We start from the raw sequence: 115,343 nt of genomic DNA, 5'->3' as shown, positions 1-115,343 counted from the left end.
CGCCGCGCCCGGGACATCATCGCCGGGGCGATCCAGCGGTTGGCTTCGGAGCAGACCGCGGAGACCGCCGTCACCGTCTTCCGGCTGCCGGGCGAGGACATGAAGGGCCGGATCATCGGCCGGGAGGGCCGCAACATCCGCGCCTTCGAGACGGTCACCGGGGTCAACCTGATCATCGACGACACCCCGGCCTCGGTGCAGCTCTCCTGCTTCGACCCGGTCCGCCGGGAGACCGCCCGGCTCACCCTGGAGCAGCTGGTCGAGGACGGCCGGATCCACCCGACCCGGATCGAGCACGTCCACGAGCGCAGCCGGACGGAGGTCGAGCAGCGCTGCGTCCGGGCCGGCGAGGACGCCCTGCTGGACGCCCGGGTCGGCGGGATGCACCCCGAACTCGTCCGCACCCTGGGCTCCCTGCGCTACCGGGTCTCGTACGGGCAGAACGTTCTCGGTCACCTGCTGGAGTCCGCGCACCTGGCCGGGATGATGGCCGCCGAACTGGGGGTGGACCCGGAGCCGGTGCGCCGGGCGGCGCTGCTGCACGACATCGGCAAGGCGCTCACCCATGAGGTCGAGGGCAGCCACGCGGCGATCGGCGCGGACTTCGCCCGGCGGCACGGCGAGTCCCCGGAGGTGGTGCACGCGATCGCCGCGCACCACGGCGAGGTGGAGCCCCGTACCGTGACGGCGGTGCTGACCCAGGCGGCGGACGCCTGCTCGGGCGGGCGGCCCGGGGCGCGCAAGGAGTCGCTGGAGGTGTACGTGCGGCGGCTGGCCCGGTTGGAGGAGATCGCGCGCTCGCACGCGGGGGTCGCCGAGGTGTACGCGATGCAGGCCGGGCGCGAGGTGCGGGTGATGGTGCGGCCGGACGCGGTGGACGACCTCGGAGCGGAGCTGATCGCCCGTGAGGTGGCCCGGCAGGTCTCCGCGGAGCTGACCTACCCGGGCCAGATCCGGGTGACCGTGGTCCGGGAGAGCCGGGCGACGGCGGTGGCGGGCTGAGCCGAGGCCGGCCGAGCCAGGGCTGGGCCGAGTTAGGGCTAGGCCGATCTCAGGCCGAGCCGGGGCCGGGCCTCAGGCGCTGGGCTCCACCTGCTGCCGGGCGGGCTGCGGCTCCGGTTCGGCCGTGCCGGTGATCGGGGCCGGGCCGCCGCGGGCCCGGTCGGCGAGCAGCAGCAGGTCCTCGGCGGCGGCGCCCTGGGTGACGCCGACCAGGTGCCCGTCCGGCCGGATCAGCAGCACGGTGTGCGGCCCGGCGCCCGGGTACTCCTCGGTGACCAGCACCTCGGCCGGCACCGGCAGCGCGGCGGCGACCTCGGCGAGCCGGGGCATCAGCCCGGCGCCCAGCCAGTGCTCGGAGGACCAGACGGCGGTGCCGGGGGCGACCAGCAGCAGCAGGAAGGTGGCGCCGAGCCGGGAGTGCAGGTGGTCCGGGGCGCCGTCGGTGGTGAGCACCGGCAGGTCCGGGACGAGGACGCCGGGGGCGGTGGCGGGCAGCAGTTCGCTGAGCGAGGTGGTGCCGCGCGTGCCGCGCTGCACCGGCACCCTGCCCGGGACGCCGGAGGGCGCGGCCGGGTAGGCGGGGGCGCCGCCGAAGCGGCCGGTGCCCAGCTGGCCGTCGGAGAGCAGCGGGGCGTGCTTGCGGAAGCCTCCGACCAGCAGCGAGCGCCGGGTCTGCTGCCAGCCGCGCAGCGGGCGCAGCAGCGGCATGGACTGGTCGACGGCGCGCAGCCGGGCGCCGACCGCGCCGCGCCGCTCGGCCTCGTAGCCGTCCAGCAGCGAGCCGCCGGGCTGCGGTCCGCCGGAGTGGAGGTGCCAGGCGAGGGCGAGTCGCCAGGCGAGGTTGTCGGCGTCGCGCAGCCCGTCGGCGAGGTTCTGCATCCCGAGGGCGCCGTGCAGGTGGGCGGCGTCGCCGGCCAGGAAGCAGCGGCCGCTGCGGAAGCGGGCGGCGAGGCGCTGCTGGGCGGTGTGGTCGGCGGCGGCCAGCAGTTCGTAGCGGGGGAGCTCGCCGCACCAGCCGGTGAGGGTGGAGGTGACCCGGGTGAGCAGGGTGTCGCCGGTGACGATGCCGGGCCAGGTGGCGTGCGGGTCGACGTTCTCGGTGGCGGAGCCCCGTCCGGGGGGCAGCCGCCAGTCGAGCCGCCAGACGCCGTCCGGGAGCGGGCGGGCGGAGGCCTCGCGGTCGCCCCGCCACGGGGGCTCGCGGTGCAGCCGGGCGCCGTCGAAGGGCAGGTCGACCCGGACGGTGGCGATGGCGTTGCGGTCGACCGCGGGGCGGCCGGGGAAACGGATCCGGAGCACCTTGCGGACGGTGGACCGGGCGCCGTCGCAGCCGACCAGGTGGCTGCCGCGCCACCAGGTGGTGGAGCCGTCCTGGGTGCCGACGGTGCGGACGCTGACGCCGTCGCGGTCCTGTTCGAGTTCGACGACCCGGTTCAGCGGGACCAGCCTGACCAGCGGGGTGCCGGTCAGGGCGTCGCGCAGGCCGCGCTGGAGGCGGTGCTGGGGCAGGTGGAAGGTGGGGGAGTCGGTGAGGTCGATCCGCAGCACCTCCTGGCGGCGCCGCCAGATGGCGAAGGAGTCCCACAGTGCCGAGTCGGAGACGGCCCGGGGGTAGCCGATCCGGGTCAGGAAGGCGGTGGTGTCGGCCCCGAGCACGACGCTGCGCGGGCCCTCGGGGCAGAGTCCGGAGCCCTCGTCGAGGACGACGGTCGGCACCTCGTGCCGGGCGAGTGCGAGGGCCAGGGCCAGACCGACCGGTCCGGCCCCGACCACGATCACCGGGTCCATCGCGGAACCTCCGGGCACGAACCGGCCGTCCGGCCGGCGTCGGTTACCGCTGCCGCATATGCCGCGTGGATGCTCCCGGGACGTGTCACGAAGAGCAATGCAACAGTTCGCCTGCGTGTCCGTCAAGCAGCAGGTGAAGTGCGCCGGTTCGCGCCGCGACGGCCGCGTGCTTCGATCCACCGCGCGAGCGCGGTCAGCAGCAGGCACATGGCGATGTAGATCGGGCCGATGACGAGGACCACCGGGATGTAGGGGAAACCGGCGGCGTTCATCGGCTGGCTGGCGATCTTCTTGCCGACGAACAGCAGCTCCTGGTAGGTGATGATCAGGCCGAGCGAGGTGTCCTTGAGGGTGACGACCAGCTGGCCGATCATCGAGGGCAGCATCGAACGGACGGCCTGCGGCACCAGGATGGAGGCCATCACCTGGGTCTTGCGCATTCCGATGGCGTACGCCGCCTCGCCCTGGCCGCGGGGGACGGCGTTGACGCCGCTGCGGATGATCTCGGCCTGGACGGCGCCGTTGTAGAGGGTGAGGCCGATGACCAGCGCCCACATCGACTGCTTGGCGAAGAAGGCGTAGTAGAGCGCGACGATCAGGATCAGCAGGGGCATCGCCCGGAAGAACTGGACGATGCCGGTGCAGGCCCAGCGGACCGGCTTGTGGTCGGAGAGCTGGCCGGCCGCGAGCAGCGCGCCCAGGGTGAGGGAGAAGGCCGCGGCCAGCCCGAAGGCCTTCAGGGTGGCCAGCAGGCCGTCCAGGATCATCTGCTGGACGAAGTTGTACTGGAACGGGTCCCAGAGGTCCGGGTCGAACTGGCCGTTGGCGTCGAGCGCGGCGAAGACGTACCAGAGGAGTCCGAGGATGCCGAGCACCGAGAGGACGCCGAACAGGCGGTAGCGGGCGCGGGCCTTCGGGCCGGGGGCGTCGTAGAGGACGCCGGCCGAGGCCGGGCGGTTCAGAATACTCATCGGACCACCGCCAGTCGGGATTCCAGGAAGCGGAAGAAGGTGGCGACCGTCGCGCTGATCAGCAGGTAGGCGCAGGCCACCCAGAAGAAGATCGCGAAGATCGAGTAGCCGCGTTCGGAGAAGGTCTGCTGGGCGCTGTACAGCTCGCCGACGCTGAACGCGCCGGCGATCGCCGAGTTCCTCGGCAGGGCGATGAAGACGCTGCTCATCGGGGCCAGGACGGTCCGGGCGGCCTGCGGCAGGACGACCAGGGTGAGGGTCTGGCCGAAAGTCATGCCCAGGCTGCGGGCGGCCTCCGCCTGGCCGAGCGGCACGGTGTTGATGCCGGAGCGGATCACCTCGCAGACGAACGAGGCGGTGTACCCGCCGAGCGCCAGCACCGCGAAGACCAGGTGGCTGAAGTGCACGCCGAGCGGCGGCAGGCCGAAGGTGACGGCGAAGAACAGCAGGGTCAGCGGGGTGTTGCGGAACAGCGTCACCCAGGCGGTGCCGAAGGCGCGCAGGACCGGCACCGGGGAGACCCGGAAGGCCGCCAGCAGGGTGCCCAGCAGCAGGGCGAGCAGGGCGCTGAGCGCGCTCAGCTCGATCGTCTGCAGGAAGCCGTCGCGGAACAACGCGAAGTTGTCCTGCTCGAACAGGAACCCCATCCGGCGGCCCTCCTCTCACAGATGGTCGGAACGGGAGGTCGGTGGTGGGTCAGTAGCGGTCGAGGGCCGGAACCTCCGGCGCGGGGGAGCCGGACAGGCCCAGGGTCGCGTCGTAGGCCTTCTTCCAGTCGCCGTTGTCCTCGTGGGCCTTGAGGGCGTCGCTGATCGCGTCCCGCAGCGCCTTGTCGTCCTTGTTCAGGCCGACGCCGTAGTTCTCCTTGGTGAACGGCTTGCCGACCACCCTGAGCTTGGGGGCGTACTTGGAGGCGTAGCCCTTGAGGATCGCGTCGTCGGTGGTGACCGCGTCGACCTCGTTCGACATCAGCTTCTCGACGCAGGCCGAGTAGGTGTCGAACTGGGTGATCTTCGGGTTGTACTGCTGGATGTTCTTGATCGAGGTCGAGCCGGTGGCGGTGCAGACGTTCTTGCCGCCGACGCTCTCCGGGCCGGTGATCGAGGTGTTGTCGGCCCTCACCAGCAGGTCCTGGCCGGCGATGTAGTACGGGCCGGCGAAGGAGACGCTCTTCTTGCGCTCGTCGTTGATGCTGTAGGTGCCGACGTAGAAGTCGATCTGGCCCTTGGCGATGGCAGGCTCGCGCTGCGAGGAGACCAGGGTCTGCCACTTGATCTGCTGCGGGGTGAAGCCGAGGTCGGCGGCGATCATCTTGGCGATCTCGATGTCGAAACCGCTGCGGTCGCCGCTGGCGACGTCCTCCCAGCCGAGGTTGGGCTGGTCGGCCTTGGCGCCGATGATCAGCTGGCCGCGCTTCCTGGCCTCGGCTATGACGGGGGAGTCGACCTTGACGTCGGTCTTGACCGTGTAGCTCGGCAGCGCCGGGGCGGCGCTGCCGCCGCTGCTCGCGGCGGTGGCACCGGGGGTGCCGTCCTTGCCGCAGGCGGCGGTGGCGGTGAGCGCGACGGCACAGAGCGCCACGGCGAGGGTGCGAGAAGTCCTCATGAGGGGTGTTCTCCTGGGGCTGGGCCACGGCGTCAACCGGGCTCTGACGTCTGGAAGTCGTGCACGGGCGGCGGGCCGGCGCCGTCGCCGGGCCGGTCCCGCGTGTTCTCGAAGCGTCAGTGGTGCAGGATCTTCGAGAGGAAGTCCTTGGCGCGGTCGGAGCGCGGCGCGGTGAAGAAGGCGTCCGGGGTGTTCTGCTCGACGATCCGGCCGTCGGCCATGAACAGCACGCGGTTGGCGGCGGAGCGGGCGAAGCCCATCTCGTGGGTGACCACGACCATCGTCATGCCGTCGGCGGCCAGCTGGCGCATGACCTCCAGCACCTCGTTGACCATCTCCGGGTCCAGCGCCGAGGTCGGCTCGTCGAAGAGCATCACCTTGGGCTTCATGGCCAGCGCCCGGGCGATCGCCACGCGCTGCTGCTGCCCGCCGGAGAGCTGGGCCGGGTACTTGTCCGCCTGCGCGCCGACGCCGACCCGCTCCAGCAGCTCCCGGGCGGTCCGCTCGGCCTGCGGCCGGGGCACCTTGCGCACCTTGACCTGGCCGATGACCACGTTCTCCAGCACGGTCTTGTGCGCGAACAGGTTGAAGCTCTGGAACACCATGCCGACCTCGGCGCGCAGCCGGGCCAGCTCCTTGCCCTCGGCGGGCAGCGGGCGGCCGTCGACGGTGATCGTGCCGGAGTCGATGGTCTCCAGCCGGTTGATCGTCCGGCACAGCGTGGACTTGCCCGAACCGGACGGGCCGATCAGTACGACCACCTCGCCCTGGGTGATCCGGAGGTCGATGTCCTGCAGCACGTGCAGCGCGCCGTAGTGCTTGTTGACGTTGTCCAGCACGACCAGCGGGGCGGCGGCCGCGGGGGTGGAGTCCTCGACCGGGCTCTCGGTCATCGCGCCTGCTCCCTCTGTGTCGAATCGTGCCTACCCGAGAAGTCTCAACTCCCTTGGGCGGCAATGGTGGTACGAATCCGGGAGCCGCGACCGGCGGAGCCGCAGCCCCCGGTGGGGCGACCATAGGAGTGCTGACGGTGCCCCGTCAGCCGATCTGAGCGGAACTTGAGGATCACGAAACGGCCACACGGCGCGTACGCACTGTTCGCGCGGGCGTCGACGGGGCATGTCACAGCGGGAATCCGCACCGGTGCTCCCCGTCCCCCACGAGACCGGTGCGCGGTCGAACCTGGCGCCCGGCCGCCCGCTGGCCCATACTGCGCAGAACCGGGCCTGGTTCGATCGGCCCGTGATCCAAGGGGGAGAGGAGGAGAACAGGATGCGACTACTGCTCGTCGAGGACGACGAACGCGTGGCCGCGGCGCTGGTCGCGGTGCTGGGCAGGCACGGCTTCCAGGTCCGGCACGCCCGCAGCGGGCACGAGGCGCTGGACGCCCTGGTGCCGGACGGCAGCGAGCCGTACCGCGTGGTGCTGCTCGACCTCGGGCTGCCCGACCGCGACGGCTTCGAGGTGTGCAGCCGGATCCGGGCCGGCAGCGGCGTGCCGGTGATCATGGTGACCGCCCGCGCCGACATCCGCTCCCGGATCCACGGCCTCAACCTGGGCGCCGACGACTACGTCACCAAGCCGTACGACATGGGTGAGCTGCTCGCCCGCATCCACGCGGTCGCCCGCCGCGGCGCCGCCCCGTCCTCGGTGTCGGTGCCCGCGCCCGACACCGTGCCGCAGCAGCGCGGCCCGCTGGAGTCCCGGGGCATCCGGATCGACCGGGAGCGCCGCCGGGTCAGCGTGGACGGCCGCGACGTGCCGCTCACCCGCAAGGAGTTCGACCTGCTCGCGCTGCTCGCCCAGAGCCCGGGCGTGGTCTACCGGCGCGAGCAGATCTTCAGCGAGGTCTGGCGCAGCGGCTGGGAGGGCAACGGCCGCACCCTGGAGGTGCACATCGGCTCGCTGCGCAACAAGCTCGCGCTGCCCGGCCTGGTCGAGGCCGTCCGCGGCGTCGGCTACCGCCTGATCCCCGACTGCCCGACGTCCACCGCGGCCGGCCCGGCCCCGTCCGCCCCCGCGGAGCGCTGACCGCACGTGCGCACCCGCCTGCTCGGCATCCTGATCGCCCTCATGCTGTGCGTCCTGGCCGCCCTGGGGCTGCCGCTCGCGGCGGCGTTCGCGGCGGCCGAGCAGAGCAGGGTGGTCGTCGACCGGCTCGACGACGCCGCCCGCTTCGCCCAGGACCTGCCCACCTCCGGCGCCGCCGACTCCGCCCGCAAGGGCGAACCGGACCCCGCCCCCGGCGACCTCAGCCGGCAGCACGCGATCGACGCCGAGGTGCGGCGCTACCACGAGCTGTACGGCGTGCGGCTGGGCATCTTCCAGCGCGACGGGGTGCCGATCTCCGTCGCGCCCGCCGACTGGCGGGTGCCCGCCGCCGGCTGGGGCTCCCAGGCCTTCCAGGAGGCGCTGGACGGGCGGCGCAGCCACAACCCGCCGCAGGTCTGGCCGTGGACCGGGGACCGCACGATCACCGTCGCCGCCCCGGTGGTGCGCGACGGCGACGTGGTCGCGGTGGTGCTGAGCGAGTCCCCGGCCGGGGCGCTGCGGGCCCGGGTGCTGCACAGCTGGCTGGTGATCGCCGGCGGCGAGGCGGCCGCGATGATCGTCGCCGTCCTGCTGGCGGTCCGGCTCACCGAGTGGGTGCTGCGCGCGGTGCGCACCCTGGACCGGGCCACCCACGACATCGCCACCGGCCGGATGGCCGCCCGGGTCGCGCCCGGCGGAGGACCGCCCGAACTCCAGCGGCTGGCAAGGTCGTTCAACGAGATGGCGGACCACGTGGTGCACGCCATGGACCAGCAGAAGGCCTTCGTCGCGGACGCCTCGCACCAGCTGCGCAACCCCCTGTCGGCACTGCTGCTACGGGTCGAGGTGCTCGGCCTGGAGCTGCCCGAGGGCCACGAGGAGGAGCTCAGCGGCGTACGGGAGGAGGGCGCCCGGCTGGCCCGGGTGCTGGACGACCTGCTCGGGCTGGCCACCGCCGAGCACGCCCGCCCCGAACCGGAGCAGACCGACCTCGCCCAGCTGACCCTGGCCCGGGTGGACGCCTGGCGGCCGGTCGCCGAGCAGCGCGGGATCGAGCTGCGCTGGGACGGCCCCGCGATGGCGATCGGCATGGCGGACCCGATCGGCTTCGGCTCCGCGCTGGACGCCGTGCTGGACAACGCGCTCAAGTTCAGCCCGTCCGGCAGCCAGGTGCGGCTGCGGGTCGCGGTGCGCCGGGACGAGGTCGCGGTCACTGTCACCGACGCCGGACCGGGGCTGACCGAGGACGAGCTGTCCCGGGCCGGCGACCGGTTCTGGCGCAGCCCGCGGCACCAGAACGTGGACGGCTCCGGGCTGGGCCTGTCCATCGCCCGCACCCTGCTGGCGGCCGGCGGCGGCTCGCTCGGCTTCGCCCCGGTCAAGCCGACCGGGCTCGCGGTGACCCTGGCCGTGCCCCGGCCGGTGAAGCCCTAGGGCCGCTAGGGCTTCACGGAGCGGTAGTACCGCGCCGCGCCCTCGTGCAGCGGCAGCGGGTCGGTGTAGACGGCGGTGCGCAGGTCGACCAGCTGGGCCGCGTGCACCTGGGCGCCGATCTGGTCGCGGCTGTCGATCACCGCCCGGGTCATGCCCTCCACCAGGCCCGGGTCCACGTCGTCCCGGGTGATCAGCAGGTTGGGCACGGCCATGGTGGCGACGGCGTCCTTGGGTTCCGCGTTCGGGTAGGTGCCCTTGGGCATGGTGGCCGCCCGGTAGGCGTCGGTGCCGCCGCCCTCGGCCTTGTGCAGGGCCTCGGACAGGTCGGCCAGCGGCACGATCCGGATCCGGACGTGGTCGGAGAGGTCGGTGAGCGCGCTGGTGGGCAGGCCGCCGGACCAGAAGAAGGCGTCCAGTTTCCCCTCGCGCAGCTGGTCGGCGGCGTCGCCGACGCCCGCCGAGACCGGGACGATGTCGCGGTCCGGGTCCAGCCCGGCCGCCGTCAGCAGCCGCCTGGTCACCAGGTTCACCCCGGACTGCGGCAGGCCGACGCCGACCCGCTCGCCCTTGAGGTCGGCGGTGCGGCGCACCGGGGAGGAGGCCGGGACGATCAGCTGCAGGTAGTCGTCGTACAGCCGGGCGATCGCCCGCAGCCGGTCCCTGCCGGGGCCCTGGTAGTCGGCGACCGCGTCGGCGGTGGCGATCGCGAAGGTGTCCTGGCCGGTGGCCACCCGGGTGAGGTTGTCCACCGAGCCCTCGGTGTTGTCCAGGGCCAGCCGCACCCCGGGCATGGTCCGGGACACATGGGCCTGGAGCAGCTGCCCGTACCGGTCGTAGACGCCGCGCTGCACGCCGGTGGCGAAGCGGGTCTCCCCGCGCGGGTAGCCGGGCGAGCGGCCCGCCGACAGCCACCAGCCGCCCAGTCCGGCGACCAGCAGTACCAGCGCCAGCACGGTCCGCCACAGCGGGCTGCGGGCCGCGCTGCGCACGGCGGCGCCGAGACGGGACGGGTTGGTGGGGGCCATGCAGGGATACTGCCAGGCGCTCCGGCGGAACGGGAGTGGAACGACGGGTGGAAAGCTCCGGAACCGGTCCGGCGGAGCCCCGGGACCGCCTTGGCGAAGCTCCGGGAAAAGGCGGCTCGCGGCTGCCCGTACCCTGGTCTGGTGAGCGGTGAGAGCGGATTGAAGAGCTACAAGGTCGTCACGCACGGCTGCCAGATGAACGTCCATGACTCCGAGCGGCTGTCCGGGCTGCTGGAGGACGCGGGCTACGTCAAGGCCGGGCCGGACGGCGACCCGGACCTGGTCGTGTTCAACACCTGCGCGGTGCGCGAGAACGCCGACAACAAGCTGTACGGCAACCTCGGGCAGCTCGCGCCGGTCAAGGGCCGCCACCAGGGCATGCAGATCGCCGTCGGCGGCTGCCTGGCCCAGAAGGACCGCGAGACCATCGTCAAGCGCGCCCCCTGGGTCGACGTGGTGTTCGGCACCCACAACATCGGCCACCTCCCGGCTCTGCTGGAGCGGGCCGCGGTCGAGAAGAAGGCCCAGGTCGAGATCCTGGAGTCGCTGGAGACCTTCCCCTCCACGCTGCCCACCCGCCGCGAGTCCGCGTACGCCGCCTGGGTCGCCATCTCGGTCGGCTGCAACAACACCTGCACCTTCTGCATCGTCCCCGCGCTGCGCGGCAAGGAGGAGGACCGCCGCCCCGGCGACGTCCTCGCCGAGATCGAGGCGCTGGTGGACGAGGGCGTCATCGAGGTGACCCTGCTCGGCCAGAACGTCAACGCCTACGGCTCCGACCTGGGCGACCGCGAGGCCTTCTCCAAGCTGCTGCGCGCCGCCGGCCAGATCGAGGGCCTGGAGCGGATCCGCTTCACCTCGCCGCACCCGCGCGACTTCACCGACGACGTGATCGCCGCGATGGCCGAGACCCCGAACGTGATGCACCAGCTGCACATGCCGCTCCAGTCCGGCTCGGACCGGGTGCTCAAGGCGATGCGCCGCTCCTACCGGCAGGACCGGTTCCTCGGGATCATCCGCAAGGTCCGCGAGGCGATGCCGGACGCGGCCATCTCCACCGACATCATCGTGGGCTTCCCCGGCGAGACCGAGGAGGACTTCGAGGAGACGATGCACGTCGTCCGCGAGGCCCGCTTCACCAACGCCTTCACCTTCCAGTACTCCAAGCGCCCCGGCACCCCGGCCGCGGAGATGGCGGACCAGGTGCCGAAGGAGGTCGTCCAGGCCCGCTACGACCGGCTGATCGCCCTCCAGGAGGAGATCTCCTGGGAGGAGAACAAGAAGCAGGTCGGCCGCACCCTGGAGATCCTGGTCGCCGAGGGCGAGGGCAAGAAGGACGACCAGACCCAGCGGCTCTCCGGCCGCGCCCCCGACAACCGGCTGGTGCACTTCACGAAGCCGGACGAGCCGGTGCGCCCGGGCGACACGGTGACCGTCGAGATCACCTACGCCGCCCCGCACCACCTGCTCGCCGAGGGCCCGACGCTGTCGGTGCGCCGCACCCGGGCCGGCGACGCCTGGGAGAAGCGCCAGGCCAAGCCCGCCGACAAGTCGGCCGCCCCTTCCTCGACGGGCGTCATGCTCGGCCTGCCGAAGATCGGTGCCCCGGCCGAACTGCCGCTGGCCGCCCCCGCGGGCGGCGCCTGCTGCGGCGACTGACACGCGTGCCGTACGGCGGCCCGGCGGGAGCTTCGATTCCCGCCGGGCCGTCGTTGTCGTTGGTTAGAGTGATCCACATGTTGGTATCCGCCGCCGTGTGCCCCTGCCCGCCGCTGCTCGTTCCCGAGGTCGCCGCCGGGGCCGCGCCCGAGCTGGACGGGCTGCGGGCCGCCTGCGACGAGGCGCTGGCGGCACTGGTCGCGGCCGAGCCGCAGCTGGTCGTGGTGGTTGGCACCGGGCCGGAGGCCGAGGTGTGGACCGAGGGCGGGGCCGGCTCCTTCCACCGTTACGGGGTGCCGCTGGTCGCCAAGCTGCCCGGCGACCGGGTCGAGGGGCCGGAGCTGGCGTCCTCGCTGACCATCGGCGCCTGGCTGCTGGAGCGCGCCGGGGTCACCCTGCCGACGCACGCCTGCGCGGTGCCCGCCGACGCCCCCGCCGACCGGATGCTCGGGCTCGGCCAGGGCCTGGCCGGCCTCGCCGACCGGGTCGCCCTGCTGGTGCTGGGCGACGGCAGCGCCTGCCGCTCGCTGAAGGCGCCCGGCTACCTGGACGAGCGGGCCGAGGGCTACGACGCGGCGCTGGCCGCCGCCCTGGGCTCGGCGGACCTCCCGGCCCTCGCCGCCCTGGACGCCGCCCTGGCCGCCGAGCTCAAGGCCGAGGGCCGGGCTCCCTGGCAGGTGCTGGCCGGCGCCGCCGAGGGCGCCGGCCTCAGCGCACGGCTGGGCTACCAGGACGCGCCCTACGGCGTCGGGTACTTCGTGGCGTCCTGGAGCTGAGCCCGGGGCCCGTCGGGGCTACTGCTGCGGGGGCTGCGGGGTCTGGCCCTCGTCGTCCGGCTTCGGCTTGTGGGCGAAGTCGCCCACCGCGTCCTTGGCCTTGCTGGCGCCGTGCTCGATCTTGTCGCTGTACTTGCCCTTGGTCGCCTTGTCGATGGCGCCGCCGGCCTTGTCCACGATCTGCTCGATCTGGTCGCTGTGCTTGCCCGCGAGCTCGCTGGCCTTTTCCTTGAGCTCGTCGGCCTTGCCCTTGAGGTTGTCCATCAGGCCCATGTCGATCTCCTTCTTTCCCTGTCTCCTGTCAACGTCCGTGGTCGGCAAAGCGTTCGCAAAACCGGACCGAGCTGCGGGAACGGCCGGAAACAGATCGGGAACAGTCATATCCTCGCGCAGTCGGCGGCAAGAGGCAGCCCGGTACCCGGCACACCGGCGGTTTGCGAGACTGGAGCGGTGAGCAGCTCCCGTACCCCGCGTGTCATCTGCATCGTCGGCGCGACCGCCGCCGGCAAGTCCGACCTGGCCGTCGCCATCGCCCGCAGCCTCGACGGCGAGGTGATCAACACCGACTCGATGCAGCTGTACCGGGGCATGGACATCGGCACCGCCAAGCTCACCATGGACGAGCGCGGGGGAGTGCCGCACCACCTGCTCGACGTCTGGGACGTCACCGAGGCCGCCAGCGTCGCCGAGTACCAGCGGTTGGCCCGGGCCGAGATCGACCGGCTGCTCGCGGCCGGGCGCACGCCCGTCCTGGTCGGCGGTTCCGGGCTGTACGTGCGGGCGGCGATCGACGAGATGGAGTTCCCCGGCACCGACCCGGCGGTGCGCGCCCGGCTGGAGGCCGAGCTGGAGGAGGTCGGCCCGTACGCGCTGCACCGGCGGCTGGCCGAGCTGGACCCGCCGGCTGCCGAGGCGATCCTGACCAGCAACGGGCGGCGGATCGTCCGCGCGCTGGAGGTCATCGAGATCACCGGGCTGCCGTTCACCGCCAACCTGCCGAGCAACACCGCCGTGTACGAGGCGGTGCAGCTCGGCGTCGCCGTGCCGCGCCCCGAGCTGGACGAGCGGATCACCCTGCGGGTCGACCGGATGTGGGAGGCCGGGCTGCTGGACGAGGTGCGGGCGCTGGAGCGGGTGGGCCTGCGGGAGGGGCGGACGGCGTCCCGGGCGCTCGGCTACCAGCAGGTGCTCGACCACTTCGCCGGAGAGTGCACCGAGGACGAGGCGCGGGCCGAGACCGTCCGGGCCACCAAGCGCTTCGCCCGCCGCCAGGAGTCCTGGTTCCGCCGCGACGACCGGATCCACTGGCTCTCCCGTCCGGCCGGAACCGACCCGGTCGAGTTGCTGGAACGATCCCTCGAACTGATCGACCATCAGGGAGTTCCGGCCGCGTAGGTGCAGTTCCGGCCAATTCGGCGGTGCACCTGCGCGCGCAGGTGACCGTGCAGAACGCACCGGGGGTCACGACCCGATCACGTGATGGCCACGGATCACCCGCCGACCCCGGACAGGCCCGGAACGCCCCTCTGGACATGCCATCATCGATGCCGTAGGGGTCGGCCCGGGGGGCCGACCGTGCCCGGCCGCGAGTCCGCTCGTGTCGAACTGTCAGGGGAGGCCGAGTGTCGACGGGTACCGGCCCCGAACCCGGTCAGGGCGGGAGTGTCACCGCACCGGCCGAGGAGTTCGACGAGTCGACGAGGGGCGACCTCCCCGTGCTGACCGGCCTGGAGGCGCCGACCTCGTACGCGGCCGCGGTGCCCGCGCTGGACACCCGGACCCCGCCGGAGGGCGCGGTGCACGAACGGGAGATCCGACCGCTGCGCCGGCTGCGCTGGTGGCAGATCCTGCCGATCGCCCTGCTGGGCATCCTCGGCTCGCTGATGTTCGCCTTCCCGCTCGCCTTCGGCTCGGCCGGGGCGCGGGCCACCATGGTCGGGATGCTCGGGCTGCTGTTCACCGCCGCCTCGTTCGGCTGGGGCGCGATGGCCGCCCGGCACGCCGGCTACAAGTGGCCGGGGCTGCCGCGCCGCGGCTCCGGCCGGCGGGCCGGCTGGAAGGCGATCGTCGCCTACACCCTGATCGCACTGGCCGCCTGCGCGCTCGCGGTCTGGCGGGTCGCCTACCTGCGCTGAGCCGGGTCCGCGCCGGGGTCCGTACCCACGGACCTGCGCCAGGGCCCGTGCACACGGATCCGCGCCGGGGTCCGTACCCACGGACCCGCGCCGAGGCGTCCGCCCGCCCTCAGTACCATCGGAGGGGTGAGCGCTTCCTCTCCTCAGCGGGCCGGTCTCCCCTTCTTCAAGGGGCACGGCACCCAGAACGACTTCGTGATCGTGCCGGACCCGGACGGCGAGCTGGAGATCGGCCCGGAGGCCGTCGCCGCGCTGTGCGACCGGCGGGCCGGCATCGGCGGGGACGGCCTGCTGCGCGTGGTGCGCGCCGCCGCCGACCCGGCCTCCGCGGACCTGGCCGACCGGGCCGAGTGGTTCATGGACTACCGCAACTCCGACGGCAGCATCGCGGAGATGTGCGGCAACGGGCTGAGGGTCTTCGCCCGCTTCCTGGTCGAGGCCGGCCTGGCCGAGCCCGGTGAACTGGCCGTCGCCACCCGCTCCGGGGTGCTCACCGCGAAGGTCGCCGAGGCCGCCGCGGACGGCACGCCCGGCGACGTCACGATCGACATGGGCCGTGCCCGGCTGCCCGGACCGGACGGCATCGAGGTCGCGGTCGGCGAGCGCCGCTGGCCGGCCCTGAACGTCAACATGGGCAACCCGCACGCGGTGGCCTTCGTGGAGAGCCTGGACCACGCCGGCGACCTGTTCACCGCGCCGCTCACCAGCCCCGAGGGCGCCTACCCGGAGGGCGTCAACGTCGAGTTCGTGGTGGACCGCGGCCCGCGGCACGTCGCGATGCGGGTGCACGAGCGCGGCTCGGGCGAGACCCGCTCCTGCGGCACCGGCGCCTGCGCGGTGGCGGTGGCCGCGATCCGCCGGGACGGCGCCGATCCGGCGGTCACCGGCGAGGCGGTCGCGTACACCGTGGACGTGCTGGGCGGCCGACTGGTCATCACCGAGCACCCGGACGGCCGAGTGGAGATGACCGGGCCGGCGGTGATCGTGGCCGAGGGGCGGCTGGACGCGCGCTGGTGGGAGTCGCTGCGCCGCGGCTGACGGCCCGGTTTGCCCAATTCGTGCGGCAACGAATCCCCCTGATCGGGTGATCCTGTTTGCGAGGGGGGCGCAATTCGCCACGGAACGTGGTCTGCTCTATGGCATGGACCAGCGGGTTGATAGTCCCTTGGAGGGGTTGCAACAAGCCGGGCAGCCCCTCGCGGGCCAGCCGACGAGCGCACGGCAGACCGGGGCCAGGCGCCCCCTCGGAGAGTTCGGCCTGGCCGCCCTCGGCCGGGCCGGGCGGGCCGCACTGCTGGCCACCGGCCGCCAGCCCGTGCCGGACGCCCTGGAACCGCTGGTCCGGGTCCACCGGGGGCGCCATCCGCAGGCCGACCTCGCACTGCTCGCCCGGGCGTACCGGCTGGCCGAGGCCAGCCACCGCGGGCAGCTGCGCAAGAGCGGCGAGCCGTACATCACCCACCCGCTGGCCGTCACCATGATCCTGGCCCAACTCGGCGCCGGGACGACCACCTTGGTCGCCTCACTGCTCCACGACACCGTTGAGGACACCGAGTTGACGCTGGATCAGGTGAGTGCCGGATTCGGGCCCGAAGTCGCCTACCTGGTCGACGGGGTGACGAAACTGGAGAAGGTCGACTTCGGCGCCGCCGCCGAGGCCGAGACCTTCCGCAAGATGCTGGTCGCCACCGGGGACGACGTCCGGGTGATGGTGATCAAGCTCGCCGACCGGCTGCACAACATGCGCACCATCCGGCACATGAAGCCGGCCAGCCGGCTGCGGATCGCCAAGGTCACCAGGGACGTGCTGATCCCGCTGGCCGAGCGGCTCGGCATCCAGGTGCTCAAGACGGAGCTGGAGGACATCGTCTTCGCCACCCTCCACCCCGAGGAGCACGCCGACACCCGCGCCCTGATGGCCGGTCACGAGGCCGCCCCGGACACCCTGCTGGAGCCCTTCGCCCGGCAGCTGGCCCGCCAGCTGGCCGAGGCCCGGGTCGCCGCCGAGGTGACCGTACGGCCCCGGCACTGCGTCTCGCTGCACCGGGTGCTGCTCAAGCGGGCCGCCGCGCCCGGGCGGGACGGCCGGCCGCAGGGCCCGCAGCCGGCCGACTTCGGGCGGCTGCTGGTGGTGGTGGAGGAGAACGCCGACTGCTACGCCGTGCTCGGCGAGCTGCACACCTGCTGGACGCCGCTGCCCGGGGAGTTCAAGGACTTCGTGGCCGCCCCCAAGTTCAACCTGTACCAGTCGCTGCACACCGCGGTGGCGCTGGAGGGCGGCGCGGTGGTCGAGGTGCTGGTGCGGACGCGGCGGATGCACGAGGTGGCCGAGACCGGAGTGGTCGCGCTCGGCGACCCGTCCCCGGCCGGCCCCGCCCAGGACGCCGACGAGCTGGACCGCACCGACCCGGCCCGGCCCGGCTGGCTCAGCCGACTGCTGGAGTGGCAGCAGGAGACGCCCGACCCGGACGCCTTCTGGTCCGCGCTCACCGCCGACCTGGCGGGCGACCGCGAGATCACCGTGGTGACGGAGTGCGGGGAAACGCTTCAGCTGCGGGCCGGGGCCAGCTGCGTGGACGCGGCCTACCTGCTCGGCGAGGAGACCGGCCACCGGTGCATCGGCGCCCGGGTCAACGGCCGGCTCACCGCGCTGTCCACCACGCTGCAGGACGGGGACGTGCTCGCGGTGCTCACCGAGGGCGTCCAGCCGGGCGGCGGACAGCCCTCCGGGCCCTCGCCCGAGTGGCTGGCGCACGCCCGCACCCCCGCCGCCCGGCTGGCCATCGAACGCTGGCTGGCCGACCACCCGGCCCGGCTGCCGGTGGTGCGCACCGGCCCGGCCGGCGGCCAGCCCGCCCCGCCCGCGCACCGGGCCGACGAGCGCCGGGCGGCCCCGGTCGAGGTGGCCGGACGGCCGGAGGCGCCGGTCCGGCTGGCCCGCTGCTGCACCCCGGTGCCGCCGGACGAGGTGACCGGCTACCCGATCCGCGGCGGCGCGGTGGCGGTGCACCGGGCAGGGTGTCCGGCCGGGCGGCGGCTGCGCGCGGACGGGCGCGCGGAGCTGGAGGTGCGCTGGCGGCCGGAGGGCGCCCCGGCGGCCGGCCACCGGGTGACCCTGCGGGCCGAGGCGCTGAACCGGCCCCGGCTGCTCGCCGACCTCACCGCGGCGATCTCCGCCGTGGGCGTCGGCATCGTCTCCGCCGAGGTCGAGCCGCCGCAGGAGCTGCGGGTGCGGCACACCTACACCGTCGAGCTGCCCGAGCCGGGCGCGCTGCCGGCCCTGATGCGGGCGATGCTCAAGGTCTCCGGGGTGTACGACGTGAGCCGCCCGCACGCACCGGAGACGGGCGGGGCGCGCCACCCCGGGCGTGCCGGGGGAAATGGGGGTGACCGGCCGCCGCCGGGCGTGCGACCATCGTGGGGAATTCACGGCCGGTCCACGGCGTTCTCAGGGCACAGGAGCCCCGGTGAGATCCAGGGGCCCTCGCCGCAGCACTCCAGCGACCAAAGGACAGAATGACCTCCACGTTCGACACCCGCGACCACGCCGACGCCCCGCGCCGCCTCGACGGTCTGCGGGCGGAAGCCCTCATGGACGAGGACCTCGCGGCCATCGACGAGGACCTCGGCCACACCTACGACGGCGACCAGTACGACCGCAGCGAGCGCGCCGCCCTGCGCCGGGTCGCCGGCCTCTCCACCGAGCTCGAAGACGTCACCGAGGTCGAGTACCGCCAGCTGCGCCTGGAGCGCGTGGTGCTCGTCGGTGTCTGGACGGACGGCACGCTGGAGGAGGCGGAGAACTCGATGGCCGAGCTCGCCGCGCTCGCCGAGACGGCCGGCTCCGAGGTGCTGGACGGCGTCATCCAGCGCCGCGACAAGCCCGACGCCGCCACCTACATCGGCTCCGGCAAGGCGCAGGAGCTGCGCGACATCGTCGCCTCCACCGGCGCCGACACCGTGGTCTGCGACGGTGAGCTCACCCCCGGCCAGCTGATCCACCTGGAGGACGTGGTCAAGGTCAAGGTCGTCGACCGGACGGCCCTGATCCTGGACATCTTCGCCCAGCACGCCAAGTCCCGGGAGGGCAAGGCGCAGGTCTCGCTCGCGCAGATGCAGTACATGCTGCCGCGACTGCGCGGCTGGGGTCAGTCGCTGTCCCGGCAGATGGGTGGTGGTGGCTCCGGTTCCTCCGGCGGCGGCATGGCCACCCGTGGCCCCGGTGAGACCAAGATCGAGACCGACCGGCGCCGGATCCGCGAGAAGATGGCGAAGCTCCGCAAGGAGATCGCCGACATGAAGAAGGGCCGCGACACCAAGCGCCAGGAGCGCCGGCGCCACCAGGTGCCGTCCGTGGCCATCGCCGGCTACACCAACGCCGGCAAGTCCTCCCTGCTCAACCGGCTCACCGGCGCGGGCGTCCTGGTGGAGAACGCGCTGTTCGCCACCCTGGACCCGACCGTGCGCCGGGCCCAGACCCCGAGCGGCCGGGTCTACACCCTGGCCGACACCGTCGGCTTCGTCCGGCACCTGCCGCACCACCTGGTCGAGGCCTTCCGCTCGACCATGGAGGAGGTCGCCGACGCGGACCTCATCCTGCACGTGGTCGACGGCTCGCACCCCGAGCCGGAGACGCAGCTGGCCTCCGTCCGCGAGGTCATCGTCTCGGTCGACGCGCAGAACGTGCCGGAGATCGTGGTGATCAACAAGGCGGACGCCGCCGACCCGCACGTGCTGCAGCGGCTGCTGCGCCGCGAGCCGCACGCCATCGTGGTGTCGGCCCGCACCGGTGAGGGCATGGAGGAGCTGCTGAAGCTCATCGACGACGAGCTGCCGCGCCCGGCCGTCGAGGTGCGGGCCCTGGTGCCGTACACCCAGGGGGCCCTGGTCTCCCGGGTGCACAAGGAGGGCGAGCTGCTCGGCGCCGAGCACACCGGCGAGGGCACCCTGCTGCACGCCAAGGTGCCGGCCGAGCTGGCCGCGGAGCTGGAGCACTTCGCGGTGGCCCTGCAGGGCTGACCGCCGCGTGTGAAGGGCCCCGGACGATCGCGTCCGGGGCCCTTCGCGCTCTGCGGCGGGGGCGCGCTACCTGACGTTCTTGGCGAAGTAGTCGAACGCCTGCTTCGCCTGGTCCTGCAGCGAGGGCCCGGCCAGGTACCCGGCCGGGTTGCGGTCGCCGAGCGCGCTGACGCTGACCAGGTTGGGCTTGCCGTCCCTGGTGATGAACCAGCCCCCGCCCGCGGCCCCGCCGGTCATGGTGCAGCCGATCACGTACATCGGCGGCCGGGTCCGGTCGAAGGACAGCCGGCCCGGCGGGGCGGGGGAGACGCAGCGCTCCAGCTCCAGGCCGTCGAACGGCCGCTCCACCGGGTAGCCGTGGGCGGCGGCCGAGGTGATCTGCTCGCGCGGGGCGTTGAACCACACCGGGACGGAGCCGCCGACCGCCTCCTCCAGGGACGGGCCGGAGCCGGACTCGCCGCGCACCCGGACGATCCCGTAGTCGTACTGGCTGCGCGGGCCGGCGCCGCTCTCCTGGAGCCAGGTCGGCGACACCAGCGCGCGCACCGCCGTCCACCGGCCGTACGGGGCGGCCTGCTGGTCGGGGGACGGCTTGCCGCGGGCCGCCCGGCCGTCCCGGTTGTAGCCGGGCACGAAGACCAGGTTCTTCACCCAGCCGCCGCCCTTGCCGTCGTGCAGGCAGTGCGCGGCGGTGTAGACCAGGTTGCTGCGGCCCGGGTTGGCCGGGTCGGAGACCACCGTGCCGGAGCAGGCGGCGTCGCCCTGCGCCGTGCTCAGGAACAGCCGGCCGACCACGGCCGTGCCGGGGCCGTACGGGTGCGGCTGGGCCTCGGCCGGGACCGGGGCCGGCGGGGCGTCCCGCTGGACGGTCTCCGGCGCGGCGGAGGTCAGCGAGTACTCCGGGGTGGCCCGGGCCCGGGCGGCGTCCATCCGGGCGGTCGACCAGTAGCCGGCGGCCGGCTGGCCGCTGAAGCCGCTGTCGGCGACGTACCGGGACCAGTCCTCCAGCTTCCAGCCGCTCAGGTCGCCCAGGCTGGTCGGCGCGGCCTTGGGGAGCGCGGCGGGCGGCGCGGCCGGGGCGGCCGGGCCGTCCGGTCCGCAGGCGGCCGCGCTGAGCGTGAGCGCGGCGAGCAGCGCGGCGCCGGCCGTGGTGAGCCTGTGGGCCCTGCTGCTGGTGATCGGCATGGTGCGTCGTCCCCCGTGGTGGTACCGGCCGCGGGTGCGGCTACTGCTTCCTGGAGATCCAGTCCAGGGCCTGCTTGGCGACCGTCTCCAGGTACGGGCCGCTCAGCGAGGTGTGGTCCTGGGTGCCGATCGAGGTGTTGCTGACCAGCGCGGTCCGACCGTCCGGCATGGTGGCGAACCAGCCGCCGCCGCTGGCGCCCTGGGTCATGTCGCAGCCGATGGTCAGCATGGCCGGGCGCTTGGCGTCGAAGGACAGCCGGGTCGGCTTGCCGCCGTCGCACCGGTACAGCTCCTGGCCGTCGAAGGGCTTGACCAGCGGGTAGCCGGAGGCCGAGACCTTGAGCTGGTCGCGGGGCGCGTCGAACCACACCGGGGCGGCCGAACCGACCGTCTCCTCCAGGGACTTGCCGGTGTCGTTCTGGTTGTGCACCCGCATCACGGCGAAGTCGTACTGGTTGGCGGCGTCGCCGGTGGGACCGCCCTCGACCATCCACTGCGGGGAGGTGACGACCTGGTCGGCCCACCAGGTGCCGAGCGGGGCCAGCTCGGACAGCGGGGCCTTCTTCCCGCCGCTGGAGGCGCCCGAGTTGTTGTAGGCGGGGACGAACACCAGGTCCTTGTAGAAGTTGCCGCCCTTGCCCTCGTGCACGCAGTGGGCGGCCGTCCAGACCAGGTTGCTCTTGCCCGGGTGCTGCGGATCGGCGATCACCGTGGCCGAGCAGTTGCCGCGGCCGCCCTGGGCGGAGAAGAACACCTTGCCGGAGGGCTGCTTGAGGTACGGGCGGGGCGCCGGCACGGCCTTGACCACCGCGGGCTCCGGGTCGGTCCCGCCGTCGTCGGCGGCCGGCTTGGCGGTGGGCGGTGCCGGGTCCGCCGGCTTGGCGTCGCCCATCTTGTCCGGGTTCCAGAAGTCCTTCACCACCGGGTTGTTGAAGACGTGCTTGGACGCCCACTTGTCCCAGTCCTCGAACTTCCACTTCCGCAGGTCGTCCCAGGTCTTCGGCAGGCCCTCCAGCAGGCTGGTCGGCAGGCCGGACGGCAGGGTGATCCCGCCGATGACGCCGCCACCGCCCGGGGCGGCGGAGCCGGTCGTCCCGGTGGCGACGGGCGGCGCGGCGTGCTCGCCGCCGGCCGGACCGTCGGGCCCGCAGGCGCTCGCGGCGAGCAGTGTTCCCGTGACGAGCGCGGCAGCCAGGGCTGACCGGTGGATCGATGGCATCTGTGCGCTTCCCCCTGTGCTCGGTCGGACTGTCGTGCGGCGGCTCGCCGCCCTGGAGTCTTCCATTGCAGACCAGGACGGTCGGCGCCGCCCCCGAGGTTGCGGTGCCGGGCGGAGGTCACCGATCCGTGATGAGGGGGAGCGGCCGCCCCACCGTTACAGCAAGGTGATGCCGTCCGGGGGCGGACAACCCTCGATCTTCACCTGGACGAGTGAGCCTTCCTTGTGATCACCCATCAGGGATAGGTAACCCTTACCTGACGCGACGGTGCGAGCGCCCGCCGATCCCCTCCACCAGCAGCCCGCGTCCGCACCCCCACGCGCCCCAAGGAGCAGCCTTGAGCACCGCCCTCACCGGAGCCCCGCCCGTACCGTCGCAGCCCGTGGACCCCGCCCGGCAGTCGAAGGGCGGGCCGGGACCCGACCCGCTGCTGCACCCCGACCCCGCCGTCGCCGCCGAACAGGCCGCCCTGGAGGCCCTGTTGCGCTGCTGGACGCGGGAGACCGGAGCCCGGCCCGGCCCGGACGGCCGACTGCGGATCGACGTCCTCGGCGGCGCCGCCCGGCTCACCGCGCCCGTCCGCTACTGGTCGCCCGGCGGCTGGCACCGCTTCGACCCGGCCACCCTCTCGGCCGGCGAGGGCACCGCCGACGCCCCGGTCGACGCCGTCACCACCGCCGCGCTGCTCGCCGCCGCGGCCGCCGAACGGCCCGACCCCGGACAGGTCGCCGACCTCGCCGCCCGGGTCGCCGACTCGGTCATGCGCACCACCGAGATCCTCGCCCACCGCCGCACCGCCGCCGAACCCGGCGGGCCCGAGCGCTCGCACTTCCTCGCCGCCGAACAGGCCCTGCTGCTCGGCCACCCGCTGCACCCCACCCCGAAGAGCCGCGACGGCCTCGGCCCGGCCCAGAGCGCCGCCTACTCGCCCGAACTGCACGGCTCCTTCCAACTGCACTGGTACGCGGTCGACCGCGAACTGCTCGCGGCCGGCTCCGCCGTCGCCGAGAGCGCCGACCGGCTCACCGCGGACCTGCTCGGCGACCGCGCCGCCCTGCCGCCCGGCACCGCCGCCCTGCCGCTGCACCCCTGGCAGGCCCGCGAGCTCGCCCACCGCCCGGTCGTCGCCGAACTGCTCGCCGACGGGCTGCTGCACGACCTCGGCCCGTCCGGCGAGCCCTGGTACCCCACCTCCTCGGTGCGCACCGTCTACCGGCCCGGCACGCCGTGGATGCTCAAGCTCTCGCTCGGCCTGCGGATCACCAACTCCCGCCGGGAGAACCTGCGCAAGGAACTCCACCGCGGCCTGGAGGTGCACCGGCTGCTGGAGAGCGGGCTGGCCGCCGAATGGCAGGCCGCCCACCCCGGCTTCGACATCGTCCGCGACCCGGCCTGGATCGGCGTCGACCACCCCGGCCTCGGCGACCCGGGCGGCCTGGACACCGTGCTGCGCGCCCAGCCGTTCGCCCCGACCGACCGCGCGCTGTGCGTGGCCGGGCTGGTCGCCGAACAGCCGCTCGGCACCGGCACCACCGTGCCGTCCCGGCTCCGCGACATCCTGCGCTCGCTCTCCGCGCGCTGCGGTCGACCGGTGCGCACCGTGGCCGCCGAATGGTTCCTGCGCTACCTGGACGCGGTCGTGCTGCCCGCCCTGTGGCTCGACGGGCAGGGCGGCATCGCCCTGGAGGCGCACCAGCAGAACAGCCTCGTCCTGCTGGACGCCGAGGGCTGGCCCAGCGGCGGCCGCTACCGCGACAACCAGGGCTACTACTTCCGGGAGAGCGCCGCCGAGCGGCTCACCGCCCGGCTGCCCGGGCTCGGCGCCGAGAGCGACACCTTCCTGCCCGACACGGTGATCGACCACCACTTCGCCTACTACCTCGGCATCAACCACGTGCTCGGCCTGATCGGCGCCTTCGGCTCCCAGCAACTGGCCGACGAGACGGTGCTGCTGGCCGGACTGCGCCGGTTCCTGGCCGGCCCGCAGGCGACCGCCACCGGCTCGGCGCTGCCCGCCCTGCTGCTGGACGCGCCCACCCTGCCCTGCAAGGCCAACCTGCTCACCCGGATCAACGGCCTGGACGAGCTGGTCGGCCCGGTCGCCACCCAGTCCGTGTACGTGGACATCCCCAACCCGGTGGCGGACCTCTGATGCTGGACGACCTGCCCGGGTGGGGCGCCGTCCCCACCCCGGCCGGCGAGTTCAGGCTCAGCCCGGTCCGGCTGCCCGCCGACCTGGAGCTGCTCGCCGGATGGATGAACGACCCCGAGGTCGACGAGTTCTGGGAGCTCGCCGGGCCGCCCGCCGTCACCGAACGGCACGTCCGGGCCCAACTCGACGGCGACGGCCGCAGCGTGCCCTGCCTCGGCCTGCTCGACGGCGTGCCGATGAGCTACTGGGAGGTCTACCGCGCCGACCTCGACCCGCTCGCCCGGCACTACCGGGCCCGGCCGCACGACACCGGCGTGCACCTGCTGCTCGGCCCCGCCACCCGCCGCGGCCGCGGCCTGGGCGCCGTACTGCTGGCCGCACTGACCGAACTGATCCTCCGTCAGTGCGAGGCCTGCGAACGGGTGCTGGCCGAACCGGACGTGCGCAACCGGCGCTCCGTCCGGGCCTTCGAACGGGCCGGATTCCGGGCCGCCGCCGAACTCGACCTGCCCGGCAAGCGCGCCGCCCTGATGGTCCGCGACCGGGCCCTACCCCCCGCACTTCCCGCCTAGGACACCCCTGTGGACACCTCGACACCCCCTCCGTACGACCTGCTCGGCGTCGGCATCGGCCCGTTCAACCTCTCGCTCGCCGCACTCGCCGAGCCCGTACCCGGCCTGCGCACGCTCTTCTGCGACCAGCGCCCGGAGTTCCGCTGGCACCACGGCATGCTGGTGGACGGAGCCCGGATGCAGGTGCCCTTCCTCGCCGACCTGGTCTCCCTGGTCGACCCGACCAGCCCGTGGTCCTTCCTCAACTACCTGCGCGCACAGGACCGGCTGTTCCCGTTCTACTTCGCCGAACGCTTCCAGCTGCCCCGGCGCGAGTACGACCACTACTGCCGCTGGGCCGCCGAGCGGCTCGCCAACTGCCGCTTCGGCACCGAGGTCACCGCGCTGCACTGGGAGGACGGCCTGTTCCGGGCCGAACTGACCGACACCGAGACCGGCCGGCGCTCCACCGCACGGGCCCGCAACCTCGCCCTCGGCGTCGGCACCCGGCCCGTGCTGCCCGAGGCCTTCGCCGCCCTGGCCGGCCACCCGGGCGCCTTCCACTCCGCCGACTACCTGGACCGCCGCGACGGCCTCGCCGACGTCCGGGACATCACCGTGGTCGGCAGCGGACAGTCCGGCGCCGAGGTCTTCCTCGACCTGCTGCGCCGCCACGACGACGGCGTCCGGCTGCGCTGGCTCACCCGGACCAGGGCGCTCGCGCCGATGGAGTACTCCAAGCTCGGCCTGGAGCACTTCACCCCCGACTACACCCGCTACTTCCACAGCCTGCCCGCCCCCGTCCGGGACGCCCTGGTCGCCGCCCAGTGGCAGCTGCACAAGGCCGCCAGCGCCGAGACCCTCGCCGAGATCCACGACCACCTCTACGAGCGCACCATCGGCCGCGCGATCGACACCGCCCCGGTCGAGATCACCCCCGGCACCGCCGTCGACGACGCCCGCCCCGGCCCCTGCGGCGGCCTCGAACTGCGCTGCCGGCACACCGACTCCGGCACCGAACACGTGCTGCGCACCGACGCCGTGGTGCTCGCCACCGGCTACCGCGCCGCCCGCCCGGCCGCGCTGGAACCGCTCGCCCACCTGATCGACTGGGACGAGGCCGGGCGCTACCGGGTCGACCTCGACCACCGGGTCGCCACCCGGCCCGAACTCACCGGCGGCCTCTACGTCCAGAACGCCGAACTGCACACCCACGGCGTCGGCACCCCCGACCTCGGCCTCGGCGCCCATCGGGCCGCGGTCATCCTCAACGCCGTCACCGGCCGGACCGTCCACCGGCTGCCCGACCGCACCGCCTGGACCGGCTTCGCGCCGCCCGCCCCCGCCGGTCGCGCACAACCCACCCCCGCCGTCCCCCGCCCCCAGGAGCTGACCCGTGCCGCAACCGTCGGCCGCTGAACCGCCGCTGTACCTGCCCCCGCACCTCACCGCCGGGCACTGGCGGCGGGCCGGCCGCGCCCTGCTGGCCAAGATGCTCGGCGAGTTCGCCTACGAGGACCTGCTCACGCCCGTCCCCGGGGCCACCGCCGGCGAGTACCGGCTCAAGCTGCCCGAGGCCGAGTACCGCTTCACCGCCCGGCGCGGCGCGTACGACGGCTGGCAGGTCGACCCGGAGTCCGTCCACTGCTCCCACCCGGACGGCCTGGACCCGTTGCGCTTCCTCCCGTACGCCCGGCAGACCCTCGGGATGCGCGGGGAGACCACCGCCCACCTGATCCGCGAGCTCTCCGCCACCCTGACCGCGGACGCCCGCCAGCTCGCCACCGAGCTCACCGCCGCCGAACTCGCCGAGCTCGACCACACCGCGCTGGAGGGGCGCCAGGGCGGCCACCCGTGGATCGTCCCCAGCAAGGGCCGGATCGGCTTCTCCGCCACCGACGTCGCCCGCTGGACCCCGGAGGCCCGCAGCCCGCGCCCGCTGCCCTGGATCGCCGTCCACCGCCGGCTCGCCCAGTACCGGGGCGTGCCCGGCCTGGAACGCCCCGAGCAGCTGTACGCCCGCGAGCTGGACGACGTGGACGCGCTGCGCGCCCCGCTCGGCCCGGACGCCGACGACTACCTGCTGCTGCCCGTGCACCCCTGGCAGTGGGACGAGACGATCCTGCCGCTGTTCGCGCCCTGGATCGCCTCCGGCGAGATCGTCCCGCTGCCCTCGGACGGCGACCCACGGCTGCCCCAGCAGTCCATCCGCTCCTTCTTCAACACCGCCCACCCCGAGCGCTGCACCGTCAAGCTGCCGCTGTCGATCCTCAACACCCTGGTCTGGCGCGGCCTGCCCACCGAGCGCACCCTCGCCGCACCCGCCGTCACCGCCTGGCTGCACGGGCTGCGCGACGCCGACCCGTACCTGCGGGAGGAGTGCCGGGTGATCCTGCTCGGCGAGATCGCCTCCGTCACCGTCGACCACCCGGTCTACCGGGTGATGCCCGAGTCGCCGTACCAGTACAAGGAACTGCTCGGCGCGATCTGGCGCGAACCGCTCGGCCCCTTCCTCGACCGCGGCGAGCGCGCCCGCACCCTCGCCGCCCTGCTGCAGTCCGGCTCCGACGGGCGGGCGCTCACCGCCGAGCTGATCGCCCGCTCCGGCCTCACCCCCGCCGACTGGACCGGCCGGCTGTTCGCCGCGATGCTGCCGCCGCTGCTGCACTTCCTCTACCGCTACGGGCTGGTCTTCTCCCCGCACGGCGAGAACGCCATCGTGGTCTTCGACGAGCGGGACGTCCCGACCAGGCTCGCGGTCAAGGACTTCGTCGACGACGTCAACCTCAGCGACCGGGACCTGCCCGAACTGCGCGGCGTGCCCGCCGAGGTCGCCGACGTGCTGCTGCGGGACAATCCGCAGGGCCTGTGCCAGTTCATCCACTCCGGGCTGTTCATCGGCGTCTTCCGCTACCTCGCCCCGCTGGTGGAGGCGCAGACCGGCCTGCCCGAGGCCGAGTTCTGGGCCCTGCTGCGCGCCGAGATCCTCCGCTACCAGGAGCGCTTCCCCGAGCTGGGCGAGCGCTTCGAGCTGTTCGACCTGTTCCGGCCCCGGATCACCCGGCTCTGCCTCAACCGCAACCGGCTGCTGCTGGACGGTTACCAGGACCGCCCGCACCGCCCGCACGCCGCCCGGCACGGCACCGTGCCCAACGCGCTGGTGGACGTGGACGTGCGCCTTCCCGCTGGGCGGGACCGGATTGTCGCCCCCGCCCCGTAGGGTGGAAGGGTCATGACGAACGACTCCGAACCCCAGCCCGCGACGGACCTCGGCGACGAGGCCGAGGAAGCCGTCGCCGTCCCGCGCTCGCGGATCCCCGAGCTGCTGCACGCCGCGGTGGAGGCCGTCGGCGGTGTGGAGCGCCCCGGCCAGCTGCGGATGGCCGAGGCCGTCGCCGACGCGGTCGACCACAGCGAGCACCTCCTCGTCCAGGCCGGCACCGGCACCGGGAAGTCTCTCGCCTACCTGGTGCCCGCGCTCGCCCACGGGGACCGCGTGGTGGTCGCCACCGCCACCCTGGCACTGCAACGCCAGCTGGTGGAGCGGGACTTGCCGCGTACGGTCGATGCGCTGCACCCGGTGCTGCGCCGCCGCCCGCTGTTCGCGATGCTCAAGGGACGCTCCAACTACCTCTGCCTGCACCGGGCCAACGAGGGCACCCCGAGCGACGAGGGCGAGGGCCTGTTCGACCCGGTGGACGCGCTCGGCGGGCCGACCGGCAAGCTCGGACAGGACGTGCTGCGGCTGCGCGACTGGGCGGACGAGACCGAGACCGGCGACCGGGACGACCTGAGCCCCGGCGTCTCGGACAAGGCCTGGGCCCAGCTGTCGGTCACCTCCAAGGAGTGCCTGGGCGCCACCCGCTGCGCGTACGGGCAGGAGTGCTTCGCGGAGAAGGCCCGGGAGCGGGCCAAGCTGGCGGACGTCGTGGTCACCAACCACGCGATGCTCGCGATCGACGCGATCGAGGGCGCGCCGGTGCTGCCCGAGCACGGGCTGCTGATCGTGGACGAGGCGCACGAGCTGGTCAACCGGGTCACCGGCGCGGCCACCGCCGAGCTGACCGTCGGCGCGGTCAACCGGGCGGTCAAGCGGGCCGCCCGGCTGGCCAACGAGAAGGCCGTGGACGCCCTGCAGGCCGCCGCCGAGAACTACCACGGCCTGATGGAGACCGCCCAGCCCGGCCGGGTCGAAGAGCTGCCCGAGTACCTGGCGTACGCGGTCACCGCGATCCGGGACGCCTCCCGCCAGGTGATCACCTCGCTCGGGGAGACCCGCGACAAGGGCCTCAGTGACGAGGACGCGGTGCGCAAGCAGGCGATGGCCTCGGCCGAGACGCTGCACGAGACCGCCGAGCGGCTGCTGGAGGGCTCCGAGTACGACGTGGTCTGGATCGAGCGCAGCGACCGCTACGGGCTGGGCACCGCCTCGCTGCGGGTCGCGCCGCTGAGCGTGTCCGGGCTGCTGCGCGAGGGGCTGTACAAGGAGCGCTCGGTCGTCCTCACCTCGGCCACCCTCAAGCTCGGCGGGGACTTCAACGGCGTGGCCGGCTCGCTCGGCCTGCCCAAGGAGACCAGGCTGCCGGACGAGCGCACGCCGGGGGATAACCCCGAACCCGGCTTCGGGGAGGACGCCGTCCCGTCCTGGCGCGGGATCGACGTCGGCTCGCCGTTCAAGTACCCCAAGCAGGGCATCCTGTACGTCGCCAAGCACCTCGCCGACCCCGGGCGCGATCCCGAACGGCCGGACATGCTGGACGAGTTGGCCGAGCTGATCGGCGCGGCCGGCGGGCGGACGCTGGGCCTGTTCTCCTCGATGCGCGGCGCCCAGGCGGCCGCGGAGGCGATGCGGGAGCGGCTGGACAACCGGATCCTGCTCCAGGGGGAGGACACCCTGGGCGAGTTGATCCGCGAGTTCGCCTCGGACGCCACCACCTGTCTGTTCGGCACGCTCTCGCTCTGGCAGGGCGTGGACGTGCCCGGCTCGGCCTGCCAGTTGGTCGTGATGGACCGCATCCCCTTCCCGCGGCCGGACGACCCGCTGATGAGCGCCCGCCAGAAGGACGTGGAACAGCACGGCGGCAACGGCTTCATGGCGGTCGCGGCGACGCACGCGGCGCTGCTGATGGCGCAGGGCGCGGGCCGGCTGGTGCGTGCGGCGGACGACCGGGGCATCGTGGCGGTGCTCGACCCGCGGGTGGAGACCAAGCGGTACGGGGGCTTCTTCCGGTCCTCGATGCCGGAGTTCTGGTACACCACGGACCGCAACCAGGTGCGCCGCTCGCTGGCGGCGATCGACGCCTCGGCGCCGCCGGTGCGGCCGGTGGTGAAGCGGGGCTGAGCGGACCGGCAGCGGTCCTGGAACGACGGAGGGGCTCCCCGCGGGATCGCGGTGGAGCCCCTTCCGGTCGTGTGCCGTCCACGCCGTTCGTGCCGCCCGTGCGGCCCGTGCCGTCAGAGGCGGCGCAGGACCGCGACGACCTTGCCCAGGATGGTCGCGTTGTCGCCGTTGATCGGCTCGTACGCCGGGTTGTGCGGCATCAGCCAGATCCGGCCGTCCTCGCGCTTGAGCCGCTTGACGGTGGCCTCGCCGTCGATCATCGCGGCCACGATGTCGCCGTTCTCGGCGACCGGCTGGCGGCGCACGGTGACCCAGTCGCCGTCGCAGATGGCCGCCTCGATCATCGAGTCGCCGCGCACGGTGAGCGCGAACAGCTCGCCCTCGCCGACCAGTTGGCGGGGCAGCGGGAAGACGTCCTCGACCGTCTGCTCGGCCAGGATGGGCCCGCCGGCGGCGATCCGGCCGACCAGCGGCACGTACGAGGTGGACGGGCGGCCGGCCGTCTCGGCGGTGTTGGGGCGGGCCACCTCGACGCCGCGGACCTCGTAGGCGCGCGGACGGTGCGGATCCCGGCGGAGGAAGCCCTTGCGCTCCAGGGCCATCAGCTGGTGGGCGACCGAGGAGGTGCTGGACAGGCCGACGGCCTGGCCGATCTCGCGCATGGACGGCGGGTAGCCCCGGCGCTGCACGGAGTCGCGGATGACCTCGATCACCCGGCGCTGGCGCTCGGTGAGGCCGGCCTCGTCGGTACGGATGCCGGGGGGGCGGCCGGGCATCGCGCGGGCCGGGGAGGCGTGGTTGTCGTCCATCCCGGAGGAGTGTTCGATCGGCTGGTCGGGAACCCGGCTGGCGGTGGAAAGGGCCGGTCCGGAGAGTCGGGGGTCTTCGCTACGGTCCATGCTGATGTCCACGCTCTGCTGATTCGTGGTGCGCTGCCCCACCTTGAACTGGGAGTGTTCCTGCACCGGGATGGTGTTGCTTTCGATGGTGTTCACGGCGGCCCCTCTCGACGGCTGTCCTCTCCCTTTTCCAGCCCAACGCACCTCCTATCGAAAGGTTGCGCCAAACACACGTTCGAGTGAATTATTCGGGAGTTGGCTGACTCGATCAAGGCTTTGTTGTACATCGAGTAAATGTTCGACCGGATGTCGACTCCGGAAGTCTAATCGGCGCCGACACGCCAGGGGTGTCACTTCCCCCAGAGTCCTAGATGTAGTGGCTACAGTCCTCTCCGTGCCCAGTACTAGTGGTCGCGTCGCATGATCAGCTTGGCGAGGCCGGGGGTGCATCGCTTAGACTCAACCGGTCCGCACGTCCTGCCAGGGAGGGATCCCGAGGTGCACTGCCCCTTCTGCCGGCACTCCGACAGCCGCGTTGTCGACAGCCGGACCACCGAGGACGGCAGCTGCATCCGCCGTCGTCGACAGTGCCCGGACTGCGGCCGCCGTTTCACCACCGTGGAGACGGCCGCGCTCATGGTCATCAAGCGCAGCGGCGTCACCGAGCCCTTCTCCCGGCAGAAGGTCATCACCGGAGTCCGCAAGGCCTGTCAGGGCCGCCCGGTCACCGAGGACGCCCTCGCCCAGCTCGGGCAGCGGGTCGAGGAGTGCGTGCGCGCCAGCGGCAACGCCGAGCTGACCACCCACGACGTGGGGCTGGCCATACTCGGACCGCTCAAGGAGCTCGACGTGGTCGCCTACCTGCGCTTCGCCAGCGTGTACCAGGCGTACGACGGACTGGAGGACTTCGAGGCCGCCATCGCGGAACTCCGCGGCGAGCGGCCCGCCACCGAGGCGGACTGCACCTGCGTGTCCGTTCCCGCCACCGCGCCCTAGGCGGCGCCGGGCCCTTCCGGGCCCTCCCAGCCAACACAACGCAGGCCCCATCGGGGCCGCCAGCACCACACGGGCCCCACGGGGCTCACGCGTGCCCGAAAACTGGGCACAGAACACTACAAACCGTGCGCAAGCAGGCGAGGTCTCCGCCTGCCCGCACACCGGAATGACGAACCAGCGGTGCCCGGATTTTTCAGGGCACTTCGGGCGTTTGCCCAGGAGGAGGAGCGAGAAGTGACAGACACCACGAGCGGTTCCGCGCGCGGGTCGAAGTCCGAGAAGGCCGCGGCCAAGGGCGCCAAGGCCCCGAAGGGCGGTCTCCGGATGGAGCGCATCTACACCACCCCTGGCGTGCACCCCTACGACGAGGTCCGCTGGGAGCGGCGCGACGTCGTGATGACCAACTGGCGCGACGGTTCGATCAACTTCGAGCAGCGCGGTGTGGAGTTCCCCGACTTCTGGTCGGTCAACGCGGTCAACATCGTCACGTCCAAGTACTTCCGCGGCGCCGTCGGCACCCCGCAGCGCGAGTGGAGCCTGAAGCAGATCATCGACCGCGTGGTGCTCACCTACCGCGCGGCCGGCGAGAAGCACGGCTACTTCGCCACCAAGGACGACGCCGAGATCTTCGAGCACGAGCTGACCCACGCCCTCCTCCACCAGGTGTTCAGCTTCAACTCGCCGGTCTGGTTCAACGTCGGCACCAAGCAGCCCCAGCAGGTCAGCGCCTGCTTCATCCTGTCCGTCGACGACTCCATGGAGTCGATCCTCGACTGGTACAAGGAAGAGGGCATGATCTTCAAGGGCGGCTCCGGCGCCGGCCTCAACCTCTCCCGCATCCGCTCCAGCAAGGAGCTGCTGTCCTCCGGCGGCAACGCCTCCGGCCCGGTCTCCTTCATGCGCGGCGCCGACGCCTCGGCCGGCACCATCAAGTCCGGTGGCGCCACCCGCCGCGCGGCCAAGATGGTCGTGCTCGACGTCGACCACCCGGACGTCGAGGCCTTCATCGAGACCAAGGTGAAGGAGGAGGAGAAGATCCGCGCCCTGCGCGACGCGGGCTTCGACATGGACCTCGGCGGCGACGACATCACGTCCGTCCAGTACCAGAACGCCAACAACTCGGTCCGCGTCAACGACGAATTCATGACCGCCGTCGAGAACGGCACCGAATTCGGTCTGCGCGCCCGGATGACCGGCGAGGTCATCGAGACCGTCGACGCCAAGAAGCTGTTCCGCAAGATGGCCGAGGCCGCCTGGGCCTGCGCCGACCCCGGAATCCAGTACGACACCACCATCAACCACTGGCACACCAGCCCGGAGTCCGGCCGCATCAACGCGTCCAACCCGTGCTCGGAGTACATGCACCTGGACAACTCCAGCTGCAACCTCGCCTCGCTGAACCTGATGAAGTTCCTGCGCGACGACGACTCGTTCGACGCCGGGACCTTCGCCAAGGTCGTCGAGCTGGTCATCACCGCGATGGACATCTCCATCTGCTTCGCGGACTTCCCGACCGAGAAGATCGGCGAGACCACCCGCGCCTTCCGCCAGCTCGGCATCGGCTACGCCAACCTCGGCGCCCTGCTGATGGCCACCGGCCACGCCTACGACAGCGAGGGCGGCCGCGCCCTGGCCGGCGCCATCACCTCGCTGATGACCGGCACCGCCTACCGCCGCGGCGCCGAACTCGCCGGTGTGGTCGGCCCGTACGACGGCTACGCCCGCAACGCGACGGCGCACCAGCGGGTCATGAAGCAGCACGCCGACGCCTCGCTGGACGCCGTCTCCTTCGACGACCTGGACGCCCCGGTCTGGCTCGCGGCCAACAAGTCCTGGCAGGACGTGCTGCGCATCGGCGCGCAGAACGGTTTCCGCAACGCCCAGGCCTCGGTCCTCGCCCCGACCGGCACCATCGGCCTGATGATGGACTGCGACACCACCGGCGTCGAGCCCGACCTCGCCCTGGTCAAGTTCAAGAAGCTGGTCGGCGGCGGCTCGATGCAGATCGTCAACGGCACCGTCCCGCGCGCCCTCAAGCGCCTCGGCTACCAGGACGAGCAGACCGAGGCGATCGTCGCCCACATCGCCGAGCACGGCAACGTGGTGGACGCGCCGGGCCTGAAGGCCGAGCACTACGAGGTCTTCGACTGCGCGATGGGCGAGCGCTCCATCTCGCCGATGGGCCACGTGCGGATGATGGCCGCGATCCAGCCGTGGATCTCGGGCGCCATCTCCAAGACGGTGAACATGCCGGCCGCCGCGACCGTCGAGGACGTCGAGGAGATCTACTTCGAGGCGTGGAAGATGGGCGTCAAGGCGCTCGCCATCTACCGCGAAAACTCGAAGGTCGGCCAGCCGCTCTCGGCCAAGAAGAAGGACTCCGAGGAGAAGGCCGAGGCCGAGGCCCCCGCCGCGGTCGAGAAGGTCGTCGAGTACCGCCCGGTCCGCAAGCGTCTGCCCAAGGGCCGTCCGGGCATCACCACCTCCTTCACGGTCGGTGGCGCCGAGGGCTACATGACCGCCAACTCCTACCCGGACGACGGCCTCGGCGAGGTCTTCCTCAAGATGTCCAAGCAGGGCTCGACCCTCGCGGGCATGATGGACGCCTTCTCCATCGCCGTCTCGGTCGGCCTGCAGTACGGCGTGCCGCTGGAGACCTACGTCTCGAAGTTCACCAACATGCGCTTCGAGCCGGCCGGTCTGACCGACGACCCGGACGTGCGGATGGCGCAGTCGATCGTCGACTACATCTTCCGCCGCCTGGCGCTGGACTTCCTGCCGTTCGAGACCCGCTCGGCGCTCGGCATCCACTCCGTCGAGGAGCGCCAGCGCCACCTGGAGACGGGCTCCTACGAGCCGCTGGAGGCCGAGGAGGTCGACACCGAGTCGCTCGCCCAGTCGGCCCCGGTGGTCGCCGCCAAGCCGGCCCCCGCCGTCGAGGCGCCCAAGTCGGCTCCTAAGAAGCAGGCCCACAACTCCACGGAGCTGATGGAGATCCAGCTCGGCCTCAACGCCGACGCGCCGCTCTGCTTCTCCTGCGGCACCAAGATGCGCCGCGCCGGCAGCTGCTACCTCTGCGAGGGCTGCGGCTCCACCAGCGGCTGCAGCTGATCGGTCGCGAGCGCCCGGTGGGCGTGACATAGCGGTTCGGGCGGGGTGTCGGCGATCGGGCCGGCACCCCGCCTCGCGTTTCCGGGGCGCCTCCGTGGCGCCCCGGAGGCGGCTAATCGACGCGCTGGGCCTGTTCGGAGGCTGTGATGGCCTGTCGCAGACTCCGTCGGGCTTGTGCCAACTCCTCCGCACGCCGGTCCAGTTGGGCGAGCTGGGCGTGGAGCTTGTCCAGTACTCCCGGACACGGGCGCAGCGCGCCGTCCGAGAGGGCGCAGGGCAGTACCTGCCGGATCAGGCTGGTGGACAGCCCGGCCGCCAGCAGGGCGCGGATCTGTCCGACCGTCTGCTCGGCGCCGTCGTCGTACTCGCGATAGCCGTTGGCCCGGCGGGTGGAGGCGAGCAGGCCGACGCGCTCGTAGTAGCGGAGCAGGCGTTCGCTCGTCCCGGTTCTCCTGGCCAACTGGCCGATCAGCATGGGTTTCTCCGCGGAGCTTGACCTTGCCATGGTGTCAACCTCCAACGATGGGGCCGACGGCGGCATTCCACCGCCGCCCTCACCGGTCCTGACCTGGAGAATCCGTTGATCATCGATGCGCACAGCCATGTCCACGATCCCGTGCACGGCCACCTCGCCCTGCTGGACGAGGCCGAGGTCGGCCGCGCTGTGCTGTTCGGCACCCGGCCGCATCCCGAGCGGGCCACCGATCTGGCCTCGTTCCGGCGTGAGATGAGCGCGTTGAACGTGGCGATGAGCGGACGGTCCAACGCGCCGGACGGCTTCCGGCTCGTGCGGCAGGAGCTGGCCGAGGCCTGCGCGGCGCACCCCGATCGCTTCATCGGCTTCGGCTCGGTCCGCCTGGACCGGTCGGCCGAGCAGGTCGCGGTGGAGGTCGAGCGGGAGATCGTCGGCCGGGGCTTCCGGGGCGTCGGCGAGCTGACCCCGCCCCCGGACGGGGCCGGCCTGGTCGAGCCGGTCCTGCGGGCGGCCGCCGACCACGGTGGGCTACCGGTCGTCGTGCACGGCTTCGCGCCGACCACGGAGGGGGACCTGGTGACCCTCGCCGCCCTCGCGCGCCGCCATCCGACCGTGCCCCTGGTGATCAGCCAGCTCGGCGGACTGCACTGGCTGACCGCGATCGAGCTGGCCCGGGACACCCCGAACCTGTACCTGGAGCTCTCGACGGCGAACATCGTCTTCGCGGTCCGACTGGCCATCACGGAGGTGCCCGACCGCACCCTGTTCGGCTCGGACGCGCCCTACGGCGACCCGGTCCTCGCCCGCGCCACCGTCGAACGCGTGACCAGCCCGGGCGCCCTGCGCGACCGCGTGCTGGGCGGAACCCTCGCGGAACTGCTGGGCCTCTGACACCGGGCGACTCCGCGCCTCCTCCTCCCGCCCGAAGGGGCCGCGCGGCGGTTCGGGCGGGCTCCACAGCTGTCAACCGGGGTTGACATTCCCCCGAGTGTCAACCAAAGTTGACGGCATGAGCGAGAGCGGAGAGCTCGCGGCCGCCGCGAGCAGTCGTGACCCCGCCGTGGGGCTCCGGGCGGTCCGCGCCCTGCGGGATCTGGCGGACCGTCTGGAGGGCCTTCAGGTGGGCAACGCCCGGTCGCAGGGCTGGTCCTGGCAGGACATCGCGGTTTGCCTCGGGGTGACCAGGCAGGCGGTGCACAAGAAGTACGCACGGCGGGGGCCCGGCAAGGGCGAGGACGGAGGCTAGCGATGTTCGAGCGGTTCACCATCGGGGCGCGGCAGGTCGTGGTCGCGGCGCAGGAGGCGGCGCGGGAGCTGCGGCACGAGCGCGTAGGGACGGAGCACATGCTGCTGGCGATCCTGGGCCGGACGGACGACCCGGCCGTCGTGGTGCTGACGGAGGCGGGGCTGGACCGGGAGGCGGTGCTGCGGGCGGTGCGCCGCCTGCTGGGGGAGGGGGACCAGGCGCAGGCGCTGGCCTCGATCGGGGTCGACCTGGACGCGGTGCGGGCGGCGGTCGAGTCGGCCTTCGGAAAGGGCGCGCTGGACGCCCCGCCCGAGGAGGAGCCGAAGCGCCGGGGCTGGTTCCGCACCGGCGGGGCCGGTGGCGGGCACATCCCGTTCACGGCCCGGGCGAAGAAGGTCCTGGAGCTGTCCCTGCGCGAGTCGCTGCGGCTGAAGTCGGGGGAGATCGCGGTGGGGCACCTGCTGCTCGGGGTGCTGCGCGAGGGGGAGGGGCTCGGGGCGCGGGTGATCGCCGATCACGGGCTCGACGCGGCGGCCGTGCGGCGGGCGGTGGAGGCGACGCTCACCTGAACCGGGGTGCCCGGTGGGGGTGGACGAGGTCGCCGCTCGGTGTACTCGGCGTGAATGAAGGAGAGAGACCGTCAACTAGCGGGTTGAGGGCAAAGTCTGAATCGATATGATCGGCCCCAAAGCGTGAACCGATCAGCCGCCCGGAGACGTTTCACGACGTCGCCGGGCGGTCTCGTATGCGCCCGACCGACGGTTCGGCGGCAGTGACCGCTGCCGACCCGCCGTCCGCGCCGCCGCCCGCCGACGTTGCCGAGGACCGCACCGATGAGAGATGCCACCAGCCCTGACGGTCCGCCGCGCCGCCCCGCGCCGCGCACCGTCGCCCTCACGGCGGCCGCCGTCCTGCTGGCGCTGGTCGCCGCGCCGGTCGGCGTCGTCCGGGCCCTGGGCGCGCACCAGCCGCTCACCGCCCTCGCGGTGACCGCCGTCACGGTGCTCTGGCTGATCGCGGTCGGCCTGGCCGCGACCGGCGCCGAGCGCTCCCATCGGCTGGCCGAGGAGCTGGCGGCGCAGCACGAGGAGACCAGGGCCGCGCTGGTCGTCGCCGGCACCGCCCGGCAGGCCGAGGCCGCCGCCCGGGAACGCGCCGGCGCGGCGCTCGTCGAACGGGACACCGCCCGGGCCGAGCAGGCCCGGGCCGAGACGGACGTCACCACCGCGCACGCCGAGCTGGCCCGGCTGCGGGACCAGCTGGCCGTCGAGCGGGCCGAGGCCGAGACCGAGCGGGAGCGGGCCGCCACCGAGCGGGCCGAGCTGGAACGGATCCCCGAGGGCGTGCTGCCCGAGGTGGTGAAGAAGCTTCGTGGGGGCGCGGCCGTGGACAGCGCGCTGTCCGCCCACCGCAAGCATCCTCAGTACGCGTTGCTGCGCGCCGTAGGCGAGGAGATCGGCCGGGGCGAGCGGCTGCGGGCCGCCGCGCTCGCGGTCTGCGCGACCGCCGCCGGCCGGGTGCAGGCGCTGGCCACGAGCATGCACGCCGAGCTGCGCGAGATGCAGCACCGGCACGACGAGGAGGTCCTCGGCGACCTGCTGCGGCTGGACCACTCGACCGCCCAGGCGGGCCGGATGGCGGACGGCATCGCGGTGCTCACCGGCGCCCGCTCGGGCCGCCGCTGGGCCAAGCCGATCGCGGTGGAGTCGGTGCTGCGCGGCGCGCTCGGCCGGATCGGCGCCTACCAGCGGGTGCGGCTGCACAACGCCAGCACCGCGGCGGTGGTCGGCTTCGCGGCCGAGGGCGTGATGCACGCGCTGGCCGAACTGCTGGACAACGCCACCAACTTCTCCGCCCCGCCGGCCGAGGTGCACGTCTACGTCGAGGAGGTGTCGGCCGGTCTGGCGGTCACCGTCGAGGACAGCGGTCTGGGCCTGAGCGACAGCTGGCTGCGCCGGGCCGAACGGGCCGTCTCCGCCGAGCCGCTCGACCTCACCACGCTCTCCGCCGGCACCCGGCTGGGCCTCGCGGTGGTCGGCGTGCTGGCGCGCAAGCACGGCCTGCAGATCTCCTTCCGGCCGTCGGCGCGCGGTGGCACGGGGGTGGTGATGCTGATCCCCCAGCAGCTGGTCACGCACGTGGAGCCGGCGCCCGCTGCGGCGCCCGTCCCGGTCCAGGCGCCTGCGGTGGAGTCTCCGCGCCCCGCGCTCACCCCCGCCCGCCCGGCGCCCGCCCCGCTGCCGCCCGCGCCCTCCGCTCCCGCCGTGTCGGGGGGCCCGACGAACGCCATGGCGGTTCCGGCCCCCGCCGTTCCCGCCCTGACCGCGCCCGCCCGGATGACCGACAGCGGTCTGCCGCAGCGCCGCCGCGGGCAGACGCTGGCCACCACCACCCCGGCGGCGGCCCCGGCTACGAAGCCCGTACGGGCCGACGCGGCGAACTCCGCCGCCCGGTTCGGCGCCTTCCGCCGGGCGGCCCAGCCGGCGGTGCCCGTGCCGTCCGCGACGCCCGTACCGGCCGCCACACCGGCCGCGGGCACCCCGTCGGGCGGCTCGCCCGACACCGCGCCGGCCACGGACACCGGTACCACGCCCGACGCTTCCCCCGTCACCGAGAAGGATTCCTGATGAGCAGCGCCACCGACCGCGACCTCGACTGGCTGTTGGAGAACCTGCTGGCGGCGACCCCCGGCACCCGGCACGCCCTGGTCCTCTCCGCCGACGGCCTCAAGCTCTGTCACACCGCCGGGCTGAGCACCGACCAGGCCGACCAGCTGGCCGCGATCGCCTCCGGCCTGCAGAGCCTGGCGCACGGCGCCTCGATCGAGTTCGGCGACGGCAGCGGCGGCGTCCGGCAGTCGATGACCGAGTTCCACGGCGGCATCCTGTGCATCGTGGCGGCCGGCGAGGGCGCGCACCTGGCGGTGGTCACGGACGAGGACGCGGACGTGGGCGTGGTCGGCCACAACATGCACGGCCTGATCGAGCAGATCGGCATCCACCTCAGCGCCCCGGCCCGGGGCGAGGAGAGCGACGAGGCCGCCACCCGAGAGGGCGCCGGGATATGAACGCCGGGCCCGTGCTGCCGGGCCGGGACGACGACCCGGACCGCCTCTACACGATCACCGGGGGCCGCAGCCGCGCCCCGGAGAACGCCTTCGACCTGGTCACCCTGATCGTCGCGGAACGGCAGCCGACGCCCGGGATGCAGTCGGAGCACGCCCGGATCCTGCGGATGTGCGAGGCCCCGACCGCCGTCGTGGAGGTGGCGGCGGAGCTGGCGCTGCCCGTCTCGGTGGTGAAGATCCTGCTCGGCGACCTGCTGGAATCCGGGGCGGTCACCGCCCGCCACCCCCGGTTCGCGCCGAACAAGGCCCGGCTGCCCGACCTCGACACGCTGAAGCAGGTGCTGCATGGCCTCCAACGGCTCTGACCTCCAGGACCACCGGGACCACCAGGACCACCGGGACATCCAGGACCACCGGCCCGTCACGCGGACCCCGCTGCGGGCGACCGCCGACAACGCGCTCAAGATCGTGGTGGTCGGCGGTTTCGGGGTCGGCAAGACCACCCTGGTCGGTTCGGTCAGCGAGATCCGCCCGCTGAACACCGAGGAGGTGATGACCCGGGCGGGGGAGGGCATCGACCCGGCCGGCAGCTGGGGCAAGCGCTCCACCACGGTCGCCTTCGACTTCGGCCGGATCACCCTGTCCGAGCGCCAGGTGCTGTACCTGTTCGGCGCGCCCGGACAGGAGCGCTTCTGGTTCCTCTGGGACCGGCTGTTCAGCGGCGCCCTGGGCGCGGTCGTCCTGGTGGACACCCGGCGGCTGGAGGACTCCTGGTACGCGATCGACCGGTTGGAGCACCACGGCACGCCGTTCATCGTCGCCCGCAACAACTTCGGCGAGCCCAGCCACAGCCTGGAGCAGGTCCGCGAGGCCCTGGACCTGCCGCCCGAGGTGCCGTTGGTGGACTGTGACGCCCGCGACCGGGAGTCCGGCAAGCGGGTGCTCATCGCCCTGGTCCACCACCTGGCGGCCCTCGCCGGAGCCGAGCCGGCCGAGCTCGCTGCCGAGCTGCCCGCGTTTGCTGCCGAGCCGCCTGAGCTTGCTGCCGAGCTGCCCGCGCTCGCCGGAGCACCCGCCGCGATCTACGAGGAGAGCACCCCGTGACCGAGCCCGCCGTCACCCCGCCCCCGGGCTGCCCGGCGCACGCCGGCGCCACGCCGCTGTACGGGCCGCGCTTCCAGACCGATCCGGCCCAGCTCTACCGCGAGCTGCGCGCCGCGCACGGCCCGGTCGCCCCGGTCGAGCTGGCCGGAGGCGTGCCCGCCTGGCTGGTCATCGGCTACCGCGAGCTGCAGCAGGTCACCGGCCAGCCGCAGCTGTTCGGCCGCGACTCCAGCCGCTGGCACGCCTGGTCCACGCTGCCCGCCGACTGGCCGCTGAAGCCGATGATGGCCCCGGTGCCGTCGATCCTGTACGCCGAGGGCGAGGAGCACGTGCGCCGCTCCCGCGCGGTCACGGACGCGCTGGCCGGGATCGACCCGTACGAGCTGCGCAAGCACGGCGAGGAGATCGCCGACCGGCTGATCGACGAGTTCGCCGGGCGTGGCGAGGCCGACCTGGTCGCGGAGTACGCGCACCAGATGCCGCTGCTGGTGCTGTGCCGGGTGCTGGGCCTGGACGAGGAACAGGCTCCGCAGCTGATCGCGGCGCTGCTGGCGATGCTGGACGGCGGCGCGGACGCCCCGGCCGGCGCCCAGCGGCTGCTGGAGCTGATGCACGCCCTGGTCGAGGAGAAGGCCGAGTACCCGGGTGCCGACGTGGCCTCGCGGATGCTGGAGCACCCGGTCGGGCTGACCCATGACGAGGTGATGCGCGACCTGCGGGTGCTGCTGATCGCGGGCCACCAGCCGACCTCGTACTGGATCTCCAACGCGCTGCGGCTGATGCTCACCGACGCGCGCTTCGCCGCCTCGCTGGCCGGCGGCCGGCGCAGCATCAGCCAGGCGCTCAACGAGGCGCTCTGGGAGGACACCCCGACCCAGATCTTCGCCGGCCGCTGGGCGGTCCGGGACACCCAGCTGGGCGGCCAGCGGATCGCCGAGGGGGACATGGTCCTGCTCGGGTTCGCCGGGGCGAACGCGGATCCGGCGGTGCGGCAGGCCGACGGCCGCCCGGCCGAGGGCAACCGGGCGCACATGAGCTACTCGTACGGCGAGCACGGCTGCCCGTTCCCGGCGCAGGAGGCGGCCGAGGTGATCGCCACCACCGCGATCGAGGTGCTGCTGGACCGGCTGCCGGACCTGCGGCTGGCGGTGGCCGAGCACGCGCTGGTGTGGCGGCCGTCGGCCTGGGTGCGCGGGCTGGTGGCGCTGCCGGTCTCGTTCACCCCCGGCCACCCGGCCTGATTTCCAAGTCCTGTCACCTGAAGGAGAGTTGCCGCCGATGACCGCTGCCCCGGCCCCGATCGCCCTCGACCCGCTGGCCCGTGACAACGCCGCCGAGGGGGCCCTGCTGCGGGCCGCCGGCCCGGTGGTGCCGGTGGTGCTGCCCGGCGGGGTCGCCGCCTGGGCGGTGACCCGGCACGCGGAGGCGCGTGACCTGCTCACCGACGCCCGGCTGGTGAAGGACGCCGGGCACTGGTCGGCCTACCAGCGCGGTGAGGTGCCGAAGACCTGGCCGCTGATCGGCCTGGCGGTGCCCGGCCCGAGCATGGTGACCACGGACGGTGCCGAGCACCGCCGGCTGCGGGCGCTGGTCGCGCAGGCCTTCACCCCGCGCCGGGTCGAGCTGATGCGCCCGCGGGTGGCGGAGATCACCCGTGCGCTGCTGGACTCCCTGGCGGCCGGGGAGCCGGTGGTCGACCTCAAGACCGCCTTCGCCTTCCCGCTGCCGATGACGGTGATCTGCTCGCTGCTGGGCGTGCCGGAGTCGGACCACGACCTGCTGCGCGACCTGTACGAGCGGTTCTTCGGCACCAAGCCCGACCCGGCGGGCATCCAGGCGACCGTCGCCGGGCTGAACGCCTTCGTCAACGGCCTGGTGGCGCAGCGTCGTTCGGCGCCGGGCGAGGACCTGGCGAGCGTGCTGCTGGCGGCGGACACCGAGGGTGGGGCGCTCACCGACGAGGAGGCGGCGGCCACCCTGCGGGTGATCATCGCGGCCGGTCACGAGACCACGGTGAACCTGATCGGCAACGCGGTGCGGGCGCTGCTGGCGCACCCGGACCAGCTGGAGCTGGTGCACTCGGGGAAGGTGTCCTGGGACGCGGTGGTCGAGGAGTCGCTCCGCTGGACGCCGCCGACCAGCAACTTCCTGTTCCGCTTCGCCGCCGAGTCCATCCCGGTCGGCGGGGTGGTGATCCCGGCGGGCGAGCCGGTGCTGGTCTCGTACAACGCGATCGGACGGGACCCGCTGCAGCACGGGGTGACGGCGGAGCTGTTCGACATCACCCGGGACCCGTCCCGCCACCTGTCGTTCGGGCACGGCCCGCACGTCTGCCCGGGTTCGCCGCTGGCCCGGTTGGAGGCGGGGATCGCGCTGCCGGCGCTGTTCGAGCGCTTCCCCTCGCTGTCGCTGGAGGTGCCGGACGCCGAGCTGCGGCCGAGCCCGTCGCTGGTGGTGAACAGCCTGCTGGAGCTGCCCGTCCGGCTCTGGTGACGGTTCACTGACCTCACGTCAAGGCCTTGGCCCCGTCCGGCTTTCGGGCGGGGCCTTCGGCTTCCGGTGGTCACGGTTGGGGCACCGGTGGGTGAGGGCCGGCCGTGGACCTTGGCGGCGGCCGACGGCTGAGTTAACGTCGTCGAACCGGTTCGACCGCCGCTCGCCCGTGACCTCCGCACGCCCATTTCCGGTACAGCGCAATGTCGTTCAGCTCACAGTCGGCAGCACGCCCTGGCGAGGAGGACCGCATTGACTCTCAAACCGACCGCGCCGTCCGCGGGTTACCGCCGTCGTCTGGCCGCCGCGCCCGCCCTGTTGGCGGCGCTGGTGCTGACCGCGGCCTGCTCGAACAGCTCCGGCGGTTCGGGCGGTGGCGGTGGAGCCGCCCAGTCGCTGACCGGTGACTGTGCCAAGTACCAGCCGTACGCGGGCCATTCGGGCGCGACGGTGACGATGTTCGCCTCGATCCTCAGCCCGGAGTCGGACAGCCTGGAGAAGTCCTGGGCCGAGTTCAGCAGGTGCACCGGGATCAAGATCAGTTATGAGGGGTCCAACGACTTCGAGTCCCAGCTGCCGGTCCGGGTGGCCGGCGGCAACGCCCCGGACTTCGCGGTCATCCCGCAGCCCGGCCTGCTGGCGCAGATGGTCAAGAGCGGGAAGGTGGTCAAGCCGCCCGCGCAGACCGTCGCCAACGAGGACAAGTGGAGCCCGGCCTGGAAGGCCTACGGCTCGGTCGACGGCACCTTCTACGCGGCCCCGATGAGCGCCAACATGAAGTCGCTGGTCTGGTACTCGCCGAAGACCTTCAAGGCGGCCGGCTACGAGACGCCGAAGACCTGGGCGGACCTGATGGCGCTCAGCGACCGGATCGCCAAGGCGGGCGGTGCCAAGCCGTGGTGCGGCGGCATCGCCTCAGGTACCGCCACCGGCTGGCCGGCCACCGACTGGCTGGAGGAGGTGGTGCTGGGCACGTACGGCGGCGAGGTGTACGACCAGTGGGTGGGCCACCAGGTGAAGTTCTCGGACGAGAAGATCACCACCGCGATGAGGACCGTCGCCGACTGGATGCTGAACCCGGCCTGGGTCAACGGCGGCTACGGCGACGTGAAGTCGATCGCCACCACCACCTTCCAGGACGCGGGTGCGCCGATCCTCACCGGCAAGTGCGCGATGCTCCAGCAGGCCTCCTTCTACGAGGCGATGTGGCCCAAGGGCACCAAGGTCGGCCCGGACGGCGACGTCTTCGCCTTCCGCCTGCCCGCCGTCAACCCGTCGGTCGCCAACCCGGTCGAGGGCGGCGGCGAGTTCCTGACCGCCTTCTCCGGCCGGCCCGAGGTGCAGGCGGTGCAGAACTACCTGTCCAGCTCGGACTGGGCGAGCAGCCGGGTGCGGACGGCGACCGGCTGGGTCTCGGCCAACCAGGGCGTGGACAAGAGCCTGTACACCGACCCGATCGACCAGCTCTCGGCGGCGGCGCTGACCGACCCGGGCGCGACCTTCCGCTTCGACGCCTCCGACATGATGCCCGCGGCGGTCGGCTCAGGGCAGGAGTGGAAGTCGCTGACCGCCTGGTTCGCGGAGGGGCAGTCGATCCAGAAGACCGCCGCCGACATCGACGCCGCCTGGCCGAAGTGAGCCCGGGGTAGCCGCTGCCGGGTGCGTTCCGGTCGGCCCTGGCCGGGCGCACTCCGCTCGGCCCCTGCCGGGCGTGTTCCGGTCGGTCCTGGCTGATGCACCCGCTTGGCACTCGCCGGGCGTACTCCGAGGACCACCTGTCGAGGGCGGTGCGGGGCCACCCACCCGCACCGCCCGCCCCCTTCCCACCGGACCAGGAGGGACGCACAGCCATGCCCGTATCCGGCTCCCCACCGCCCGTCGTCGACTCCCTGGCCGCCGTCAGCCCGCAGGCCGCCGGCGATCCGCTGGCCGTCGGCGCCTGGGGTGACGCGGCGGTCAAGTTCGGCAACACCTTCGGCGCCGTCGCGGGCTTCCTCGCGATCCTGCTGCTGGTCTTCCTCGCCGCCGGGCGGGCCCGGGGCCGGCTGGCCCGTCCGCTGGCCGTCCTGGTGTTCCTCGGCCCGGCCGTGCTGCTGATCGCGGTCGGCCTGGTCGTGCCGCTGATCCGTACCGTCTACCTGAGCCTGCACAACGCCGACGGCTCGGAGTTCGTCGGCGGCCGGAACTTCGGCTGGGCCTTCACCACCGACTCGGTGCAGCGGGTGCTGCTCAACACCCTGCTGTGGCTGGTGGTCGCGCCGCTGGTGGCGACCGGGCTGGGGCTGCTGCTGGCGCTGCTGGTGGACCGGATGCGAGGCCAGTCGGTGTACAAGTCGCTGATCTTCATGCCGATGGCGATCTCGCTGGTCGGCGCCTCGATCATCTTCAAGTTCGTCTACGAGTCGCGCGGCCCGGGCCAGCCGCAGATCGGCCTGCTCAGCCAACTCGCCCGCGCGGTGGGCTGGTCGGACCCGCCGAACTGGCTGCTCACCCAGCCGCTGAACACCTTCCTGCTGATGGCGGTCATGGTGTGGGTGCAGACGGGCTTCGCGATGGTGGTGCTGTCGGCGGCGATCAGGGCGATCCCGGACGAGGTGGTGGAGGCGGCCCGGCTGGACGGCGCCACCGGGGTGCGGCAGTTCTGGTACGTCACCGTGCCGATGATCCGCACCACGGTGATCGTCGTCCTGACCACCGTCATGATCATCACCCTGAAGGCCTTCGACATCGTCCGCACCATGACCGGCGGCAACTTCGGCACCCAGGTGCTGGCCAACGAGATGTACTCGCAGTCCTTCGTGCAGTTCGACGACGGGCGGGGCAGCGCCCTCGCGGTACTGCTCTTCCTCGCCGTGCTGCCGCTGGTGGCCTACAACATCGTCCGGCTGCGGAAGGAGCGTGAGGTGCGGTGAACGACCGTCGCGCGGTACGGAGGACCTTCAGCAGCCCGCTGGCCTCGGCGTTCGTGATCGCCGTGACGGTGCTCTGGACGGTCCCCACGCTCGGTCTGCTGGTGACCTCGCTGCGCCCCAAGGAGGCCGTCACCACCGACGGCTGGTGGAACGCCCTGCTCCACCCGGACTTCGGGCTCGGCAACTACCACTCGGTGCTGTTCGAGGGCGGCTCCGGAGTCTCCACCGGCCTGATGCCCTTCCTGGTGAACTCGCTGGCGATCAGCATCCCGGCGACGCTCTTCCCGCTGGTGCTCGCGGCGATGGCCGCCTACGCGCTGGCATGGGTGCGGTTCCGGGGCAGCGACACGGTGTTCTTCACCGTCTTCGCGCTCCAGGTGGTGCCGCTCCAGATGGCGCTGATCCCGTTGCTGCGGCTCTTCTCCAGCGGCGCGCACCTCGGCTCGCTGACGCTGATCCCGGCGGTGGACCTGAAGGGCAGCTACGCTCCGGTCTGGCTGGCGCACACCATGTTCGCGATGCCGCTGGCGGTGTTCCTGCTGCACAACTTCATCGCCCAGCTGCCGCGCGACCTGATGGAGGCGGCGGTCGTGGACGGCGCCTCGCACTTCAGGGTCTTCCGCTCGATCGTGCTGCCGCTGAGCGCCCCGGCGCTGGCCTCGTTCGCGATCTTCCAGTTCCTGTGGGTCTGGAACGACCTGCTGGTCGCGCTGACCTTCGCGGGCGGCACGCCGGACGTGGCGCCGATGACGGTCCGGCTGGCGCAGCAGTCCGGCTCCCTCGGCCAGCGCTGGGAGCTGCTCACGGCGGGGGCGTTCCTGTCGATCATCGTGCCGCTGATCGTCTTCTTCAGCCTCCAGCGGTACTTCGTCCGGGGGCTGCTGGCCGGGTCGGTGAAGGGGTAGTCCGTCCTCGACCTCTGTTCTGAACGCGTTCAGAAGCAACTTTTGAACTTGTTCAGAATGGTCTACAGTCGGCAACGGCCGCGGCGCCGAACGCGCCCGCCGACGGACCGCCCCGAGGGCGGCTTCCGCCTGCCCGTCGACCCCCGAGGGGGACTCATGTCAGGCCTGTCCACGCCTGCCCCGACCGATCCGCCGACCGCGCCCGGCCCGTACCGCGCACCCGGCAAGCCCGCGCCCGGCCCGTACCGCGCGCCAGGCAAGCCCGTGTCACGCGACTCCTGGTGGCGCTCCGGCGACCCGCAGGGCAAGGCCCCCGCCACCCCCCGTACGGTCCTCGCCGCGCTGCTCACCGGACTGCTGACGGCCTGGCTGCTGGGTGACGGCATCGGGGTCGGCCTGACGGTCTGCGGGGTGACCGCGGCCGTCGCCGCCGGTCTCGCCGCCCGCGCGGCCGGTCGCCGGCTCCGGGTCTGGACGGTCCTGTGGAGCGTGCTCGCGCTGGCCCTGCTCGCCGTGCCGGCGCTGTGGGAGGCGGGCTGGCCGGTCGTGCTCTCGACGGTCGGCGCGCTGGGCCTGGCCTCGCTCGCGCTGCACGGCGGCCGCCGCTGGCCGGGCGTCCTGCTCTCCCTGCCGGGCCCGCTCTGGCACTTGGGGAGCGGCGTGCTCTGGGCCGTCGAAGGGATGGCCGAGCACACCGCCCGTGGCCGGGGCCGGATCGTCCCGGTGCTCAGGGCGCTCGCGGTCGCCGCCGTCCTCCTCCTCGTCTTCGGCTGGCTGTTCGCCGGCGCCGACGCCGCCATGGCCGACGTGCTGACCGGCCTCGTCCCCAGCATCGCCGTCGACCAACTGCCCCTGCGCGCCTTCCTGCTGGTGCTCGGGACGCTCACCGCGCTGGGCCTCGCGCACATCGCCGCCGGCCCGCGCCGCTGGGACCGTACGGTGGTCCGGCCCGGCCGGGCGCGCGGCCGGCTGGAGTGGGCGCTGCCGCTGACCGCGCTCAACCTGATGTTCGGCGCGTTCGCGGTGATCCAGGCCGTGGTGGTGCTCGGCGGCGCGGACGCCGTCCTGCGCGACACCGGCATGAGCCGCTCCGAGTACGCGCGCCAGGGCTTCTGGCAGCTGTCGGTCATCACGGTGCTGACCCTGGTCGTGGTCGCGGTCGCCAAGCGTTGGGCCCCTCGCGCCACCTCCGCCGACCGCCGGCTGACGCGGATCCTGCTCGGTGCGCTCTGCGTGCTCGCCCTGGTGGTCGTCGCCTCGGCGCTCGGCCGGATGTGGTTCTACGTCGACGCCTCCGGACTGACCCGGCTCCGGCTCTGGGTGCTGGTGGTCGAGATCTGGCTCGGCGTCGTGTTCGCGCTGCTGATCGCCGCCGGGCTGACCCGTTCGGCCGGCTGGCTGCCGCGCGCCGTGGTGCTCAGCGGTGCGCTGACCGCCGTGGCGTACGGGCTGATGGGGCCGGACGCGATCGTCGCCGAGCAGAATGTCGCCCGCTTCGAGCGCTCGCACCAGATCGACCTGCGCAACGTCCGCACCCTGTCCGCGGACGCCGTCCCCGCCCTGGACCGCCTGCCGGAGCCCCAGCGGACCTGTGCGCTCGAACTGATCCGCACCGACCTGGTGGACCATCCCGTGCCCTGGTACGCGAGCAGCCGCTCCGCCGCCCGGGCCCGCGAACTCCTGGCCGCGGGGCCGCTGTCCGACGGCGGGCGGGGGAGCGGGAAGGCCTGCGCCCAGGCGGGGCTGCGGTTCGACGGACTCCTCTGAGCGCCGGACGGACGACGGGCCGGACGGGAGCACACCGCTCCCGTCCGGCCCGTCGTCCGTTCCCGCCGCGCCGTGGCTCGACGCGACGGTTCGGCGCATCGGTTCAGCTCGTCGGTCCAGCTCGCCGGTCCAGCGGACCGGCGCCGTGGATCGGCCGGTGGATCGGCTCAGTGCATCGCGACGCCGGCGGTCTCGCTCGGCAGGTCGCCGGCCTTCGCCTTGATCGCGAAGAGCGCGACCAGCAGCGCGACCGCCGCCAGTGCGGCGCCCACGATGAAGCCGTGGGATATGCCCTCGGTGAGGACCGAGTTGGCGGCATCGGTGCCCGCCGGGAAGTCCTGGTGGTCCTTCAGGTAGCCCAGCTGCTCCGGTGTGGCCGTGGCCATGAACTTCGGCAGCTGCACCTTGGCCTCGGCGGTGGCGTAGTGCGCGAAGACCGTGGTGAGGATCGACAGGCCGAGCGAACCGCCGATCTGCTGCATCGAGTTGAGCAGGCCGGAGGCGGCGCCGGTCTCCTCGCCGGGGACGCCGGCGACCGAGAGCAGCATCACCGGGACGAAGATCAGGCCCATGCCGAAGCCGAAGACCACCGTGGGGCCGAGCACCCCGTCCAGGTAGCCGCTGTCCTTGCCCATCTGGGTCAGCCAGGTGAGGCCGACGGTGACCAGCAGCGCGCCGCCCGCCATGAACGGCTTCGGGCCGTACTTGGCCTGCAGGCTGGACGCGATCTGCGCGGCGGCGATGATTGCCACGCTGATCGGCAGGAACGACACACCCGCCTTCAGCGGGCTGTAGCCGAGCGGGCCCTGCACGAACAGGACGACGTAGAAGAAGATGCCGAACATGGCCGCGGCCAGGCAGAGCATCATCACCAGGCCGCCGGTGCGGTTGCGGTCGGCGAACAGGTGCAGCGGGGTGATGGGCTGGGCGGTCCGCTTCTCGACCACGAAGAAGGCGGCCAGCAGGATCGCACCGGCGGCGAAGGAGCCGAGCGTGACGGCGTCCGACCAGCCGTCCGAGGCGGCCCGGATGAAGCCGTAGACCAGCCCGACCAGGCCGAGCGTCGAGGTCAGTGCGCCGGGCAGGTCGAAACGGCCCGGGTGGCGCTCGGACTCGGTGATGTAGCGCGGCGCGGCGATCGCGATCAGGATGGCGATCGGCACGTTGACGAAGAACACCCAGCGCCAGTTCAGGTACTCGGTGAGCAGACCGCCGGCCAGCAGACCGATCGCGGCGCCCGAACCGGCCACCGCCGAGAACACGCCGAACGCCTTGTTGCGCTCCGGCCCCTCCTCGAAGTTGGTGGCGATCAGGGCGAAGGCGGTCGGCGAGCAGATCGCGCCGCCGATGCCCTGGAGTGCCCGGGCGGCCAGCAGCAGGCCGCTGTCCTGCGCGAACCCGCCCAGCAGCGAGGCCAGGCCGAACAACAGGGTGCCGAAGATGAACACCCGGCGGCGGCCGAGGATGTCACCCACGCGACCGCCGAGCAGCAGTAGGCCGCCGAAGGTCAGCGTGTAGGCGTTGATGACCCACGACAGGTCGGTGGTCGAGAAGTTCAGCGCGTCCTTGATGTGCGGCAGCGCGATGTTCACGATGGTCGCGTCGAGCACCACCATGAGCTGCGTGGCCGCGATGACGGTCAGGGTGATGCCCTTGCCCCCGCCCTGACTGCCCTGGGGTGATGCGTTCTTGCTGAGCGTGTCGGAGATAGCCACGAATGTGCCCCCTGCTGGCTATGTGCGCGGTGCCTGGTACTCGGTCGAAGTCCGGTCGACCCGCCGGACCCGGGTGTGCTGCCGCGCGGCGGCGCGGTCTAGGAAGGAACGGTCCCGTTCACTAATCTGGACGATATCCTGGCTTGATAGTGAACGCAAGCGTTCCTTAGGGAGGGTGGTGATGGCGATGGATCGGTTGGTGAGGCGCCTGGTGGCGGACCGGGCATCCGGTCGGGCGGCGGCCAGGACTGGGGAGGGCGCGTGCCCGTCGGCGGCCGCGCCGGCGCCCGGAGTGGCCGCGACGCCGGTGTCCCCCTCGGGTGGGGCGACCCCCGCGAGGGCGGTGTCCCCCGCGGTGGCGGTGTCCCCCGTGGCTGCGTCGCTCGGGGTGGTGGAGTCCGGGGCGGAGCCGGAGCCGCTCTGTCCGGTGCGGATCGCCAGGGAGGCCCTGGCGCGGCCGGTGCGGCGCCGGGGGAGGGAGTTGGAGAGCGCGATCTTCGAGGCCGTGCTGGACCAGCTCACCTCCGGCGGCTACGCGAGACTGACGATGGAGGGCGTCGCCGCTGCGGCGCGGACCGGGAAGGCCGCGCTCTACCGGCGTTGGGCGTCCAAGGCCGACCTCGTCGTCGACGCCCTGGACGCCACTCTGTCACGCCCTCACGACATCCCCGACCTCGGGGCCGCCCGTGCCGAATTGCTGCAGCTCATCGAGGTGTTCGTGGACGCGATGGGCTCCCCGGCGGGCACCGCCCTGCAAGCGCTGATGGGCGAGCTCTCCCAGCAACAGGCCGAGGTGTTCAAGGACTTCATCGTTCAGCGGGTGATCGAACCGACCAAGGAGGCCATCCTGGACATCCTCCGCCGCGGTGTCGAACGCGGGGACGTCCGGCCCGGCGCGGTCACCCCACTGGTCGCCGACGTGGTCCCGGCGATGCTGATGTTCCAGGTGAAGGCCTGCGACCGGGACCGGCTGCCGCCCGACTTCGCGGTCCGGCTGGTGGACGACGTCCTGGTACCGCTGATCCGGCAGCCGTAGGGCGGGCTTAGGCTGGAGACCGCCCCCACCGGAACGGAACACCGTCATGCCCATCGTCCCGCCGACGCACTCCGTCGAACGTTCGCTCCGCCGGGCCGGCGCCAAGGTCGTGGTCGGCCTGGACGAGGTCGGGCGCGGCGCCTGGGCCGGGCCGGTCACCGTCGGCGCGGCCGTCACCGGGTTGCGCAGGGCGCCGGAGGGGCTGACCGACTCCAAGCTGCTCACCGAGCTGCGCCGCAAGGCGCTCGCACCGGTCCTGGCCGACTGGGTCACCGCGTACGCGCTCGGGCACGCCTCGCCGCAGGAGTGTGACGAACTCGGCATGACGGCGGCGCTGCGGCTGGCCGCCGTCCGCGCGCTGGAGGCGCTGCCGGTCGAGCCCGACGCGGTGATCCTGGACGGCAAGCACGACTACCTCGGCGGCCCGTGGCGGGTACGCACGGTGATCAAGGGCGACCAGTCCTGCATCTGCGTCTCCGCCGCCTCGGTGCTCGCCAAGGTCCACCGTGACGGGCTGATGGCCGAACTGGGCGAGGCGCACCCGGAGTACGGCTTCGCGGACAACGCCGGCTACCCGTCCCCGGTGCACCGCGCCGCGCTGGAGGAATACGGCCCCACCGAGCAGCACCGGCTCTCCTGGGCGTACATGGACGCACTGCCCAAGTGGCGGCACCTCAAGCGCGGTCGGGACGTCGTCGGTGCGGGCCAGGGGTCCGCCGACGAACAGTTGACGCTCGGTTTCTGACGTTCCGTCTGGAATTGCCCCGGGCGGGGGTGGCAGGTGCCCGGCGCCCAATGGGTGGGGTGCCCGTGCGCGTCCGACCGGCATTTGATAGATATCCGGGTATGCCTGTCTTCCCCGAGGAGCCGGAGATTCACGAGAGCCTCCCGGGCCCCGGCGTTCCCTTCCCACGCGAGTCGGACGCACAAGCCCTCCACACGCCTGCCACCGGCGGCGCACCCACCACCGCACCCACCACCGTCACCGTCGCACCGCTCCCGGTGCCCGGACCCCGCCCGGGCCCGCCGCGCCCGGCGACGCCGCGTGCCGACCGTTCGGGCCTGCCGCGTCTGATCCCCAAGCCCGGACCGGCACCGCGCCGCCCGGCTCCCGCCACGCCGCAGGTCGAGGTCCAGCGCGTCGCCGCCACCCCGGCCCAGGCGCTGGACCGGGCCGACGACACGGTCGACCAGTTGCTGGACTCCGGCCGCAACCCGGGCGACATCCTGGTGCTGACCGTCGGCGAGGCGCACCCGTGGCAGCAGCACGAACTCTCCTTCGGTGAGGAGCGCTACTGGGCGCAGCTCACCGAGGGCGGCGACGTGTTCTACGCCGACGCCGCGCTGACCCGGCCGGTCCGCCGCGAGGTGGTCGTCCTGGTGGTCAACGGCGGTTCGGCCGCCCGGGCGGCCGAGGCGTACACCGAGGCGATCGGCCGCGCGACCGCGCTGCTGGTGGTCTGCGGGGAGGCCGGGCCGGTTGCCGCGGATGCGGCCGGAGCCGCGCCGGGGCGCCCGGTCAAGGCCTGACCGCTCCCCGACCGCTCACCCCGCCGACGTCTGACAGTCGTTCCCGTTCCGGGCCCGGTGCCGTACGGTGCCGGGCCCGGGGCCCGTCCGGTGCCCTGCTGGCGGACCGGGTGCTGCCGGCGTTCGGCGAGTGCCGGTCCGGGGCCCGTTCGTCGGGCGGCCGTTCGTCAGGCGGGTGTTCGCTGGGCGGGTGCCCGGCGGCGCCGCTCAGCGCGTGCCGGTACGGCGGGTCGGTTCGACGTTCGCGACCCGCGCCTGGACCCACGGGGCCTCGGGCTGCGGGGGGCGCTGCGGACAGTCGGCCCGTTTGGCCTGCTCGGAGGCCTGCTGTCGGGCGCGCTGGCTGCGCGGGGCGTCGTCGAGCGCCGATCGCGGCGGCAGCTCCGTCACGGTGTGTACCGGCCCGTCCGCCCACGACCCCGCGTGCGGATTGCGCCCGCCGCGCCCGTCCCCGAGGATCTGCCAACCCGCCGGGGTGAGTCCGATGTACGCGCCGCAGCGCAGCCCGTGCAGCACGGCCGCGTCCCGCAGCGCCCACATCCAGGCGCCGTCCTGCTCCGTCCAGCCGGGCGCGCCGTCGCGGCAGCGCAGCAGCACGGCCGTCCGGGTCGGCGCGGGTCGTCGCAGGTCGTGCGGGATGATCCGGCGCAGATGCGCCAGCAGGGCGTTCCGGTGCTGCCAGCCGTCGGTGTCGTGTGGCCAGGGCGTGAACGAGGCCGAGGCGGCGAGGTGGTGGAGCGCGTCCAGGACGGCGACCACGACCGTGCCCGGCTGGGGCAGGTGACGTTGGTGCAGCTCCAGGACGAACTCGCGCGGGTCGCGCAGTAACGGGATCCCCGAGGCGGTCCAGGTCTCCAGGTCCAGCAGCCGTCTGGGCACCGAACCTCCGGAGAGGGGATGTTGACCTCGGCCGATACCGTTGATCACGATCCTCCTTCCTGGCCCGTGGGCAGGCGGGTGCCTGGGTACGCCGAAGGGCGGGTCCAACGGACCGAGTTTCGGGTACTCCCCAATTCTCGGGGCAACGGGGGCGGAGCGGCAACGATGAAATGATGAACGCCACCCGATAGCCCATGTTCTGCCGGATATGTTCCACGGCCGCCCGAGCTCCGCTCAGGTGCCGCCCGGCCTTGATCCACAACGTGCGGAGGGTGTGGCGAACCGTCTTCGGCATGGCGGGCACTCCTTTCTCGGGTCAGGTCTCCGATGTGATCGAAATCGCTTCGCGGGCTCCTTTCTGTTAGGCCATTCGAGTGACGGTGGCGGTGCTCGCGGCGGCCGGTCGCCGCCCGCTCACCCCTGCACGGCCAGCACCAGCGGCAGCACCGCGCTCGCCCCCGCCCGACGCAGCAGTCGGGCGGCCACGGTGACCGTCCACCCCGAGTCCACGAGGTCGTCCACCAGCAGCACCGGCCCGCCGGCGGCCGCCACCGCCTGCTCCAGCTCCGGCGGCAGGCACAGTGACCCGGCCAGCGAGTGCAGCCGCTGCGCGCTGTTGCTGCGGGCACCGTGCGGCGGCAGCCCGCCGGCGTACTCGATCCGGCCGAGCAGCGGCATCCGCCCGATCTCGGCGATCCGCGCGCCGAGGCTGCCGACCAGCTGCGGGCGGGTCGAGGAGGCCATGGTCACCACGCCCACCGGCCGCTCCAGCCGGACGTCCTCCGCCGTCGCGGGCCCGGCCCAGCCACCCGGGCCGCGGGCCCAGTCGGCGAGCACGGCCACCAGCGCGTCCACCGCCTCGCCGGGCACCGGCACGTCCGGCGCCTGCTCCGCGAGCAGGGTGCGCAGCCGGTTGCCCCAGCCGATGTCGGACAGCCGGCCGAGCGCCCGGCCGGTCTCGGCCTGCTCGCCCGCCGGGATCCGGCCCTTGAGCGATACCCCGAGCGAGTCCATCCCGGTGGGCCAGAGGCGGCGCGGCTCGAAGCTCACCCCCGGGCGGCCGAGGGCGGCCCGGGCCGCGGCCAGCGTCTCGGCGGAGACCTCCGGGGTGTGCAGCGGCCCCGCGCAGTTGTCGCACCGCCCGCACGGCGCGGCCCGCTCGTCGTCCAGCTGGCGGCGCAGGAACTCCATCCGGCAGCCGGTGGCCGCCGCATACTCGCGCATCGCCCGCTGTTCCGCCTCCCGGGAGGCGGCGACCTTGGCGTAGCGGGCGGTGTCGTACTCCCAGCTCTGCCCGGTGGCCGTCCAGCCGCCCTTGACCCGGCGGACGGCGCCGTCCACGTCGAGCACCTTGAGCATGGTCTCCAGCCGGGCGCGGCGCAGGTCCACCCGGGGCTCCAGGGCGGCGGTGGAGAGCGGCCGGCCGGCCTCGGCCAGCGCGTCGATGGTGCGGCGAACCTGCTCCTCCGGGGGGAAGACCAGCGAGGCGAAGTAGCGCCAGATGGCCTCGTCCTCGCGCCCGGGCAGCAGCAGGACCTCGGCCCGGTCCACCCCGCGCCCGGCCCGGCCGACCTGCTGGTAGTAGGCGATCGGCGAGCTGGGCGAGCCCAGGTGCACCACGAATCCGAGGTCGGGCTTGTCGAAGCCCATGCCGAGCGCGGAGGTGGCGACCAGCGCCTTGACCCGGTTGGCCAGCAGGTCGGCCTCGGCGGTGCGGCGCTCGGCGTCCTCGGTGCGGCCGGAGTAGGAGGCCACCGGGAAGCCGCGCTCGCGCAGGAAGGCCGTCACCTCCTCGGCCGCGGCGACCGTCAGGGTGTAGACGATGCCGGAGCCGGGCAGCCGGTCGAGGTGGTCGGCCAGCCAGGCGAGCCGCTGCGCCGGGTCGGGCAGGGCCAGCACGCCCAGGGTGAGGCTTTCCCGGTCGAGCGGCCCGCGCAGCACCAGGGCGCGCTCGTCGGTGGTGCCGGTGCCGAGCTGCTCGGCGACGTCCGCGGTGACCCGGGCGTTGGCGGTGGCGGTGGTGGCCAGCACCGGGACGCCGGGCGGCAGGTCCGCGAGCATGGTGCGCAGTCGCCGGTAGTCGGGGCGGAAGTCGTGCCCCCAGTCGGAGATGCAGTGGGCCTCGTCGACCACCAGCAGGCCGGTCGAGGCGGCGAGTTTCGGCAGCACCTGGTCGCGGAAGTCCGGGTTGTTCAGCCGCTCGGGGCTGACCAGCAGGATGTCGACCTTCCCGGCGGCGACCTCGGCCTGGATCTCGTCCCACTCCGCGGTGTTGGCCGAGTTGATGGTGCGGGCGTGGATGCCGGCCCGGGCCGCCGACTCGACCTGGTTGCGCATCAGGGCGAGCAGCGGGGAGACGATCACCGTCGGCCCGGCGCCCCGGGCGCGGAGCAGGGCGGTGGCGATGAAGTAGACCGCGGACTTCCCCCATCCGGTGCGCTGGACGACCAGGGCGCGGCGGTGGTCGACCACGAGGGCCTCGATGGCCGTCCACTGGTCCTCGCGCAGGGTGGCGCCGGGGCCGGCCAGCTCGCGCAGGACGGCTTCGGCCCGCGCCCGGACCTCGGCGCGGTCGGCGGTGGTGGTGTGGGTGTCGGGCTGCTGCATGGCGTCGATGTAACCCCATGCGGCTGACAAGGGGCGAATGCGGGTGGGGCGGGGGAGCGGAAGGCGGGGCTTATTTCATCCGTTGATCAGCTGAACGGTTGTCAAAATCCACTCGCGAGAGCGGGTTTCATGTACTCCGAATGGGCGACGAGAAATTCGGGGGCGGGGTTATCCACAGGAAAGAAGAAGTTTCCGGGGCCGTTGTCGGATCGCGTCCACTCTTGCGGCCATGAACGCGATGAACAACGAACACGTCATCCTGTCCCTCGGCCCGGCTTCCGAGCAGCGGCCGGTCGTCATGCGCGGTCCGGCCGACATGGCCGAGCTGTTGCCCTACTTCCTGGGGTTCTACCCCGACGACAGCATCGTCGCGGTGGGCCTCCAGGGCCCCGACCTGCACCAGGGCGGGGTCATCCGGGCGGACCTCCCGGTCTCGCCCGCGGACTGGCCGGCCGCGGCGGAGGAGACGGCAGCCCTGCTGGTCGCCCTCTCCGAGCGGCACGGCAGTCGGCCGCTCCAGGTGCTCCTCTACCTCTGCCAGGATCCGGCCGCGGCGCACGCCCCGCCGGTGGTCGCCGGCCTGCGACCGCTGGCGGACGACCTCCGCGCGGCCTTCGGCCGCAGGGGAGTGGCGGTCAAGGAGTCGCTGTGCGTCTCGGACGGCCGCTGGTGGTCCTTCCTCTGCCGCCGCGAGGGGTGCTGCGATCCGGCGGGCAACCCGGTGCGGCGCGGGCCCGATCCGGGCCCGGCGGCCGCCGCCGCGACGGTGGCCGGACTGGTGCCGCGCGGCAGCCGGAAGGCGATCCTCGGCGGGGTGGCCCCGGTGGGTCCGCCGCAGGACGCCGTCCAGCGCGAGGCACTCGCCCGGGCCGAGGCCGCCGCAGGCTCCGTCTCCCGGGAGCAGGGTATCGAGCTGCTGGAGCAGGCCTTCGCCGAGTTCGCGGCCGGTGCCCGGGAGCTCGACGAGGAGCGGGCGGCCCGGCTGCTGCTCGCCCTGCGGGACCGCCTCACCCGCGACCGCGGGGTCGAGCGCGTCCGGCCCGCCGAGCTCGCCCCCGCGGAGCGGCTCTGGCGCTTCCTCGCACGGCGCGCCGTGCCGCCGTACGAGGGCTGCGCGGTGGCCCCGCTCACCCTGCTGGCCTGGGCCTCCTGGGTCGCCGGGGACACGGCGACCGCCCGGGTGGTGCTCGGCCACGCGCTGCGGCTGGCCCCGGGCTACCTGCTGGCCGAGCTGCTGTACGAGTCGATGAACGACGGCATGACGCCCGGGGCGTTGATGGCCGCCGTCGAGGCCCAGCGACGGCGACGCGAGGAAGGCGCGGCCGCGCCCGTGCCCGAGCCGGCGCCCGACGGCAAACCGGAGCCGTCGCCCGCCCCGGCCGCGGGCGGAGCCTCCGAGGGACGGTCCGGTTCGTCCGGTGGTGCGCGCCGACGCCGACGGGGCGGGCGGCGGAAGGGCGGGTCCGCGGCGCCGGCCCCGGCCGACCCCGGCCCCGGTGGCGCCGAGCGCTCCGAGGGGCCGGGTCCAGATGCGGGCCGGGCCGGGCCGGGCGCCCTGCTCGTGGCGCCCGGGTGCGGCCCGACCCGCGCGGAGAGGCCCGCCCGAGGTGTGCGGCTCGGCCGGGTGGCGGCCTGCGCATCGGCCGCCGTCCGGTCCGGTACCGGGGTCCATCGGTGCCGCGGCACCCGGCAGGCGGTGAGAGGAGCCCGCCGTGCGCACTGATCCACTCGCCGCCCCGTCGGCCGGCAGGCTGCTACGCCTCGCCGCGCGCCACCTTGATCAGCCGGTCCAGCACCTTGCCGCCGCTCAGCCGCAGGCCGTCGTGCTCCCACTCGTTGGTGATCCAGGTCCGCAGACCGCGCACCGCGCGGGCGGTCGCCAGCGAGTCGGCGGTGTCCACGTACATGTCGTCGTGGTACACCGCCGCCACGACCGGAACGGTGTTGGCAGCCAGCCGCGCCGGGTCGTACAGGTCGGGCCAGTCGGTGCGGGCGGCGAGCAGGTCCGCGGTCTCCTTCAGCGGGCGCAGCGCCGGGTCGGTGTCGAACATCCAGGGGTAGATCATCTCCCCGGTGAACAGCACCGGGGCGCCGGACTCCAGCGCGGCCCGGGCGTCGAACTGCGGGAACTCCTTGCGGATCCGCTCGGCCGACCAGGCGGTGCCGCCCTGGTCGACGGAGCGCTGGCCGTAGATCGACTCGTGCAGCACGGCGTACAGCGGGCCCTCGGCGAAGGAGATCCGGGCCTGGACGCCGGCCAGGAAGGTGTCGGAGAGCTCGGCCCCGGCCGGGCCCTCCACCCAGGCCTCCTCCAGCAGGTAGTGCAGGGTGCCCGAGCCGCTGCCGCCGCCGAGCATCAGCCCGAGCCACTGGAAGGCCTCGACGGTGAGCAGCCCGCCGCCGGGCAGGGCGGCGGGGGAGTCGGCGAGGTGGGCGGCGATCCGCCGCACGGCTTCGACGTCCTGCGGGAACCGGGCGTAGTGGTCCTCGTTCTTGCGGACGACGCGCGGGTAGGCGGCGCGGTAGACGTCGTCGGCCGAGCTGCCGAGGCCGGAGAGGCCTCCGGTGATGAAGGCCTCGGTCAGGCCTTCGGGAGCGAAGGAGAGGTAGGTCAGGGTGCAGAAGCCGCCGAAGCTCTGGCCGAGCACGCTCCAGCGCCGGTCTGCGCCGAGCAGTCGGTGGCGGATCAGCTCGGCGTCCCGCACGATCGAGTCCGCGCGGAAGTGCGCCAGGTAGTCCGCCTGCTCCTGCGGGCCGCCGCGCCGGGCGAGGGTCTGACGGGTCGCGGGTGTGGACCGCCCGGTGCCGCGCTGGTCGAGCAGCAGCACGCGGTAGTCGTCCAGGGCGCGGTCCAGCCAGGCGTCCCGGCCGAGCGGGCGGGAGGCCTTGCCGCCGGGCCCGCCCTGGAGGAAGACCAGCCAGGGCAGGTCGTCCTGCTCGCGTCCGGCGGCCACCACCTCGCGGGCGTACACCTCGATCTGCTCGCCCTCGGGGGCGGAGTGGTCGAGGGGGAGCTGGAAGGCGTGGTCGGTCGTGACAATCCCGGGCAGCCGGCTGGCGGTGGACATGCAACTCCTCGGTCTCTGCTGGTCACAGCGTTTGCGTCGCGGCTCACGGGGTCACCGGGTGCGGGCGCCGCGACCCCCGCACCGTATCCTGGCGGCGGTCGAGCACCCGTTCGACCGCCCCGCCCACCCGGCCGGGCGGCCCGCACCGGCCGAGGCGCCGGGCCAACAGGCTCTGGAGCGGGCCGAGCCGCGGACGGCGCCGGGCCTGCGACGAGGCCCCGGTGACGGGCCCGAGGAACCGGGTGCGACCGGAGGCGGTCACGGCGGGGCGTGACCTGACGGCGGTGCGCGGCGTTCACCCCGGGGGGCCCTGCGTTCGGGCGGTGTCCGACGGCACCCGGTTGCGGGCGGCCGCCCGCCCGGTGGCACGGACCGGACGGGCGTGGCCGCGGACGGGCGCGGGCCACGGGGCGGAGCGTTCCGAGCAGGGCGGCATCACCGGCAGGCCGGGGCAGCGGACCTGACGACGTGCCGGGCGCGGTGGTGTGCCCGACGCGAAGGCGCGGCGCGCCGGTACCGGCCTGGTACCGCACACCGCATGGCACGGCCCACCACCGGGTACGGCCAGACACGGCACACCCGCCGACGGGGGAGACCCCGTCGGCCCGGCACCATCAGCACGCGATCGAGCATGCTCGCGGCCCACCGGCCTGACCCGGCCACCGGACCGCCGAGGGGAGGAGAGTCCGGTGACCGCCATGAGGCCACCACAGGCCATGCCGGCCGAGAGCGTGGTCGGCGCGCCCCGACCTGCCGGGCGCCCCGACCAGGTCCCGCCGACCGGGCCCGTGGGCGCACCCGCCGGCCTGGGCCGGCCTGCGGCCCCGCCGCGGCCGCAGCCCCCCGCCGTCCACCACGCGGTGCTCTGCGTCAACGCCCCCGCGATGGCCGCCTCCGGCCCCGACGGCCAGCTGCGCGGCCACAGCCTGCACGGCTTCTACCGCAACGGCGTCCGGGTGCTCGCCCGGATGGAGCTGCGGCTCGGCGGCATGGAGCCGCTGCCGCTCCAGGGCACCTCGACCAGCACCGCCCAGGCCCGTTTCCTCGGCGCCGTCCGGATCCCGGGCGACCTCGACCCCGACCCGGCGCTCACCGTGGAGCGGCTGCGCCACGCGGACGGCCTGGAGACCGTCACCGTGCGCAACACCGGCGCCCGGCTCGCCCGGCTGCCGCTGGAGATCGCCCTCGGCACCGACCTCGGCCCGGTCGCCGAGATCGCCGCCGGGCACCGCCCGCCCGACCTGCCGGGCCAGGTGCAGTCCGCCGGGCTGCGCTGGGCCGGCTCGGTGCACAGCGCCGTGGTCAGCGCCAAGCCCTCCCCGCACGCCGTCCTCGCCGGGGCAGGGGTGCTCCGCTGGGACCTGGAGGTCCAGCCCGGCGCCCGCTGGTCGGTCGAGCTGCGCGCCGAGCTGGAGACGGCCCCCGGCGGCCCCCGCCCGCCCGGTGGGCGCGGCACCGGTGTCCCGCTGCCCTGGGCCGAACCGGAGGTCCGCAGCGACGACGCCCGTGCCGCCCTGCTGGTCGCCCGTTCCCTGGACGCCCTCGGCGGACTGCTGTTCGCGGACCCGGACCGCCCGACCGACCTCTACCCGGCCTCCGGCGCACCCTGGCGGTTCGGCCTCGCCCCGGCCGACGCGCTCTGGGCCGCCCGGCTGACGCTGCCGCTCGGCACCCGGCTCGCCGCCGGAACGCTCCGCGCACTGGCCCGCCGTCAGCAGCTCGCCCCCGCTCCGGGCCGCACCGAGGGCCTGCTGCCCGGCGCGCTGCGGCACGGCGGCCCCGAACTGCCGCCCACCTGCACCTCCACCGAGGCCACCCTGCTGTTCGTCACCGTCCTGGCCGAGGCCTGGCGCTGGGGCCTGCCCCGAGCGGAGGTCGCCGACCTGTTCCCGGCCGCCGAGCGGGCCCTGGCCGCCCTGCGCAAGGGCCTGGTCGACGGCTTCGTCACCGACCTCAGCCGCCCGGCGGAGGAACGTGCCGCCCACCCGGTGCCCGCCCGCGCCGAGGTCCAGGCGCAGGCCCACCGGGCCGCCCTGCACGGCGCCGAGCTCCTGGAGGCCTTCGGCCGCCCCGGCGCCCAGGAATGGCGGGACTGGGCCGCCGACCTGCGCGGTCGCTTCCGCGAGCGGTTCTGGATCGACGACCTCTCCGGCGGCCGCCCTGCCGCCGGGCTGGCCCCGGGCGGCCAGCCGCTGCCGGCCGTCGCCTCCTCCCTGGTGCACCTGCTCGACACCGGGCTCGCCGCCGACGGCGGCCGGCACGAGAGCCTGCTGGACCGCGAGCAGACCAGGCTGCTCGCCCAGCGCCTCGTCGCCCCGGAGCTGGACAGCGGCTGGGGCCTGCGCACCCTCAGCGCCAAGTCGCCCCGCTTCAACCCCCTGGGTCACCGCGGCGGGGCGGTGCGGGTCCACGAGACGGCACTGGCGATCGCCGGACTCGCCGCGGCCGGCCACGAGAACGAGGCCGGCACCCTGCTGGAGGGCCTGCTCGCCGCGGCCGCCCACTTCGAGGGCCGACTGCCCGAGATGTACGCGGGGGAGCAGCGCACCCCCGGCTGCCCGCCGGTGCCGCACCCCGCCGCCTGCCGCCCGGCGGCGGTCTCCGCGGCCGGAGCCGTCCATGCGGTGTTCGCCCTCGCGGGCGTCCGGCCCGACGTCCCGGGCGGCAGGGTCCTGGTCCGCCCGGCCAGCACCGCCCCGCTCGGAGAACTGGAGCTGACCGGCCTGCGGGTGGCGGGCGAGCCCTTCTCGGTCCGGGTGAGCCGGATCGGGGTGGCGATGGTGGAGGAGGCCTCTGCGGAGCTCCAACTGGTCGCCCGCTGACACCGTGCCCGCCCGTGCCCGCCCGTGCCCGCCCGTGCCCGCCCGTGCCCGACGGCACCCGCATGGGACCGCCCGCCCGCGCGCGAACCGCGCCGGGCGGGCGCGGTGGGCGGTGCCGCGCATTCCGTGTGCGGGCCTGTGCTTATCGTCAGAGAGACGACTATGATCGTCGCCATGTCGCGTTACGATCCGTCGGCCTTCCCCCCGTTCGCTGTCACGGTTGACCTGGTGGTGCTGACGGTGCGCGACCACTCGCTCTGCGCCCTGCTGGTCAGACGCGGTGAGCCTCCCTACCAGGGGTACTGGGCCCTGCCCGGCGGCTTCGTCCGCCCGGACGAGGGCCTGGCCGAGGCCGCCTCCCGCGAGCTGGCCGAGGAGACCGGCCTGCGCGCCCACTCGGCCCCCGGCCACGAGGCGGTCGGCCCCGGCGCGGCCGGCGCCCACCTGGAACAGCTCGCCACCTACGGCCACCCCCAGCGCGACCCCCGGATGCGCGTGGTCAGCGTCGCCTACCTGGTGCTCGCCCCTGACCTCCCGACCCCGCGGGCCGGCGGCGACGCCAGCAGCGCCCGCTGGGCTCCGGTCAGCGAACTCCTCGGTGAGAGCCCGGCCGACGGCGTCCCGCTCGCCTTCGACCACGGCCTGATCCTCGCCGACGGTGTGGAACGCGCCCGCTCCAAGATCGAGTACTCCTCCCTCGCCACCGCCTTCTGTCCGACCGAGTTCACCGTCGGCGAGCTGCGCCGGGTCTACGAGGCGGTGTGGGGCGTGGTGCTCGACCCGCGCAACTTCCACCGCAAGGTCACCGGAACCCCCGGCTTCCTCCTCCCCTCCGGCGGCACGACGACCCGTCAGGGGGGCCGCCCGGCCCAGCTGTTCACCGCGGGCGGCGCGACCGTCCTCAACCCGCCGATGCTCCGCCCTGACGCCTGAGGGCCAGGGCTCCCGGGCCTGGAGAACGCATGCCCGTGAATCGCGGGATCGGACTTTCCCCTGATCGGGTGAGGCGGGTGTGAGGCGGGCCCGTGGCGGTCCGGTAATGCCCGGAATCGGAGGTGCCGACCCCTAATGTGCTGGCGTCGAGCAGGTCGGCCGAGGGCATTGGGAGCAGCCAGCGATGATCCAGATCACCGGACTGACCAAGGTGTACCGCAAGGGTGCCCCGCCCGCCGTGCTCGATCTGACCTTCGACGCCCGGCCCGGCCTGGTGACCGTACTGCTCGGGGACGAGGGGGCCGGCAAGTCCACCGCGCTGCGGCTGATGCTCGAACTCGAACGCGGCCAAGGCGTCACCCTCTTCGGCGACCGCCCCTACCACCGGCTCCGCTGCCCCGAACGCGAGGTCGGTGTGCTGCTGCCCGGTCCGGGGGACGGGCCCTCGATGGAGGCCGGGCATCCGGGCTGCAAGGCGCGCAGCCACCTGCGGATGCTGGCCGCGGCGGTGGGCGTCCCCGCCCGGCGGGCCGACGAGCTGCTGGAGCAGACCCGGCTGGCGGGTGTCGCCGGGCAGCGGCTGCGGGCCTTCTCGCCCGGCATGCACCGTCGGCTCGCCCTCGCCGCCGCGCTGCTCGGCGATCCCGGCACCCTGCTGCTGGACGCGCCGACCGAGGGCCTGTCGCCACGCAACGTCGAGTGGTTCCACTCCTTCCTGCGCTCCTTCGCCGTCGCGGGCGGGACGGTCCTGGTGACCACCCGCATCCCGCAGGAGGCCGCGCAGTTCGCGGACCGGGTGGTCACCCTGGACCGTGGCCGCATGGTGGCCGACCAGCCGGTCTCGGAGTTCTGTCGGACCAGGCTCAGCCCCGAAGTGGCCGTCCGGGGGCCGCAGATGGCGCGCTTGGCCGACCTGCTGGTCAGCCAGGGCGCGAAGGTCCGCCGGGAGGGCGGTGCGGGCCTCTCGGTGGCCGGCATCGGCCGTACCGAGATCGGCGAACTCGCGTACCGCCACGGGATCATGTTGCACGAGCTGGCCGACCGGGTGGTCGAGCAGCCGGCCCCGCGGGCCGTCCTGCCGGCCGCCTCCGGCCGCACCGGCCACCTCAGCCTCCAGTCGCAGGCCGAAGCCGAGCCCGAGCAGAGCACCGACCGAAATGCCGACCAGCACCCCGATCAGCACCCCGGCAAGCCCTCCGAGCGGCGCCCTGACAAGCCCTCTGGGCGGCGCCCCGGCCGGAGCTTCGAGGCGGCTCGTCGGCCCGCCGTCCCCGAGCCCGCCTCGGAGGGCCGCTCCCGGGACGACGCGGCCCCGCCCACCCGCGCGCTGCCCGTCGCCTCGGTGACGGCCGTCCTCCCCGTCCTCGGTACGCCCGCCGCCCAGCAGGAGGCCCCCACCCCCACCGTTGCCGTGGACCGCCTCTTCCGTGACGACCCGGCCCCGGCCGCCACCCCCGCCAAGGCGGTCGAGCCCACCGGAGCCGCTTCCGCCCCTGCCGCTCCCACCCCCGCCAAGCCCCCGCGCCGTGGTGAGGGCGCCGCCGACCTGCGCACCGACGACACCGTCCGCCTCCGCCGCGTCGGCAGGAGCAAGGCCCCTGCCACCTCTGCCACTCCCACCGCCCCCGCCACCTCCGCCACTTCAACCCCCGCCACTCCCGCCCCCGCCACCCCCGACGACCACCGGAGCGAGTGAACCGTGCGTGTCCTGGCCTACGAGCTGCGCCGCCTGCGCGGCCTGCGTTCCACCTGGCTGCTGCTCGCCGCCGTACTGCTCTGCGACGCCATCGCGGCCGCCGGCCTGGCGAGCCGGACCCCCGCGGGCCCGCTCGAAGCCCCGGCCGGGGTGCGGTTGCTGACCGCCGCCCTCCCGCTGATCCCACTGCCCTTCGCGGTGTTCGGCGCCGGCCTGCTGGGGGCGCTCTCGTACGGGCACGAGGTGCGCTACCCGGGGCTGCCCGCCTCCCAGGTGGCGTACTCGCGCCGGGTGCGGCTGCTGCTGGCCAAGCTGCTGGTGGTCGGCTCGGTGGCGGCTGTGCTGGCGCTGGCCACCCTGCTGCTGGACGCGGTGGCCGTGCACCTCGCGCTGCCGCGCGGGGTGACGGTGGCCGCCTGGGCGGACCCGGCCGCGCTGTCCGGTCAGGTGTCCGGGGCGCTGGACACCGCCGGGCTGAGCGCCCTCGGCGACCTGCCGGCCGTGTTCGCCCCGCTGGGCCTGGTGGCCGGCCACGGGGTGCCGGCCGCGCTGATGGTGTTCGTCCTGCTGACCGTGGTGGCGGCCTGGACCGGTGTGCTGACCGCCTCGCTGACCCGCAGCGCCGTCGCCGGGGTGCTGCTGCTGTGCGCGCTGCCGTCGCTGCTGGAGTCCGGTGTCGCCCTGCTGCTGCGGGGGAGCGGCCGTCCGTGGTCGAGCCGGGCGGCCGGGCCGCTGCCCTTCCGGTCCGGCATCGAGTGGGCCTACGGCTGGGTGTACGGCGGAGCACGCGAGGCCGCGGCGGCCGGGAACGCGGCGCTGACGAACCCGGCGCTGCTCTGGGCCGTCGCGACCCCTGCGGCGGTCCTGCTGCTGGTGGCCCTGCTCGTCCAGGCCCGCCGCCGCGCGCTGTAGCGCCCGCAACGCCCGGAGCGCCCGCAACACCCCAACGCCCACACGCCCGCAACGCGCCCCGGGACGCCACCCGCCACGCCATCCAGGCCATGGACCGTCCCGAACCACCAAGATCGACCAGCACTGACCGCAATGCGCGTTTCTTCCTGATAAGAAGTCAATTATCCAGTCACGGTCGATCACCCTTTCGTGTGCTTTTCACGAGAATTCTCAAGCTGCGCCTGCCGATCGCCGACAAAGGAGGCGTGAGTACCCTTGCGCACCCCACCATGACCCCCGCCCGTTCCGCCGATGGGCCCATCCACGGCCCCGGCGATCTGGACCGCTTCTCGTACGCCGACCGGCCGACCCCGCCGGCGCCCCGCTGGGAGGGCGCCGAGTCCGAGATCTCCCGGGTCGGCCGCAAGACCACCAGCAGCCGCGGTCGCGGTCTGCACGGCCAGCTGGTCCAGCAGCTCGGCCAGATGATCGTCTCCGGCGACCTCGGTGCCGACCGTCCGCTCGTGCCCGAGGAGATCGGCCAGCGGTTCGAGGTGTCCCGGACCGTCGTCCGAGAGTCGCTGCGCGTGCTGGAGGCCAAGGGCCTGGTCAGTGCCCGCCCGAACGTCGGCACCCGGGTCCGCCCCGTCGGCGACTGGAACCTGCTGGACCCGGACATCATCGAGTGGCGCGCCTTCGGCCCGCAGCGGGACGAGCAGCGCCGGGAGCTCTTCGAGCTCCGCTGGGCGATCGAGCCGCTGGCCGCCCGGCTGGCGGCCGGCCACGGCCGGGAGGACGTCCAGCAGCGCCTCGCCGAGCTGGTCGAGATCATGGGCCACGCCGCCTCCCAGGCCGATCTGTCCACCTACACCCGGGCCGACGCCGAGCTGCACGGCCTGGTCCTGCAGATGGCCGGGAACCGGATGCTGGAGCACCTGTCCGGGATCGTCTCCTGTGCGCTGCAGGTCTCGGGCGGCCCGGCGATCTCCTGCGAGCGGCCCTCCGAGTCCTCGGTCGGCCTGCACGCCCGGCTGGTGGACGCGCTGGGCACCGGCGACGGCACCGCGGGCGAGGCCGCGATGCGGGCGCTGCTCACCGTCCACCCCGAGATCGAGCCCTCCGTCCCCGCGCCCCGGGAGCACTGAGCGGGCTGTTCTTCGGCGAGCGGGCGCGCCGGGCGCGGTCCGCTCCTCCAGGGCCCTCCGGCCGTACCGCGCGGCGCAGCCGGAGGGCTTCTGCGCGGAGACTTCCGGAGGGCGCCGCACGAGGGTCGTGATGACCCGTCCATGACACTCGAATGGAACGCGGGTGCGCGATGATGGATCCCGGCCCGGGGGCCGCGGGCACCGAGCGGTGTGACCCGCGACACGAAGGCCATGCGTAACACTTGACGAGTAGCAGCGATGTGTCCTGAGCGGAAGCAGCTCCGGAATACTCCAACATGTCAGAATGCTGTGTTGGTCCGCGGCGCTGCTGCCGTCCTGCAAACCCAGTCCTCAAGCCCGAGTCGGTCGGAATCGACACCGCGCGTCCGACGCGCGATCTCCTTCCCCGCCCGCTCGGGCGGCCGGTACGGGTTCGAGTCCACTCATCGTCCGAGAGGTTGTTCGTGTCGGCCAGCACATCCCGTTCGCTTCCCCCCGAGATCGCCGAGTCCGCGGCTCTGCTGGCGCTCATCGAGCGGGGCAAGGCCCAGGGGCAGATCGCCGGTGACGACGTGCGCCAGGCGTTCGAGGCGGACCAGATCCCGGTCACCAAGTGGAAGAACGTCATGCGCAGCCTCAACCAGGTGCTGATTGAGGAGGGGGTGGACCTCATGGTCAGCGCGGCCGAACCGGCCGGCGCCAAGCGCAAGAGCGTTGCTGCCAAGAGCCCCACCAAGCGCACCGCCACCAAGGCTGTCACCACCCGGACCCCGGCCGCTCCTTCGGCCCCGACCAAGCCGCCCGTGCGGATCGCCCCCGGCGCGCCCGTCGCGGCTCCGGCCGTCGCGGCCGCCGCAGCGGCCCCGGCCCCCACCGTCTCCGCCGAGATCACCGCCGAGGGGACGACCATCGTCGGCGCCGAGGCGAAGGCTGCTCCGGCGAAGAAGGCGGCCCCGGCCAAGAAGGCCGCCGCCAAGAAGACCGCCGCGCCGGCCAAGAAGACCGCCGCGAAGAAGACCACCGCCGCCAAGACCGGCAAGGGCGACGAGGAGCTGCTCGGCGACGAGGAGCTGATCGAGGACGTCGCGCTGCCGGGCGACAAGACCGAGGCCGAGGCCGGCCCGGAGGAGGAGTCGGAGGGCTTCGTCCTCTCCGACGACGACGAGGACGACGCGCCGGCCCAGCAGGTCGCCGTCGCCGGCGCCACCGCCGACCCGGTCAAGGACTACCTGAAGCAGATCGGCAAGGTCCCGCTGCTCAACGCCGAGCAGGAGGTCGAGCTCGCCAAGCGCATCGAGGCCGGCCTGTTCGCCGAGGACAAGCTCTCGGCCGCCGACAAGCTCGCCCCCAAGCTCAAGCGCGAGCTGGAGATCATCGCCGAGGACGGCCGCCGGGCCAAGAACCACCTGCTGGAGGCCAACCTCCGCCTGGTGGTCTCGCTGGCCAAGCGCTACACCGGTCGCGGCATGCTCTTCCTGGACCTGATCCAGGAGGGCAACCTCGGTCTGATCCGTGCGGTCGAGAAGTTCGACTACACCAAGGGTTACAAGTTCTCCACCTACGCCACCTGGTGGATCCGCCAGGCGATCACCCGCGCCATGGCCGACCAGGCCCGCACCATCCGCATCCCGGTGCACATGGTCGAGGTCATCAACAAGCTGGCCCGCGTCCAGCGCCAGATGCTCCAGGACCTGGGCCGCGAGCCCACCCCGGAGGAGCTGGCCAAGGAACTCGACATGACCCCCGAGAAGGTCATCGAGGTCCAGAAGTACGGTCGCGAGCCGATCTCGCTGCACACCCCGCTGGGCGAGGACGGCGACAGCGAGTTCGGTGACCTGATCGAGGACTCCGAGGCGGTCGTCCCGGCCGACGCGGTCTCCTTCACCCTGCTCCAGGAGCAGCTGCACTCGGTCCTGGACACCCTGTCCGAGCGCGAGGCCGGCGTGGTCTCGATGCGCTTCGGCCTGACCGACGGCCAGCCGAAGACGCTCGACGAGATCGGCAAGGTGTACGGGGTCACCCGTGAGCGCATCCGCCAGATCGAGTCGAAGACCATGTCGAAGCTGCGCCACCCGTCGCGCTCCCAGGTGCTGCGCGACTACCTGGACTGATCGACCGCGATACGCGTCGGAGGCCCGGAACCGTATGGTTCCGGGCCTCCGGGCTGTTCGGGTACGGGCAGTCAGCGTCCGGGTGGCGCTTGTCGCTCTTCCGGGTGGTGGCGTGCCCAGGAGCGGACGCGGAGTGTAGTCGGTCACCTACGCTGTGCCGGTTGCCCGCCACCGAAGCCGACTGGAGTCACGGTGCTGACCGACCCGGACCGCGTTGACCTGCCGACCCCCGCCCCGCCCCGGGACGGCCCGATCGTCGCCCGGCCGGGCCGCCGCCGAGGCGCCGCCCTGCTGGCGCTGCTCGCCGCCGTACCCGTCCCGCTGGCCGCCCTCGGCACGGCCGCTCCGGCCGAGGCGCAGCGCCGGGTGGTCGGCGGCACCACCGTGCGGACCGCGGACCACCCGTGGATCGTGGCGCTGTCCAGCCGCCAGCAGTTCGGCGGCGGCCGCTCCGGCCAGTTCTGCGGGGGAGCGCTGGTCACCCCGACCAAGGTGGTGACGGCCGCGCACTGCTTCTATGACGAGGGCAGGGGCCGGGTGGACCGGCCCGGCCTCAGGGTGATCGTCGGCCGGGACGACATGCGCAGCTCGGCCGGCCGTGAGGTGGCGGTCAGGTCGATCTGGGTCCACCCCGAGTACGACTACGCCACGAACATGAACGACGTCGCGGTGCTCACCCTCGCCGAGTCCCAGGGCCCCCGACCGGTGGTCGAGCTGGTCGGCCAGGGCGAGGCCGAGCCGTACGCACCCGGGACCACGGCGCAGGTGTACGGCTGGGGCGACACCACCGGGCGGGGGGACTACTCGCCGCTGCTGCGCAGGGTGGACGTGCCGATCGTCTCGGACCAGACCTGTGCGCACGCCTACCCGGGCGGGCCGGAGGGCAGGTTCGACGCCCGGGCCATGGTGTGCGCGGGTGAGGAGAGGGGCGGCAAGGACGCCTGCCAGGGCGACAGCGGCGGCCCGCTGCTCGTCGGCGGACGGCTGGCCGGCCTGGTGTCCTGGGGGACGGGGTGTGCCGAGGCCGGACACCCGGGCGTCTACACCCGGGTGTCCTCGGTCACGGACGCGGTGCGCTCGGCGCTGTGAGCGTCGCGCAGGGTGAGAGGGCGGTCACGTTCTGACGCCGCGTCGGGTCGGGCCGGCTCGGAGCCGGCGAACGCGGGGGAACCGTCCGGAGAACAGCGGAGCCGGGCGGCCGGCCCCCGAAGGGGTCGGCCGCCCGGCTCACCCGGTCACGCGCGGTGCGCGGCCGGACACAGCTCGACGCTGGCTGCTGGTGGTGGCGCCTGTGGTCAGCGCTCGTCGTCGGTGGCCGTGGCGCTGGTGGTGCTGGTGAGACGGCCGCTCTCGTCCTGTATCTCCACGGCGATCTTCTTGAGCTCGGGCTCGAACTTCCGGCCGTGGTGGGCGCAGAAGAGCAGCTCTCCGCCGCTCGCGAGTACGACGCGCAGGTAGGCCTGGGCGCCGCAGCGGTCGCAGCGGTCAGCCGCGGTGAGCGGGCTCGCAGGGGTCAGAACAGTAGTCACGTCGCCTCTTCTCTAGCTCGACGAGCTGTCGTACCAGGGTCAACATCCAACCAGGCCGAAAACGTTCCCGCTCGTGGCTTTTCTTCTCTGAGGATTCTGCTGTGTTGATGAGGACGTGCCCCGGGCGCCGGTGGTTCATGCGTGCCGAATCCCGGGATCCGCCCATCGCTCGAACGCCCGATCGGGACCGGGTTCGAGGTCCGCGTAGCATAATCCTCTGCCGGGTTGGAGCATAAGCCCCGTCCCGGGCCCCGGTAGCCTGCATAACGGCAGTTCCGGAGCCTGCACCGGGCCCCACGATCCGCCAGGACCGGTGGTACCGGGAGGAGATGGCGCCCGGGAACCCGTTCGCGGGGGCGGTCCTTGTTCGCGCAGCGCGTACAAGCCGCGCGGAGCCGGCCCGTCGTGCTGTGCACCCGGCGCAGGGGTGCGAGTACGCAGGGCGACGACTGTCGGTGTGGCGTGCTGCACTGGCGGTTGGTCCGGATGCGTCCGGATGTGACCGATGAGACAGATACTTCACCGAGGAGAGTGCCGCGTGAGTGCCGAAACGACCGTGCCGTCCGCGCTGTTGGCCGGCGACGACGGTTCCAACTACACCGCGCGGCACCTGCTCGTCCTGGAGGGCCTGGAGGCGGTCCGCAAGCGCCCCGGCATGTACATCGGCTCCACCGACAGCCGCGGCCTGATGCACTGCCTCTGGGAGATCATCGACAACTCCGTCGACGAGGCGCTGGGCGGCTACTGCGACCGCATCGAGGTCCTGCTGCACCCCGACTCCTCGGTCGAGGTCCGCGACAACGGGCGCGGCATCCCGGTCGACGTCGAGCCCAAGACCGGGCTGTCCGGTGTCGAGGTCGTGATGACCAAGCTGCACGCCGGCGGCAAGTTCGGCGGCGGCTCCTACGCGGCCTCCGGCGGTCTGCACGGCGTCGGCGCCTCGGTGGTCAACGCGCTCTCCGCCCGGCTCGACGTCGAGGTCGACCGCGGCGGCCACACCCACGCGATCAGCTTCCGCCGCGGCACCCCCGGCATCTTCACCGAGGCGACCCCGGACGCGCCCTTCGAGCCCGCCAACGGCCTCACCCGGACCCGCAAGGTCCCGAAGGCCCGCACCGGCACCAGGATCCGCTACTGGGCCGACCGGCAGATCTTCCTCAAGGACGCCCGGCTCTCCCTGGAGAACCTTCACAGCCGCGCCCGGCAGACCGCCTTCCTCGTCCCCGGCCTGACCATCGTCGTGCGTGATGAGAGGCTCACCGAGAGCGAGCAGATCGAGGAGTCGGTCTTCCACTACGACGGCGGCATCGCCGAGTTCTGCGAGTTCCTGGCCCCCGACAAGCCGGTCAGCGACGTGGTGCGGCTGCACGGCGAGGGCACCTTCAAGGAGACCGTGCCGGTCCTGGACGAGCTCGGCCACATGACGCCCACCGAGGTCACCCGCCACCTCGGGGTGGACATCGCGCTGCGCTGGGGCACCGGCTACGACACCACCCTGCGCTCCTTCGTCAACATCATCGCCACCCCCAAGGGCGGCACCCACGTCACCGGCTTCGAGCGCTCGCTGGCCAAGACGGTCAACGAGGCGCTGCGCGCCGGCAAGCTGCTGCGCGTCGCCGAGGACGACATCACCAAGGACGACGCCACCGAGGGCCTCACCGCCGTGGTCACCGTCCGGCTCGCCGAGCCGCAGTTCGAGGGCCAGACCAAGGAGGTGCTCGGCACCTCGGCGGCCAACCGGATCGTCGCCGCCGTGGTCGCCAAGGAGCTCAAGGCCTTCCTCACCTCGGCCAAGAAGGACCAGAAGCAGCAGGCCAGGGCCGTGCTGGAGAAGGTCGTCGCGGCCGCCCGCACCCGGGTCGCGGCCCGCCAGCACAAGGAGGCCCAGCGCCGCAAGACCGCGCTGGAGACCAGCTCGCTGCCCGCCAAGCTGGCCGACTGCCGCAGCGACGACGTGGACCGCAGCGAACTGTTCATCGTCGAGGGGGACTCCGCGCTCGGCACCGCCAAGCTCGCCCGCAACTCCGAGTTCCAGGCGCTGCTGCCGATCCGCGGCAAGATCCTCAACGTGCAGAAGGCCTCGGTGAGCGACATGCTCAAGAACGCCGAGTGCGCCGCGATCATCCAGGTGATAGGAGCCGGCTCCGGCCGGACCTTCGACATCGACCAGGCCCGCTACGGCCGGGTCATCTTCATGGCCGACGCAGATGTCGACGGCTCGCACATCCGCACCCTCCTACTGACCCTCTTCCACCGCTACATGCGGCCGATGGTCGAGCAGGGCCGGGTCTTCGCCGCCGTGCCGCCGCTGCACCGGATCGAGCTCACCAACCCCAAGCGCGGCCAGGAGAAGTACCACTACACCTACTCCGACGCCGAGTTGCGCTCCACCCTGCTGGAGTTCCAGCGCAAGAACATGCGCTGGAAGGAGCCGGTGCAGCGCTACAAGGGTCTGGGCGAGATGGACGCCGACCAGCTGGCCGAGACCACCATGGACCCGCGCCACCGCACCCTGCGCCGGATCAACCTGGGCGACCTGGAGCAGGCCGAGAAGATCTTCGACCTGCTGATGGGTAACGACGTCGCCCCGCGCAAGGAGTTCATCGTGGACTCGGCGGCCACCCTGGACCGCTCGCGCATCGACGCCTGAAGCACCTGAAGCTTCTGAGAGCACCTGAAGCGTCTGAGCGCAGCTGAAGCGCGCGAGCGCACCCGAGCGCGGCGAGGGCCCTCCACCCGTGGGTGGAGGGCCCTCGTGCCGCCGGTTCCACCCGCGGTCCACCCCGGCTCCGATCAGCCGCGGGCGCCGGATCCGTAGCGTCGTAGAGGTCAGCAACAAGCCTCCCGCCGGGACGGAGAACTCCGATGACCGCTCTCGCCAACCTCCTCGTGATCGCCGTGGTGGTGATCGTGGTGGTCCAGCGCCAGATGCGCGCCCAACGCGTCGACACCGGGCGCCGCTTCTGGCTGCTGCCGCTGGTCCTGGGCGCGCTCGCGCTGCGCGACCCGCAGCTCATCGACCACCAGCACACCGCGGTCTCCACCGCGCTGCTGGTCGCCGGTCTGGTCGCCGTGCTCGGGATGGGCACCGTCTGGGGCTGGACCGTACGGATCTGGCGGGACGCCGACGGCTCCGTCCTCACCAAGGGCACCAGGGCCACCGTGGCCGCCTGGGCCGGGATGATCGTCATCCGGCTCGGCCTGTACGGGATCGGCGCCGCCCTGCACGTGCACCAGGCGGGCAGCGCCCTGATGCTGGGCATGGCCGTCCTGCTGCTGGTCCGCTCCCTCGTGGTGAACTGGAGGGTGCGGACGCTGGAGCCCGCACGGGCCACCGCCGTACTGCACTGACCGACCGCCGTGAGCGACGAGGAGGCACCCGTGGCCGGGTGGTACTGGACCCGCTGGCCGTCCCGCGAGGGGTTGGACCGCGAGGCCGAGAGCCAACCGAGGCGGGTCCTCACCGTGCTCGGCCGGATCGTCCTGCTCGGCACCGTCATCTGGGGGACCTTCGCCAACGGCACCTACTCCGGTTGGGCCGCCGTGGCAGCGGCCGCCGGGCTGGCCGCTGCCATCGGGATCTGCGCGTTCTACCTGCACGCCAGCCGGGAGCAGCGCCCGCTGCCCTCGTACCTGCTGGCCGCAGCGGTGGTCGGCGCCGCCTGGCTGGCCAACACCGGGCAGGCCATCCTGCTCGCCGACGTCCTGTGGTACGGCCTGGCCGTGATGGCCCTGGTCCGGCTGCCGCCCGCACCCGCGCTGATCACCGCGGCGGCCGCGCTGGGCTCGTACTCGGCGGTCACCACGTCGAGTTGGCTCAGCGTCGCCGCCACCGTCGGAGGGATCACCCTGCTCGGCTTCCTGCTGCGGCTGGACATCGAGGCGCGCGGTACCTCCCGCCGGCTGCTCGCCCAGGAGCGCGCCGCCCGGGCCGCCGAGGCGGAGAGCGCGGCGCTCGCCGAGCGGGCCAGGATCGCCCGGGAGATCCACGACGTGCTCGCCCACAGCCTCTCCGCGCAACTGGTCCACCTGGAGGCGGCCCGGCTGATGCTGGACGCCGGGACGGACCGCGGGCAGATCCGCGAACGGGTCGTCGCCGCCCGGCGGATGGCCCAGGACGGGCTGGCCGAGACCCGGCAGGCGCTGTCCGCGCTGCGCGGGGAGCTGACCCCGGTGGGCGAGTTCCTGGTGGAGCTGACCGAGCGCGAGCGGGCCGTCCTCACCGTCACCGGCACGCCCCGGCCGCTCGCCGCCGAGGCCGCCCTCGCGGTGCGCCGCACCGCCCAGGAGGCGGTCACCAATGTCCGCAAGCACGCGCCGGGCGCCCGCTGCTCCGTCGAACTGCGCTACCTGGACGGCGAGGTGGAACTGGCGGTGCGCAACACCCGGGCGCCGCGCGGGGAGTCCTCCGGGGAGTTGGCCGACAGCGGCAGCGGGTACGGTCTGCTGGGGATGCGTGAACGCGCGGAACTGCTCGGCGGCACCCTGCTGGCGGGCCCCGAGGACGGAGGGTGGCGCGTGGTGCTGCGGTTGCCGGCATGAGCGGAGCGGTCACCAGGGTGCTGGTGGCGGACGACCAGACGGTGGTGCGCGAGGGCATCGTGATGCTGCTGGGGCTGCTGCCCGGCATCGAGGTGGTCGGCGCGGCGGCGGACGGGGAGGAGGCCGTCACCCTGGTGGAGCGCCATCACCCGGATGTGGTGCTGATGGACCTGCGGATGCCGCGGGTGGACGGCGTCGAGGCGACCCGGCGGATCCGGGCCGCGTACCCGCAGACCGAGGTGGTCGTGCTCACCACCTACGCCGACGACGACTCGCTGTTCCCGGCGCTGCAGGCCGGGGCGCGCGGCTACCTCACCAAGGACGCCGGCGGCGAGGAGATCGCCAAGGCCATCGCGGACGTCCGTGCGGGCGCGGCCGGACTCTCCCCGCAGGTCCAACTCCGGCTTCTGGAACGGCTTTCGGAGCACGGTGCCCGGTCCGCGCCGCCCGTCGAGCCGTCCACCGCCCGCCCCGGGGAGCTGCCGGACGGGCTGACCGCGCGAGAGGCCGAGGTGCTCGCGCTGATCGCCGAGGGACTGTCCAACGCCGAGATCGCCCAGCGGCTGTTCGTCAGCCAGGCCACCGTGAAGACCCACATCAACAACCTGTTCGCCAAAACCGCGGTGCGGGACCGGGCGCAAGCCGTCGCCTACGCCTTTCGACACGGAATCACCGGTACGCAGCAGTAGTCGGATGAGTGTCCGTCTGATGATCGATCACCTCATCGAGTGAAGGTATCTGCAATGGTCAGAGGCGGTCTCCGGGGGCCTCCATGATGGTTCGGGACAGAACGCCACGCCCCGGTCCAGGAGCACGCAGTGCCACAGCAGCAGACGAGCAGTCCCGATCAGGGGCAGCGATTCGACTGGTGGGCCGTTCCGGCCGCCGCCACCGCCTCCGAGTCGGCCGCCGAGCCGCTCCGGACGGCGGTGCCGGCCCAGCCGACGCCCACCCGTACCGCCCCCGACCGGCCGACGGCCGTCGGCCCCGATCAGGCCTTCGTGCCCGATCCGGCCTTCGCCCCCGATTCGGCCTTCGCGCCTGATCCGGCCTTCACGTCCGACCCGGCGTCCGACGACGAGCCCGAGCCCGAGCCCGTCGCCGCGTACGAGCCGCCCGTGCTCGACAGCACCGAGGTCTACCGGGCCGTCCAGGCCAGCGCGGCCTTCCAGGAGATCCGCCGCAGCTACCGGGCGTTCGTCCTCCCGACCAGCTGCGCCTTCCTCTGCTGGTTCCTGGTCTACGTGGCCGCCCAGGCCGCCGCCCCCGTCGCGATGCGCAGCGAGGTGGCCGGTCCGCTCAACGTGGCCTGGCTGCTCGGCCTGCTGCAGTTCGCCTCCACCTTCCTGCTCGCCTGGCTCTACGCCCGCAACGCCCGGACCAAGCGCGACCGCGCGGCCCTCGGCCTGCGCTGGGACACCCAGGACCAGCTGCGATGACCACCGTGACGACCATGACCGCCGTGATGACCACCGCCACCCCGCCCCCCGTCGCCCCCGCCGGCGACCACCACGACATGGCGATCGCGCTGTTCGCCGTCGTCGTGGTGGTGACCCTCGGCATCACCCTCTGGGTCGGCCGCCAGGGCAACGCCGCCGAGGACTTCTACGCCGGCGGCCGCGACTTCACCCCGCTGCAGAACGGCTTCGCCCTCTCCGGCGACTACCTGTCCGCCGCCTCCTTCCTCGGCGTCGCCGGGCTGATCGCCCTGTACGGCTACGACGGCGTGCTCTACAGCATCGGCTTCCTGGTCGCCTGGCTGGTCGTGCTGATGCTGGTCGCCGAACTCGTCCGCAACGCCGGGCGGTACACCCTCGCCGACGTGCTCGCGCTGCGGCTGCGCCACCGCAAGGTGCGCGCGGCGGCCGGCGGCGCCAGCGTCATGGTGACCCTGCTCTACCTGGTCGCCCAGATGGTCGGCGCCGGCTCGCTGGTGGCCCTGCTGCTCGGTACCGGCAGCCCGCACGCCCGTACCTGGACCATCGTCGCGGTCGGCGCCCTGATGATCGTCTACGTGACGATCGGCGGGATGCGGGCCACCACCTGGATCCAGATCGTCAAGGCCTTCCTGCTGACCGCCGGCTCGGTGCTGCTCACCGTGCTGCTGCTGGTCCGCTTCCACGGCGACGTCTTCGAGCTGATGCGCCAGGCCGCCGACCACAGCGGCGCCGGGGCCCGCTACCTCGAACCCGGCCTCAAGTACGGCGCCACGCTCACCAGCCGGCTGGACTTCTTCAGCCTGGGCCTGGCCCTGGTGCTGGGCACCGCGGGCCTGCCGCACATCCTGTCCCGCTTCTACACCGTGCCCACCGCGCGGGCCGCCCGCCGCTCCACGATGTGGGCGATCGGACTGGTCGGCGGCTTCTACCTGATGGCCATCGTGCTCGGGCTCGGCGCCACCGCGCTGGTCGGCTCGGCCGAGGTGCGCCACGCCAACTCGGCCGGGAACACGGCCGTTCCGCTGCTCGCCCTGGTGCTGGGCGGCGGCAACGGCAGCACCGGCGGGGCGGTGCTGTTCGCACTGATCTCGGCGATCGCCTTCGCCACCATCCTGGCCGTGGTCGCCGGGCTGACCCTGGCCTCCTCGGCGGCCTTCGCCCACGACATCTGGGCCGGCGCCTGGCGCGGTCGCCCGCGCACCCGCCGGGGCCGGATCGTGGAGAAGCCCAGCGAGCAGCAGGAGGTGGTGGTCGCCCGGTTCGCCGCCGCCGGGATCGGTGCGGCCGCGATCGTGATCAGCCTGTTCGCCCAGCAGCTGAACGTCGCCTTCCTGGTCGGCCTGGCCTTCGCGGTGGCGGCGTCCTCGAACCTGCCGGTGCTGCTGTACAGCCTGTTCTGGTCGCGGTTCACCGCTCGGGGCGCGGTCTGGTCGGTGTACGGCGGGCTGCTCCCGGCGATCACGCTGGTGTTCTTCTCGCCGGTGGTCTCCGGCTCCAAGGAAGCGCTGTTCCCCGGCATCGACTTCCACTGGTTCCCGCTGGAGAACCCCGGCATCATCTCCATCCCGCTCGGCTTCCTGGCCGGCTGGATCGGAACCCTCACCTCGGCCGAGCCCGCCGACGCGGACCGCTTCGCCGAGCTGGAGGTGCGTGCCCTCACCGGTGCGGGCGCGGCGTAGGGCTCTGCCCGGGCGTCGCGTCCCGGGGAACCCCGGCGGGCCTGGGGCCGCCGGGGTTCCCCCCTGTTCGGACCCTGTCCGGAACCGGTTCGGAACCTGCCTGGAATCCGCCCGGCGCCGCGTCCGACGCCGGCCGGTCAGGCCCGGGCGGCCAGTCCGTAGCGGTGTTCCGGGCGGCCGGTGTCGCCGTAGCGCAGGGTCAGCCGCAGCCGGCTGTCCCGCTCCAGCTGCTTGAGGTAGCGCTGCGCGGTGGAGCGGCTCAGCCCGGTGGCGTCGGCGACCTCCTGGGCGGACAGCGGCCGGCAGGCCCGGCGCAGCACGCCCAGCACCAGGTCGGTGGTGGGCGCCGAGTGCCCCTTGGGCAGGGACCCGGCCGGGGTGGAGACGCTGCGCAGGGTCGCGAACAGCCGGTCCACCTCGTCCTGCCCGGCCTCCCGGGCCGGTGCGGCCAGCGCGTGCCGCAGTTGCGCGTAGGAGACCAGCTTCTCCCGCAGCCCGGCGAAGGTGAACGGCTTGACCAGGTACTGCAACGCGCCGTGCTGCATCGCGGCGTGCACGGTGGAGACGTCCCGGGCGGCGGTCACCATCACCACGTCGCAGGTCACCTGCCGCTCCCGCAGCCGGCGGACCAGGGCCAGGCCGGTCTCGTCCGGCAGGTGGTGGTCGAGCAGCAGCAGGTCCACCGGGCGGCGCTCCAGTGCGGCCAGCGCCTCCCCGGCGGAGTGCGCGGTGCCCGTCACCCGGAAGCCCGGCACCCTGGCCACGTACGCGGCGTGCACGTCCGCGACCCGGAAGTCGTCGTCCACCACGAGTACGTCGATCATCACGCCTCCACGAGCTGAGCGGTGAGCAGGGCCTCGGGCAGTTCGACGGTGAACCGGGCGCCGCCGAGCGGGCCGGTGTCGAGCACGATCCGGCCGCCGGTCCGTTCGACCAGTCGGCGCACCATCGCCAGGCCCAGCCCGCGCGGACGGTGCGCGGGCGCGTCCTTGCTGGTCCACCCCTCCTCGAAGACCTGCTCGCGCAGTTCCTCGGGTACGCCCGGGCCGCTGTCCGCGACCTGGAGCAGCAGGGTGGAGCCGGCCGCGGCCAGGCTCACCTCCACGCCGCCCCCGCCCGGCGCCAACGCGTCCACCGCGTTGTCGATCAGGTTGCCGAGGACCGTCACCAGCGCCCGGGTGTCCACCACGGTGTCCGGCAGGTGCGCCGCCGGGGCGAGCGCCAGCCGCACCCCGCGTTCGCCGGCCACCGCCGTCTTGCCCGCCAGGAGGGCGGCGACGTGCGGATCCCGCACCTGCTCGGCGATCCCGGCGGCGACCACGGCGTGCGAGCCGGACTGCTCGGAGATGAAGGCCACCGCCTGTTCGTGGCGGCCGAGTTCCAGCAGGCCGAGCAGGGTGTGCATCCGGTTGGCGTGCTCGTGGTCCTGGGCGCGCAGCGCCTCGGTCAGGCTGCGGGTGGTGTCCAGCTCGCGGACGAGCGACTCCAGCTCGGTCCGGTCGCGCAGCGTCACCACCGCCCCGCCCTCGGCGGTGGTCATCCGGTTCACCACCAGCACCCGGTCGTCCCGGACGGCGGGCAGGTCGGCGCCGGTGATCCGCCCGGTGAGCACGTCGGCCAGTCGGCCCGGGGGCAGCACCTCGGCGATCGGGCGGCCGGTGCAGTCCCCGGGCAGGCCGAGCAGCCGGACCGCCTCGTCGTTGGCCAGCCGGATCCGGCCGCGCTCGTCGAGTGCGACCATGCCCTCGCGGATGCCGTGCAGCATCGCCTCGCGTTCGACCAGCAGCGCGGAGATGTCGGCCAGCGCGATGTTGTGGGTGCGGCGCTTGAGCCGGCGGGCCAGGGCGAGGGTGGCCACCGTACCGGCGGCCAGGCCGGCGCCGGCGCACAGCAGGATGCCGGTGAGCATCTTCAGCAGGCGGCGGCGGATCGAGTCGTCGCTGATGCCGACCGACACCTCGCCGACGATCCTGCCGTCCGCCGCGCGCAGCGGGACCTTGCCGCGGGCGGTGCGGCCCAGGGTGCCCTCCTGGATGGCGGTGACGCTGCGGCCGTTGAGGGCGGGTTCGGGGTCGGTGCTGACCCGGTGGCCGATCCGGTGCGGGTCGGTGTGCGAGAGGCGGATCCCGTCCAGGTCGGTGACCACGACGAAGCTGGCGCCGGTGGCCAGGCGGATCTGCTCGGCGTTGCGCTGAGCGGTCACCGGGTCGCGGATGTCGGCGGCCCGGGCGATCGTCTCGTCGGCGGCGGTGGCCTGGGCGATGGACAGCGCCCGCTGCATCGCGTCGTGGTCCAGCTCGCTGCTGACCGGGGCCAGGAACAGTCCGGCGGTGACGGCGGTGACGCCGACGGTGACGACGGTCTGGCTCAGCAGCAGCTGGGCGAAGACCCGGCGGGGCCAGTGGGGGAGCTTCATCCGGGCCTCCTCTCGGTGGGGGTGGGGGGAGGGTGGCTCTTCGTTCCCGCAGTTGTAGCGGAAGCAAAAGGAGCAGAACACCCCTCAATGCGGAGAAGTCGCACTACGCGAAGAAGGCTCCCGCCGGGGCGGGGCCCGCTCCTACCGTCCTGGGGCAAGCACTGACCCGGGAGGATTGCATGACTGACACCCCGGCGATCGAGCTGACCGGCGCGACGAAACGCTTCCGCACCCCTTCGGGGGCGCTGCACACCGCCGTCCGCGATCTCGATCTGACCGTCGCCCAGGGCGAGTTCGTCGCCGTCGTCGGGCCCACCGGTTGCGGCAAGTCCACCACGCTGACCCTGGTCAGCGGCCTGGAGGAGCCCACCGAGGGCGAGGTCCGGGTGTACGGCGAGCCCGTGCGCGGGATCGACCCCAAGGTCGGGTTCGTCTTCCAGCAGGACGCCGTCTTCCCCTGGCGCACCGTCCTGTCCAACGTGATGGCCGGGCCGCGCTTCCGCGGCGTGCCCACCGCCGAGGCCAGGGAGCGGGCCCGGGACTGGCTGGGCCGGGTCGGCCTGGCCGCCTTCGAGGACCGTTACCCGCACCAGCTGTCCGGTGGCATGCGCAAGCGCGTCGCGCTCGCCCAGACCTTCGTCAACGACCCGTCGATCCTGCTGATGGACGAGCCGTTCTCGGCGCTGGACGTGCAGACCCGCGCCCTGATGTCCGACCAGCTGCTGGAGCTGTGGGCCGGAACGGGCTCGTCGGTGGTGTTCGTCACCCACGACCTGGACGAGGCGATCGCGCTCGCCGACCGGGTCGTCGTGATGACGGCGGGCCCCGCCACCGTCAAGGAGGTCTTCACCGTCGACCTGCCGCGCCCGCGCACCGTGGAGGCCGTCCGGCTGGAACCGAGGTTCGTCGAGCTGTACCGCGAGATCTGGGCCTCGCTCGGCGAAGAGGTGCGCATCACCCGGGAGAGAGGAGCGGGTCGTGCCGCTTGAGACCGTGCGGACCGAGGCCGGAAGGGCCCCGGCCGCCACGACCAGGACCGAGGCCCGCGAACGGGCCGCCCGCAACCGCAGGTTGGGCGTCCACGCGGCCCGGGCCGGGGTGCTGGCCGCCTTCCTCGGGCTGTGGGAGGTGTGCGCCCGCGCGGACGTCATCGACCCGTTCAACTTCTCGCAGCCGTCGAGGATCTGGGACCAGATCTGGCAGTGGGTCAGCCACGGCACCGCGCAGGGACCGCTCGGCGAGCAGATCGGCTACACCCTGTACGAGGCGCTCAGCGGCTGGGTGATCGGGGTGACCGGCGGTGTGCTGCTGGGCATCGCGCTGGGCCGGGTCCGCTTCCTGGCCGACGTGTTCGGGCCGTACATCAAGGTGCTCAACGCCATCCCCCGGATCGTGCTCGCCCCGATCTTCCTGATCTGGTTCGGTCTCGGCCCGGCCTCCAAGGTCGCCTCCGCGGTGGTCCTGGTGTTCTTCCCGGTGTTCTTCAACGCCTTCCAGGGCGCCCGCGAGGTGGACCGCAACCTCGTCGCCAACGCCCGCATCCTCGGCGCCGACAACCGCAGGGTCACCCTCCAGGTGGTCATCCCGGCCGCCACCACCTGGATCTTCACCAGCCTGCACGTCAGCTTCGGCTTCGCGCTGATCGGCGCGATCGTCGGCGAGTACATCGGCGCCACCAAGGGCCTCGGCCTGCTGGTGGCCGCCGCCCAGGGCACCTTCAACGCGGCCGGGGTGTACGCCGCCATGACCATCCTCGCCGTGGTCGCACTGCTGACCGAGGGGCTGCTGACCTTCGCCGAGAAGAAGCTGTTCCGCTGGAAGCCCGCGGACGCGGGCGACGGCCGCTGAACTCCCCCTCCCGCCCGTACCAGAGAGGCCCCACCCATGCGCCCGAACCCGACCGGCAGAGTCGTTGCCGCCGCCCTCGCCGCCGCCCTGCTCCTCCCGCTCTCCGCCTGTGCCAACGACGCCGCCACCTCCACCCACGGCGCCGCCGCCCCGGCCGGCCGACAGGTCGACGGACCCAAGGTCAAGATCATGGTCGGCGGCCTGGACAAGGTCATCTACCTGCCCGCGATGCTCACCCAGCGGCTGGGCTACTTCGCCGACGCCGGCGTCAACGTCGAGCTGATGAGCGAGCCGGCCGGCGTCAACGCCACCACCGCGCTGCTGGCCGGCGACGTCCAGGGCGCCGTCGGCTTCTACGACCACACCATCGACCTCCAGGCCAAGGGCAAGAACGTCGAATCCGTGGTGCAGTTCGCCCAGGCCCCCGGTGAGGTCGAACTGGTCTCCACCAAGCAGGCCGACGCGATCAGGTCCGGCGCCGACTTCAAGGGCAGGAAGCTCGGCGTCACCAGCGTCGGCTCCTCGACCGACTTCCTCACCAAGTACCTCGCGGTCAAGAACGGCACCGCCGTCAGCGAGTTCAGCCCGATCGCGGTCGGCGCCGGTCAGACCTTCGTCGCCGCGCTGCAGCAGGGCAGCATCGACGCCGGGATGACCACCGACCCGACCGTCGCCAACGTCCTCGACAAGGGCCTCGGCAAGATCCTCTACGACATGCGCACCCCCGAGGGCTCGCGCCAGGCGCTCGGCGGGCTCTACCCGTCCTCCGCGCTGTACATGAACACCGACTGGGTGGAGAAGAACAGGGAGACCACCCAGAAGCTCGCCAACGCCTTCGTGAAGACCCTCAAGTGGATGTCCACCCACAGCCCGGAGGAGATCGCCGCGCAGATGCCCGCGGACTACGCGCAGGGCGGCGCCGAGCAGTACGCGGCGGCGATCAGGTCGACCCTGCCGATGTTCACCACGGACGGGGTGATGCCCGCCGACGGTCCGAAGACGGTGCTCGACGTGCTCGCCGCCTTCCACCCGGACGTCAAGGGCAAGGAGGGGACGATCGACCTGTCCCGGACGTACACCACGGAGTTCGTCGGCAAGGCCACCGGCTGACGCCCCTGCGGCACGACGGTCCCGCGCTCACCCCCACGGGCGCGGGGCCGTCGTGTCAGACGCCCCGTACGGAGAGCACGTCCATCCGCGACGGCGTCCCGGCGGCCTTGCCGCAGCTCTCCGGACGCGGCGGCTCGCTCACCGTCTCGATCACGTCCACCTCCCAGGCCCGGCCGTCCCGGTGCAGCACGTTCACCAGCCAGCGGCCCTCGCCGTCCGGCCGCTGCGTCAGCGTCAGCGCGTCCACCGCGGTCTCGCCGGTCGCCAGCCGCACGGCGTGCTCGGCCGCCTGACCCGGGCGGTCCCAGCCCGAGCAGCCCCGCGACCACTCCGGCACCATGTGCCCGGCCGCTGTCGCCGCCAGCACCTCCTTGGCGGTCTCCGGCGTCAGCCGCCCGTACGCGTAGCCGTACGGCAGCACCAGCATGGTGGGGGAGAAGCGGTGCCCGCCCAGGTGCGTCACCTCCCACACCTCGCTGTGCCCGGCCGCCGCCAGCTCCGCGGCGAGCGGACGGCCCAGCAGCGCGCAGCAGCGGTCCCGGCGGCCGTTGGTGCACACCAGCGCCACCGGGCCGCCGACGTGCTCGGCCCCGAAACCCGCGTGATCCCCGGTCCCCAGCGCCGCGAAGTCCAGCTCCAGCAGCTCCGCCGGAGCCGCCGCCTCCGCCCGGCGCACCCAGCCGCGGCCCGGCACCGTGTGCGCCACGATCACCTCGTGCCGCGCGGTCGGCAGGCAGTCCGCGTGCCGCCCCGGCCGCCGGATCAGCGCCACCCGGACCCCTGTCCCCGCCGCGGCCACCTCCAGGGCCCGCCCGGTCGCCTCGTCCAGGTGGCTCTCGGCCAGCGCCTTCGCGCCCCACGGGCCGTTCTGCTCGACCAGCAGCCAGGTGGTCGCCGCCGCGGCGGTCGCGGCCAGCGGCTCCGAAAGTTCACGCGACACGGTCGCACAGGTGCTCACCCGCGCAAGGCTACCCCCGGCGGTTCGGCCGGGCCCGGGAACGGTTGAGCACCGGAACGGACCCGCCCGGGAACGGCCGAGGGCGGGGCGCCCGTAGGCACCCCGCCCTCCGAAGGGGCCCGCTACGCCGGGCCGGCCACCACCGCGACCGGCGTGGTCACCGGGGTGCCCGAGCCGTCACGGCGCGGGTCGCGCTCCGGCAGGTCGACCGGGGCGCCCTTGGCCGTGGCCGCACGGGCGGGGGCGGCACCGGCCCAGGCGAAGGCCAGCCTGTCCTCGCCGCGCAGGAAGCGCTGGCAGCGCACGCCGCCCGTCGCCCGGCCCTTGCGCGGGTACTGCTCGAACGGCGTGACCTTCCAGGACGTCTGCTCCTCGCCGGACAGGGTGTCCGAGGCGGCCGCCACCGAGACCACCACCGCGTCCGCCGCCGGATCCACCGCCGTGAAGGACAGCACCCGGGCGCCGTCCGACAGCTTGACGCCGGCCATGCCGCCCGCCGGGCGGCCCTGCGGACGGACCTGGCCCGCCGGGTAGCGCAGCAGCTGGGCGTCCGAGGTGATGAAGACCAGGTCCTCCTCGCCGGTGCGCAGTTCGACCGCGCCCACCAGCTCGTCACCCTCCTTGAGGGCGATCACCTCGAACTCGTCCTTGTTCGCCGGCCACTCCGGCACCACCCGCTTCACCACGCCCTGCACCGTGCCCAGCGCCAGCCCCGGCGAGGACTCGTCCAGCGTGGTCAGCCCCAGCACCCGCTCGCCGGCCTCCAGCCGCAGGAACTCGCCCACCGCGGCACCGCCCGCCAGCGTCGGCGACGGCATCGGCGGCAGCGCCGGCAGGTCGATCACCGGCAGCCGCAGCACCCGGCCCGCCGACGTCACCACGCCCACGTCCGCCCGCGCCGTCGCGTGCACCGCCGACACGATCACATCGTGCTTCGCCCGCTTCTCCGACAGCTCGAACGGCTCCCCGTCCGCCGTGCGCGCCAGCAGCCCCGTCGAGGACAGCAGCACCCGGCACGGGTCGTCCGCCACCTCCAGCGGCACCGCCAGCGACGCCGACGGCACCGCGCCCGCCTCCAGCAGCACCGTGCGCCGCTCCGTCCCGAACTGCTTGGCCACCGTGCCCAGTTCGGAGGAGACCACGCTGCGCAGCTTGGTGTCCGACTCCAGGATCTCGGTCAGCTCCGCGATCTCCGAGTTGAGCTTCGCCTTCTCCTGCTCCAGCTCCACGCGGTCGAACCGGGTCAGCCGCCGCAGCGGCGTGTCCAGGATGTACGCCGTCTGCGTCTCCGACAGCGAGAAACGCTCCATCAGGCGTTCCTTCGCCTGCTGGGCGTTGTCACTCGATCGAATGATCGCGATGACCTCGTCGATGTCGAGCAGGGCCACCAGCAGGCCCTCGACCAGGTGCAGCCGCTCCTCGCGCTTGCGCCGGCGGAAGTCGCTGCGCCGGCGCACCACGGTGAAGCGGTGGTCGACGTAGACCTCCAGCAGCTCCTTCAGCCCCAGCGTCAGCGGCTGCCCGTCCACCAGCGCCACGTTGTTGATGCCGAAGGTCTCCTCCATCGGCGTCAGCTTGTACAGCTGCTCCAGCAGCGCCTCCGGCACGAAGCCGTTCTTCACCTCGATCACCAGCCGCAGCCCGTGCTCGCGGTCGGTCAGGTCCTTGACGTCCGCGATGCCCTGGAGCTTCTTCGCGTTGACCAGGTCCTTGATCTTGGAGATGACCTTCTCCGGGCCGACGTTGTACGGCAGCTCGGTGACCACGATGCCCTTGCGGCGCGCCGTCACCGACTCCACCGTCGTCGTGGCCCGGATCTTGAAGGTGCCGCGGCCCGACTCGTACGCGTCCCGGATCCCCGACAGGCCCACGATCCGCCCGCCCGTCGGCAGGTCCGGACCGGGGACGAACCGCATCAGCGTGTCCAGGTCCGCGTTCGGGTGCTTGATCAGGTGCCGGGCCGCCGCCACCACCTCGGACAGGTTGTGCGGCGGCATGTTCGTCGCCATGCCCACCGCGATGCCCGTCGCGCCGTTCACCAGCAGGTTCGGGAACGCGGCCGGCAGCGCCAGCGGCTCCTGCTCGCTGCCGTCGTAGTTCGGGCCGAAGTCGACGGTGTCCTCGTGGATCGACTCCACCATCGCCATCGAGGCCGCGGTCAGCCGCGACTCGGTGTAACGCATCGCGGCCGGCGGGTCGTCGTTGCCCAGCGAACCGAAGTTGCCGTGCCCGTCGATCAGCGGCAGCCGCATCGAGAACGGCTGCGCCATGCGCACCACGGAGTCGTAGATCGACGCGTCGCCGTGCGGGTGCAGCCGGCCCATCACCTCGCCCACCACCCGGGCGCACTTCACGTGCGCGCGGTCCGGGCGCAGGCCCATCTCGTTGGCCTGGTACAGGATCCGGCGGTGCACCGGCTTCAGGCCGTCCCGTGCGTCGGGCAGCGCACGCGAGTAGATCACCGAGTAGGCGTACTCCAGGAAGGAGCCCTGCATCTCGTCCACGACGTCGACGTCGAGGATCCGCTCCTCGAAGTCTCCGGGCGGCGGGGTCTGCGAACTGCGGCGGGCCATCGCGGCGGGGCTCCCTTACGTGTCGCTGGCTGTGTCTCGGTCGGTCGTCGGTCGTTCGTTCGGTCGGCCTACGCCGTCCTGCCCTCGGCCCCGTCAACCGGAGGCGGTCAACAGGGCGTGGCGCCCCCATTGTGGACCCTCGCACCGACACACCCGGTCAGCGGCCCTCTTCCGCCCCTGGCGAACGCCCCGTCCGCGCGGACACATCCGGGGCGCCCGTGCGTTGCACCACAATGGGGGACGCCACACGAACCCCGACATCGACGACGGGAAGGACCCGAGCGCATGGCCAACCCGGCCCCCGCCTCCAGCCGAGGCATCGCCATCACCGAGCACCGCCTGGCCAACGGCCTGCGCGTCGTCCTCTCCGAGGACCACCTCACCCCGGTCGCAGCCGTCTGCCTCTGGTACGACGTGGGCTCCCGGCACGAGGTCAAGGGCCGCACCGGCCTCGCCCACCTCTTCGAGCACCTGATGTTCCAGGGCTCCGCCAACGTCTCCAACAACGGGCACTTCGAGCTCGTCCAGGGCGCCGGCGGCTCGCTCAACGGCACCACGAGCTTCGAGCGCACCAACTACTTCGAGACCATGCCCGCCCACCAGCTGGAGCTCGCCCTCTGGCTGGAGGCCGACCGGATGGGCTCGCTGCTCGTCGCCCTCGACGAGACGTCCATGGAGAACCAGCGCGACGTCGTCAAGAACGAGCGCCGCCAGCGCTACGACAACGTTCCGTACGGCACCGCCTTCGAGAAGCTCACCGCGCTCTCGTTCCCCGACGGCCACCCGTACCACCACACCCCGATCGGCTCGATGGCCGACCTCGACGCCGCCACCCTCGACGACGCCCGCGCGTTCTTCCGCACCTACTACGCGCCCAACAACGCCGTCCTGTCCGTCGTCGGCGACATCGACCCCGAGCAGACCATCGCCTGGGTCGAGAAGTACTTCGGCTCCATCCCCGCCCACGACGGCAAGCAGCCCCCGCGCTCGGGCGAACTGCCCGAGACCATCGGCCGCGAGCTGCGCGAGCAGATCAACGAGGACGTCCCCTCCCGCGCCCTGATGGCCGCCTACCGGTTGCCGCACGACGGCACCCGCGAGGCCGACGCCGCCGACCTCGCCCTCACCATCCTCGGCAGCGGCGAGTCCAGCCGCCTCTACAACCGGCTGGTCCGCCGCGACCGCACCGCCGTCGCGGCCGGCTTCGGCCTGCTCCGGCTGGCCGGCGCCCCCAGCCTCGGCTGGCTCGACGTCAAGACCTCCGGCGACGCCACCATCGAGCAGATCGACGCCGCCGTGGACGAGGAGCTCGCCCGCTTCGCCGCCGAGGGCCCGACGACCGAGGAGCTGGAGCGCGCCCAGGCCCAGATCGAGCGCGAGTGGCTCGACCGGCTCACCACCGTGGCCGGCCGCGCCGACGAACTCTGCCGCTACGCCGTCCTGTTCGGTGACCCCAAGCTTCTGAACAACGCCCTCCCCAAGGTCCTCGACGTCACCGCCGAAGAGGTCCAGGCCGTCGCCAAGGCCCGGCTCCACCCCGACAACCGGGCCGTCCTCGTCTACGAGCCGACCGCCGCCGCTTCCGACGCCGCTTCCGAAGAGGAGGGTGCCGCCGTATGAGCACCGACCACGTTCCCGCCATGACCTTCCACCCCCAGCCGCAGCCCGGCACCCCCAGCCCGTGGGCCTTCCCCGCCCCCGAGCGGGCCGCCCTCGGCAACGGGATCACCGTGCTGCACTGCCACCGGCCCGGCCAGCAGCTGGTCGCCGTCGAGGTCCTGCTCGACGCCCCGCTCGCCGCCGAACCCGAGGGCCTCGACGGCGTGGCCGGCATCCTCGCCCGCGCCTTCAACGAGGGCACCGACACCCTCACCGCCGAGGAGTTCGCCGCCGAGCTCGAACGTGCCGGCGCCACCCTCGACGCGCACGCCGACCACCCGTGCATCAGGCTCTCCCTGGAGGTCCCCGCCTCCCGGCTCCAGCGCGGCCTCACCCTGCTCGCCGACGCCCTGCGCGCTCCCGCCCTCCCCGAGGAGGAGATCGAGCGCCTGGTCGCCAACCGCCTGGACGAGATCGTCCACGAGCAGGCCAACCCGGCCCGGCGCGCCGCCAAGGCCCTGTACGCCGAGCTCTTCGACGCCGCCGACCGCCTCTCCCGGCCCCGCAGCGGCACCGCCGACACCGTCAAGTCGATCGACCGTGCCGCCGTCCGGGCCTTCTACGAGGCCCACGTGCGCCCCGCCACCGCCACCGTGGTCGTGGTCGGCGACCTCACCGGGGTCGACCTGCCCGCCCTGCTGGAGAGCACCCTCGGCGCGTGGACCGGCTCGGCCGCCGAGCCCTCCGCGCACGCCCCGGTCACCGCCGACGACCGCGGCCGCGTGCTCATCGTCGACCGCCCCGGCTCCGTCCAGACCCAGCTGCTCATCGGCCGGATCGGGCCGGACCGGCACGACCCGGTCTGGGCCGCCCAGATCCTCGGCACCTACTGCCTCGGCGGCACCCTCACCTCCCGCCTGGACCGCGTCCTGCGCGAGGAGAAGGGCTACACCTACGGCGTGCGGGCCCTCGCCCAGCCGCTGCGCTCCGCCGCCGACGGCAGCGGGCGCTCGCTGCTGGCCATCAGCGGCTCGGTGGACACCGCCTCCACCGCCCCCGCGCTGGCCGACACCTGGACCATCCTGCGCACCCTCGCCGCCGAGGGCCTGACCGACGCCGAGCGCGACGAGGCCGTGCAGTTCCTGGTCGGCGTCGCGCCGCTGAAGTACGAGACCGCGGGCTCGGTCGCCGGCACCCTGGCCGACCAGGTCGAGCAGCACCTCGCGGACGACTACCAGGCCGAGGTCTACCGCCGGCTGGCCGAACTGCCCACCGCCGCGGCCACCGAGGCCGTGGTCGCGGCCTTCCCGCCGGACCGCCTGGTCACCGTCCTGGTCGGCGACGCCGCCGTGATCGCGGAGGACGTCCGGGCGCTCGGGATCGGCGAGGTCACCGTCGTCAGCTGACGCCCGTCGTGGTGCCGTCCGGCCCGGTGGAGCACCCGCTCCGCCGGGCCGGACGCGTTTTTAAATCCGTTGCGGGCCCGGTCCGTTCCGTGGATAGATGTTCCCCGGCGCACAGCACGTGCGAACTGCGACGAACGAAGGGAGGCGGTCACCATGCGGGTCGAGCGAACCATACGACGCTCCCCAAGGCCGTACCTCCCCTGTTCCGCCCCGGCTGCCTGAGCGCACCCACCCCCGAACTTCCCCGAGCCGCGCCGGGATTCCTCGCGCGGCGATCCCTTCCTGAACCACCCGACCTCTGGAGGTCGTTCAACCATGACGCACACCGAGGTGCCCGGAATCCGGGTGCCGATCCGGATGTGGACCGACCCGGCCACCGTCGAGGGCCAGGCCATGCAGCAGCTGCGCAACATCAGCTCCCTGCCCTGGCTGCACGGCCTCGCCGTGATGCCCGACGTCCATCTGGGCAAGGGCGCGACCGTCGGTTCCGTCATCGCCATGAAGGGCGCGGTCTGCCCGGCGGCCGTCGGTGTCGACATCGGCTGCGGCATGAGCGCGGTGAAGACCTCCCTCACCGCCAAGGACCTCCCGGACGACCTGTCCCGCCTGCGTTCCAAGATCGAGCAGGCCATTCCGGTCGGCCGCGGCCTGCACACCGACCCGGTCGACCCGAGCAAGCTCCACGGCTTCCGCACGGCGGGCTGGGACGACTTCTGGCAGCGCTTCGACGGGGTGGCGGAGGACGTCAAGTGGCGCCGCGAGCGGGCGATGCAGCAGATGGCGACGCTCGGCGGAGGAAATCACTTCATAGAACTGTGCGTTGACACGACTGGTGTGGTCTGGCTGATGCTGCACTCCGGTTCCCGGAACATCGGCAAGGAGCTGGCGGAGCACCACATGGGCGTCGCCCGCTCGCTGCCGCACAACCAGGGCCTGATCGACCAGGACCTCGCGGTGTTCATCGCCGACACCCCGCAGATGAACGCCTACCGCCAGGACCTCTTCTGGGCGCAGGAGTACGCGAAGCACAACCGCGCCCTGATGATGGCGCTCTTCCAGGACGTCGTCCGCCGTGAGTTCCCCAAGGCCAAGGTCGGCTTCGACGAGGTGATCAGCTGCCACCACAACTACGTGGCGGAGGAGACCTACGACGGCGTCGACCTGCTGGTCACCCGCAAGGGCGCGATCAAGGCGGGCACCGGCGACTACGGGATCATCCCGGGCTCGATGGGCACCGGCTCCTACATCGTCCGCGGTCTGGGCAACGAGGCGGCGTTCAACTCCGCCTCGCACGGCGCCGGCCGCAAGATGAGCCGCAACGCCGCCAAGAAGCGGTTCACCACGCACGACCTCGCCGAGCAGACCAAGGGCGTGGAGTGCCGCAAGGACAGCGGTGTGGTGGACGAGATCCCCGGCGCCTACAAGAACATCGAGAAGGTCATCGAGCAGCAGAAGGACCTCGTCGAGGTGGTCGCGCACCTCAAGCAGGTGGTCTGCGTGAAGGGCTGACCGGGAAAACGGATCGGGGTGCCGCCACAGTGTGGCGACACCCCGATCGGGCGCGTGACGCGAGAGGGCTCAGGCGGCGGCCGGGAGCTCGTCGAGGCCCTCGGCGACCAGCTTGGCGAGGCGGTCGAGGGCCTCGTCGGCGTTGTCGGCGTCGGAGGCGAGGATGACCTCCTCGCCGCCCTGGGCGCCCAGGCCGAGGAGGCCGAGCATGGAGGCCGCGTTGACCGGGTTGCCGCCGGGCTTGGCGATGGTGATCGGCACGCCGGTGGCCGTGACGGCCCGGACGAAGATGGAGGCGGGACGGGCGTGCAGGCCCTCGGCCCAACCGATGGTGACGCGGCGCTCAGCCATGAGACGTGCCTTTCCGGTGAAGCTGGTCACGGCCGTGCTCTGGGGGGAGCGGGGGAAGCGGCCATGTTGTCTAGACCAGTGTTGCACGCAGACAACCCCATCGAGCCGTCGCGTTCGGGACTTGTGATTGTTTCTTTTCGGGGCATAAGGCCCGGTCGGTGGCCCTGCCCACCCTGCCGCGAGCACACGGCTGACGCCATTCGGCTCGCTGCCGGATAACCTGACGAATGTGGAAGACCCCGCGGTGGCGAACTCCGAGCAACCCGACTATCCGCAGCACTGGGAAGCGGACATCCTGCTGCGAGACGGCGGCACGGCCCGGATCCGGCCGATCACTCCCGCCGACGCCGGGCGGCTGGTCGAGTTCTACGGCCAGGTGTCGGACCAGTCCAAGTACTTCCGGTTCTTCGCCCCCTACCCGCGGCTCTCCGACAAGGACGTCCGCCGCTTCACCCATCACGACTTCGTGAACCGGGTCGGCCTCGCGGTGGTGATCCGGGACCACTTCATCGCGACCGTCCGCTACGACCGGATCGACGCCGAGGGCCGCCCCTCCGACACCGGCACGGACGCCGAGGTCGCCTTCCTGGTCCAGGACGCCCACCAGGGCCGCGGCGTCGCCTCGGCCCTGCTGGAGCACATCGCGGCCGTGGCCCAGGAGCGCGGCATCCGCCGCTTCCAGGCCGAGGTGCTGCCGGAGAACCGCAAGATGGTGAAGGTCTTCACCGACGCCGGTTACACCCAGCGCCGCAGCTTCGCCGACGGTGTGGTGCACCTGGAGTTCGACCTCGAACAGACCGACCGCTCGCTCGCCGTGATGCGCGCCCGCGAGCACCGCGCCGAGGCCCGCTCGGTGCAGCGGCTGCTGACCCCGCGCTCGGTGGCCGTGATCGGGGTCTCCCGCAACCCGCAGACCGTCGGCCGGGCGATCCTGCGCGACCTGCTGGGCACCTGCGACACCGAGTTCGAGAGCCGGTACGAGGCCAAGGACGACCCGCGCACCGTCCACGCGGTGAACCGCAACGCCCCGCCCGGCACCGTGCTGGACGGCGTCCCGGTCCACCGTTCGATTCTGGACATTCCCGGGCCGGTGGACCTCGCGGTGATCGCCGTGCCCGAGGGCGCCGTCCCCGCCGCCGTCGCCGAGTGCGGCGCGCACGGCGTGCAGGGCCTGGTGGTGGTCACCGCCGGCTATGCGGAGACCGGACTGGAGGGCCGCGACCGCCAGCGCGCCCTGGTCCGCCAGGCCCGCGCCGCCGGGATGCGGGTGATCGGCCCGAACGCCTTCGGCCTGATCAACACCGACCCCGAGCGCCCGCTGAACGCCTCGCTCGCCCCGCACCTGCCCGACCGCGGCGGCTTCGGGATCTTCTGCCAGTCCGGGGCGATCGGCGTGGCCCTGCTGGAGTCCGCCCACAAGCGCGGCCTGGGAGTCTCCTCCTTCGCCTCGGTCGGCAACCGCTCGGACGTCTCCGGCAACGACTTCCTCCAGTACTGGGCCGAGGACGAGGCCACCGCGGTGGTGCTGCTCTACCTGGAGTCCTTCGGCAACCCGCGCAAGTTCACCCGGATCGCGCGCCGCCTGGCCGCCGCCAAGCCGATCGTGGTGGTCAAGGGCGCCCGGCACACCGGCAGCCTGCCGCCCGGCCACGCCGTTCCGGCCACCGCCACCGGCCTGCGCGACGCGACCGTCGACGCGCTCTTCGAACAGGCCGGGGTGACCAGGGTCTCGACCATCACCGAGCTGTTCGACACCGGAGAACTGCTCGCCCAGCAGCCGCTGCCGCCCGGCGACCGGGTCGCCGTGGTCGGCAACTCCGACTCGCTCGGCCTGCTCACCTACGACGCCTTGCTGAGCGCCGGCCTTCGCCCGTGCACTCCCGTCGACCTCACCACCGCCGCGACCGGCGAGAACTTCCGGATCGCGCTGGACGTCGCGCTCAGCGACCCCGCCGTGGACGCCGTGATCGCCGTCGCCATCCCGCCGATCGGCACCTCCGCCCACGCCTTCATGGGCGGTCGGCTGACCGGTCCGGACGACCCCGAGATGGGCTCGGACGATCCGGAGATCGCCACCGCCCTGCTCGAAGCGGGCGTCCGCGCACGGGAGTTGGGCAAGCCCCTGATGCTGACCCACCTGGCCCTGACCGACCTGCCGGTCCGGCTGCGCCCCGGTGGCATCCCCGCCTACGCGGCGCCCGAGCGCACGGTGCGCGCCCTCGCGCACGCCGTGCACTACGCCCAGTGGCGCCGCCGCACCGCGGAGGCGGAGGAGACGGCGCGCGTCCCGGAGCTGGACCGGATCGACGAGCCCGGCGCTCGCACCCTGGTGGAGGCGGCGCTGAGCACCCGCGCCGCGATCTCCCGCCCGTCGCCCACCACCACCCTTGTTCGGGGCGCTACGCGCCGCTCCCTCTCGTTGCGCACCCAGCCCGGCGGCGCCCGGATCACCCTTCCGGACGCCGAGGCCGGCGAGCTGCTGGCCCGCTACGGCATCGACGTCTCGCCCACCCTGCCGGCCCCGGACGAGGAGACGGCCGTCGCGGCCGCGACGACGCTCGGCTACCCGGTGGCCCTGAAGGCGACCGCCCCGCACCTGCGGCACCGCTCCGACCTGGGCAGCGTCCGCCTCGACCTGACCGGCGAGGCGGGCCTGCGCCGGGCCCACCGCGAGCTGGACGTCCTGCTCGGCGGCGCCGCCGGGGCCCGGCTGGTGGTGCAGCGGATGGCCCCGCGCGGAGTGGACACCGTGATCGGCGCCACGGTCGACCCGGCGGTCGGCGCGATCCTCTCCTTCGGTCTGTCCGGCGCACCGGCCGAACTGCTGGGCGACGTGGCCCACCGGCTGGTCCCGGCCACCGACCAGGACGTCGCCGGCCTGATCCGGGAGGTACGGGCGGCGCCGCTGCTGTTCGGCTGGCGGGGCGCCGAGGCGGTGGACACCGGCGCCCTGGAGGAGCTGCTGCTGCGGGTCTCGCAGCTGGTGGACGACGTGCCGGAGATCGCCTCGGTGGACCTCGAACCGGTGGTCGTCGCTCCGCACGGACTGGCGATCCTGGGGGCACGGGTTCGGGTAGCTCCGCTGCCCGTCCGCAGCGATCTGGGCCCGCGCGCCATGAGCACGCTGTAGCCTTCCTTGGTTGCGCCCGCCCGTGGGCGCTGTTGTCCGAAGCTCGGCGCCGCACCGCCCGCTTCGTCGGCGGACCATGCCAGGATGGAGTTATGGCGAAGACCGGTACCACCAGCACTCAGGACCTGCGCTCGGCGATCGAGCGCAGCGGCTACTACCCGGCCCTGGTGTCCGAGGCGGTGGAGTCCGCGGTGGGCCCGGAGCCGATCAGCTCCTACCTGGTGCACCAGGAGACCACCTTCGACTCCAACGAGGTGCGCCGCCACGTGACGGTGCTGGTGCTGACCCCGACCCGGTTCGTGGTGAGCCACACCGACGAGCAGTCCGGCGACGCGGGCAGCCCCGCGGTGCCGTACGCGACGACCTCGACGGAGAGTGTCCGGCTGGACCGGATCGGCTCGGTCGTGGTGAGCCGGATGGTGGCGAACCCGGAGACGTACACGCCCGGGACGCTGCCGCGCGAGGTGGTGCTGACGATCGGCTGGGGAGCGGTGCAGCGCCTGGACCTGGAGCCGGCCGGCTGCTCGGACCCGAACTGTGAGGCGGACCACGGCTACACCGGCTCGGCGACGGCTGACGACCTCTCACTGCGGGTGAGCGAGGCCGGCGACGGCCCTGAGACGGTGGCCCAGGCCCTGGTGTTCGCCCGGGCGCTGTCCGACGCGACGATCAACAACGGCCCGCGGGTCTAGGGCCCGTCCCAGGGCGTCTCCCGCGGACCCTCGCCGGGTCCGCGACGCCGGGGCCTGATCCGAGGAGATCCACAGGTCAAGCCCTGATCACCGCCGCTTCCGACCGCTACGAATCCGGTTCCATGTCCTTCGCACCCTTCGACGGCTACGACGCCTTCGAGATCCTCGACCCGGCCACGGCCCCCGCGCCCCCCTACGGCAGCGGCTCGCTCTGTGACCTGCTGCCCTCGGTGGCGGCGGGCCTGGGCGTCCCGGGGTTCACCGCCACCCTGCCGATCGCGCCGGCCGACCGGGCGGTGGTGTTCCTGGTGGACGGCCTGGGCTGGGAGCTGCTGCTGCGCCACCCCGAGTACGCGCCCTTCCTGTCCTCGCTGGCCGGGAGCTCGCTGGGCGGCACCGGCCGTCCGCTGACCGCGGGCTTCCCGTCCACCACCGCGACCTCGCTGGCCTCGGTCGGCACCGGCACGCCGCCGGGCCTGCACGGCCTGGCCGGGTACACGGTGGCGGTGCCGGGCGCGGGCTACCTGATGAACCAGCTGCGCTGGCAGCCGCACACCGACCCGCAGGCCTGGCAGCCGTACCCGACGGTCTTCGAGCAGACCGACCGGGCCGGGGTGGCGACCGCGCAGGTGTCCTCCCCGCTGTTCGCCCAGACCCCGCTGACCAAGGTGGCGCTGTCCGGCGGCACCTTCCTGGGCCGCACCACGGGCGAGGAGCGGATGGACCTGGCCGCCTCCTGGCTGGCCGAGCACGACCGGGCGCTGGTGTACACCTACGTCAGCGAGCTGGACGGCGCGGGCCACCGCTTCGGGGTGGACTCCGACGAGTGGCGGATGACCCTGGACGCGGTGGACCGGCTGGCCCGCCGCCTGGCCGAGCAGCTGCCGCCGCGCTCCGCGATGTACGTGACCGCCGACCACGGCATGATCGACATCGCGCCGGAGGACCGGATCGACTTCGACGAGGACTGGGAGCTCGGCGCCGGCGTCGCCCTGCTCGGCGGTGAGGGCCGGGCCCGGCACGTGTACGCCGTGCCGGGGGCCGAGGCCGACGTGCACGCGGTCTGGAGCGAGGTGCTGGGCGACCGGATGTGGGTGGCCACCCGCGACCAGGCGATCGCGGCGGGTTGGTTCGGCCCGACCGTGGACGAGCGGGTGTACCGGCGGATCGGCGACGTGGTCGCCGCGGCGCGCGACGACATCGCGATCACCGCATCCCGCAACGAGCCCGGCGAGTCCGCGATGATCGGACTGCACGGCTCGATGACTCCGGTCGAGCAGTTCGTGCCGTTGCTCGAAGTCCGCGGCTGAGACGGTCCCTTGACCCTTCTGTGCCCGAACCCCCTTGATGTGAAAGGCCCTTGCTCCACCCATGGCTGAACTGGTGTTCTTCTCGGGCACGATGGACTGCGGCAAGTCGACGCTGGCGCTGCAGATGGACCACAACCACACCGCGCGCGGTCGCCGGGGCGTCATCCTGACCCGCAACGACCGGGCGGGCGCCGCGACCATCTCCAGCCGGCTCGGCCTGCGCGCGGACGCGGTCGAGGTGACGGACGACTTCGACTTCCACGCGCACGTGGTGCACCGGCTCTCGGCGGGCGGCCGGGTGGACTACCTGATCTGCGACGAGGCGCAGTTCTTCGCCGCCGAGCAGGTCGACCAGTTGGCCCGGGTGGTGGACGAGCTGGACATCGACGTCTACACCTTCGGCATCACCACGGACTTCCGTACCCGGCTGTTCCCCGGCTCCCAGCGGCTGATCGAGCTGGCCGACCGGGTGGAGGTGCTCCAGGTCGAGGCGCTGTGCTGGTGCGGCGCGCGGGCCACCCACAACGCCCGGACGGTGGGCGGGGTGATGGTGGTCGAGGGCGCCCAGGTGGTGATCGGTGACATCTCGGTGGACGAGGACGAGGTCGGCTACGAGGTGCTGTGCCGCCGTCACCACCGCCGCCGCCTGACCGCCGCGACGGCCCGTGCCTCGGTGCTCTCCCCGGACGTGCTGCCCTTCGAGGAACAGCAGGCCTAGGCCGCGGCTTCCAGCACCGAGAAGTGCCCGCCCTGCGGGTCGGCCAGCCGGGCGGCGCGGCCGTGGGCGGTGTCGTGCGGATCGACCAGGATCCGGCCGCCGAGCTCGACGGTGCGACGGGCGGCCAGGGCGGCGTCGCGGACCGCGAAGTGGGTGCGCCAGCGCGGCGGGTGGCCGCGCAGGTCGGCGTGGTGGCGGATGCCCGCGACCGGGCGGCCTTGCACGAACAGTGCCGACTCGCCGTCGGTGGGCCGGACCGGGCGGTCGAGCACGGTGGCGTAGAAGGAGGCGGCGCCGTCCGCGTCCGGGGTGAGGAGTTCGGCCCAGGCCGGGCCGCCGGGTTCGACCCCGGTCTCCCGACCGAGGTGCTCCTCGCCCTGCCAGAGGCCGAAGACGGCGCCGGAGACGTCGGCGACGATGGCCATCCGTCCGGCGCGTTCGGCCTGTAGCGGCCCGACGGCGACGGTGCCGCCGCACTCGCGCACCAGCTGGGCGGTGCGGTCGGCGTCGTCCACGGCGAAGTAGGTGGTCCACTGCACCGGGAAGCCGGTGGCGGTGGAGACGCCCAGGCCGGCGACGGGTGCCCCGTCGAGCTCGGCCCGGACGTAGACGCCGAGTTGGGCCGGCCCGGGGGAGTACGTCCAGCCGAGCAGTTCGCCGTAGAAGGCGCGGGCGCCGGGCAGGTCGTGCGTCAGCAGGCTGACCCAGCAGGGCGTGCCCTGGGCCAGTCGGAGTTCCACCGCGGGCAATGCGGGCCTCCTCGGGGGTGGTCGGCGCGCGGGGATCCTCGCGCGCGAGGGTGATGCTTCCACCCTGGCGCGCGCCCAACCCTCGGGCCGCGCGGAAAGTCCGGCAAAGAGCGCACAAAAGAGCGGCGGCCCGGGTGCGTCGTGCTGCGCGACAATGACCGGCATGACCACCTACAACGAGGGTTCCCCGCTGATCTCCGCGGCCGAGCTGCACGAGGCGCTCGGCGCCGGGCGTCCGCCGGCGCTGCTGGACGTGCGTTACCAGTTGGTCGGCGCCGCGCCGGGCGGGCCGACCGCGGCCGAGGAGTACCGGGCCGGACACCTGCCCGGAGCCCACTTCGTCGAGCTGGACCGGGACCTCGCCGCCCCGCCCGGCGCCCCCGGCCGGGGCGGGCGCCACCCGCTGCCGGACCCGGAGGAGTTCGGCGCCGCGATGCGCCGCTTCGGGGTGAGCGCCGACCGCCCGGTCGTCGTGTACGACGGCGCGGCCTCGATGGCGGCGGCCCGGGCCTGGTGGCTGCTGCGCTGGGCCGGGCACCGGGACGTCCGGGTGCTGGACGGCGGCTTCGCGGCCTGGCGGGCGGCCGGGCTTCCGGTGACGGCCGAGGTGCCGGAGCCGGAGCAGGGCGACTTCGAGCCGGAGCCGGGTCGGCTGCCGACGGTGGACGCGGACGGCGCCGCGGCCTGGGCGCGCGACGGACTGCTGCTGGACGCCCGGTCGGGGGAGCGCTACCGGGGCGAGACCGAGCCGGTGGACCCGCGGGCCGGGCACGTCCCGGGCGCGGTGTCGGCGCCGACGGCCGAGAACGTGGGCCCGGACGGGCGGTTCCGGCCGGCCGCCGAGCTGGCGGCCCGGTTCCGGGCTCTGGGCGCGGGGGAGCGGAGGACCGCGGTGTACTGCGGCTCGGGCGTGACGGCGGCGCACCAGATCCTGGCGCTGGAGGTGGCGGGCCTGGACGCGACGCTGTACCCGGGTTCGTGGAGCGAGTGGTCGAGCGACCCGGGCCGCCCGGTGGCGGTGACCGACCAGCCGGGCTAGCCCGGACACGTCGAAGGGGCGGGGAGGCCCGGCCTCCCCGCCCCTTCGACGGCCCTGCTAACAGCTGTCCTACTCCTGCTTCTTGCGCCGGCTGCCGAAGACGATCTCGTCCCAGCTGGGCACGGTGGCCCGGCGGCCGGGTCGGACGCCGTCCGCCTCGGCTTGCCGGTCGGTGGTGCCGACCAGTCGCTCGCGGTGCGGGGCGACGGCGCGCGGCATCAGGATGTCGGCGTAGGCCGAGCCCGCGCCGACCGCCGGGGCGGCCGCGGCCGACTCCTCGCCCTCCTCGGTGACCTCGGCGGGCAACGGTTCGATCGGGGTGGCGCCGACGGCGAGGTCGCCGCGGAAGGCGGGAACCACGTCGAGCAGGCTGGTCAGCGAGTCCCGGGACTCGGCGGTGGCCTCCCGCGACTCGCGGACCTCGCGGGCCGACATGATGCGGTCGGCCGAGGGCCGGTCGATCATCGGGCGGGGCGGCCGGTCCTGGGGGAGCCGGGCGATCCGCGGGATGAACGGGAAGACCGAGTCCTCCTCGCGCTCGACGCTCTCGCCGATCAGCGCGCGGGCCTCGTCGTCGTTGGGCTGGACCAGGCGCCGGGGCGGGTCGTACGTCCAGGACGCGGAGCGGCCCTCGCCGTCGGCCCGGTAGGAGAGGATGACCTCCCAGGTGCCGTCGTCGCGCCGCCAGGAGTCCCAGCGCTCGGTGTCCTTCTCGGCGCCGCGCAGCGCGAGCCGCTCGGCCACGGCCTCGCCGAGCTGCGGCCCGGGGGATTCGCCGTTGCGGCGGATCGCGGTCTTGCGGGCGCGTTCGGCCATGAAGGCGCGTTCGGCGAGGACCGGCCCCTCGAAGCGGCGGACCCGGTCGACGGAGATGCCGGCGGCCTGCGCGACCTCCTCAGCGGAGGCACCGGCTCGTATCCGGGCCTGGATGTCCCGGGGGCGCAGGTGGCTCTCGACCTCGATCTCGATCTGGCCGAGGCGCGGCCGGTCGCCGCGGATGGCGGCGCGCAGCCGCTCGTCGATGGGAAGGGTGTACTCCGTGCTGTCGGCAGCCTTGAGCACCAGCCGTGTGCCGTCGTTGCTGACGGCCACAACCCGCAGTTCGGGCACGGTTACCTCCCGGGTGGTGCCTGCCGACGTCACCTGCGTCGCTGCTCCCGTACTGAGTGTGGCCTGCCCACTCGCGACTGGCCACAACCTTGCTGAGTTCCCCGGCGTGTCGGGCTCACGCCCGCGCACGCCGCTGTGGCACGGTTGCCTTTTTGCCACGTCATCCGTCGACGTCGCGCCTGGGTGTCCCGGCCCTCCTCGCACGCGGAGTGACTCGCGACGATCCGGGACGGGCGTCGCCGTGCGTGCCCGTTCCGTGGCTCTTCGTCAAGCTGTCGGTGTAGGCACAGTCGACAAGTCGACCCAAGGCTCGGGCTTTACGAACAGTACTCCATTCGTGGCAACCAGAGGGGCGGCTCGCCGCTCAAGTCTCCCGCGATTCACGGGAATCTCAAGAGCGCGCACCCCCAATGGCGGACCACCGTCCGGTGAACGGTGATCATCTTCACACAAACCGGGCGGGGAGAACCGCATTTTCGTCCCTTGTGTCCTTCTTTGGGCAAGATGGAGTGGCTTGTTCGAAGAACAGTCGTACGGACCGAGGGATGTTGATGCCGGAGCGGAGCCCCGCCGAGGAGGGCGGCAAGAAGGAGCGCAGGCGGATCGATCTGAGTGTGGCTCAGGTCGCGGCGAGCGCGCTGGCCACGGTGGTGGGTGCGCTGCTCGCCTCCGAACTCGGCGTGTACGGCACGATCATGGGCGCGGCCGTGGTCAGCGTGGGCGCGACCACGGGTGGTGCGCTGTTCCAGCACCTCTTCAGGCGGACCGGCGAGCAGCTGCGCGAGGTGGTGGACCGGGGGCCGAACCAGACCGCGAACACGCTGCGCCAGGTGCCGGTCGAGTCGGCGGAGCCGGCGCCGACCCCCGCCGGGCCGTCGGCGGTCTCCTCGGAGTGGAACGCGCCGCAGGTGGTGCGGGCGCGTCGGCGGTGGACCTGGAAGACCTACGCGGCGGTGTCCGGGCTGGTGTTCCTGCTGGCGATGACGCCGATCGTGGTGTTCGAGCTGGCCACCGGGCAGCCGGTGTCGGCGACGGTGAAGGGCGAGTCCGGCAACGGGACGTCCTTCGGCGGCACGGTGAAGCCCAAGTCCTCCACCCCGCAGGACGCGCCCTCGGAGCGGCCGTCCACCGGTGGCGGAGGGCGCGGCCCGGAGTCCACGCCCTCCGGCGGCGCGTCGGCCCCGGCCACCACGCGGCCGAGCCGGGAGCCGGGCGGCACCCCGAGCGGTGGCACGGGCGAGCACGGCACCGGCGAGCACGGCGGCGGCGCCTCGCCCTCGGCGGGCCCGAGCGCGACCCCGTCGGCCGGGGCCTCCCCGTCGGCGGGCGGCGGCAGGCCCACCGGTGAGGCCACCCCGCAGCCGCCCGTACCGAGCAGCGCGCCCGCGCACGTGCCGGTGGTCCCGCCGCCCGCGACCGGCACCCCGTGATCGCCCAGGCCGATCGCCCCGGCCGCCGATCGCCTCAGTCGCCGAGGACGCGCCGCAGGTAGTCGTTGCCGAAGACGCGCTGCGGGTCGACCTCGTCGCGCAGCGCGGTGAAGTCGCCGAAGTGGGGGTAGACGCCGGCCAGGTACTCGGCGTCGCGGGTGTGCAGCTTGCCCCAGTGCGGGCGGCCCTGATGGGCGGTCATCAGCCGTTCGACGCCGGTGAAGTAGCCCTGGTCGGCGGTGCCCCGGTAGAGGTGGACGGCGACGTAGGCGCTGTCCCGGCCGGAGGCGGTGGAGAGCCAGAGGTCGTCGGCGGGGGCGAAGCGCACCTCGACGGGGAAGCCGATCTTCCAGTCGGAGCGCTCGACCAGGGCCTTGAGCTCGCGCAGCACCTCGGCGACGGCCGCGCGCGGGACGGCGTACTCCATCTCCACGAAGCGGACCTTGCGCGGGCTGGTGAAGACCTTGTACGCGGTGTCGGTGTAGCTGCGGTCGGACCAGGCACGGCTGGCGAGCGAGGCGATGGCGGGTATCGAGCCGGGGAAGCGGCGGCCGACCCGGCAGGCGCCCTCCCAGACGGTGTTGGAGAGGAAGTCGTCCTCCAGCCACTCCTTGAACCGGGGCAGCGGGGCGGCCGGGCCCTGGCTGCGGTTGTTGCGCTTGGTGGAGCAGCGGTCGGTGTGCGGGAACCAGTAGAACTCGAAGTGCTCGTTGACGGCCGTGAGGTCGTCGAGGCGCTCCAGCACCTCGTCGAAGCCCATCGGCTGCTCGTGCGCGGTGAGCAGGAAGGCCGGTTCGACGCCGAAGGTGAGGGCGGTGATCACGCCGAGGGCGCCGAGGCCGAGCCGGGCGCCCTGGAAGAGCCGGGGGTTCTCGGTGGGGGAGCAGCGCCGGACGGTGCCGTCGGCGAGGACGATCTCCAGGGCGCGGATCTGGGCGGCGAGCGAGCCGGAGTCCCGGCCGGTGCCGTGGGTGCCGGTGCTGGTGGCTCCGGCGACGGTCTGGACCTCGATGTCGCCCATGTTGGTGAGGGAGAGGCCCTCGGCGGTGAGGATCCGGTTGAGGCGGTGGAGCGGGAGGCCGGACTCGACGGTGATGGTGCCGGCCTCGCGGTCGAGCTCGCGGACGGCGGTGAGCGCGTGCGGGCGGATCAGCAGGCCGTCGTCGGCCGAGGCGATCGCGGTGAAGGAGTGGCCGGAGCCGACGGCCTTGACGCCGCGGCCCTGTTCGGCGGCGCGCAGGATCTCCTTGGCCAGTTCCTCCGCGGTGCCGGGGGTGGCGGTCCGGGCGGGCCGGGCGCTCTGGTTGCCGGCCCAGTTGGTCCACCGGGTGTGGGTCGCGGTGCTGGCCTGGGGCATTGCGCTGCCTCCTGACTCCGTGGCCGAACGGTTCGGCGCGGTCCGGGGCGGCGCGGCCGCCCAGGGCCCGTCCACGGGGTCCGGGAGGCAGGCCCTACCCGCGGGTAGGCCCACGGGTAGGGCGAGATTAGTCAGTTCACCGTTCGGCGTCTACGGGTCGTTCGACCGATGCGGAGGCCACGTCGGCGGGGGCTTCGGTGGCGAGTCCGGCGCGCAGTCGGCGGAGTCCGGCCAGCGCGGCGACGACTCCGAGCACTCCGGCGGCCAGCGGCACCCAGTAGCCGGCGGCGGCGCCGGAGGCGTCGACCACCCAGCCGCCGGCCGAGGAGCCGGCCGCGACGCCGAGGGCGAGGCCGGTGGTGGTCCAGGTCATGCCCTCGGTCAGCTGGGCGGCCGGGACCAGCCGCTCGACCAGGGCCATCGCCGTGATCAGGGTGGGGGAGATGGCGATGCCGGCCACCAGCAGCGCGGCGCCGACCGCGACCAGCCCGCCGACGCCGTGCACCGCGTGGGCGACCAGCAGCAGCGGCACCATGCTGACCGCCATGAACAGGACGCCGCCGAGGAAGCGCACGGCCATCGAGCCGGTGAGCTTGAGGGTGCCGAAGACCACCCCGGCCAGGCAGGAGCCGAGCGCCCACAGCGCGAGGATCACGCTGGAGACGGACTTGTGCCCCTCGGCCTCGGCGAAGGCGACGGTGACCACCTCGACCGAGCCGAAGATCGCGCCGGTGGCGACGAAGGTCAGGATCAGCACCTGCAGGCCGCGGTTGAGGATGACCGATCCGCCCTGGTGCCGGGTGGCCGGATGGACCGGTGGCTCGGTGGCGCGCTGCCCGGCGAACAGCAGGACGCCGATGGTGAGGAAGATCCCGGCGAGCAGCACGCCGGCCTCGGGGAAGACGGAGGTGGCCAGGCCGATGGACAGGATCGGGCCGACGATGAAGCAGACCTCGTCGACCACGGCCTCGAAGGAGTAGGCGGTGTGGAGCTTGTCGGTGTCGTCGCGGTAGAGGTGGGCCCAGCGGGCGCGGACCATCGCACCGGTGCTCGGCATCACGCCCATGCCGGCGGCGAAGACGAACAGCGTCCAGTCCGGCGCCTCCATGCGGGCGCAGAGCAGCAGGCCGGTGACGGCGACGACGGTGATCACCATGGCGGGGACGATGACCCGGCTCTGCCCGTGCCGGTCCACCAGCCGGGAGACCTGCGGGCCGAGGATCGCGGCGGAGATCGCGAGGACCGCGGAGACCAGGCCCGCCACTCCGTACGAGCCGCGGAGTTGGGACAGCATGGTCACGATGCCGATGCCGGTCATGGAGATCGGCATCCGGGAGACGAAGCCGGTGGTGGAGAAGGCCAGAGTGCCGGGGGAGGCGAATATCTGGCGGTAGCTGGACAGCACGGGAGCTCCGGGCGGGGGTAAGGAACAAGGCTGGCGAACACAGCTTACGTACCTTGGCAAATGGTATTTTCCGGACACCCGTGCGGCCCCGGCGCCGATGCCCGGCCCCTCAGTGGCAGGATCGGTGCCATGTCCGACGCGCGCAAACCCTCCCCCTCCGGCGCCGCCCCGTACGACGCCCTCCTGCTGCTCTCCTTCGGCGGCCCCGAGGCCCCCGAGGACGTCGTCCCGTTCCTGGAGAACGTCACCCACGGCCGCGGGATCCCCAAGGAGCGGCTGAAGGAGGTGGGCAAGCACTACTTCATGTTCGGCGGGGTCAGCCCGATCAACGGGCAGAACCGCGAACTGCTCGCCGCCCTGCGCAAGGACTTCACCGAGCACGGGTTGGACCTGCCGGTCTACTGGGGCAACCGGAACTGGGCGCCCTACCTGGTGGACACCCTGCGGGAGATGGCCGCCGACGGCCACCGCCGGATCGCCGTGCTCGCCACCAGCGCCTACGCCGGCTACTCGGGCTGCCGCCAGTACCGGGAGAACCTGGCCGACGCGCTGGCCGCCCTCGCCGAGGAGGGCCGCCCGGCGCCGACCGTCGACAAGCTGAGGCACTTCTACAACCACCCCGGCTTCGTCGAGCCGATGATCGACGCCACCCTGGCCGCCCTGGAGCAGCTGCCCGAGGCCGTCCGACCCGGCGCCAGGCTGGCTTTCACCACCCACTCCATCCCGGACACGATGGCCGAGGCCTCCGGCGCCCCGGACGACCCGGCCCGTGGCACGCCCGGCGGTGCGTACGTCGCCCAGCACCTGGACGTGGCCCGGCTGATCGCCGCGGCCGTCGCCGAGCGCACCGGGGTGGCCGACCGGCCCTGGCAGCTGGTGTTCCAGAGCCGCAGCGGCGCCCCGCACATCCCGTGGCTGGAACCCGACATCTGCGACCACCTGGAGGCCCAGCACGCCGACGGCGCGCCGGCCGTGGTGATGGTCCCGATCGGCTTCGTCTCCGACCACATGGAGGTCAAGTACGACCTCGACACCGAGGCCGTCGCCAAGGCCGCCGAGCTCGGCCTGCCGGTGGCCCGCGCCGCCACCGTCGGCGCCGACCCCCGGTTCACCGCCGCCGTGCGCGAACTCGTCCTGGAGCGGGCGGCCACCGAACGCGGCGAGAGCGTGACCCGCTGCGCCCTCGGCGCCCTCGGCCCCAGCCACGACGTGTGCGCGGTGGCCTGCTGCCCCAACCCGCGGGCCCCGCGCCCGGCCGCCGCTGAGGAGAGCCATGTCTGACCCCGCCCTGCCCGCTGACGGGCTCCTCGACGACCTGCTCGACGTCGCCCTGGACGCGGCCCGCCGGGCCGGCGTCCTGCTGCGCGACGGCCGCCCCGCCGACCTCGGCGTCGCCGGGACCAAGAGCAGCCCGGTCGACGTGGTCACCGAGATGGACCTCGCCTCCGAGAAACTCCTCCTGGAGCTGATCACCGACCGCCGCCCCGAGGACGGCTACCTCGGCGAGGAGGGGGCCGAGCGGCCCGGCACCAGCGGGGTGCGCTGGGTCGTCGACCCGCTCGACGGAACGGTCAACTACCTCTACGGGCTGCCCTCCTGGGCGGTCAGCGTGGCCGCCGAGGTGGACGGCCGGGCGGTCGTCGGGGTGGTCTACGCCCCGGCCCGCGGCGAGCTGTTCCACGCCGTCCTGGGCCGTGGCGCCCGCCTGGACGGCCGACCGGTCTCCGCCCGCCCGGCCCCGCCCTGGGGACAGGCGCTGATCGGCACCGGCTTCAACTACGTCCGCCCGGTGCGGGAGCGCCAGGCCGAGGTGCTGCTGGGCCTGATGCCCGAGGTGCGGGACATCCGCCGGGGCGGGGCGGCCGCGGTGGACCTGTGCGACGTGGCCGCCGGGCGGCTGGACGGCTACTACGAGCGGGGCCTCGCCCCCTGGGACCGGGCGGCCGGCTGCCTGATCGCCACCGAGGCCGGCGCCCTGGTCGGCGGCCGCCCCGGACACGGCCCGGACGGCGAGCTGACCGTGGCCGCCGCCCCGGGCGTGTACGAGCCGCTCCAGGAGCGGCTGGCCGCGCTGCGCGCCTGGGCCGACTGACGGCCGGCCCACAGGCATCCCCCGGATCGGGGCCGCCCCGGACTCCGGGGTGGCCCCGATCCCGAGGCGGCCCCGGACATGCGAAGAGCCCTGACATACGGGGGATGTCAGGGCCTGGTTTTTCGCACGGCCCCCGCAGGGCCGCTGGTGCCGGAGGACCGGCGTCGGGTCAGGCGGCGGTGCGGTGGCGCTCCAGCACCGTGTCCACGCCGTGCTCGGCGGCGAGACGGCGGAGGTCGTCCAGCTCGGACTGCTCCACCTCGGCGAGGAACTCGTCCCCGGCCTCGATCGCGCGGTGCAGATCCTGCTCGGCGTTGGCTATGCGCTGCAGGATTCCGGCCTTGAAGGCGTCCATACGGGCCCCCTTACTGTGTCGGACGTGCACGGTCGTACGTTCTCCGCCCCGAGGAGGGTCCAGCCGGTGAATGCGCCCGGGCCGACGAGTGATGGATCTTCGGTCGGGCGCGGAGACGGCCTGTTCGGCCGCTCCCGGTGACGTCCCAGCCCCAGGGCCGGCGCGGATGAACGCACGGCGGGTGGGTGCGACCGGCCGATGGCCAGATCGCGGGTGTGCAGCTGTCCTCCCCAGCCCGGGGCCCCGGAAACCTCCCGGCGGAAGAAAGTTGCCCGTGTCACAGTCCAAGCGGAGTGGTACCGGCACGAACGGGCACCGTCGCGGGGCCGGGAGCCGTGCCCGAATGGCAGCTTATCGCTGCTTTACCGCAGGACCAGGCAGGATGGAGGCACCGTCGGAGCCGTGCGTCCGCTTCCGGAACCGGCCTGGAGAAGGGACAACGACCGTGCGGGTTCTCGTCGTCGAGGACGAGCAGCTGCTCGCCGAGGCCGTCGCGACCGGCCTGCGCCGCGAGGCGATGGCCGTCGACGTGGTGTACGACGGGGAGGCCGCGCTCCAGCGCATCGCGGTCAACGACTACGACGTGGTGGTCCTGGACCGCGACCTTCCGCTGGTGCACGGGGACGACGTCTGCCGCAAGGTGGTCGAGCAGGGCCTGGCCACCCGGGTGATCATGCTGACCGCCTCCGGCGACATCAGCGACCGGGTCGAGGGCCTGGAGATCGGCGCGGACGACTACCTCCCGAAGCCGTTCGCCTTCAGCGAACTCGTCGCCCGGGTCAGGGCGCTGGGCCGCCGTGCGACCATCCCGCTGCCGCCGGTGCTGGAGCGCGCCGGCATCTCGCTCGACCCCGGCCGCCGCGAGGTGATCCGCGACGGGCGCACCGTCCAGCTCGCCCCCAAGGAGTTCGCCGTCCTGGAGGTGCTGATGCGGGCCGGCGGCGCCGTCGTCTCCGCCGAGCAGCTGCTGGAGAAGGCCTGGGACGAGCACACCGACCCGTTCACCAACGTGGTGCGCGTCACCGTGATGACGCTGCGCCGCAAGCTCGGCGACCCGCCGGTGATCGTCACCGTGCCGGGCTCCGGCTACCGGATCTGACCGGAATCCGCCCCTGGCGGATTCCCCGTTGACAGGGGGCCGCCCCCGGCGGATCCCCTGTTGGAGGGAGTCCGCCCCGGGCGGATCCCCACCGAAGAAGGCCCGCCCCCGAGGGCCCCACCGCCGTATCCAGCGCCCGCCCCCGGCGGACGCCCCGAGAGGACCATCATGACCACCCCGCCCCCGGCCGGCGGGCCCTCCGGCGCGCCCGCCGGCGGCCCGCGCGCCGTACCGCCGAAGCCCGTCCACCCCCCGCGCGCCCCCCGGCTCGGGGCCTACGTCCCCGGCGACGGCGTGCTCGCCTGGCTGCCGTTCCGCCCCACCATCCGGATGCGGCTCACCCTGCTCTACGGCGGGATGTTCCTGATGGCCGGCGTGGTGCTGCTGATGCTGATGTACTTCTTCTTCAACCAGGCCCTGGACTACGTCGCACCGCCGACGCTGAGCGGCTTCACCGTGGTCAACGGCAGCGGCGCGGCCGCCAGCAGCGCCCAGCTCAACGACATTCTCGCCAGCCGGCACCAGGCGGCCGCCAACGTCGCGCTGAACACCCTGCTGCGCAAGTCCCTCACCATGCTGGTCTGCCTCGCCGTGATCGCCTTCGTGGCCGGTTACGCGATGGCCGGCCGGGTGCTGCGCCCGCTCGGCCGGATCACCCGCACCGCCCGCGACGTCGCCTCCTCCGACCTGCACCGGCGGATCGAGCTGGACGGCCCGGACGACGAGCTCAAGGAGCTCGCCGACACCTTCGACGAGATGCTGGACCGGCTGGACCGCTCCTTCGACTCCCAGCGGCGCTTCGTCGCCAACGCCTCGCACGAACTGCGCACCCCGTTGGCGATCAACCGCACCCTGCTGGAGGTCCAGCTCTCCGACCCGGCCGCCTCGCAGGACCTCCAGCAGCTGGGCAAGACCCTGCTGGCCACCAACGAGCGCAGCGAGCAGCTGGTCGAGGGCCTGCTGCTGCTCGCCCGCAGCGAGAACGAGCTGACCGACCGGCGCCCGGTGGAGCTGTCCGAGGTGGCCACCCGGGCGCTGGAACAGACCCGGGGAGAGGCCGGCAAGCGCGAGGTGGAGCTGCGCTCGAAGCTCGATCCGGCCGTGGTCGCGGGCAACGGCGTCCTGCTGGAGCGACTCGCGCTCAACCTGCTGCAGAACGCCGTCCGCTACAACACCGCGGGCGGCTGGGTCGAACTGGCCACCACCGCGGTGCCCGGCGGCGGCGAGCTGGTGGTCTCCAACACCGGCCCGGTGGTGCCCGGGTACGAACTGGAGCACATCTTCGAGCCGTTCCGCCGGATCAAGGGCGCCGACCGCACCCGCAGCGACAAGGGGGTCGGGCTGGGCCTGTCCATCGTCCGTTCGGTGGTGCGCGCCCACGGCGGCACCATCGAGGCCACCCCGCGCGCCGGAGGCGGTCTCACCATGCGGGTGCGCATCCCGACGCCGTAACGGACCCCCGGCACCGCCACGTTCCGCGGACGACCGTTTTCAGCCGCCCCCGTCAGGCCCGTCAAGACGACATAAGGCCTGGCGGGGGCGGCTTGTCATTTCCGGCCCGAGCAACTTACGGTGTCGTAACCTACGCAACCGTAAGTGCGCTCGCCGGTGTGCTCATCGACGGGCCGTACGACGTGTGCCCGCCCAACGCGCCCGTCCCGCGCGTGCCGTCCCCCAGGAGCAAGACCGTGACCATCGCCCCTGTGCAGAGCAGCGCCTCGCTCGGATCGAGCGGCTGGACCGACGCGCGGCTGATCCTGGCCCTCGAAGAGGTCGTGGAGAAGGAGCTCAACCGTCACCTGGGCGTGGCCAAGGAGTGGATGCCGCACGAGTACGTCCCGTGGGGCCAGGGCCGCGACTTCGACGGCGTGCTGGGCGGCGAGGCCTGGAACGTCGAGCAGTCCAAGGTGACCCCGCTCGGCCGGGTCTCGCTGGTGGTCAACCTGCTGACCGAGGACAACCTCCCCAGCTACCACCACGAGATCGCGACCATGTTCGGCCGCGAGGGCGCCTGGGGCACCTGGGTGCACCGCTGGACCGCCGAGGAGGGCCGGCACGGGATAGCGATCCGCGACTACCTGCTCGCCACCCGGGCCGTCGACCCGGTGGAGCTGGAGCGGGCCCGGATGAACCACATGTCCGAGGGCTTCGAGTCCGACAACGCGCACAGCATGCTGCACTCGGTCGCGTACGTGGCCTTCCAGGAGCTCGCCACCCGCATCGCGCACCGCAACACCGGCCGGCACGCCGGGGACCCGCTGTGCGAGCAGCTGCTGGCGAAGATCGCCAACGACGAGAACCTGCACATGGTCTTCTACCGGAACCTGCTGAAGGCCGCCCTGGAGATCGCCCCGGACCAGGCCATGCGGGCCGTCGCCGACGTGGTCACCGACTTCCGGATGCCCGGCCACGGCATCCCCGGCTTCGAGCGCGCCGCCGCGCAGATCGCCCTCGGCGGGGTGTACAACCTGCGCATCCACCACGACGACGTGCTGCAGCCGGTGCTGCGCCACCTGCGCGTGATGGAGGTCGGAGGCCTCGGCCCGGAGGGCCTGCTGGCGCAGAACGAGCTGGGCGTCTTCCTGGACGGGCTGGACGCGCAGGCGCGCAAGTTCGAGGAGCGCCAGGCCGCGATGCTGGCGCGCCGGGAGGCGGCGCGGCGTAAGGCCGACTAAGGTGCCCGGGGGCGCTCCGCAGGGGGCGCCCGGGCCCCGTGCCGAGGGGTCGGAGTGGGTGGATTTTCCGTGGTTTGCCCCGGAAGATTCTGAACGTGACCAAGCTCACATCGTGTCGCTGCACGATGTCGGGTGACCTCGGAGAGTGATCAAGTCGTCGGTGGTGTCGATCGCCGTCCGTGACCGGAATCCGGTTCGCGGACGGTCCGCAGGATTGGTCGGCACCGCTGGTGGGCAAGGGATTTGGCGGACGCCAGTACGGCTTCCGCTCACTGTGCGTCGTCGGTTCGGGAGGCCCGGAGCCGGTCGGCGATGGCCCAGCGTGAGGCCTTCAGCGGCCCGAGGGATCACCCCAACGGAGCCCTGGCTGAGTGTCGATTGAGTAACAGGGCTTGAAGTAAGGCAAAATCTCCGCCTCGGGTCGGGCACAAGACCGACCCCCCATGCGTTACGTGCGCTGGAGATACCGCACACACCGCACAACCCGGAGGGGGAGAGCGAAAATGGCAACCGACTACGACACCCCACGCAAGACCGACGACGAGCTCAACGAAGACAGCATTGAGGAGCTCAAGGCTCGGCGGAACGACAAGGGCGGCGGCTCCGTCGACGTCGACGAGTTCGACGCCGCCGAGGGCATGGAGCTGCCCGGCGCCGACCTCTCGAACGAGGAACTCGCGGTTCGCGTGCTGCCGAAGCAGGCCGACGAGTTCACCTGCATGAGCTGCTTCCTGGTGCACCACCGCAGCCAGCTCTACAGCGAGAAGAACGGCAACCCGATCTGCCGGGACTGCGGCGCCTGAGCACCGCGGTGGGCAGGGCACGGTACCCGCGGCTCCCGCGGGACCGGCACAAAGCCCCTTCCGGCCCCGGGCAGCGGGGCCGGACGGCAGGTCCGAGGACCGTCCGTACGGATGGTCCCGGGAGGACGGAGTCGGTCGGCGCAGTGTCGACCAGGACAAAGTCGTAGGGACGGTCCCGCAGTAGCGGAACCGTCCCTCTCCGTTTTTCGGCTCTTCCGTTTTTCGGGCCCTCCCGGTGTTCCCTGGGGAACCCGGGCGCCCCTTAGGTGCGGGCGCCGCGCCGGGCCTCCTCCAGCGCGTCCGCCAGCTTCATCGGCGAGCGGGTGGACAGGTAGAGGTAGGGCGTCGGGTCGGCCGGGTCGCTCACCTCCACCCGCAGCGCCGTCGGGACGTAGCTGCGCAGCAGCATGAAGGCGCGGGGGTCGGCCTTCGGACCGCGCCAGGCCGCCGCCTCGGCGGGGCTCAGCGCGTGGGCGGCGCCCAGCGCGTCCACCGGGATCCGGGCCGGTCCGGCCACCAGCGAGCCCTGCACCACGCGGATCCGGGCCGAGCCGTAGCTGCTGATCGCCACCGCGCCGGCGGCGATGCCGACCACCAGGCCGACCAGGGCGGCCAGGCCGCTGACCCGGATCAGGATCAGCGCGAGGGTGAGACCGACTGCGACCGGAAGCAGCCACCAGGAGCGCGGCACCGTGAGGCGTTCGTCGTACATGCCCTCCATTGTGGGCGCCCTGACGCCAGGAGCCGGACGCCACCCCCACCGGCGGCCCCACTACCCCTGGGTAGGCTGGGGTGCCGTGACCGGTACGACGACCCCCACCACCCCCACCGACCGGCCGGCGCCCGTGGCGCCGGCGACCCCGACCACCCCGCCGCCGGACGCCGTCCTGCCTGAGCGCCACCCCCAGGCGCCCGCCCCCGGCACCCGGCTCGGCTCCCACTACGAACACTGCTTCGGCTGCGGCCCGCAGCACCCCGGCGGCCTGCGGATCGACGCGGTCGCGGGCGAGGGCCTCGACGTCACGGCCGAGTTCGCCGTCCGGGACGTCCACCAGGGCGGCCCCGGACTGGCCCACGGCGGCGTGCTCACCACCGCCATGGACGAGACCCTCGGAACACTCAACTGGCTGCTGCACGCGCCCGCCGTGACCGGCCGGCTGGAGACCGACTTCCTGAGCCCGGTGTCCGTCGACTCGGTGCTGCACCTGCGTGCGTGGGTCACCGGTGTGAGCGGCCGCAAGATCTACAGCGCCGCCGAGGCGCGGATCGGCGGCCCGGACGGACCGGTCGCGGTGCGTGCTCAGGCGCTCTTCATCCAGGTCAAGCTGGAACACTTCACCACGCACGGTCGTCCCGAGGACATCGAGAAGGTCCTCGACGACCCGGATCTGATGAAGCGCGCACGAGCCTTTGAGGTGAACCCTTGAGCCAGACCCCCCGCCAGCCGTTGGACGTCCTGATCAGGCGCATCGACGCCGAGCTGCCGCTGCCCGAGTACGCGCAGCCCGGCGACGCCGGCGCCGACCTGCGGACCACCGTCGACGCCGAGCTGGCCCCCGGCGAGCGGGCGGTGCTCCCCACGGGCATCGCCATCGCGCTGCCCGACGGCTACGCGGCGTTCGTCCACCCCCGCTCCGGGCTCGCAGCACGTTGCGGAGTTGCTCTCGTGAACGCCCCGGGGACGGTCGATGCCGGGTACCGTGGAGAGATCAAGGTGATCGTCGTCAATCTGGACCCGCACGAGGGGGTCAGCTTCCGCCGAGGGGACCGGATCGCCCAGCTGGTCATCCAGCAGGTCGAGAAGGCCCGCTTCCACGAGGTGGCCGAGCTGCCTGGGTCGGCACGCGCCGAGGGCGGGTTCGGGTCGACCGGCGGCCACGCCGCGGTCTAGCATGCCCGCGGCCTCGCAGGAAGCCGAGCAGGTATTCGCATCGGTCTTGGACCGGGAAGGACAGTGACCGTGTTCCGTCGTCGCCAGAAGAGCGAGGACGCTGTCGAGCAGCTCGCCGACGACGCCATCAGCGCCGACGAGACGGCCGATGACGTCGAAGGTTCCGCCGAGAGCGAGAACGTGACCGAGCTGGACCCGGCCGACAAGGTCGGCCTGCCGCCGGCCCCGCGGCCGGACGGCCCGTGGGACCACTCCGAGCTGGAGAACCCGGAGGAGGGACGAGTCGACCTCGGGGGTCTGCTGGTCCCCGGCGTCGAGGGCATGGAGCTGCGCGTCGAGGTCGCCGGTGACGCGATCGTCGCCGCCACCCTCGTGCTCGGCAACAGCGCCATCCAGCTCCAGGCCTTCGCGGCCCCGAAGTCGGAGGGCATCTGGGGGGAGGTCCGGGAGGAGATCGCCAACGGCATCACCTCGCAGGGCGGTCTCGTCGACGAGGAGGAGGGCTCGCTCGGCTGGCACCTCCGCGCCCAGGTCCCGGTGCAGCTGCCGGACGGCACCCAGGGCGTGCAGCTGGTGCGCTTCGTCGGCTGTGACGGCCCGCGCTGGTTCCTGCGCGGTGTGATCTCGGGCCAGGCCGCTGTGCAGCCCGACATGGCGGGCATCCTGGAGCAGGTCTTCCGGCAGACCGTCGTCGTGCGCGGTGAGAGCCCGATGGCGCCCCGCGACCCGATCGTGCTGAAGCTTCCCGAGGACGCCCAGATGGTCGCCGACGGCGGCGGGGCTGCTGCCGCGGCCGGCGAGGGCGAGAGCCGCTTCGGCGGCACCGCGCTCGACCCGTTCGCGCGCGGCCCGGAGATCACCGAGGTCCGCTGACCGGACTGTTCTCCTCCGCATCGCCTCCGCCCGGAACCCCGGACGGAGGCGATTTGCATGTGGCGGGTCGCTCCCCGTACAGTTCCGGAGTCGCCGCGGGAGACCGGGGAGACAAAGCGGAAAGCGAAATCCGATGAATGAAACTCCGGAAAACGGAGCGGAAAACATCTGATAAGCTGGAAACACGAAAGAACGAAGCGCCCGGAGGGCCCGCTGGAAGGCGGCTCGAAGGAAGCGTCCGTTCCTTGAGAACTCAACAGCGTGCCAAAAGTCAACGCCAGATATGTTGACATCCCCGGCCTCAGATTCTTCTGGGGTTGGAGATTCCTTTTGAAATAACACTAGCGAGGACGCAGTGCGCGGGACCGCCCTATTCCGGTGGTTGCCGTGCCGCTCAACGCGAGTGTGGACCCG

Annotated in this window: 94 protein-coding genes and 1 pseudogene (1 of these 95 running past the window's edge); 68 read left to right on the top strand and 27 right to left on the bottom strand. The window is 73.2% G+C overall.

The genetic code is table 11. The features are described from left to right. On the top strand, positions 1–1,002 hold the 3' portion of the coding sequence (gene rny, locus RZ50_RS02275) for a ribonuclease Y (protein ID WP_196947508.1). The gene continues 468 nt to the left of window position 1, outside the view; the window shows 1,002 of its 1,470 coding nt (coding positions 469–1,470); the start codon falls outside the window, past its left edge; its stop codon occupies positions 1,000–1,002. 72 nt (positions 1,003–1,074) lie between these two features. Here the strand turns inward: rny and RZ50_RS02270 are convergent, their stop codons facing one another. The 5 genes from RZ50_RS02270 to RZ50_RS02250 all read right to left on the bottom strand — a co-directional run bounded on the left by RZ50_RS02270 (position 1,075) and on the right by RZ50_RS02250 (position 6,259). Next, positions 1,075–2,790, bottom strand: a complete 1,716-nt coding sequence (locus tag RZ50_RS02270) for an FAD-dependent monooxygenase (protein WP_196947509.1) — start codon at positions 2,788–2,790, stop codon at positions 1,075–1,077. Positions 2,791–2,912: 122 nt separating this feature from the next. Next, positions 2,913–3,761, bottom strand: a complete 849-nt coding sequence (locus RZ50_RS02265; protein WP_196947510.1) for an amino acid ABC transporter permease — start codon at positions 3,759–3,761, stop codon at positions 2,913–2,915. Next, the gene (locus RZ50_RS02260; protein WP_196947511.1) at positions 3,758–4,408 is read right to left on the bottom strand and encodes an amino acid ABC transporter permease; all 651 of its coding nucleotides are present in this window, start codon (positions 4,406–4,408) and stop codon (positions 3,758–3,760) included. The genes RZ50_RS02265 and RZ50_RS02260 overlap by 4 nt, the downstream gene beginning before the upstream one ends. Before the next feature lie 49 nt (positions 4,409–4,457). Continuing rightward, positions 4,458–5,366 carry a glutamate ABC transporter substrate-binding protein gene (locus tag RZ50_RS02255; protein ID WP_196947512.1) on the bottom strand — a complete coding sequence of 303 codons (909 nt, stop codon included), beginning with the start codon at positions 5,364–5,366 and terminating at the stop codon, positions 4,458–4,460. Positions 5,367–5,482: 116 nt separating this feature from the next. Then, positions 5,483–6,259: an amino acid ABC transporter ATP-binding protein gene (locus RZ50_RS02250; RefSeq protein WP_196947513.1), complete on the bottom strand. Its 777-nt coding sequence runs from the start codon at positions 6,257–6,259 to the stop codon at positions 5,483–5,485. A 379-nt stretch (positions 6,260–6,638) separates the two neighbouring features. Here RZ50_RS02250 and RZ50_RS02245 point away from each other — a divergent pair, with 379 nt between their 5' ends. Both RZ50_RS02245 and RZ50_RS02240 read left to right on the top strand, forming a co-directional pair. Continuing rightward, positions 6,639–7,397, top strand: coding sequence for a response regulator transcription factor (locus tag RZ50_RS02245; protein WP_196947514.1), 759 nt, complete (start codon positions 6,639–6,641; stop codon positions 7,395–7,397). Between the two features lie 6 nt (positions 7,398–7,403). Then, positions 7,404–8,831 (top strand): HAMP domain-containing sensor histidine kinase, encoded by a 1,428-nt coding sequence (locus tag RZ50_RS02240; protein ID WP_196947515.1) that lies wholly within the window; start codon positions 7,404–7,406, stop codon positions 8,829–8,831. A gap of 5 nt (positions 8,832–8,836) precedes the next feature. Here the strand turns inward: RZ50_RS02240 and RZ50_RS02235 are convergent, their stop codons facing one another. Then, a complete protein-coding gene (locus RZ50_RS02235; protein WP_196947516.1) occupies positions 8,837–9,856 on the bottom strand; it encodes a TAXI family TRAP transporter solute-binding subunit in 1,020 nt (339 codons plus the stop codon). Positions 9,857–9,997: 141 nt separating this feature from the next. Here RZ50_RS02235 and miaB point away from each other — a divergent pair, with 141 nt between their 5' ends. Together miaB and RZ50_RS02225 are read left to right on the top strand one after the other, a co-directional pair. Next, complete coding sequence (gene miaB, locus RZ50_RS02230) at positions 9,998–11,515, top strand: tRNA (N6-isopentenyl adenosine(37)-C2)-methylthiotransferase MiaB (RefSeq protein ID WP_308271221.1); 1,518 nt, start codon at positions 9,998–10,000, stop codon at positions 11,513–11,515. Between the two features lie 77 nt (positions 11,516–11,592). Next, a complete protein-coding gene (locus RZ50_RS02225; protein ID WP_196947517.1) occupies positions 11,593–12,291 on the top strand; it encodes a hypothetical protein in 699 nt (232 codons plus the stop codon). A gap of 18 nt (positions 12,292–12,309) precedes the next feature. On the opposite strand, the gene RZ50_RS02220 is transcribed toward RZ50_RS02225, so the two are convergent. Continuing rightward, positions 12,310–12,564 (bottom strand): antitoxin, encoded by a 255-nt coding sequence (locus RZ50_RS02220; RefSeq protein ID WP_196947518.1) that lies wholly within the window; start codon positions 12,562–12,564, stop codon positions 12,310–12,312. A 177-nt stretch (positions 12,565–12,741) separates the two neighbouring features. Here RZ50_RS02220 and miaA point away from each other — a divergent pair, with 177 nt between their 5' ends. From miaA to hflX, 5 genes are all read left to right on the top strand, one after another. Beyond that, positions 12,742–13,686 carry a tRNA (adenosine(37)-N6)-dimethylallyltransferase MiaA gene (miaA, locus tag RZ50_RS02215; protein ID WP_196947519.1) on the top strand — a complete coding sequence of 315 codons (945 nt, stop codon included), beginning with the start codon at positions 12,742–12,744 and terminating at the stop codon, positions 13,684–13,686. Between the two features lie 227 nt (positions 13,687–13,913). Beyond that, a complete protein-coding gene (locus RZ50_RS30015; protein WP_196947520.1) occupies positions 13,914–14,426 on the top strand; it encodes a hypothetical protein in 513 nt (170 codons plus the stop codon). Positions 14,427–14,552: 126 nt separating this feature from the next. Then, on the top strand, positions 14,553–15,464 hold the full coding sequence (dapF, locus tag RZ50_RS02205) for a diaminopimelate epimerase (RefSeq protein WP_196947521.1): 912 nt from the start codon (positions 14,553–14,555) through the stop codon (positions 15,462–15,464). A 103-nt stretch (positions 15,465–15,567) separates the two neighbouring features. Then, positions 15,568–17,946 (top strand): bifunctional (p)ppGpp synthetase/guanosine-3',5'-bis(diphosphate) 3'-pyrophosphohydrolase, encoded by a 2,379-nt coding sequence (locus RZ50_RS02200; RefSeq protein ID WP_217680198.1) that lies wholly within the window; start codon positions 15,568–15,570, stop codon positions 17,944–17,946. Then, a complete protein-coding gene (gene hflX / locus RZ50_RS02195) occupies positions 17,943–19,445 on the top strand; it encodes a GTPase HflX (RefSeq protein WP_196952156.1) in 1,503 nt (500 codons plus the stop codon). Before RZ50_RS02200 ends, hflX begins: the two co-directional genes overlap by 4 nt. Before the next feature lie 66 nt (positions 19,446–19,511). On the opposite strand, the gene RZ50_RS02190 is transcribed toward hflX, so the two are convergent. After that, positions 19,512–20,630: a serine protease gene (locus tag RZ50_RS02190; protein ID WP_196952157.1), complete on the bottom strand. Its 1,119-nt coding sequence runs from the start codon at positions 20,628–20,630 to the stop codon at positions 19,512–19,514. A 40-nt stretch (positions 20,631–20,670) separates the two neighbouring features. Next, on the bottom strand, positions 20,671–21,849 hold the full coding sequence (locus RZ50_RS02185) for a serine protease (RefSeq protein ID WP_196952158.1): 1,179 nt from the start codon (positions 21,847–21,849) through the stop codon (positions 20,671–20,673). Positions 21,850–22,187: 338 nt separating this feature from the next. On the opposite strand from RZ50_RS02185, the gene RZ50_RS28800 reads away from it, so the two are divergent. From RZ50_RS28800 to RZ50_RS02165, 5 genes are read left to right on the top strand one after another with little or no spacing between them, the layout of a single operon-like run. Then, complete coding sequence (locus RZ50_RS28800; protein WP_374199859.1) at positions 22,188–24,002, top strand: IucA/IucC family siderophore biosynthesis protein; 1,815 nt, start codon at positions 22,188–22,190, stop codon at positions 24,000–24,002. Continuing rightward, positions 23,894–24,574 carry a GNAT family N-acetyltransferase gene (locus RZ50_RS28795; protein ID WP_374199895.1) on the top strand — a complete coding sequence of 227 codons (681 nt, stop codon included), beginning with the start codon at positions 23,894–23,896 and terminating at the stop codon, positions 24,572–24,574. The genes RZ50_RS28800 and RZ50_RS28795 overlap by 109 nt, the downstream gene beginning before the upstream one ends. 9 nt (positions 24,575–24,583) lie before the next feature. Continuing rightward, positions 24,584–25,972 (top strand): lysine N(6)-hydroxylase/L-ornithine N(5)-oxygenase family protein, encoded by a 1,389-nt coding sequence (locus tag RZ50_RS02175; protein WP_196952159.1) that lies wholly within the window; start codon positions 24,584–24,586, stop codon positions 25,970–25,972. Beyond that, positions 25,950–27,773, top strand: coding sequence for an IucA/IucC family siderophore biosynthesis protein (locus tag RZ50_RS02170; protein WP_308271219.1), 1,824 nt, complete (start codon positions 25,950–25,952; stop codon positions 27,771–27,773). The genes RZ50_RS02175 and RZ50_RS02170 overlap by 23 nt, the downstream gene beginning before the upstream one ends. A 12-nt stretch (positions 27,774–27,785) precedes the next feature. Further along, on the top strand, positions 27,786–29,894 hold the full coding sequence (locus tag RZ50_RS02165; protein WP_196952160.1) for an ATP-dependent DNA helicase: 2,109 nt from the start codon (positions 27,786–27,788) through the stop codon (positions 29,892–29,894). A 113-nt stretch (positions 29,895–30,007) separates the two neighbouring features. Here the strand turns inward: RZ50_RS02165 and lexA are convergent, their stop codons facing one another. Then, a complete protein-coding gene (gene lexA, locus RZ50_RS02160) occupies positions 30,008–30,889 on the bottom strand; it encodes a transcriptional repressor LexA (protein WP_308271217.1) in 882 nt (293 codons plus the stop codon). 342 nt (positions 30,890–31,231) lie between these two features. On the opposite strand from lexA, the gene nrdR reads away from it, so the two are divergent. Together nrdR and RZ50_RS02150 are read left to right on the top strand one after the other, a co-directional pair. Beyond that, a complete protein-coding gene (nrdR, locus tag RZ50_RS02155; RefSeq protein ID WP_196952161.1) occupies positions 31,232–31,729 on the top strand; it encodes a transcriptional regulator NrdR in 498 nt (165 codons plus the stop codon). 234 nt (positions 31,730–31,963) lie between these two features. Beyond that, a complete protein-coding gene (locus tag RZ50_RS02150; protein ID WP_196952162.1) occupies positions 31,964–34,840 on the top strand; it encodes a vitamin B12-dependent ribonucleotide reductase in 2,877 nt (958 codons plus the stop codon). Between the two features lie 112 nt (positions 34,841–34,952). On the opposite strand, the gene RZ50_RS02145 is transcribed toward RZ50_RS02150, so the two are convergent. Next, entirely contained in the window at positions 34,953–35,345 is a 393-nt protein-coding gene (locus RZ50_RS02145) for a MerR family transcriptional regulator (protein ID WP_254801955.1), read from the bottom strand. Between the two features lie 75 nt (positions 35,346–35,420). On the opposite strand from RZ50_RS02145, the gene RZ50_RS02140 reads away from it, so the two are divergent. The 13 genes from RZ50_RS02140 (at position 35,421) to RZ50_RS02080 (ending at position 48,809) form a co-directional block, all read left to right on the top strand. Further along, the gene (locus tag RZ50_RS02140; RefSeq protein WP_196952164.1) at positions 35,421–36,206 is read left to right on the top strand and encodes an amidohydrolase family protein; all 786 of its coding nucleotides are present in this window, start codon (positions 35,421–35,423) and stop codon (positions 36,204–36,206) included. A gap of 118 nt (positions 36,207–36,324) precedes the next feature. Beyond that, positions 36,325–36,561, top strand: coding sequence for an RNA polymerase subunit sigma-70 (locus RZ50_RS02135; protein WP_196952165.1), 237 nt, complete (start codon positions 36,325–36,327; stop codon positions 36,559–36,561). Between the two features lie 2 nt (positions 36,562–36,563). Next, positions 36,564–37,130: a Clp protease N-terminal domain-containing protein gene (locus RZ50_RS02130; RefSeq protein WP_196952166.1), complete on the top strand. Its 567-nt coding sequence runs from the start codon at positions 36,564–36,566 to the stop codon at positions 37,128–37,130. Positions 37,131–37,394: 264 nt separating this feature from the next. Further along, positions 37,395–39,188: an ATP-binding protein gene (locus RZ50_RS02125; RefSeq protein ID WP_196952167.1), complete on the top strand. Its 1,794-nt coding sequence runs from the start codon at positions 37,395–37,397 to the stop codon at positions 39,186–39,188. Then, entirely contained in the window at positions 39,188–39,628 is a 441-nt protein-coding gene (locus RZ50_RS02120; protein ID WP_196952168.1) for a roadblock/LC7 domain-containing protein, read from the top strand. The genes RZ50_RS02125 and RZ50_RS02120 overlap by 1 nt, the downstream gene beginning before the upstream one ends. After that, complete coding sequence (locus tag RZ50_RS02115; protein ID WP_196952169.1) at positions 39,625–39,993, top strand: DUF742 domain-containing protein; 369 nt, start codon at positions 39,625–39,627, stop codon at positions 39,991–39,993. Before RZ50_RS02120 ends, RZ50_RS02115 begins: the two co-directional genes overlap by 4 nt. After that, complete coding sequence (locus tag RZ50_RS02110; RefSeq protein ID WP_196952170.1) at positions 39,974–40,732, top strand: ATP/GTP-binding protein; 759 nt, start codon at positions 39,974–39,976, stop codon at positions 40,730–40,732. The genes RZ50_RS02115 and RZ50_RS02110 overlap by 20 nt, the downstream gene beginning before the upstream one ends. Beyond that, positions 40,729–41,973 carry a cytochrome P450 gene (locus tag RZ50_RS02105; RefSeq protein ID WP_196952171.1) on the top strand — a complete coding sequence of 415 codons (1,245 nt, stop codon included), beginning with the start codon at positions 40,729–40,731 and terminating at the stop codon, positions 41,971–41,973. Before RZ50_RS02110 ends, RZ50_RS02105 begins: the two co-directional genes overlap by 4 nt. Before the next feature lie 37 nt (positions 41,974–42,010). After that, positions 42,011–43,225, top strand: a complete 1,215-nt coding sequence (locus RZ50_RS02100) for a cytochrome P450 (RefSeq protein WP_196952172.1) — start codon at positions 42,011–42,013, stop codon at positions 43,223–43,225. A 252-nt stretch (positions 43,226–43,477) separates the two neighbouring features. Beyond that, a complete protein-coding gene (locus RZ50_RS02095; RefSeq protein ID WP_196952173.1) occupies positions 43,478–44,863 on the top strand; it encodes an ABC transporter substrate-binding protein in 1,386 nt (461 codons plus the stop codon). Between the two features lie 212 nt (positions 44,864–45,075). After that, positions 45,076–46,137, top strand: coding sequence for a carbohydrate ABC transporter permease (locus RZ50_RS02090; protein ID WP_217680196.1), 1,062 nt, complete (start codon positions 45,076–45,078; stop codon positions 46,135–46,137). Continuing rightward, the gene (locus tag RZ50_RS02085) at positions 46,134–47,042 is read left to right on the top strand and encodes a carbohydrate ABC transporter permease (protein WP_196952175.1); all 909 of its coding nucleotides are present in this window, start codon (positions 46,134–46,136) and stop codon (positions 47,040–47,042) included. Before RZ50_RS02090 ends, RZ50_RS02085 begins: the two co-directional genes overlap by 4 nt. A gap of 156 nt (positions 47,043–47,198) precedes the next feature. Continuing rightward, complete coding sequence (locus RZ50_RS02080; protein ID WP_196952176.1) at positions 47,199–48,809, top strand: DUF4153 domain-containing protein; 1,611 nt, start codon at positions 47,199–47,201, stop codon at positions 48,807–48,809. A 167-nt stretch (positions 48,810–48,976) separates the two neighbouring features. On the opposite strand, the gene RZ50_RS02075 is transcribed toward RZ50_RS02080, so the two are convergent. Beyond that, a complete protein-coding gene (locus RZ50_RS02075; RefSeq protein ID WP_374199858.1) occupies positions 48,977–50,524 on the bottom strand; it encodes an MFS transporter in 1,548 nt (515 codons plus the stop codon). Positions 50,525–50,894: 370 nt separating this feature from the next. Here RZ50_RS02075 and RZ50_RS02070 point away from each other — a divergent pair, with 370 nt between their 5' ends. From RZ50_RS02070 to RZ50_RS02060, 3 genes are all read left to right on the top strand, one after another. Beyond that, a complete protein-coding gene (locus RZ50_RS02070) occupies positions 50,895–51,560 on the top strand; it encodes a TetR-like C-terminal domain-containing protein (protein WP_308271213.1) in 666 nt (221 codons plus the stop codon). 46 nt (positions 51,561–51,606) lie between these two features. Beyond that, positions 51,607–52,305 (top strand): ribonuclease HII, encoded by a 699-nt coding sequence (locus tag RZ50_RS02065; protein WP_196952177.1) that lies wholly within the window; start codon positions 51,607–51,609, stop codon positions 52,303–52,305. 257 nt (positions 52,306–52,562) lie between these two features. After that, on the top strand, positions 52,563–53,090 hold the full coding sequence (locus RZ50_RS02060; protein WP_308271211.1) for a hypothetical protein: 528 nt from the start codon (positions 52,563–52,565) through the stop codon (positions 53,088–53,090). Positions 53,091–53,297: 207 nt separating this feature from the next. On the opposite strand, the gene RZ50_RS02055 is transcribed toward RZ50_RS02060, so the two are convergent. Continuing rightward, positions 53,298–53,969: a hypothetical protein gene (locus RZ50_RS02055; RefSeq protein WP_308271209.1), complete on the bottom strand. Its 672-nt coding sequence runs from the start codon at positions 53,967–53,969 to the stop codon at positions 53,298–53,300. Between the two features lie 414 nt (positions 53,970–54,383). Then, a complete protein-coding gene (locus RZ50_RS02050; protein ID WP_196952179.1) occupies positions 54,384–56,576 on the bottom strand; it encodes a RecQ family ATP-dependent DNA helicase in 2,193 nt (730 codons plus the stop codon). A 229-nt stretch (positions 56,577–56,805) separates the two neighbouring features. Here RZ50_RS02050 and RZ50_RS02045 point away from each other — a divergent pair, with 229 nt between their 5' ends. Beyond that, positions 56,806–58,299, top strand: a complete 1,494-nt coding sequence (locus tag RZ50_RS02045) for a DUF4192 domain-containing protein (RefSeq protein WP_217680193.1) — start codon at positions 56,806–56,808, stop codon at positions 58,297–58,299. 31 nt (positions 58,300–58,330) lie between these two features. Here RZ50_RS02045 and RZ50_RS02040 read toward each other — a convergent pair whose 3' ends face one another. After that, positions 58,331–59,644, bottom strand: coding sequence for an alpha/beta fold hydrolase (locus tag RZ50_RS02040; RefSeq protein ID WP_196950770.1), 1,314 nt, complete (start codon positions 59,642–59,644; stop codon positions 58,331–58,333). Between the two features lie 698 nt (positions 59,645–60,342). Between RZ50_RS02040 and RZ50_RS02035 the strand changes: the two genes are divergently transcribed. From RZ50_RS02035 to RZ50_RS02005, 7 genes are all read left to right on the top strand, one after another. After that, the gene (locus tag RZ50_RS02035) at positions 60,343–62,466 is read left to right on the top strand and encodes a glycogen debranching N-terminal domain-containing protein (protein ID WP_254802135.1); all 2,124 of its coding nucleotides are present in this window, start codon (positions 60,343–60,345) and stop codon (positions 62,464–62,466) included. A gap of 174 nt (positions 62,467–62,640) precedes the next feature. Further along, positions 62,641–63,399: an NUDIX domain-containing protein gene (locus RZ50_RS02030; RefSeq protein WP_196950374.1), complete on the top strand. Its 759-nt coding sequence runs from the start codon at positions 62,641–62,643 to the stop codon at positions 63,397–63,399. A 184-nt stretch (positions 63,400–63,583) separates the two neighbouring features. Further along, positions 63,584–65,095 (top strand): ATP-binding cassette domain-containing protein, encoded by a 1,512-nt coding sequence (locus RZ50_RS29640; RefSeq protein ID WP_256463659.1) that lies wholly within the window; start codon positions 63,584–63,586, stop codon positions 65,093–65,095. Between the two features lie 3 nt (positions 65,096–65,098). Continuing rightward, positions 65,099–66,007 carry a hypothetical protein gene (locus tag RZ50_RS02020; protein WP_196949588.1) on the top strand — a complete coding sequence of 303 codons (909 nt, stop codon included), beginning with the start codon at positions 65,099–65,101 and terminating at the stop codon, positions 66,005–66,007. A gap of 245 nt (positions 66,008–66,252) precedes the next feature. Further along, positions 66,253–67,131: a FadR/GntR family transcriptional regulator gene (locus RZ50_RS02015; RefSeq protein ID WP_196949587.1), complete on the top strand. Its 879-nt coding sequence runs from the start codon at positions 66,253–66,255 to the stop codon at positions 67,129–67,131. 464 nt (positions 67,132–67,595) lie between these two features. Continuing rightward, positions 67,596–69,242 carry an RNA polymerase sigma factor gene (locus RZ50_RS28775; RefSeq protein ID WP_308271205.1) on the top strand — a complete coding sequence of 549 codons (1,647 nt, stop codon included), beginning with the start codon at positions 67,596–67,598 and terminating at the stop codon, positions 69,240–69,242. 252 nt (positions 69,243–69,494) lie between these two features. Beyond that, on the top strand, positions 69,495–70,331 hold the full coding sequence (locus RZ50_RS02005; RefSeq protein ID WP_374199894.1) for a trypsin-like serine protease: 837 nt from the start codon (positions 69,495–69,497) through the stop codon (positions 70,329–70,331). Positions 70,332–70,537: 206 nt separating this feature from the next. On the opposite strand, the gene RZ50_RS02000 is transcribed toward RZ50_RS02005, so the two are convergent. Further along, positions 70,538–70,771, bottom strand: a complete 234-nt coding sequence (locus RZ50_RS02000; protein ID WP_196949586.1) for a hypothetical protein — start codon at positions 70,769–70,771, stop codon at positions 70,538–70,540. A 538-nt stretch (positions 70,772–71,309) separates the two neighbouring features. Here RZ50_RS02000 and RZ50_RS01995 point away from each other — a divergent pair. The 6 genes from RZ50_RS01995 to RZ50_RS01970 all read left to right on the top strand — a co-directional run bounded on the left by RZ50_RS01995 (position 71,310) and on the right by RZ50_RS01970 (position 78,431). Next, positions 71,310–73,421 (top strand): type IIA DNA topoisomerase subunit B, encoded by a 2,112-nt coding sequence (locus RZ50_RS01995; RefSeq protein ID WP_196949585.1) that lies wholly within the window; start codon positions 71,310–71,312, stop codon positions 73,419–73,421. A gap of 215 nt (positions 73,422–73,636) precedes the next feature. Further along, on the top strand, positions 73,637–74,122 hold the full coding sequence (locus RZ50_RS01990; RefSeq protein WP_196949584.1) for a CcdC protein domain-containing protein: 486 nt from the start codon (positions 73,637–73,639) through the stop codon (positions 74,120–74,122). Positions 74,123–74,152: 30 nt separating this feature from the next. Beyond that, positions 74,153–75,313, top strand: a complete 1,161-nt coding sequence (locus RZ50_RS01985) for a histidine kinase (protein ID WP_196949583.1) — start codon at positions 74,153–74,155, stop codon at positions 75,311–75,313. Beyond that, entirely contained in the window at positions 75,310–76,002 is a 693-nt protein-coding gene (locus RZ50_RS01980) for a response regulator transcription factor (RefSeq protein ID WP_196949582.1), read from the top strand. The genes RZ50_RS01985 and RZ50_RS01980 overlap by 4 nt, the downstream gene beginning before the upstream one ends. Positions 76,003–76,131: 129 nt before the next feature. Then, positions 76,132–76,752, top strand: coding sequence for a DUF485 domain-containing protein (locus tag RZ50_RS30010; RefSeq protein WP_308271200.1), 621 nt, complete (start codon positions 76,132–76,134; stop codon positions 76,750–76,752). Positions 76,753–76,778: 26 nt separating this feature from the next. After that, positions 76,779–78,431, top strand: a complete 1,653-nt coding sequence (locus RZ50_RS01970) for a cation acetate symporter (protein ID WP_196949591.1) — start codon at positions 76,779–76,781, stop codon at positions 78,429–78,431. Between the two features lie 137 nt (positions 78,432–78,568). Here the strand turns inward: RZ50_RS01970 and RZ50_RS01965 are convergent, their stop codons facing one another. Continuing rightward, on the bottom strand, positions 78,569–79,255 hold the full coding sequence (locus RZ50_RS01965) for a response regulator (protein ID WP_196949581.1): 687 nt from the start codon (positions 79,253–79,255) through the stop codon (positions 78,569–78,571). Beyond that, positions 79,255–80,847: a sensor histidine kinase gene (locus RZ50_RS01960; protein ID WP_196949580.1), complete on the bottom strand. Its 1,593-nt coding sequence runs from the start codon at positions 80,845–80,847 to the stop codon at positions 79,255–79,257. Before RZ50_RS01960 ends, RZ50_RS01965 begins: the two co-directional genes overlap by 1 nt. Positions 80,848–81,026: 179 nt before the next feature. Between RZ50_RS01960 and RZ50_RS01955 the strand changes: the two genes are divergently transcribed. Genes RZ50_RS01955 through RZ50_RS01945 form a run of 3 tightly spaced genes read left to right on the top strand, consistent with a single transcriptional unit; the run spans position 81,027 to position 83,805 of the window. After that, positions 81,027–81,836, top strand: a complete 810-nt coding sequence (locus RZ50_RS01955) for an ABC transporter ATP-binding protein (protein ID WP_196949579.1) — start codon at positions 81,027–81,029, stop codon at positions 81,834–81,836. Then, a complete protein-coding gene (locus RZ50_RS01950; RefSeq protein WP_196949578.1) occupies positions 81,826–82,695 on the top strand; it encodes an ABC transporter permease in 870 nt (289 codons plus the stop codon). The genes RZ50_RS01955 and RZ50_RS01950 overlap by 11 nt, the downstream gene beginning before the upstream one ends. A 36-nt stretch (positions 82,696–82,731) precedes the next feature. Beyond that, positions 82,732–83,805, top strand: coding sequence for an ABC transporter substrate-binding protein (locus RZ50_RS01945; RefSeq protein WP_196949577.1), 1,074 nt, complete (start codon positions 82,732–82,734; stop codon positions 83,803–83,805). A 55-nt stretch (positions 83,806–83,860) separates the two neighbouring features. Here the strand turns inward: RZ50_RS01945 and RZ50_RS01940 are convergent, their stop codons facing one another. Both RZ50_RS01940 and RZ50_RS01935 read right to left on the bottom strand, forming a co-directional pair. Beyond that, complete coding sequence (locus RZ50_RS01940) at positions 83,861–84,763, bottom strand: sucrase ferredoxin (RefSeq protein ID WP_196949576.1); 903 nt, start codon at positions 84,761–84,763, stop codon at positions 83,861–83,863. Between the two features lie 122 nt (positions 84,764–84,885). Beyond that, complete coding sequence (locus RZ50_RS01935) at positions 84,886–87,336, bottom strand: DNA topoisomerase (ATP-hydrolyzing) subunit A (RefSeq protein WP_196949575.1); 2,451 nt, start codon at positions 87,334–87,336, stop codon at positions 84,886–84,888. A gap of 285 nt (positions 87,337–87,621) precedes the next feature. Between RZ50_RS01935 and RZ50_RS01930 the strand changes: the two genes are divergently transcribed. The 3 genes from RZ50_RS01930 (at position 87,622) to RZ50_RS01920 (ending at position 91,850) form a co-directional block, all read left to right on the top strand. Then, the gene (locus RZ50_RS01930; RefSeq protein ID WP_196949574.1) at positions 87,622–88,956 is read left to right on the top strand and encodes a pitrilysin family protein; all 1,335 of its coding nucleotides are present in this window, start codon (positions 87,622–87,624) and stop codon (positions 88,954–88,956) included. 20 nt (positions 88,957–88,976) lie between these two features. Then, positions 88,977–90,341, top strand: a complete 1,365-nt coding sequence (locus RZ50_RS01925; protein WP_196949590.1) for a pitrilysin family protein — start codon at positions 88,977–88,979, stop codon at positions 90,339–90,341. 315 nt (positions 90,342–90,656) lie between these two features. Then, the gene (locus RZ50_RS01920) at positions 90,657–91,850 is read left to right on the top strand and encodes an RtcB family protein (RefSeq protein ID WP_196949573.1); all 1,194 of its coding nucleotides are present in this window, start codon (positions 90,657–90,659) and stop codon (positions 91,848–91,850) included. A gap of 69 nt (positions 91,851–91,919) precedes the next feature. Here RZ50_RS01920 and RZ50_RS01915 read toward each other — a convergent pair whose 3' ends face one another. Next, positions 91,920–92,201 carry an HPr family phosphocarrier protein gene (locus tag RZ50_RS01915; protein WP_196949572.1) on the bottom strand — a complete coding sequence of 94 codons (282 nt, stop codon included), beginning with the start codon at positions 92,199–92,201 and terminating at the stop codon, positions 91,920–91,922. Between the two features lie 229 nt (positions 92,202–92,430). Between RZ50_RS01915 and RZ50_RS01910 the strand changes: the two genes are divergently transcribed. From RZ50_RS01910 to RZ50_RS01895, 4 genes are all read left to right on the top strand, one after another. Continuing rightward, a complete protein-coding gene (locus RZ50_RS01910) occupies positions 92,431–95,331 on the top strand; it encodes a GNAT family N-acetyltransferase (RefSeq protein WP_308271196.1) in 2,901 nt (966 codons plus the stop codon). Positions 95,332–95,423: 92 nt separating this feature from the next. Further along, the gene (locus RZ50_RS01905; protein ID WP_196949571.1) at positions 95,424–96,023 is read left to right on the top strand and encodes a DUF5998 family protein; all 600 of its coding nucleotides are present in this window, start codon (positions 95,424–95,426) and stop codon (positions 96,021–96,023) included. 122 nt (positions 96,024–96,145) lie between these two features. Then, positions 96,146–97,333, top strand: coding sequence for an alkaline phosphatase family protein (locus tag RZ50_RS01900; RefSeq protein WP_196949570.1), 1,188 nt, complete (start codon positions 96,146–96,148; stop codon positions 97,331–97,333). A gap of 61 nt (positions 97,334–97,394) precedes the next feature. Beyond that, positions 97,395–98,051 carry a thymidine kinase gene (locus RZ50_RS01895; RefSeq protein ID WP_196949569.1) on the top strand — a complete coding sequence of 219 codons (657 nt, stop codon included), beginning with the start codon at positions 97,395–97,397 and terminating at the stop codon, positions 98,049–98,051. On the opposite strand, the gene RZ50_RS01890 is transcribed toward RZ50_RS01895, so the two are convergent. After that, positions 98,048–98,791 carry a VOC family protein gene (locus RZ50_RS01890; RefSeq protein WP_374199893.1) on the bottom strand — a complete coding sequence of 248 codons (744 nt, stop codon included), beginning with the start codon at positions 98,789–98,791 and terminating at the stop codon, positions 98,048–98,050. The genes RZ50_RS01895 and RZ50_RS01890 overlap by 4 nt on opposite strands. Before the next feature lie 172 nt (positions 98,792–98,963). Between RZ50_RS01890 and RZ50_RS01885 the strand changes: the two genes are divergently transcribed. Beyond that, positions 98,964–99,839 (top strand): sulfurtransferase, encoded by an 876-nt coding sequence (locus RZ50_RS01885; protein WP_196949567.1) that lies wholly within the window; start codon positions 98,964–98,966, stop codon positions 99,837–99,839. A 69-nt stretch (positions 99,840–99,908) separates the two neighbouring features. On the opposite strand, the gene sepH is transcribed toward RZ50_RS01885, so the two are convergent. Further along, on the bottom strand, positions 99,909–100,982 hold the full coding sequence (gene sepH / locus RZ50_RS01880) for a septation protein SepH (protein WP_196949566.1): 1,074 nt from the start codon (positions 100,980–100,982) through the stop codon (positions 99,909–99,911). Positions 100,983–101,500: 518 nt separating this feature from the next. Between sepH and RZ50_RS01875 the strand changes: the two genes are divergently transcribed. Then, positions 101,501–102,379, top strand: a complete 879-nt coding sequence (locus RZ50_RS01875; RefSeq protein ID WP_196949565.1) for a hypothetical protein — start codon at positions 101,501–101,503, stop codon at positions 102,377–102,379. A 34-nt stretch (positions 102,380–102,413) separates the two neighbouring features. Here the strand turns inward: RZ50_RS01875 and RZ50_RS01870 are convergent, their stop codons facing one another. Both RZ50_RS01870 and RZ50_RS01865 read right to left on the bottom strand, forming a co-directional pair. Beyond that, positions 102,414–103,736, bottom strand: a complete 1,323-nt coding sequence (locus RZ50_RS01870) for a D-arabinono-1,4-lactone oxidase (protein WP_196949564.1) — start codon at positions 103,734–103,736, stop codon at positions 102,414–102,416. Between the two features lie 136 nt (positions 103,737–103,872). After that, positions 103,873–105,141, bottom strand: a complete 1,269-nt coding sequence (locus tag RZ50_RS01865; RefSeq protein WP_196949563.1) for an MFS transporter — start codon at positions 105,139–105,141, stop codon at positions 103,873–103,875. Between the two features lie 129 nt (positions 105,142–105,270). On the opposite strand from RZ50_RS01865, the gene RZ50_RS01860 reads away from it, so the two are divergent. Then, positions 105,271–106,422: a ferrochelatase gene (locus RZ50_RS01860; RefSeq protein ID WP_196949562.1), complete on the top strand. Its 1,152-nt coding sequence runs from the start codon at positions 105,271–105,273 to the stop codon at positions 106,420–106,422. Further along, the gene (locus RZ50_RS01855) at positions 106,415–107,233 is read left to right on the top strand and encodes an inositol monophosphatase family protein (protein WP_196949561.1); all 819 of its coding nucleotides are present in this window, start codon (positions 106,415–106,417) and stop codon (positions 107,231–107,233) included. Before RZ50_RS01860 ends, RZ50_RS01855 begins: the two co-directional genes overlap by 8 nt. A gap of 169 nt (positions 107,234–107,402) precedes the next feature. On the opposite strand, the gene RZ50_RS01850 is transcribed toward RZ50_RS01855, so the two are convergent. After that, on the bottom strand, positions 107,403–107,588 hold the full coding sequence (locus RZ50_RS01850) for a hypothetical protein (RefSeq protein WP_030057688.1): 186 nt from the start codon (positions 107,586–107,588) through the stop codon (positions 107,403–107,405). Positions 107,589–108,033: 445 nt separating this feature from the next. On the opposite strand from RZ50_RS01850, the gene RZ50_RS01845 reads away from it, so the two are divergent. The 4 genes from RZ50_RS01845 to RZ50_RS01830 all read left to right on the top strand — a co-directional run bounded on the left by RZ50_RS01845 (position 108,034) and on the right by RZ50_RS01830 (position 112,165). Further along, positions 108,034–108,687 (top strand): response regulator transcription factor, encoded by a 654-nt coding sequence (locus tag RZ50_RS01845; protein ID WP_030057689.1) that lies wholly within the window; start codon positions 108,034–108,036, stop codon positions 108,685–108,687. Positions 108,688–108,855: 168 nt separating this feature from the next. Continuing rightward, positions 108,856–110,139, top strand: coding sequence for a cell wall metabolism sensor histidine kinase WalK (locus tag RZ50_RS01840; RefSeq protein WP_196949560.1), 1,284 nt, complete (start codon positions 108,856–108,858; stop codon positions 110,137–110,139). Between the two features lie 236 nt (positions 110,140–110,375). Further along, positions 110,376–111,362, top strand: a complete 987-nt coding sequence (locus tag RZ50_RS01835; RefSeq protein WP_196949559.1) for an acyl-ACP desaturase — start codon at positions 110,376–110,378, stop codon at positions 111,360–111,362. 503 nt (positions 111,363–111,865) lie between these two features. Then, on the top strand, positions 111,866–112,165 hold the full coding sequence (locus RZ50_RS01830; RefSeq protein WP_030057692.1) for a DUF4193 domain-containing protein: 300 nt from the start codon (positions 111,866–111,868) through the stop codon (positions 112,163–112,165). A 262-nt stretch (positions 112,166–112,427) separates the two neighbouring features. Here RZ50_RS01830 and RZ50_RS01825 read toward each other — a convergent pair whose 3' ends face one another. Then, a complete protein-coding gene (locus RZ50_RS01825; RefSeq protein ID WP_374199857.1) occupies positions 112,428–112,877 on the bottom strand; it encodes a DUF3093 domain-containing protein in 450 nt (149 codons plus the stop codon). A gap of 133 nt (positions 112,878–113,010) precedes the next feature. Between RZ50_RS01825 and RZ50_RS01820 the strand changes: the two genes are divergently transcribed. The 3 genes and pseudogenes from RZ50_RS01820 to RZ50_RS01810 all read left to right on the top strand — a co-directional run bounded on the left by RZ50_RS01820 (position 113,011) and on the right by RZ50_RS01810 (position 114,929). Beyond that, positions 113,011–113,592 (top strand): PaaI family thioesterase, encoded by a 582-nt coding sequence (locus RZ50_RS01820; protein WP_308271551.1) that lies wholly within the window; start codon positions 113,011–113,013, stop codon positions 113,590–113,592. After that, positions 113,589–114,123 (top strand): annotated as a pseudogene (gene dut / locus RZ50_RS01815) (dUTP diphosphatase). The gene RZ50_RS01820 and the pseudogene dut overlap by 4 nt, the downstream one beginning before the upstream one ends. Positions 114,124–114,125: 2 nt before the next feature. Then, positions 114,126–114,929, top strand: a complete 804-nt coding sequence (locus RZ50_RS01810; RefSeq protein ID WP_196949555.1) for a DUF3710 domain-containing protein — start codon at positions 114,126–114,128, stop codon at positions 114,927–114,929. The last annotated feature ends 414 nt before the right edge of the window (positions 114,930–115,343 follow it).

Source organism: Kitasatospora sp. SUK 42 (assembly GCF_015776785.2).
Lineage (GTDB): Bacteria > Actinomycetota > Actinomycetes > Streptomycetales > Streptomycetaceae > Kitasatospora.
This window is presented reverse-complemented; position numbering and strand designations above follow the sequence as displayed.

Coding starts and splice junctions, on each gene's coding strand:
- RZ50_RS02270 (WP_196947509.1), bottom strand. CDS start 2,790: ATGGACCCGGTGATCGTGGTCGGGGCCGGACCGGTCGGTCTGGCCCTG.
- RZ50_RS02265 (WP_196947510.1), bottom strand. CDS start 3,761: ATGAGTATTCTGAACCGCCCGGCCTCGGCCGGCGTCCTCTACGACGCC.
- RZ50_RS02260 (WP_196947511.1), bottom strand. CDS start 4,408: ATGGGGTTCCTGTTCGAGCAGGACAACTTCGCGTTGTTCCGCGACGGC.
- RZ50_RS02255 (WP_196947512.1), bottom strand. CDS start 5,366: ATGAGGACTTCTCGCACCCTCGCCGTGGCGCTCTGTGCCGTCGCGCTC.
- RZ50_RS02250 (WP_196947513.1), bottom strand. CDS start 6,259: ATGACCGAGAGCCCGGTCGAGGACTCCACCCCCGCGGCCGCCGCCCCG.
- RZ50_RS02245 (WP_196947514.1), top strand. CDS start 6,639: ATGCGACTACTGCTCGTCGAGGACGACGAACGCGTGGCCGCGGCGCTG.
- RZ50_RS02235 (WP_196947516.1), bottom strand. CDS start 9,856: ATGGCCCCCACCAACCCGTCCCGTCTCGGCGCCGCCGTGCGCAGCGCG.
- RZ50_RS02225 (WP_196947517.1), top strand. CDS start 11,593: ATGTTGGTATCCGCCGCCGTGTGCCCCTGCCCGCCGCTGCTCGTTCCC.
- RZ50_RS02220 (WP_196947518.1), bottom strand. CDS start 12,564: ATGGGCCTGATGGACAACCTCAAGGGCAAGGCCGACGAGCTCAAGGAA.
- RZ50_RS02200 (WP_217680198.1), top strand. CDS start 15,568: ATGGACCAGCGGGTTGATAGTCCCTTGGAGGGGTTGCAACAAGCCGGG.
- hflX (WP_196952156.1), top strand. CDS start 17,943: ATGACCTCCACGTTCGACACCCGCGACCACGCCGACGCCCCGCGCCGC.
- RZ50_RS02190 (WP_196952157.1), bottom strand. CDS start 20,630: ATGCCGATCACCAGCAGCAGGGCCCACAGGCTCACCACGGCCGGCGCC.
- RZ50_RS02185 (WP_196952158.1), bottom strand. CDS start 21,849: ATGCCATCGATCCACCGGTCAGCCCTGGCTGCCGCGCTCGTCACGGGA.
- RZ50_RS02165 (WP_196952160.1), top strand. CDS start 27,786: ATGACGAACGACTCCGAACCCCAGCCCGCGACGGACCTCGGCGACGAG.
- RZ50_RS02145 (WP_254801955.1), bottom strand. CDS start 35,345: ATGGCAAGGTCAAGCTCCGCGGAGAAACCCATGCTGATCGGCCAGTTG.
- RZ50_RS02135 (WP_196952165.1), top strand. CDS start 36,325: ATGAGCGAGAGCGGAGAGCTCGCGGCCGCCGCGAGCAGTCGTGACCCC.
- RZ50_RS02130 (WP_196952166.1), top strand. CDS start 36,564: ATGTTCGAGCGGTTCACCATCGGGGCGCGGCAGGTCGTGGTCGCGGCG.
- RZ50_RS02125 (WP_196952167.1), top strand. CDS start 37,395: ATGAGAGATGCCACCAGCCCTGACGGTCCGCCGCGCCGCCCCGCGCCG.
- RZ50_RS02120 (WP_196952168.1), top strand. CDS start 39,188: ATGAGCAGCGCCACCGACCGCGACCTCGACTGGCTGTTGGAGAACCTG.
- RZ50_RS02115 (WP_196952169.1), top strand. CDS start 39,625: ATGAACGCCGGGCCCGTGCTGCCGGGCCGGGACGACGACCCGGACCGC.
- RZ50_RS02110 (WP_196952170.1), top strand. CDS start 39,974: ATGGCCTCCAACGGCTCTGACCTCCAGGACCACCGGGACCACCAGGAC.
- RZ50_RS02100 (WP_196952172.1), top strand. CDS start 42,011: ATGACCGCTGCCCCGGCCCCGATCGCCCTCGACCCGCTGGCCCGTGAC.
- RZ50_RS02090 (WP_217680196.1), top strand. CDS start 45,076: ATGCCCGTATCCGGCTCCCCACCGCCCGTCGTCGACTCCCTGGCCGCC.
- RZ50_RS02080 (WP_196952176.1), top strand. CDS start 47,199: ATGTCAGGCCTGTCCACGCCTGCCCCGACCGATCCGCCGACCGCGCCC.
- RZ50_RS02065 (WP_196952177.1), top strand. CDS start 51,607: ATGCCCATCGTCCCGCCGACGCACTCCGTCGAACGTTCGCTCCGCCGG.
- RZ50_RS02050 (WP_196952179.1), bottom strand. CDS start 56,576: ATGCAGCAGCCCGACACCCACACCACCACCGCCGACCGCGCCGAGGTC.
- RZ50_RS02045 (WP_217680193.1), top strand. CDS start 56,806: ATGAACGCGATGAACAACGAACACGTCATCCTGTCCCTCGGCCCGGCT.
- RZ50_RS02040 (WP_196950770.1), bottom strand. CDS start 59,644: ATGTCCACCGCCAGCCGGCTGCCCGGGATTGTCACGACCGACCACGCC.
- RZ50_RS02035 (WP_254802135.1), top strand. CDS start 60,343: ATGAGGCCACCACAGGCCATGCCGGCCGAGAGCGTGGTCGGCGCGCCC.
- RZ50_RS02030 (WP_196950374.1), top strand. CDS start 62,641: ATGTCGCGTTACGATCCGTCGGCCTTCCCCCCGTTCGCTGTCACGGTT.
- RZ50_RS29640 (WP_256463659.1), top strand. CDS start 63,584: ATGATCCAGATCACCGGACTGACCAAGGTGTACCGCAAGGGTGCCCCG.
- RZ50_RS01990 (WP_196949584.1), top strand. CDS start 73,637: ATGACCGCTCTCGCCAACCTCCTCGTGATCGCCGTGGTGGTGATCGTG.
- RZ50_RS01980 (WP_196949582.1), top strand. CDS start 75,310: ATGAGCGGAGCGGTCACCAGGGTGCTGGTGGCGGACGACCAGACGGTG.
- RZ50_RS01970 (WP_196949591.1), top strand. CDS start 76,779: ATGACCACCGCCACCCCGCCCCCCGTCGCCCCCGCCGGCGACCACCAC.
- RZ50_RS01965 (WP_196949581.1), bottom strand. CDS start 79,255: ATGATCGACGTACTCGTGGTGGACGACGACTTCCGGGTCGCGGACGTG.
- RZ50_RS01960 (WP_196949580.1), bottom strand. CDS start 80,847: ATGAAGCTCCCCCACTGGCCCCGCCGGGTCTTCGCCCAGCTGCTGCTG.
- RZ50_RS01955 (WP_196949579.1), top strand. CDS start 81,027: ATGACTGACACCCCGGCGATCGAGCTGACCGGCGCGACGAAACGCTTC.
- RZ50_RS01945 (WP_196949577.1), top strand. CDS start 82,732: ATGCGCCCGAACCCGACCGGCAGAGTCGTTGCCGCCGCCCTCGCCGCC.
- RZ50_RS01935 (WP_196949575.1), bottom strand. CDS start 87,336: ATGGCCCGCCGCAGTTCGCAGACCCCGCCGCCCGGAGACTTCGAGGAG.
- RZ50_RS01930 (WP_196949574.1), top strand. CDS start 87,622: ATGGCCAACCCGGCCCCCGCCTCCAGCCGAGGCATCGCCATCACCGAG.
- RZ50_RS01925 (WP_196949590.1), top strand. CDS start 88,977: ATGACCTTCCACCCCCAGCCGCAGCCCGGCACCCCCAGCCCGTGGGCC.
- RZ50_RS01920 (WP_196949573.1), top strand. CDS start 90,657: ATGACGCACACCGAGGTGCCCGGAATCCGGGTGCCGATCCGGATGTGG.
- RZ50_RS01915 (WP_196949572.1), bottom strand. CDS start 92,201: ATGGCTGAGCGCCGCGTCACCATCGGTTGGGCCGAGGGCCTGCACGCC.
- RZ50_RS01905 (WP_196949571.1), top strand. CDS start 95,424: ATGGCGAAGACCGGTACCACCAGCACTCAGGACCTGCGCTCGGCGATC.
- RZ50_RS01900 (WP_196949570.1), top strand. CDS start 96,146: ATGTCCTTCGCACCCTTCGACGGCTACGACGCCTTCGAGATCCTCGAC.
- RZ50_RS01895 (WP_196949569.1), top strand. CDS start 97,395: ATGGCTGAACTGGTGTTCTTCTCGGGCACGATGGACTGCGGCAAGTCG.
- RZ50_RS01885 (WP_196949567.1), top strand. CDS start 98,964: ATGACCACCTACAACGAGGGTTCCCCGCTGATCTCCGCGGCCGAGCTG.
- RZ50_RS01875 (WP_196949565.1), top strand. CDS start 101,501: ATGCCGGAGCGGAGCCCCGCCGAGGAGGGCGGCAAGAAGGAGCGCAGG.
- RZ50_RS01870 (WP_196949564.1), bottom strand. CDS start 103,736: ATGCCCCAGGCCAGCACCGCGACCCACACCCGGTGGACCAACTGGGCC.
- RZ50_RS01860 (WP_196949562.1), top strand. CDS start 105,271: ATGTCCGACGCGCGCAAACCCTCCCCCTCCGGCGCCGCCCCGTACGAC.
- RZ50_RS01855 (WP_196949561.1), top strand. CDS start 106,415: ATGTCTGACCCCGCCCTGCCCGCTGACGGGCTCCTCGACGACCTGCTC.
- RZ50_RS01850 (WP_030057688.1), bottom strand. CDS start 107,588: ATGGACGCCTTCAAGGCCGGAATCCTGCAGCGCATAGCCAACGCCGAG.
- RZ50_RS01840 (WP_196949560.1), top strand. CDS start 108,856: ATGACCACCCCGCCCCCGGCCGGCGGGCCCTCCGGCGCGCCCGCCGGC.
- RZ50_RS01830 (WP_030057692.1), top strand. CDS start 111,866: ATGGCAACCGACTACGACACCCCACGCAAGACCGACGACGAGCTCAAC.
- RZ50_RS01825 (WP_374199857.1), bottom strand. CDS start 112,877: ATGTACGACGAACGCCTCACGGTGCCGCGCTCCTGGTGGCTGCTTCCG.